Origin of the sequence: Nocardioides imazamoxiresistens (assembly GCF_032378595.1) — a bacterium.
GTDB classification, from domain to species: Bacteria; Actinomycetota; Actinomycetes; order Propionibacteriales; family Nocardioidaceae; genus Nocardioides; species Nocardioides imazamoxiresistens.
In genome coordinates, this window is record NZ_JAVYII010000005.1 from 89,081 (window position 1) to 202,994 (window position 113,914).

A 113,914-nucleotide genomic window follows, 5' to 3' on the forward strand; every position below is an offset into this window, starting at 1 on the left:
GGTGAAGAGCAGGACCCGTGGGTCAGGCAAGGGCCTCGACGCGCTTCTTCAACCCCTTGAGGGCCGTGTCGATGAGGATCTTCTCGCCCTTGCGCCGCAGCATCCCGATCAGCGGGATGGTGACCTCGAGCTGCAGGCGGTAGGTGACCTCGGTGCTGCCGCCGGGCAGCTCGGTGAGGGTGTACGCACCGTCGAGGGCGCGCAGGATGCCGCCCTTGACGAGGTTCCACGTCACCTCACGGTCGCCCGCCCACGTGTAGGCGAGCGTGTACTCGTCCTTGATGGGGGCGACGTCCAGGACGAACCGGACCTGCCGGGCGCGCTCGCCGGCGGCGCCGGGCTCGACGACCTCGACGTCCTTCATCCCGGTCGCCCACTCGGGGTAGGACTCGAAGTCCGCGATCACGGCCATGACCTGCGCCGCAGGGGCGTCGATCACGATCGTGGACGACGTCTGCTCTGCCACTGCGACCTCCCAGCCAGGGGGCGGGCGTGGCGCCCGCCCGACGCTCGGCGAGCGTACCGGACCCCTCGGCGGCACCGCCCGGCGGTAACGTTCCGTCGGCATGTCCGCCCTCCAGCAAGGAGACCATCGGTGCGCGAGTACTCCACCCCCCTCACGATCGACATCTCGACGACCGGCAACCTGACGGACGACATCGTCCGCAACGCGGCCGAGGCCCCGCAGGCCGTGTCGTTCAGCCGGCGCGACGCGAAGGGCGCCTGGACCGACGTGACGGCCGCGGAGTTCCTCGTCGAGGTCGACGGGGTGGCCAAGGGCCTCGTGGCGTCGGGCGTCCAGCCGGGCGACCGCGTGGCGCTGCTGTCGAAGACGCGCTACGAGTGGTCGCTGCTGGACTACGCCATCTGGTCGACCGGCGCGGTGACGGTGCCGATCTACGAGACCTCCTCGGCCGAGCAGATCGCCTGGATCCTCGCCGACTCCGGCGCCGTCGCCGTCGTCGCGGAGACCGCCGCGCACGTCGACCGGGTCTCCGACGCGCGCGGCGAGGCGGACACCGTGCGCAGCGTGTGGACCATCGACGAGGGCGCGGTCGACGCGCTGACCGCCCTGGGCAGCGACGTGCCCGACACCGAGATCACCGCGCGGCGGGCGGCCGTGACGCCCGAGAGCCTCGCGACGCTCATCTACACCTCCGGCACCACCGGCCGCCCGAAGGGCTGCCGCCTCACGCACGGCAACTTCATGTTCGAGCTGGGCGTCGCGGTCGACGAGCTGGACGAGCTGTTCGAGGAGGGCGCCTCGACGCTGCTGTTCCTCCCGCTGGCGCACATCTTCGCCCGGATCATCCAGATCGGCGCCGTGAAGGCCCGCGTGCGCCTCGGTCACTCCGCCGACATCAAGAAGCTCGTCGCGGACTTCGGCGCCTTCCACCCGACCTTCATCCTCGCGGTCCCGCGCGTGTTCGAGAAGGTCTACAACACCGCCTCGCAGAACGCGGCCGCCGACGGCAAGGGCAAGATCTTCGACCGCGCGGTCGACGTGGCCATCGCCTGGTCGCGCGGCCAGGACACGGGGCGCGCGCCGCTGACCGTGCGCCTGCAGCACGCCCTCTTCGACAAGCTCGTCTACGGCAAGCTGCGGGCCGCGCTCGGCGGCGAGTGCCGGTACGCCGTGTCCGGCGGCGCGCCGCTGGGCGAGCGGCTCGGCCACTTCTACCGCGGCATCGGCCTCGGCGTGCTGGAGGGCTACGGGCTGACCGAGACCACGGCCGCGCTGACGGTGAACCTGCCGGACGCGCAGAAGATCGGCACCGTCGGTCGCCCGCTGCCCGGCACCGCCGTGCGGGTCGCCGACGACGGCGAGCTGCACTTCCGCGGCGGACAGGTCTTCGCGGGCTACTGGGACAACGAGGAGGCGAGCGCCGAGGCGCTCGACGCCGACGGCTGGTTCCGCACCGGCGACGTCGGCGAGGTCGACGACGAGGGCTTCGTGCGGATCACCGGCCGCAAGAAGGAGATCATCGTGACGGCCGGCGGCAAGAACGTCGCGCCCGCCGTGCTCGAGGACCGCCTGCGCGCGCACCACCTCGTCTCGCAGTGCATGGTCGTCGGCGACGGCCAGCCCTTCATCGGCGCGCTCGTCACCATCGACCCGGAGTCGTTCCCGGCCTGGGCCGAGGCGAAGGGCAAGAAGGGCTCGATCGCCGACCTCGTCGACGACCCGGACCTGGTCGCCGAGGTCGAGTCCGCGGTGGAGGACGCCAACAAGGCGGTGTCCAAGGCGGAGTCGATCCGGAAGTTCTCGATCCTGCCGATCGACTGGACGGAGGAGGACGGTCAGCTGACGCCGAGCCTCAAGCTCAAGCGCAACGTCGTGATGCGCGAGTTCCGCGCCGAGGTCGAGGCGCTCTACTCCTGACCCGGCCAGTTCCTCAAGGTCCGCGCAAGCGAGACCGAACGCCCCCGCAAGGGGCCTGCAACGTCTCCCTGGTCTAGACCAGCGTGATCCAGTTCGTCCAAATCCATCGGAAATGGTCGGAACTGAACGATCGGTTCGGGCAAGGTGCTCGACGGGAGGGTGGAGCGCCGGGACGTCCGCGATGCGGTCGACCCCGGTGCGACGCGCGTCCCCGAAGCACGCCATGCCTGGAAGGGGACGCCGTTCTCATGGATCGACGCAGGATCCTGCTCATCGTCGCCGCGGTCGTCGCGGCCCTCGGGCTCGCCCTCGTCATCGCGTACGCGCGGGGGGCCGACGCCCGCGCGGACAGCCGCTACGACACCGTCGAGGTCTACCGGGCCGTGAAGCCCATCGGTCTCGGCGAGACGTTCGACGCCGCGCTGGCTGCCGGCAAGATCGAGCAGGACGAGGTGCCGCGGGGCCACCTGCTCGAGGGCTACGTCACCGAGGCGGACGCCGACGCCCTGGAGGGCCAGCTGGCCGCGATGGACATCGCGGTGGGCGAGCAGATCACGACGGCGAAGTTCGCCGACGAGGTGCGCACCGGCGTCGTGCTCCCCGTGCCCGAGGGCCGCGTCGCGCAGGCCGTGCAGCTCGACGACGCGGGCCGCGTCGCCGGCTTCGCCAGCCCCGGTGACTCCGTGGCGGTGCTCTCGGTCGCCAGCGGCGGCCAGTCGCTCGTGCTGATCCCGGAGACGTCGATCCTCGGCGTCGGCTCCTCCGCCCCCCTGTCGTCCGCCGAGACGGGCACCGAGGGCGAGGCCACCGGCGACGTCGTCGAGAACACGATCGTGACCCTGGGTCTCACGCCCGACGAGGCGCTCGACCTGACGACCGCGATCGGTCAGGGCGCGACCCTGACGCTCGTCCTGCGCGGCGACGGCGTCGCGCTCGAGCGGGGCCAGTCGGTCTCCGCCGGCGACCTGCCCTGATCCCCGCACCCACCCGCCCCACCAGCGAGGAGTCACCCACCCCATGCCCGTCGTCGTCGACCCGGACAGCGCCACGCTCAGCGAGCTGCTCACCGCCCTGCCCCCCGGGGGGCACGGCATGGACAGCACCGAGCGGCTCTCGTCGTGGCTGGACAACCGGCCGGACGAGTACGTCGCCGTGCTCGGCCCCGGTGTCGACTTCGCCATCGCGCTCGAGGTCTGCGAGACGCTGCGCTTCACCCGGCCGACCGTCAGCGTCGTGATCGTGCGGGACAAGGTCGACACCGACGTGCTGACCAAGGCGATGCACGCCGGCGTCCGCGACGTGGTGCCCACCGCGGACCTCGCGGCGGTCAGCGGCGCGGTGGAGCGGGCGTACCAGCTGTGGATCGCGCTGCGGGGCCCCGGCGGGGTGGCGCGGCAGGGCCGGATCGTCGCCTGCTTCTCGCCCAAGGGCGGGGTCGGCAAGACGACCGCGGCGGTCAACCTGGCGCTGGCCCTCGCCGACCGCGGGGCGCGGCAGGTGTGCCTGGTCGACCTCGACCTGGCGTTCGGCGACGTGGCCATCACCCTGCAGCTGTTCCCGTCGCACTCCATCGAGCACGCGGTCGGCTCGGAGGACTCGCTCGACTTCCACCTGCTCGAGCCGATCCTGACGCGCCACGAGGACTCGCTGATGGTGCTCGCCGCGCCCAGCACCCCCGACGCCCGCGACCGGATCTCGCCGACGCTGATCGCGCGCACCCTGCGCACGCTGGCGGAGAACTTCGACTTCGTCGTGGTCGACACCGCGCCCGCGTTCGACGAGCTGACGCTGACCGCTCTCGACGAGGTCGACGAGTGCGTGATGGTCGCGACCCTCGACGTGCCGACCCTCAAGAACGTCAAGGTCGCGCTCGAGACGATGGACGCCCTCGGCATCGCGCAGGGCCACCGCCACCTGCTGCTCAACCGCGCCGACGACGAGGTCGGCATCGGGGCGGAGAAGGTCGAGGCGATCCTCGGGCTGAAGATCGCGGCCCAGGTGGCCACCGCCGTCGAGATCGCCGCCGCCACCAACGCCGGGCGCCCGATCGTCGCCGCGCGGCCCGACCACGCGTCCAGCCTGCAGTTCCAGCACCTCGCCGCCCGACTCGCGGGCGTCGCCGTCTCCGGCGAGCGCCCCTCCCCTGCCCGCACGACCACCCCGGAGGAGTCCCGCGAGGAGCGCGGCGGCTTCTTCCGTCGCCGGAGGTGACCCCCCGATGAGCACGCTCGCCGAACGCCTCGCCGCCGCGGCCGCGCGCCGCCAGGCCGACTCGGACGCCCAGGCCGGTACGCCGCCGCGCACCCCCACCGCAGGGGACCTGCTGGACGCCGACCGCGACACGACCGAGGTCGTTGAGGCGCCGGTCCCCGGGCCCGCGCCGGCGCCCGCGCCCGCCGCCGAGCCCGCACCCGCCCCCGAGCCGGCCCCGGCGTCCCTCGTCGACGACACCATCTCCCGCGCGATCTCCTCGATCGGCGCCGTCGGCGAGGCCCCCACCCCGGCGCAGACGAAGCGGGTGCCGCAGGCCGGCCGCGCCGCCGAGGCACCCGGTCGCCACAAGCCGCTGCCCCCGAAGTCCGAGCTCGGCGGCACCACCTCGGGCTCGCGCACGCTGCTCGCGGCGCAGCAGAACGACCGGATCGAGGACGTGAAGTCGAGCGTGCACGGCCAGCTGCTCCAGCAGCTCGGCCCCCAGCTCTACGACGCGAAGATGAACCAGGACGAGCTGGCCGTGCGGGTCAAGGCCGTGCTGCAGGACGTGCTGGCCACCCAGGAGCGTCCGCTCAGCAACGCCGACCGGGCCCGCGTCACGCAGGAGATCAGCGACGAGATCCTGGGCTTCGGCCCGATCGAGGAGTTCCTGCGCGACCCCGCGGTCTCGGAGATCATGGTCAACGGCCCGCAGCAGGTGTGGGTGGAGCGCGACGGTCGGATCGTGGCGGTCGACACCACGTTCGTGGACGAGGCGCACCTGCGTCGCATCATCGACAAGATCGTGTCGCGGCTCGGGCGCCGCGTCGACGAGTCCAGCCCGATGGTCGACGCCCGCCTGCCCGACGGCAGCCGCGTCAACGCCGTCGTGCCGCCGCTGGCGATCGACGGCTCCGCGCTGACGATCCGCAAGTTCGCCGCCGACCCGCTGACGGTCGACGACCTGATCTCGTTCGGCTCCCTGACGCCGCGCACGGCCGACTTCCTCGAGGCCTGCGTGCGCGGTCGGCTCAACATCATCGTCTCGGGCTCGACCGGCGCCGGGAAGACCACGACGCTCAACGTCCTCTCGTCGTTCATCCCCTCCGACGAGCGGATCGTGACGATCGAGGACGCCGCCGAGCTGCAGCTCAAGCAGGACCACGTGGTGCGGCTGGAGTCGCGCCCGGCGAACATCGAGGGCAAGGGCGAGGTCAACATCCGCGACCTGGTGAAGAACAGCCTGCGCATGCGGCCCGACCGGATCATCGTCGGCGAGGTGCGCGACGCCTCCGCGCTCGACATGCTCCAGGCGATGAGCACCGGCCACGACGGCTCGATCGCGACGGCGCACTCGAACGGTCCGCGCGACACGCTGTCGCGCATCGAGACGATGGTGCTGATGGCGGGCATGGACCTGCCGATGCGCGCGATCCGCGAGCAGATGGCCTCCGCGATCGACCTGATCGTGCACCAGACCCGCTTCAAGGACGGCACGCGCCACATCACGCACATCACCGAGGTGGAGCGGATGGAGGGCGAGGTCGTCACGCTGCAGGACATCTTCGTCTACGACCACGGCGCCGGGTTCGACTCCACCGGGCGGTCGCTGGGACGGCTCAGGTCGACGGGTCTGCGGCCGAAGTTCCTCGACAAGATGGCGTACCACAACGTCACCGTCGACCCGATGCTCTTCGCCCTGGACAGGTCCTGATGATCCGCACCCCGTCGGTACGCCTGCCGGCCGCGCTCGCCGCGGCCGCGCTGCTGGGCGTACCCGTCGGTGCCGCCCACGCGCAGGAGCCGACGGACCCCGCCACGACGGTCTCGATCGACCTCATCGAGCCGGGCGAGGAGTTCCTCGACGTCCTCGTGACGCTGCCCGCGGGCACGCAGGTGGCCGACGACGGCGTGCAGGCGTTCCTCGACGACGAGCCCGCGACGGCGCAGGTCGACCAGGACGTCAGCGCGATCGCGCGCACGGCGGTCCTGACGATGGACACCTCCCTGTCGATGGAGGAGGACGACCGGCTCGAGGGAGCCGAGGAGGCCGCGCTGCGGTTCCTCGACACCGTGCCCGCGGACGTCTCCGTGGGGCTCGTGACGTTCGACGCCGAGCCCGTCACCGTGCTGGAGCCGACGCTCGACCACGACGCCGTGCGCGCCGCGGTGCAGGACCTCGAGACCGCGGAGGACACCGCGCTCTACGCCGCCGTGCAGGACGCGGTCGCCCTGCTGGGCGCCGAGGGGCAGCGGCAGGTGCTGCTCGTCTCGGACGGCGAGGACAGCGTCGGCGGGGACCTGCCGGCGACGGTCGCGCAGCTGGAGGAGACGGGCGTACGCCTCGACGCCGTGGCGCTCGACGACGACTCCGACCTGGCCTCCCTCACCACCCTGGCCGAGGCGTCGGGCGGCTCGGTGCTGCAGGCCGACGCGGAGAGCATCGCGGGCGTGCTGGAGGGCGAGGCGCAGACGCTGGCCAGCCAGGTCGCGCTGCAGGTCACCGTGCCCCCGGGCGTCGACGGCTCGACCGCGCAGCTGCGGGTCGAGGTCACCGACGCGGGCGGCGCCACGACGACCGCCTCCGCCGTCGCCCCGCTCGGCGACCTGGCGGTCGCGGCCGCCCCGGCGGGCGACGGCCCTCCACCGGCGCCGTCGTCGGCCGGCTTCGTGCTGCCCGCCTGGACGTTCTGGGCCGGCGTCGGCACCTTCGCCGTCGGGCTGCTGGCCGCCCTGGTGCTGGCCCTGGGCCGTCGCCGGCCGGAGCCCACCGCCGCCGACCGCGTGACCTCCTACACCGAGGCCGTCAGCGCGCAGAGCCTGCGCAAGGCGCCGGCCGACGAGGCCCGCCGCCGCGACCCCGACGTCGCCCTCGAGCAGGCCAAGGACGCCGCCCGACAGGTGCTGAGCCGCAACAAGGGCCTGGAGGCGAGGATCTCCGCGCGGCTCGAGGGAGCCGGCAGCGCGCTCAAGCCCGCCGAGTGGCTGCTCGCCCACGTCGGCATCTTCGTCGCGTTCGGCGTCGTCGGCGCCCTGGTCAGCGGCGGCAGCATCGTCGTGGGACTCATCTTCCTCGCCCTCGGCGCCGTGCTGCCGTGGGTGTGGCTCGGCGTGAAGCGCTCGCGCCGGCAGAAGGCGTTCAACTCGGCGCTGCCGGACACGCTGCAGCTCATGTCCAGCGCCCTGTCGGCGGGTCTGTCGTTGGCGCAGGCGTGCGACACCATCACGCGTGAGGGCCAGGAGCCGATCGCGTCGGAGTTCAAGCGGGTCCTCGTCGAGACGCGGCTCGGCGTGGGCCTGGAGGACGCGCTGTCCGATCTCGCCGAGCGGTACGACAGCAAGGACTTCCGCTGGGTGGTCATGGCCATCCGGATCCAGCGGGAGGTCGGTGGCAATCTCGGCGAGCTCCTCGACACCGTCGGATTCACCATGCGGGAGCGGGAGTACCTGCGCCGTCAGGTCGACACCCTCGCCGCCGAGGGCAAGCTCTCCGCCTACGTCATCGGTGGTCTGCCGCCCGCGTTCTTCCTGTACCTGCTGGTGGCCAACCCGACGTACGTCCGACCGCTCTACACGACGGTGCTCGGACTGCTGCTCCTGGTCGTCGGCCTCGTGGTGCTGAGCGGCGGAGCGTTCTGGATGAAGAAGATCGTGAGCGTGAAGGTGTGATGTCGCGATGGCCATGTTGATCGTCCTCGCCGTGGTGCTGCTCGGCGCCGCCTTCGCGGTGGCCTGGATCGCGACGCGACCGGTCGCCGACGACGCCACCGGCATCGGTCGCTCCCTGGCGTACCTGGAGGCGTTGAACTCCGCACCACAAGAACTGCGCGACGACGCCGAGAAGTCGTTCAACGAGCGGGTGCTCACCCCCCTGCTCGGTCGCTTCAACAACGCCGGACGCCGGCTGACGGGCGGCGAGGGCGCGCAAAAGATACAGCGCAAACTGGACCTGGCCGGCGGCCCGGCGGGGTGGACGGTCGAACGGGTGGCCTCCGCCAAGGTCGCCGGCGCGGTGGTCGGGTTCGTCGCTGCGGGTCTCTACGGGCTCATCCTCTCGGCGAACCTCCAGTGGCTGCTGATCGCCGTCGTCACCGGAGGTCTGCTCGGCTTCTTCGCGCCCAACCTCTGGCTGTACCAGAAGGCGTACAACCGTGCCGAACGAATCCAGAACGACCTGGCCGACGCCATCGACCTCCTCACCATCAGCGTCGAATCGGGACTGGGCTTCGATGCCGCGCTGCAACAGGTCGCCCGCAACACCGAGGGGCCGGTCGCCGAGGAGTTCGCCCGGGTGCTGCGGGAGATGCAACTGGGCGTCGGACGCGCGGAGGCCCTGCGCAAGATGGCGGACCGCACGACGGTCACCGACCTCCGGTCGTTCGTCGGCGCGCTGGCGCAGGCCGAGGTCTTCGGCGTCTCCGTCGGCCAGGTGCTGCGGACCCAGTCGAAGGAGATGCGCGTCCGGCGGCGCCAGCACGCCGAGAAGAAGGCACAGCAGGTGCCGGTGAAGATCACCGTTCCCCTCATCTTCTGCATCCTCCCGTCGCTGTTCATCGTGGTGATGGGCCCCGCCGTCATCACCATCGCGGGTTCGAACTTCGGTGGGGGCTGAGACCCGCAGGACTTCACCTAGCCCGTTGGCCGTGGAGTTCGCGGCGCGGGCTCTCGCCGTCGTGGCGACAACGGTGCCGCTCACCCTCGCCCACGACGGGCCGGCGATCGCCCTGGCACTCAGCCTGTCCTTCGTCATCCTGCTCGGCCTCGCGTTGTCCGTCCGCGTGGACTCGACGCCCGTCCTGCTGGCCGAGGCCGCCGCTCTCGCCATCCTGGGCGCCTACTCGGCCGTGTCTGTCGCGCAGCTGCCGCTCGCCGCCCTCGCGATCATCCCGTTCGTCGCCGGGTTGCGGCGCGGACTCGTCGGGCTCCTCGGCGTCGTGACGCTCCAGGTCGTGGTGGTGGCAACGTCCTTCGTGGCCGAGAACCGACGTGTGAGCGTAGAGCTCGCCAGCGACGCCGTCGTCGGCGTGCTGCTGGGAATCGGCCTCGGGCTCATCGCGCTCTTCGTGCGCTCCACGCTGCGTGCGCGCGACGCGCTGGCGCCCTACCACGAGGCTCGGCTTCTGCTCCAAGAGCTGCTGGGGCTGTCGGACACGCTCCAGGCCGGCCTCGACCCCCAGGCGATCGGAGCCAGGACACTAGCCGGCTTCCAGGACGTCGTGCCGAGCCTCGAGGTGTCCCTATGGGCTGGCGGGGGGCGTGACCTGGCACCGATCGTGACCGGATCCCTTCTCGAAGCGGTCGACCACGGCACGACAGGGGCCGTTGACGCACCCCCGCAGGTCGAGGCCGCTCTGCGCACCAGGTCGGTGGTGCTCGACGGTGACCGCTTTGCGGTCCCTCTCTCCACCATCGGCGAGCAGACGATCCTCGCTGCGGGCCACCTCTCGCCATCTCTCGCGCTCTCCCGACGCAGCCTGGCCCATCGCCTCCGTTCGGCTGCTCAGCACACACACACGCTCGCGGCGCAGCTCGACACTGCGCTCCTGTTCTCGGAGGTCAGCCATGCGGCGACGCGCAACGAGCGTCGCCGCCTCGCCCGCGAGATGCACGACGGCGTGGCACAGGACATCGCCTCCATGGGTTACCTGGTCGACGCGATCGTCGACGGGCCGCTACCCGACGACGTAAGACCGCAGATCGAGCTGCTGCGCGGCACGATCACGCGCGTCGTCGCCGAGGTGCGCACCTCCGTCACCGCGCTGAGGATGGACGCCGACGCGGCCCAGAGCCTCGGCGAGGCGGTCGCCGGCCTGGCGCGGCGACTCTCCGAGTCCTCCGGCATCTCCATCCGCTGCACGGTCGAGGAGCGGACCGTGCGGCTACGCCCGGAGGTCGAGGCGGAGCTCCTGCGGATCGCCCAGGAGGCCATGACCAATGCAGTCAAGCACGCGGGCGCCTCCGAGATCGACGTCGAGTGCCGCGTCGACGCCCCCCGGGCCCGACTGGTCGTGCGCGACAACGGCCGCGGTCTCGGCCCCGGGCGCGCCGACTCCCACGGCCTGACGATCATGCGCGAGCGCGCGCAACTCGTCGGCGCCCACCTCACCATCGACAGCACCGGTCTTGGCACCGTCATCCACGTCAACCTGGGCTCGCGTCGCAGCCCGGGGGCACCCGAACGCCCACCAGGAGCACGCCCATGAGCACGCCCGAGCAGCAGCCCGTCTCGGTCCTCCTCGTCGACGACCACGAGCTCATCCGGGGCGGTCTCGCCCTGGCGTTCGGACGCGACCCCACGCTGCGCGTCACCGGCCAAGCCGGTTCCGTGGCCGAGGCGTTGCGGGCAGCCGAGGACCTCGCGCCCGACGTCATCGTGACCGACCTGCAGCTGCCCGACGGCACCGGTCTCGACATCGTGCGGCGGGTGCGGGCCCGGTCGGCGGACACCGGCCTGGTCATCCTGACCATGCACTCCGGCGACGAGCAGATCTTCGCCGCCATGGAGGCCGGCGCATCGGGGTTCGTCGGGAAGGACGCTCCCGCCTCGGAGGTGCTGAAGACCGCCGCCCACGCCGCGCGGTCGCCGCGCACCTTCGTGTGCGCCGGCCTCGCCCAGGCCATGGTGCGCCGGATGTCCGGGGAGTCCACGCGGCTATCGGAACGGGAGCACGAGATCCTCCTGCTCCTCGCCGACGGGCTCGCCGCGCTCCAGGTCGCCCGACGGCTGCACATCAGCGAGTCGACCGCGAAGTCGCACATCGCCCGGATCTACCAGAAGCTTGGCGCCGCCAACCGCGCGCAGGCCGTGGTCACCGCCATGCGGATCGGCCTGCTCTCCAGCGTGAGCAGCCCCCGCCAGAGCTGACCCAGCAGCGATGCTCGAAGGCGCGTGGGCGGGACCTCCCGGCAGGTCCCACGCCCGTCCCTGGGACCTGCCGAACGGACGACGGACCCGGGACCTTTGGTCCTAGTCACAAGTCGCCAGCCGGCTCCGCCCGAACATCCGATACCGCCCGGAAGCGCCGGATCGCAGGATTGAGCCATCGCCGGGGACACCCGGTCGGACCCGAGCAGCACCTCCCGAAAGGCAGTCACCATGATCCAGTTCCTGAACCTCCTCCTCGGCGCGCAGAAGTCCAAGTCGGACCAGCGGGGCGCCTCGGCCGTCGAGTACGGCCTCCTGGTCGCCGGCATCGCTGCGCTCATCGTCGCGATCGTCTTCGTTCTCGGCGGACAGATCGACGCTGCCTTCGACACCATCAGCGGCGAGCTCGGTGGCGCGGGCGTCGACGGCGGCGAGTGACGTCCCACTGACACAGCGATAAGCCGGGCCCCCGAGGGAGGGGGCCCGGCTTCTCGCATTTCCACCGCCGGAACGCACCGCCGACCCCACCGCCGACCCACTGGTCCTACTCCCCCGCGCCGTACCTGATCCCGAGCGCCACGCGCTCCATCGTCGTCGGGTGGCTCCCGAACCAGAACTGCCCCCACGCGGACGGCGTCGGGTCGGACACCGACCGCACCGCCAGCTCGCGCTGCATCAGCACGAACGCGTCGGGGTCCTCGGTCGTCTCGAGCGCGACGACGTCCGCGCGCCGCTCGATCTGCCGGCTGATCCCGTTCTGCACCGGCGCGACGAGGAACGTCCCGACCGCCACGAGCGCCAGCACGAGCGGCACCGCCGCCGGGTCGGCCATCCCGGTCGCCCCGGAGCGGCGGCGCAGCAGGGGCGTACCGACGAGCAGCCCCAGCAGGCCCACCCCCGCGACGGCGCCCGCGGCGCCGAGGCCGGTCCCGACCAGCACGTCATGGTTCTTCGCGTGGCCGAGCTCGTGCGCGACGATCGAGAGCAGCTCGTCCTGCGGCAGACCGGCGACTGCGGTGTCGTAGAGCACGACGCGGTGGGTGCTGCCGAAGCCGGAGACGTACGCGTTGAGCGCGGTCGTGCGCCGCGACGCGTCGGCCACGAGCACCTCGTCGACACCGACGCCCTCCTCCTCGCCCAGGGCGAGCACCGCGGTGCGCAGCTCGCCGTCGGCCAGCGGCTCGAAGTCGTTGAAGAGCGGCTCGACGAGCAGCGGGTAGACGAACGAGCCGAGCACGACGAGCCCCGCCGCGATCCCGCCGGCGATAGCGGGCCACCAGCGTCGCCACCGGCGGGCGCAGCCGACGGCGACGAGCACCGCCAGCGAGACGGTCACCGCCGAGACGAGCACGTTGAGCCACAGGTCGGAGAACCAGGCGCCGGTGTCCTGCGTCGAGAGCCCCTCGGTCACGCGGCGGCGCCACAGCAGGTAGGAGAACGGCAGGGTGAAGAGCCGCCCGATGACGGTCACCGCCAGCACGCCGAGGACCGCCTGCACCCACCACGGCCCCGGCAGCCGCCGCACGAGGGCGGCGCCCGAGCGCCCCAGGCCCAGCCACAGCGCGACCAGGACCGAGACGGCCAGCGAGGTCCAGCTCAGCGCGCGGCCGTAGACGCCGTACGCGTCGCCGCGCGCGATCTCCGTCGGCGTCAGGATGGTCGAGGGGTCGGCCGGCTCGGGCACTCCGCCGGGCACCGGGTCCCACGGCACGAGCCAGGCCGCGAGGGCGACGAACAGCGCGGTGCCGACGAGCGCGGCCGCCAGCGCGACGACGGTGGGACCACGACGGGTGGCCGTCGGCTGCGGGGACTCGCTCACGTCGCGCAACGGTAGCCGCCACGACGCACGAGAGCCCCGGGACGGTGGTCCCGGGGCTCTCGGAGGGTGCGTGTGCGGCGGCTCAGCCGGGGCGGACGGCGCCGGAGTAGGGCATCGAGCCGACCGAGGTGACCTCCACGCCGGTGCGCGGGTTGGCCGCGTGCACGATCTGGCCGTCGCCGATGTAGATGCCGACGTGGCTGATCGGGCTGTAGTAGAAGACGAGGTCCCCGGGCTGCAGCTCGCTGCGCGAGACCTTGGTGCCGGCGCTGTACTGCGCCTTCGACGAGCGGGGCAGCGAGACGCCGGCCTGCGCCCACGCCATCGAGGTCAGGCCCGAGCAGTCGAACGAGTTGGGGCCGGACGCGCCGTAGACGTAGCTCTTGCCGACCTGCGCCAGGGCGTAGTCGAGCACCGCGCTGACGCTGCCGGACACGGCGGCGTTCGACGTCGCGGTCTCGGCGACCTCGGCGGCCTCGACCGGGTCGGACGTGCCCTCGCTGGCCAGGACCGTCGCGGCCTCCTCGGCCTCGAGGGTCGCCAGGAGCGCCTCGGCCTCGGCGACCTGCTCGTCGATCGCGTCGCTCTCGGCCTGCGCCTGGGCCTCGACCTCGGCGATCCGGTCGACGCGCTCCTGCGTGGCCTCGCGGCGGATCTGCAGGGAGGCGAGCTCGGTGGTGTAGGTCGAGACGATGCGGCCCTGGACGTCGTTGTACGTCGACAGGGTCGAGAGCTCGGAGAGGAAGTCCTGCGTGTTGCCGGAGAGGACGGCCTCGGTCACCGGGGCGACGGACGCACCCTGCGACTGGGAGACGACGGCGTCGGCGACCTGCCCGCGCACCGACTCGAAGCCCTCGCTCTGCGCGGCCTCGTCGGCCTGCAGCACCGAGAGCTCGCCCTCGAGGCGCTCCAGCTCGATGTGGGCGTCGTTGCGACGCTCGGAGGCCTGCTCGGCGGAGTGGTAGAGCTCCTCCACCTGCGTCCGCACGTCGTCGATGTCGGGCTCCGCCTGGGCCGAGCTGGGCACGAAGGCGATGCCGAGCACCGCCGCGGTGGCCAGACCGGCCGTGAACCGCTTGCGTCCGTTGCGCACGTGTGGGCGCTCTCCTTCTTCGCAGTCGTACGCCTACCAGGTGAGCTGACGGGTTAGGGCACGACCTGCCCCTCCTCCCCTCCACGCCCGGATGGGCGCCTCGGGAAGGACACACCCCAGAGGAATGGTTCCCCGGCTCCGGCTCCGTCCACTGCTGGACTCGGCCCGACTCGGCGCGGCTCCCGCGCGAACCTGTTGGTCCACTCCCACGGAAGCCTCGGCTGAGGGTAGTCGGCCCCTCGGGGCGCGGCAAACCGATCGCCCACATCCGTGCGACGTGTCGCGACCCGCTCCGGCGAGGGCCCAGGTCACCCCGGCCGAGCGTCAGGCGGACTCGATGTCCGGGCCGCGCTCGGCCTGGACGAGGCGGAGCGGGGGCACGAGTCCCCCGGCCGCGAGCACGTCGAGGGCGCGTTGCTCCTCGTCGCCGAACGCGAGCTCGGGCGGCGGGCCGAGCAGCGCGGTCACCACGCAGTCGTGGCAGTGCAGACCGCGGACCAGGCAGGTGTCACAGTCGATCGTCGTCATGTCCACGGACCGTGCCACCCGCCACCGACAGTTCGCTCCCGCGAGTCGCCCCGGCCCCGGTCCCGGACGCTCCGCCGGCCTCCGCCCCGGCCCCCACCCGCCGCGCGTCGGTCCAGGCCAGCGCCGCCATCGCCAGGTCCGCGGCCCCGTGCACGAGGCGGGCCAGCAGGGCGACGGCGGTCGCGACGGGCAGCCCGGTCACCGGCGACAGGACGAGCACGAACACCGTCTCGCGCGCGCCCAGGCCCGCGGGAGCGACGACCACCAGCACGCCGGCGACGTAGCCCGCGGCGAACGCCACCGCGACCGCGGCCCACAGCGTGGGCGACGGGTCGGGCACGAGCAGCAGCACGGCGCCGGCGTACAGCACCCACACCAGCGCCATCAGGGCGACCACGCCGAGCGCGTCACGCGCCCGGGCGCTCCACGGCGTCCCGGCCGCCCGCGCCACCAGCCGCGACAGCACCGCGGGCACGAGCCCGACCGCGCACCCGAGCGTCCCGAGCGCCCAGCCCCACCGGGGGCCGGGCACCTCGACGCCCGCGACGAGCACCACGACGCCGGCGAACAGGCCGGCGGTGAGCAGGTGGACGCCGGTGAACAGCAGCGCGACGGTGACGCTGACGCGCACGGGCACGGCGTACCGCATCGCCAACCGCGCCTGCACGCCGATCGCCCACACGGCGCCGGGGACGTACTTGCCCAGCTGGCTCACGAAGAAGACCGACCGGGCCGGTCGCCCCGGCACGTCGTGGCCGAACGAGACGAGCAGCCGGCGCCAGACCACCGCGGTCACGGCGAGGCCGGCGCAGGTCAGCAGGACGGCTGCCGCCAGCGAGAGCGGCGCGACGCCCCGCAGCGCGTCGCCGACCTCGTCCCACCGACCGTCGAGGCTCCAGACGGCGCAGCCGAGGACGACACCGAGGAAGACCGTGCGGACCACCAGGTCGCGCACGGGCCGACGACGACCGCGTCCGGTCGCCTCCTCGCCCGCCCCGCTCACCGGACCGCTCACCGCACCGCCCCCGTCACGCCGCGTGCACGACGGGCGCGCGCTCGAGCAGGGCGGTCGCGGTCGGGTAGGGCAGGGTCGGGGTACGCCCGCGGGTCCACGTCACCGTGACGTCGTGGCGACCGCACACCTCGTCGATCGCCGCGCGGTAGCGGGCGCGCTCGACGTTGTCGACCACCACCATCCCGCCGGGCCGCAGCCGCTCGACCGCCCGCCGCAGGCACGCCTCGCGGGCCCGCCCGTCGACCACGACGACGTCGAAGTCGCCGGGCACGTGGTCGACCTCGGCCACGTAGTCCGCGAAGTCGAGGCCCTCGAAGCCCCGCTTCGACGACGGCACGACGTCGCGGCTCAGCCGGGTGCGCAGGTCCACCGGCGGGACGACCCGCAGGCTCGCGTTGTCCGGCAGGACCCGCGCCATCGACGTGGCCCACGCCGCGTCGTGCTCGATCGAGACCACCTCGCCGCACCGCGCGGCGAGCCACACCGTGGAGGCCCCCGACCCCCACTCCAGCGCCCGCGCCCCCGGGCGCGCGGCGAGGAAGTCGGCGACCGCGTCGGCCGCGTCGAAGGTCCACCACGGGACGTCGTGCGCCACGAGCGCGTCGAGGTCGTAGACGGAGAACCACGAGCGCACCCACAGGCCGGTGCGCGAGCGCGCGGCCCACCGGTCGAGCAGGCCGATCACCCCGATCGCGCCGAGCACGGTGCGCACGGCGCGGGCCAGGACGACGTAGAGACGCTTGATCCGGATCATCGGTCCTCCTCGGACGGGTCGAGCTCCAGGCTGAGCAGGCGGGGACGGGCGGGGTCCGCGGTGCCGTCGGTGCCGTCGGTGCCGTCGGCCCGACTGACGGTGACGACGACGCGGTCGTCGCCGTAGGCCGCGAGCGCCGCGCCGGGCACCGTGGCGCTGCGCAGGCCGTCGGCGTCGGGGGCGCCGAGCGCGACCGCGACCCCGTTGACGGCGACGGCGACGTCGCCCGTGACGTCCAGGCGCAGCTCGGCCGACGGCGCGGCGGCGACGGGCGACACGAACCCGACCTGCGCCTGCGCGCCGTCGAGCCGGACCCCCTCCCGCGTCGTGTGCGCGCTCCAGCCGCCGAGCTCGTACGTCCCGGCGTCGCCGCCGTGCCCGAAGACCATGACGCCGCGGTCGTGGACGGGCAGGGCCAGGTCGCAGCGGGCGAGGCGCGCCATCACGTCGCGCTCCGGCATCCCGACGAGCGCCCCCAGGCCGAACGCGGCGCCCGGACGGCTCAGCACGGCGACCTGCTCGCAGTTGTTCCCGCGCGGGCGCGGGCCCGCGGTGATCGACCAGAACTCCGTCGCTCCGATGCCGACCTCGGTCCCGCGCTCGCCGGCGTACGCCGACAGCGGCCCGACGACGTACTCCGCGCAGTTCTCGTCGCCGTCGAGCGAGCGGCGCAGCGCCCGGCCCTGCTCGTCGACCGCCGGGGAGCAGGTCACCCAGCCGTCGGCCGGCACCTGCGGCGCGAGCTCGCGCACCGCCGTGCGCCAGTAGTCGGTGTCGGCGGCCTCGTCGACGGCGTACGACGGCCAGGTCGCGAAGGCGTACCCGTAGGGGAACAGGCGCAGCTGCGCCACCGTCGGCGCCACCACGGCGACCGTCACGGCCGCCAGCACCACGGTCGGCAGGACGCGGCTGCCGCCGCCGACGAACGCGCCGGTACGCGGTGCCCGCCGCGCCGCGGCCGCGACCAGCACCGCGATCCCCAGGGTGGCGAGCAGCGCCATGGCCGGCACCATGAACAGCAGCTGGCGCAGCCCGTTGTAGAGGTTGGACTCGCGGACCATCGCCAGCAGCGGCAGCGTGAACGCCTGCACGCCGACCAGCAGCCACCCGAGGTCCTCGGGGCGGCGCGCGAGCACGCGGCGCACCCCGACCACCGTCCCCAGCGCCACCAGCGCCAGGAGCAGCAGCGGCGTCTCCCCCACCAGCAGCGCGGGCACGTAGAACCACTCGCCGGAGCGGCCGTCGAAGCGCGACGAGGAGGTCGCCGACTCCCACAGGGTCGTCACCGGCGTGCTGAACACGGCCGGGTAGACGGCCAGCAGGACGCCCCAGGCCACGACGGGCGCGCCGACCAGCGCGGCCGCCGACGCCGGGCCGCTCGGGCGTACGCGCCGCAGCGCCAGCACCAGGACCGCCGCCCCGTGCGAGGCGACCAGGGCCGGCCAGATCCCGGGCCGCGTGCCCAGGGCGAGCACCCAGCCGGCGACGACGAGCAGCCCCGGTCCCGCGAGCGCCAGCATCCGGGCGGGCCCCCCGGCCCGGGCCGCCGCCGGTCCGGTGAGCAGCACGACGAGGCCCGCGGTCACCAGCGTGCAGCCCGTCGCGACGGGCACGTCCTTGACGTTGAACATGGTGTGCCCGGTCCACATGGGGATCGCGCCGAGCACCGCGGCCGCGACGAGGCCCCAGCCCCAGGAGCCGAGCAGGCGGCGGGCGGTCAGGGCGACCGCGGCCGAGCCGACGAGGCCGAGCGCGACGACGACGAGGTGGCGCACGGCGTACGCCTGCTCGGTCGCGACGACCTCGCCGGCCCCCTCGAGGCCCGCGAGCCGGGCGGCCAGGTGCATCAGCCACGCGGTCACGGGGCCGTAGACGTACGACTGGTCCTCCCACGCGCCGGGCCGGTCGCCGTCCATGTCGCCCTCGAGCAGGTACCACCCCGTCGCGAGGTAGGAGCGCATCCGCTCGACGTGGTACGCCTCGTCCCACGACATGCCGGTACGCCAGGCGCCCAGCACCGCGAGCACGCTCGTCGTCGCGGCGACCACGCCCGCGACGACCACGAGGACGCGCGGCGGCCCGGGGACACCGGACCCGTCGGCGTGGTCCCGGGCGCTCGCGGCGGGGGCGGCGGCCCCACCGCTGCGGGGGCGCTCGTCCAGCTGGGTCACGTGGTCCGTCCCGCACCGCCCGCGGGCCGCGGCGCGAGCTGGTCGTGGAGACCGAAGTCGGTCTCCCGGTGGGGCTCGGCCGCGCGCGGGCGCTCCGCGGGGGCGACGAGGCGCCGCGGGTCGTAGTGCGGCCGCGGCGCCGCGGCGGACTGGTTGCGGGCGTGCACGACGAGCTCGGCGAGCAGCCCGAACAGCAGCAGCTGCAGGCCGACCAGCACGAGCAGCACTCCGGCCAGCAGCAGCGGACGGTCGCCGATCACGGCGCCGGTGACCAGCTTGAGCCCGCTGAGGTACGCCAGCAGGAGCGTGCCGACGCTCAGGCAGGAGAACCCGATGCCGCCGAACAGGTGCGAGGGGCGGTTCTCGTAGGAGAGCAGGAACCGCACGGTGACGAGGTCGATGAAGCCGCGCCAGAAGCGGGCGAGGCCGTACTTGCTGGCGCCGTTCATCCGCGGGTGGTGCTCGACGGGCACCTCGGCGACGCGGTGGCCCATCTCGTGGGCGATCACGGTGAGGTAGCGGTGCATCTCGCCGTAGAGCATCGGCGCCACGTCGGCGGCGACCTCGGCCCGCATCATCTTGAAGCCGGAGTTGAAGTCCTTGCCGGGCGTGCCCGACAGCGCGGCGGTGGTGCGGTTGTAGAGCCGCGAGGTGGTGCGCTTGACGAAGCGGTCGCGGCGCGTGAGCCGCGCGCCGGTGACCAGGTCGGCCCCCCGCTCCAGCTCCGCGGCCAGCGCGACGAGCTCGGCCGGGTCGTCCTGGCCGTCGGCGTCCATCATCACGACGACGTCGGCGCCGCCCTCGAGCGCGCGGGCGAAGCCGCGGCGCAGGGACGCGGCCTTGCCGAGGTTGTGCCGGTTCGTCTCGATCTCCACGCAGCCGTGCGTCGCGGCGAGCTCGCGCAGCACCCGACCGGTGCCGTCGGTCGAGCCGTCGTCGACGACGAGGACGCGGGCCCCGGGGTGCAGCGCCTGCGCGTGGTGGACGACGTGCGGCACGAGGACCCGGAGGTTCTCCGCCTCGTCGAGAGCGGGGATGACGACCCACGGCAGCACAGCGAACCTCCTGGGGAGACGGACGACTCCCGAGGTTGTCGCGTGCGCAGGCGAACGTGAGCCGAACCCGACGCGACGCCCGCACGAAACGGCCGTGGCGGATCCGGCCTCAGCGCGTCAGCAGCCCCGCCAGGGCGACGCTGTCCATCACGGTCGCGCCGGCGCGACGCACGTCGCGGGCCAGCGCCTGGTCGCTCGTCACCACCACGACCATCCGCCCCTCGGGCTCGAGGGCGACGAGGTCGCGGATCACGTCGTCGGCGATGACGTGCTCGGGGCTGAACGCCACGCGCACGCCGCGCGGAGCGGCGACCACGGGACGGGTCGGCGACGAGGCGGCGTCGAAGACCACCGTGGTCTCGGCGCCCGACCGGGCGACGATGGGCGCGATGCCGTTGACCAGGCGCATCCGCTGCACCTCGAGCGAGGCGCTGCCCCACGTCTGCTTGGAGACGTTGTAGCCGTCGACCAGCAGCCGGGCCCGCGGCATCGCGAGCAGCTGCTCGAGCAGCGCCGGGCTGCCCGTCCCGAGCGCCCCGGAGGCCGAGGTGGTGCGGGCGCCCTCACCCGCCAGCGCCTGCTCGTACCTCGCGGCCGGGGACCCCTCGGCGGCCGGCAGGCCCAGCTCGCGGCGCAGGCCCTGGGCGGCGTCGACGACGGTGTCGAGGAGGAGCCGCGTGCGCAGCGTCGCGTCCTCGCGGTCCGCACGGTGCTCGGAGCGGTGCTGCGCGGCCTGGGCCTGCGCCTCGGCGAGCTGGCGCCGCAGACGCCGCGACTCGCTCTCGGCGGCCGCGACGGCCGCCGTGCTGCGCTGCTCCGCGGCCCGCGCCTGCTCGGTGGCCCGCTCGGCGTCGCCCTGCGCGCCGCGCAGCGCCGCCCGCGTCTCCCCCAGGCGCCGGCGCAGCAGCGTGTTCTCCGCCCGGGCCTCGTCGAGCTGCTCCTTGTGCTCGGCCCGCTGCGCGGCGAGCTCGTCGCCGAGCACCTCGACCCGGCGCTCGAGGCGGTCGCGGGTCTCCGCGTCGCCGGCGGCCTCGGCGGAGCGCACCGCCTCGTCGTGGCGGGCGAGCGCGGCGGCGTACGCCTGCTCCCAGCCCTCGGGTCGCTGCAGCCAGAGGAGGGCGGCGACGTCGAGCGGGTCGTGGGCGACGGGGTCCGTCGCCGGCTCACCCGCGTCGCGCAGCAGGTCGGCCGTCGAGCCGCGGGCCGCGGCCTGGGTCGCCACGCGCTCGCGCAGGTCGTCGTCGGCCAGGGCGGCGAGGATCTGCGCACCGCCGAGCCGCGCGCGCCGCTGGGGCGCGAACGCCGCGACCCGCCGCAGGGGCGCCGGCAGCACGCCGACCGCGGGCAGCAGCTGGGCCGCGACCTGCACGAGACGCGCCCGGACCGGCTCCGTCAGGCCGGGCGTCGCGGGCGTCCCGGGCGTCCCGGGCGCAGCGGTGGTGGGCTCGTCGGTCGTCACAGTGCCTCCAGCCTAGGACCTGCGGGGGCGCGCCGGACCCGAACTGTCGGTGGCCGCCCCTAGCGTCCGCGGACATGGACAGCAGCACCGTCGCGACGCCCTCCTCCCCCTCCCGCCCGCGCTCGCGGTGGGCCGAGCAGAGCGGCTTCGACGAGCTGGGGCGACCGCTGCGCGACGTCACGTTCTGCGTGGTCGACCTGGAGACGACGGGCGCCTCGGCGGCCCAGGGCTCGAAGATCACCGAGATCGGCGCCGTCAAGGTGCGCGGCGGCGAGGTGCTCGGCGAGTTCCAGACGCTGGTCAACCCCCACGAGGAGATCCCGGCCTTCATCACCGTGCTGACCGGCATCACGACCGCGATGGTCGCGCGGGCCCCGAGCATCGAGGAGGCCCTGCCGTCCTTCCTGGAGTTCGCGCAGGGCTGCGTGCTGGTCGCCCACAACGCACCGTTCGACGTCGGCTTCCTGCAGCACTTCGCCCGCGAGCAGGCGCGCCCGTGGCCGGCCTTCGAGGTCGTCGACACCGCGCGGCTGGCCCGCCGCGTGATCACCCGCGACGACGCCCCCAACTGCAAGCTGTCCTCGCTCGCCCGCGTCTTCGGCGCCACGACCACGCCCGACCACCGCGCGCTGCACGACGCCCGCGCGACCGTCGACGTGCTGCACGGCCTGTTCGGGCGGCTCGGCGGGCTCGGCGTGCAGACCCTCGAGGAGCTGCAGGAGTTCAGCTCCCGCGTGACGCCCGCCCAGCGGCGCAAGCGCCACCTCGCCGAGGGCCTGCCGCACGCGCCCGGGGTCTACCTGTTCGTCGACGACGCCGACCGGGTGCTGTACGTCGGGACGTCGCGCGACCTGCGCACCCGGGTGCGCTCCTACTTCACGTCGTCGGAGACGCGCTCGCGGATGGGCGAGATGATCGGCATCGCCGAGCGGGTGCGCGCGGTCGAGTGCGCCACCACCCTCGAGGCGCGGGTGCGCGAGTTGCGCCTGATCGCCGAGCACAAGCCGCGCTACAACCGGCGCTCGCGCTTCCCCGAGCGCACGCACTTCGTCAAGCTCACCCAGGAGCCGTGGCCGCGGCTCTCCCTGGTGACGAAGGTGCTCGACGACGACGCGGTCTACCTGGGTCCGTTCGGCTCCCGCAAGGCCGCCGAGCGCTGCGTCGAGGTGCTCCACGAGACGTTCCCCCTGCGCCAGTGCACGGGCCGCCTGCCGCGGTCGCCCTCGCGCTCCGCCTGCGTCCTGGCCGAGCTGGGCCGGTGCCTGGCGCCCTGCGACGGCTCGGCCAGCGAGCTGGAGTACGCGGCGGTGGTCGCCCGCGTCGAGCGGGCGCTCGTCGCCGACGCCGCAGCCGTGGTCGATCACGTCACGACCCGGATGGAGACGTACGCGGCGCAGGAGCGCTACGAGGAGGCCGGGGTGCACCGCGACCGGCTGGCGGCGTTCGTCCGCGGCGTCTCCCGCTCCCAGCGGCTGCGCTCGCTGACCGGGTGCACCGAGCTCGTCGCCGCGCTGCGCGAGCAGAGCGGGCGCTGGGCGGTGCACGTCGTGCGCCACGGCCGACTCGCGGCCGCCGGGGTGATCCCCGCCGGGCACGACGCCCACGCGTACGTGGCGAGCCTGCGCGCCGCGGCCGAGACGGTGCGTCCGGCCCCCGGGCCGGTGCCGGCCGCGAGCGCCGAGGAGTCCGAGGCCGTCCTGACGTGGTTGGAGCAGCCGGGGGTGCGTCTCGTCGACGTCGACGGCGAGTGGGCGCTCCCCGTCGCCGGGGCCGCGCGTCACCTCTGGCTGACCGACGTGGGCGCGCGGGCCCGCGAGGCCGCGTCCCCGTTCGCCGACCGGCGGGGTCTCGCGCCCGAGGCCCGGCCGGCCCGGTGATGCCCTAGGCTCGGTGACCGTGATCACCGCCATCGTGTTCGTCAACGCCGAGGTCGATCGCATCCCGGAGGTCGCCGAGGCCATCGCCGCCGTCGACGGGGTGAGCGAGGTCTACTCGGTGACCGGTCAGATCGACCTCATCGCGCTGATCCGCGTGCGCGAGCACGACGAGATCGCCGCCGTCGTCGCCGACCGGCTCAACAAGGTCGAGGGCGTCACCTCCACCGAGACGCACATCGCGTTCCGGGCGTACTCGCGCCACGACCTGGAGTCGGCCTTCTCCCTCGGTCTCGACTGAGGCGCAGCGGCCCGCGCGGACGGGTGACGGAGTTCACGGGCCGTAGCGCGAGAATCTGCTGGTCGCAGCGAAACATGTTTGTAACATCCAGGGAGTGACCTGGCTCCTCGACCACTGGCTGCCCCTGCTCGGGTGGACCGGTTCCGCGCTCCTCGTCGGATCGATCCTGCAGACGCGGGTGCTTCGGTTCCGGCTGCTCAACGCTGCCGCCACGGTCACGCTGGCCACCTTCAACCTGCTGATCCAGGTGTGGCCCATGGTCGCGATGAACGTCGTGCTGCTGACCATCAACCTGTGGTTCCTGGCGCGCATGCGGCGCCGGCCCCAGCAGGAGCAGGGCTTCACGGTCCTCGCGGTCGGCTCGGGCGACGCGTACCTCAACCACGTGCTGCGCACCCACGACGTCGACATCCACCGGCACCAGCCCGACTTCGTGTGGAACCCGGCGCGCAACGAGCTGCAGGCGTACCTCGTGCAGAAGGGTGACGAGACCGTCGGCGTGGTCGTGCTCCGCACGCGCGACGAGGTCGCCTACGTCGAGCTCGACTACGTGACGCCGGGCTTCCGCGACTGCGCCGCCGGCGAGCACGTGTGGCTGCGCAGCGACATCCTGCGCGGTCGCGGTGTCCGCCGCGTGCTGACGCCGCCCAACATGAAGGACCCCTACTACGCCCGGCTCGGCTTCCGTCGCGAGGGACGGTCCTACGTCCTCGACCTGAGCCCCGCCGAGGTCACGCGCCCGCAGCGGGTGCGCGCCGACGACCGCGAGCCCGTCGCGGCCTGAGCCGCCCGGCGGATCAGTCCGCCGAGGCCGCGACCCAGCGCTCCAGGGTCGCCGCGGCCGCCCCCGTGTCGATCGCCGCGGCCGCGCGCTCCATCCCCGCCACCAGCTGCGGCTCGAGGTCGACGGCCTCGCCGTCGCGGCGGGCGTGCACGGCCAGCGCGGCACCGGCGTTCAGCACCACGGCGTCGCGCACCGGGCCGGTCTCCCCCGCCAGCAGGCGGCGCACGACGTCGGCGTTGTGCGCGACGTCGCCGCCGCGCAGGTCCTCGGTCGTGGCCCGCGGCACCCCGAGCGCCGCCGGGTCGACGCTCGTCGTCGCGACCTCGCCGTCGGCCACCACCCACACCGACGACGTCGTCGTGGTGGTCAGCTCGTCGAGGCCGTCGTCGCCGCGGAACACCCACGCGTCCACGCCGCGACGGGCGTACACGCCCGCCATCACCGGCGCCATGGCCGGGTCGGCGCAGCCGATGGCCTGGGCCTGGGGGCGCGCCGGGTTCGTCAGCGGGCCGAGGAAGTTGAACGTGGTGCCAATGCCGAGCTCGCGCCGGGCCGCGGCGGCGTGACGCATCGCGGGGTGGAAGGCGGCGGCGAAGCAGAAGGTGATGCCGACCTCCTCCGCGAGCTCGGCGACGCGGGCGGCGGGCAGGTCGAGGCGTACGCCGAGGTGCTCGAGCACGTCGGCGCTGCCGGACTTGGAGGAGGCCGAACGGTTGCCGTGCTTGACCACGCGCGCCCCGGCGCCCGCGGCGACGATGGCCGACATGGACGAGATGTTGACCGACATCGACCGGTCCCCGCCCGTGCCCACGATGTCGAGCAGCCGCCCCGGCACCTCCAGCCGCGTGCCGGCCTCCGACATGGCGCTGGCCAGGCCGAGCACCTCGTCGATGCTCTCTCCCTTGGCGCGCAGCGCGACGGCGAAGCCGGCCACCTGGGCGCCGGTCGCCTGCCCGGCGAGCACCTCGGACATCGCCCACGAGGCCTGCGAGGGCGTGAGGTCACGGCCCGCGACCAGCGTCGCGAGCACCTCCGGCCAGGTCACCTGGCGGCCAGGGCGCGGCGCTCGCGCAGCAGACCGACGACGGTCTCGGCCAGCAGCACCGGGTCGATGGGGTGCGCGACGGCGGCCTCGGCGCGCGACCAGGTCGCGAGCCAGGCGTCCTGCGGCCGGCCGGTCAGCACCAGCACGGGCGGGCAGTCGTAGACCTCGTCCTTGAGCTGCTTGGCGATGCCCATGCCCCCGGCGGGGACGGCCTCGCCGTCGAGCACCACGAGGTCGACCGCGCCGCCGGAGACCTGCTCGCGCACCACCGGCTCGGTGGCCACCTCGACGTAGGTCACCTCCGGCAGGTCCGGGTGCGGCCGGCGGCCCAGCGCCAGGACCACCTGCTCCCGCGTGCGCACGTCGTCGCTGTAGACCAGCACCCTCAAGGGCACCGCGGGCGGCGTCGGGTCTGCGGCCGAAGCGGCCCCGGGAGCAGAAGTCGTCGCACTCACCCGCGCGATGCTACTCGCACCCGTCGGCGCGGTCGCGTCCGCGCGGATTTCCCGCGCCACTGAGCCGTCTACGACACGTCGTCGGACTTTGGGTGGGGGCGGAAGTCGCATCAGCGAACTCTCAGGACATAATGGCGCCCGTGGCGACAGCAGCAGCAGCGACGATCCCGGCCTCCCGCCTTCGGGGGCAGCACGGCCGTCCCGACATGGTCAGCGTGGGAACGATCATCTGGCTCTCCAGCGAGCTGATGTTCTTCGCGGCCTTGTTCGCGGCCTACTTCACGATCCGGGCCGCCGAGCCCGGCCTCTGGGCACAGGAGACATCGCACCTGAACGTGCCGTTCGCAGCCGCGAACACCACGATCCTGGTGCTGTCCTCCTTCACGTGCCAGATGGGCGTCTTCGCCGTGGAGCGGTCCGCGGCCAAGGGCGGCCCGCAGGTGAGCCGGAGCGGCAAGATCTACCAGTGGCGTTCCTGGGGCATGCGTGAGTGGTTCATCCTCACGTACGTCATGGGCTCGGTCTTCCTCGCCGGCCAGGCGCTGGAGTACGCGGAGCTGGTCCACGCCGGCCTGACGATGCAGAGCTCGGCCTACGGCTCGATGTTCTACCTGACGACCGGGTTCCACGGTCTCCACGTCGCCGGCGGTCTCATCGCCTTCCTCCTGGTGCTGGGTCGCACCTACATCGCGCGCCGCTTCACGCACGAGCAGGCGGTCTCGGCGATCGTGGTCTCGTACTACTGGCACTTCGTCGACGTCGTGTGGATCGGGCTCTTCGCCACGATCTACTGGATCATGTGACGGTCGGGTCCACTCCCCTCCGCCTCGCCCCCCGACCACCGCACGAACGATTCGTCCGGACCAGACAAGGGACATCACGTTGCGTTTCCTGAACCGATCCGCCGGCCGGCTCTCCCGCCACCGCCGAGGCCCTGTCGCGGGCCTCGCCGTGCTGCTGCTCGGCCTCGTCATGGCCGGGGCGGCCTACGCGGCCTTCGCGCCCGCCCAGGCCCAGCAGGAGAGCTCGATCGACAACGAGGCGCTGGTCGCCGAGGGTCGTGAGCTCTTCCTCGTCGGCTGCTCCACCTGCCACGGGCTCAACGGCCAGGGCCAGCTCGACGTCAACGGCAACCAGCTCGGCCCCTCGCTCCAGGGCGTCGGCGGCGCGGCCGTCGACTTCCAGGTGGGCACGGGCCGCATGCCGATGGTGCAGCCGGGCCAGCAGAACCCGCCGAAGAACGTCGCCTACGACGACGACGAGATCGCGGCCCTCGCCGCGTTCGTCCAGTCGCTCGGCCCCGGCCCGGACGTCCCCCGCGAGGAGGACTACTCGACGGACTACCTCGACGACCTCTCGGCCGACGAGCGCGACGCCGCGATCAACCGCGGCCAGCAGATCTTCCTCACGAACTGCACGGCCTGCCACAACTTCAACGCCCGTGGTGGCGCCATGCCCCGCGGCGGCTACGCGCCGACCATCCGCGGCGTGAGCAACAAGCACATCTACGAGGCGATGCTGACCGGCCCCGGCCAGATGGACGTCTTCTCCGACGGCAACATCCCGCCGGAGGGCAAGCGCGAGGTCCTCGCGTTCCTCGAGACGCTCCAGGAGCAGCCCCAGCAGGGCGGCTTCAGCCTCGGCGGTCTCGGCCCCGTGGGCGAGGGTCTCTACGTCTGGCTGATCGGCATCGGCGGCCTCGTCGGATTCTCCGTGTGGATCGCGGCGCACACCACGCGCAGCAAGAAGGGCAAGGCAGAGGCGTGAGCGAGAACGAGAACCTCCCCGCGCAGGACGGGCCGGACCACTCGCTGGTCCCCAGCCCGACCCAGTCGGACCAGGAGATCGCGCCGGGCCTGCCGGCGCACGTGTGGCGGCCGACGGACGTCGACCCCAAGGCCGAGAAGCGCGCGGAGCGTCAGGTCGCCGGCCTGTTCGTCTTCTCGATGATCTGCGCCGTGCTCTTCGTGGTCGTCTACTTCTCCTTCGAGATCGGTCGCGAGATCGACACGTTCCTGGGCTTCGGCGCCTCGAACCTGTTCCTCGGCCTGACCCTCGGCGGATCGCTGCTCGGCATCGGCGTCGGCATCATCCAGTGGGCGCGCAAGCTCATGACGGACGTCGAGATCGCCGAGCTGCGCCACCCGGCCGCCTCCTCGGAGGACGACCGGGCCACGACGCTCAAGGCGCTCTCGGACGGTCTCGAGGAGTCCGGCATCGGTCGCCGCCCGCTGATCCGCAACACCCTGCTGGGTGCGCTGGCGTTCTCCGGCATCCCGCTCATCGTGGCCCTGCGCGACCTCGGTCCGCGCAACATGAGCCACGAGCGGCTGGAGAGCACGTTCTGGATGTCGGGCATGTACGTCGTCCGCGACGTCCTCGGCACCCGGATCAACAAGGCCGACCTCCAGATCGGCGACCTCGTCAACGCGGAGCCCGAGGGCCTGGTGCCGAACAGCGAGGGCCACCTGCCCGCGCCGATCGGTCCCGACGGCCAGGAGCTGCGTCCGGCGCTCCCCCACGAGGAGCTGCTGATCCAGAAGACGAAGTCGGCGATCATCCTGCTGCGCATGTCCCCCAACGACATCGTCCGCAACCCGGATCGCGAGAACTGGGACGTCGACGGCATCGTCTGCTACTCCAAGATCTGCACGCACGTCGGTTGCCCCATCGCGCTGAACGAGCAGCAGACCCACCACCTCCTGTGCCCGTGCCACCAGTCGACCTTCGACCTCGCCGACTCCGGCAAGGTCATCTTCGGCCCGGCCGGTCACTCCCTTCCGCAGATGCACCTGGCGGAGGATGATGAGGGATTCCTGTACGCGATGAACGACTTCGACGAGCCCGTCGGTCCTAGCTACTGGGAGCGTGGCTGAGCATGAGCACGACATCCAAGGTGGCCTCCACCAACGGCACCTCGGCCGCGGGCGGCGCCAAGCCGTCCAAGGTCGGTGCCGGCGCCAACTGGGCGGACGAGCGCCTCGGCCTCGCCGCGCTCGGCAAGAAGAACCTGCGCAAGGTCTTCCCGGACCACTGGTCCTTCATGCTGGGCGAGATCGCCCTGTGGAGCTTCGTGGTCCTCCTTCTCACGGGTGTGTTCCTGACCTTCTGGTTCAACCCGAGCATGACGGAGATCGAGTACCAGGGCTCCTACGCACCACTGCGTGGCAGCTACATCTCCGAGGCGTTCAACTCCTCGCTGCACATCTCGTTCGACGTCCGTGGCGGCCTGCTGCTGCGCCAGATGCACCACTGGGCCGCGCACCTGTTCATCGGCGCGATGCTCATCCACATGATGCGCGTCTTCCTGACGGGCGCCTACCGCAAGCCCCGCGAGCTCAACTGGGTGATCGGCGTCCTGCTGCTCACGCTCGGCACGCTCGAGGGCTTCACCGGCTACTCGCTGCCCGACGACCTGCTCTCGGGCACGGGCGTCCGCGCCGCGGACGGCTTCGTCAAGTCGATCCCGGTGATCGGCACCTACGGCTCGTTCCTGCTCTTCGGCGACGAGTTCCCGGGCCACTCGATCATCCCGCGGCTCTACATCATCCACGTGCTGCTGATCCCGGCCCTGCTGCTCGGTCTGATCGCCGCGCACATGCTGCTGCTCGTCTACCACAAGCACACGCAGTGGCCTGGCCCCGGCCGCACCGAGAAGAACGTCGTCGGCTTCCCGATGCTCCCGGTGTACGCGGCGAAGGCCGGCGGGTTCTTCTTCATCGTCTTCGGCGTCACCGCCCTGATGGGCGGGGTGATGACGATCAACCCGATCTGGATGTACGGACCGTACGATCCGACGAAGGTGACAGCGGGCTCCCAGCCGGACTGGTACATGGGCTGGCCGGACGGCCTCCTGCGGATCATCCCGGGCTGGACGGAGCTCAGCTTCTGGGGCGTCACGTTCGCGCTGCCGGTGTTCCTCACCGTCATCATGGTGCCGACGCTGATCATCATCCTGCTGATCCTGCTCCCGTTCATCGAGAACTGGATCTCGGGCGACAAGCGGGAGCACCACCTCCTGCAGCGTCCGCGCGACACCCCCGCCCGCACCGGCGTCATGGCGGCCCTGGTCACGTTCTACGGCCTCGCCCTCATCGCCGGCGGAAACGACATCATCGCGATCAGGCTGGATCTCTCGATCAACCAGATCACGTACTTCCTGCGGGGAGCGATCTTCCTGGGGCCGATCCTGGCCTTCTGGATCGCGAAGCGCTGGTGCATCTCGCTGCAGCGGCACGCCCGCGAGCAGGCGCTGCACGGGTACGAGACCGGCATCATCGAGCGGTCGCCGGAGGGAGCGTTCTCCGAGCGTCACCTCCCGCTGCCCGCCGGCAAGCAGTACGTCATCACGCAGCGCGAGCCCGACTCGATGCCCGTCGTCGAGGCGCAGTACGACGAGAACGGTGTCCGCAAGCCGGGCGGTCGTCTCGACGGCCTGCGCGGTCGCCTGGCCAAGTGGTACTTCGCCGACAACGTCCAGCCGCCCACCGCGGCCGAGCTGGAGGAGGCGCACCACCACCACGGCGGTCACGACGACCACGCGATCGAGAGCAGCTCGCACGACGACGCCGCGATCAGCGGCAGCAGCAAGCACTGAGTCCGGACGTTCGCGTCACGTGACGACGTCGCCTCCACGGGGGCCCGGGTCCACCACGGACCCGGGCCCCCGTGGCGTTGCCGCCCTCCCCTGGTGGCTCCCGCCCCTGCTGGTCGTGCTCCTCACCCGAGCCGTCGACGTCGTGCTCCTCGTGGTGCTCGGGCGCGACCAGGTCGCCCTCGACGTCGGGCAGGGCTTCTACCTCGTCGAGCCGACGCCGGCCGACCCCGGCTACTTCTCCGTCGTCACGAACTGGGACGGGCAGTGGTACCGCACCATCGCCGAGGAGGGCTACCCCTCGGAGCTGCCGCTCTCCCCCACCACCGGCGAGGTCGCCCAGAACCCGTGGGCCTTCTACCCGGCCCTCCCCCTGCTGGCCCGGCTGGTGATGACCACCGGCGTGCCGTTCGGCGTGGCGGCGTCGACGATCAGTCTGCTCGCCTCCACGCTCGCGCTCGTGCTGCTCTACCGCCTCCTGGCCGCACGAGGGGGCCGCTACGTCGCGCTCCTGACCGTCGCGGCCCTCAGCGCCAGCCCGACCGCGGCGGTGCTGCAGACGGCGTACACGGAGGGCCTGAGCCTCCTCCTGGTCGTGCTGGCGCTCCAGGCGCTGGTCGCCCGCAGGTACGGGGCGCTCGCGGTGGTCGCGGTCGCGCTGGCGCTGACCCGCCCGGTGGTCCTGGCCCTCGTGCCCGTGATCCTGGTCCACGCGTACCTGCGCTGGCGGCGGGACCCGACGTTCGGGCGGCGCGACGCCGCCCGGATCGCCGGCACCGTCGCCGTCACCGGCCTCTCGTTCGGGATCTGGCCGCTCGTGGCCGCGCTGCGCACCGGGCGGGCGGACGCGTACCTGGCCACCCAGCAGGCCTGGATCCTCGACGACACGCCCTGGCAGACCTGGGGCGCGCAGCTGCTCGGCGCGTTCGGCGCGAACGCGGCCTCGGGCGTGGCGATGGTCGCGCTGCTCGTCGCGGCCATCGTGCTGCAGCCGGCGGCCCGGGTGTGGCCCACCGAGGTACGCGCCTGGGTGCTGGCCTACGGGGCGTACCTGCTCGTCACCACCCGTCCCACGCCGAGCATCGCGCGCTACTGCCTGCTGCTGCTCGTCGTCTGGTGGCCCTTCCCCACGCTCGGACGCACGTGGCACCGCGCCGCCCAGGCGGCGCTGCTGGGCGCCGTGCTGCTCGTGGGCGCGCTGGCGCAGTACGCCTGGCTGGAGGACTCGTTCCTGCTGACGCTGCGCCGCATCGCCTACCCCTGACGCGCCGTCGGGGACCTCAGACGGCCGCGCCCTCCGCGTACACCTCCGGGGTGGCGTTCCAGTCGCCCCACCCGTTCTCGAGCGTCATCTGCCGGTCCGTGCCGGTCACCTCGACGACGTCGCCGCGGATGCTGTTCTCGAAGACCCACTGGGCGTCCGCGGTGGCGAGCCCGACGCAGCCGTGGCTGACGTTCGCGACGCCCTGGGAGCCGGAGCTCCACGGAGCGGCGTGGATGAACTCGCCCGAGGTGGTGACGCGCAACGCGTACTCGACGTCCTCGATGTTGTAGTACTCCGGGTCGTCCGGGCTCACCCCGGTGGTCGCCGCGTCCATCGTCTTGGTGCGGAACTTCTCCATGATCACCTTGACCCCCGAGCGGGTCTCGTAGCCCGGCTTGCCGGCGCTGACGGGCATGGTGCGGGCCGTGCTCCCGTCGATCTCGGTCGTCATCTGGTGGGTCGCCGCGTCCACGCGGTGGATCACGGAGCGGCCGATCGTGAACGAGACCTGCCGGCTCTCCTGGCCGTAGATGCCGTCGCCGGCCGCCACGCCGTTGACCGCGACGTCGACCGTCACCCGCGTGCCCGGCTGCCAGTACGCGTCCGGGCGCCAGCGCACCTGGTGGTCGTCGTACCAGTGCCACGAGCCCTCCTGGGCCGGCTCGCTGGTGACGGTCATCCGCTGCTCGAACGCCGCCCGGTCGGCGACCGGCAGGTCGAAGCTGACGACCACCGGCATGCCGACGCCGACCTCCTCGTCGGCCAGCGGCGCGATCGAGGGGTACGTCTGATCGTCCAGCGACAGCGCCACCGTCGTGAACGCCACCTCGAGGGCGCCCTGGCCGCCGTCACCCGACGCGGACGCCGTCAGGACGTAGGACGTCCCCGGCTCCAGGAGGTCGGAGGCCGCCCAGGTGACCTGGCCCTCGAGGAACTCGCCGGGGACCTCGACGCCGTCCGTCGACGTCAGCGCCACGGCGTCCAGACGGCCGGCCTGCGCCTCGACCTGCACCCGGTGGTCGACGGCCACCTCGTCGCCGTCGGCGACGTTGCCGACGACCGTGACGCCCTCGCCGTCGGCCGGGCGACCGCCGTCGCCGCCCTGATCCGCCTCGTCGTCACCGCCGCCGGAGCAGGCGGCCAGCGCGCCGCCCAGGGCCGCCGCCACACCCGCGGCGCCGACGATCCGCACGAACGAGCGTCGCGAGACGACACCGCCGTCGCGACCAGCACCGGGAAGCCGCACCATCGGATACCCCCTCCGAGAGACGTGAAAGGCGCCCGTCGGACGAGCCGACGAGCGCCTTCCAGGGTAACGCGGTCCCGATCAGTGGGCGTGGACCCCGCGGTAGTACTCGAACACCCAGCCGGAGAGCGCGAGGATCCCCAGGCCGCAGCCGATCATGAACAGCCACCAGCCGAAGATGACGCCCATGACGCACACGCCGAACGTCAGCGCGGCCCACAGCGGCCACCACGAGTAGGGCGGGAAGAAGCCCTGCTCGCCGGCGCCGTCGGAGATCTCGGCGTCCTTGATGTCCTCGGGACGCTCGTCGAGCTTGCGCGCCTGGAACCACAGGTACCAGGTCACCATCGCCGCGAGCAGCGTGGTCATGACGAGCGCGGACGTGCCGGTCCACTCGCCACCGCCGCCCTCGCCGTCGCCCGCCGCAGCGGTGACGAACCAGTACGCCGGCGTGACCAGCACGAAGAAGATCGTGCAGATCAGGAAGATCCAGACCTCGGACCTCAGAGCCTTCACTTGTCGTCATCCTTCCGGGTCGCGTCCGTGTCGTCCGAGTCGTCGGGACGCGGCTTGTCGTGCACGCTCGCACCGTTCTCGTTGAGCCACTCCTCGCGGCCCTCGACGTCCGGCGCGTCGGCCATCCGGCCGTTGCGCTCCGCCTCGTTGTGGGCGAGCTCCAGCGCCGCGATCTCCGGGTGGTGCAGGTCGAACGCCGGCGACTCCGAACGGATCTTCGGGATGGAGGTGAAGTTGTGGCGCGGCGGCGGGCAGGACGTCGCCCACTCGAGCGAGCGGCCCCAGCCCCACGGGTCGTCGACCTCGACCTTCGGGCCCTTCGCCGAGACGTACACGTTGTAGAAGAACGGCAGCAGCGAGGCCGAGAGGATGAAGGCACCCACGGTCGAGATCTGGTTCAGCGTCGTGAACCCGTCCTCGGCGAGGTAGTCGGCGTAGCGACGCGGCATGCCCTCGACACCCAGCCAGTGCTGCACCAGGAACGTGGTGTGGAAGCCGACGAACAGCAGCCAGAAGTGCAGCTTGCCCAGCCGCTCGTCGAGCATCTTGCCGGTCATCTTCGGCCACCAGAAGTAGAACCCGGCGAACATCGCGAACACCACCGTCCCGAACACCACGTAGTGGAAGTGCGCCACCACGAAGTAGGAGTCCGACACGTGGAAGTCGAGCGGCGGGCTGGCGAGCAGCACGCCGGTGAGACCACCGAAGAGGAAGGTCGTGAGGAAGCCGATCGACCAGAGCATGGCGTTGTCGAACGACAACGACCCGCCCCACATCGTGCCGATCCAGTTGAAGAACTTCACTCCGGTCGGCACGGCGATCAGGAACGTCATGCCTGAGAAGAACGCGAGGTTGACCGCACCGGTGACGAACATGTGGTGCGCCCACACCGCCACCGAGAGGATCGCGATGCCGAGCGTCGCGCCGACGAGACCGATGTAGCCGAACAGCGGCTTGCGGCTGAAGACCGGCAGGATCTCGGAGACGATGCCGAAGAACGGCAGGGCGATGATGTAGACCTCGGGGTGCCCGAAGAACCAGAACAGGTGCTGCCACAGGATCGGGCCGCCGTGGGCGGCGTCGAAGACGTGCGTCCCGAGTGTTCGGTCGGACTCCAGCATCAGCAGCGCGCCGGCCAGGATCGGGAACGCGATGAGCACGAGCAGGCTCGTGATCAGCGTGTTCCACACGAAGATCGACATCCGGAACATGGTCATGCCGGGGGCACGCATGCAGATGATCGTGGTGATGAAGTTGACCGCACCGAGGATCGTGCCGAGGCCGGCCATGTAGAGGCCCATGATCCACATGTCGCCGCCGACGCCCGGGCTACGGACCTCGTTCGACAGCGGCGTGTAGGCGAACCATCCGAAGCTGGCGGCACCGCTGGGCGTGAAGAAGCCGCCGGCGGCAATCAGGCCGCCGAACAGGAAAAGCCAGTAGCTGAACATGTTCAGCCGTGGGAACGCCACGTCGGGCGCGCCGATCTGCAAGGGCATGATCACGTTCGAGAACCCGAAGAACAGCGGCGTCGCGAACAGCAGCAGCATGATCGTGCCGTGCATCGTGAACATCTGGTTGTAGATCTCGTCGTTCACGACCTGCTGGCCCGGGAAGGCGAGCTCGGAACGGATCACAAGCGCCATCACGCCGCCGATGCAGAACCAGGCGAACGACGTGGCCAGGTACATCTTGCCGATCAGCTTGTGATCGGTGGTGGTCAGCAGGCGGACGACCTGCTGGCCCAGCGGCTTGCGGCCGGGGACGAGGGTGTCGGTGGATCCCTCGGCCGACGCGGCGGGAAGGGTCGCGGTCACTCGTCGCCTCCGGAGTTCTCGTCGTGCTGGCCCTGCACGGTGCGGGCGTCGGAGCCGCCGAGCAGCGGACCCTGCTCGGAGACGTTGTCGGTGGTGGCGATCTCGGCGACGGTCGCGGCGTAGTCCTCCTGCGAGACGACCTCGACGTTGAACAGCATCCGCGAGTGGTACGTGCCGCACAGCTCGGTGCACTTGCCGCGGAACGTGCCGATCTCGGTCGGCGTCACCTGGAAGTGGTTCAGGCGACCCGGGACGACGTCCATCTTCATGAGGAAGCCGGGGATCCAGAAGCCGTGGATCACGTCGGGCGAGTGCAGGTTGAACCGCACGGTCGTGTCGACCGGGAGCACGAGCGTCGGGATCTGGCCCGCGGCGCCGACGGTGTACGCGTACTCCAGCTCGTCGCGCTCCTCCTCGTCCGTCGTGCCCGTGCCGTCGGTCGGGTAGTTGAACGTCCACGACCACTGCTGGCCGACGATCTCGAGCGTCAGGTCCGGCTCGGAGTCGTCGAGCACGGCGTTCTGCGCCTGCACGGTGTGGAAGAAGAAGACGATCACCATCATGACGGGGGCGATCGTGTAGAAGATCTCGAGCGGCAGGTTGTACCGCGTCTGCACGGGCACCTCGTCGGCGCTGCGGCGACGGAACTTCACGATGACCCAGAACATCAGGCCCCACACGATGACGCCCGTCGCCAGCGCGGCGACCCACGACCAGATCCAGAGGTCCGCGATGTGCGGCGCCTCCTGGGTGGCGATGCCGACGGTCTCGCCGTCGGCGTTCAGGCCCGACGGCAGACCCCAGTTGCGCAGCTGGTAGTCCGTCTCGGCGGAGCAGCCGCTGACCAGGAGGACAGCGGCGCCCATGAGCGCGACCAGCGCGGTGCGCCGGGGCTTGCCCGCGGCGGCACCGCGAGCCCTGCCGGCGGCGGACCGCCAGGGGAGTTGCAGACCCACGAACGAGCCTCACTTTCGAGACGATCAGACGACGCGGATGACTTTATCCGAATCCCGACCTCAGGGAGACCACAGGGTGCCCTCAGTCGCCTCCCACCCGCACCGCTACGGTGCCCCCGTGACTCCCGCGCCCCCGCCGTCCGCGGCGGAGCCCGCCTGGACCGATCTCGACAGCGCGTCGGGACGTCCGCTGCACCCGGCGGCGCGCGAGGCGATGCTGGCCGCCTACGACGCCGGCTACGCGGACGTGCGGCGGCTCCACCACGCCGGCCGACGCGCGCGTGCGGTCCTCGACAACGCCCGCGAGGTCGTCGCCGAGAGCCTGCAGGTGCGTCCCGACGAGGTCACGTTCACCGGGTCGGGCACCGAGGCGGTGCACCGCGGCCTCCTCGGCCTCGTGCGTGGACGTCGGCGCGAGGGCAGCGTCGTGGTGCGCTCGGCCGTCGAGCACTCCGCGGTCCTGCACGCGGCCGACTTCGCCGAGCGGGAGTCGGGCACCACCTCGGACGCCGTCGTCGTGGACCCCACGGGCCGGGTCGACCTGGACGCGCTCGCGGGCCGGCTCGCCGCGCACGCCGCCCCGGGCGGCCCCGGCACGGCCCTGGTCGCGCTGCAGAGCGCCAACCACGAGGTCGGCACCCGCCAGCCGGTCGAGCAGGCCGCCGCGATCGCCGCGGGGCACGGCGTACCGCTGCTGGTCGACGCCTGCGCCTCGGTCGGGTGGGAGCCGCTGCCGACGGGCTGGGCGGTCGCGACGGCCTCCGCGCACAAGTGGGGCGGGCCGTCGGGCGTGGGCGTGCTGCTCGTTCGCAAGCACGCGCGCTGGCGCGACCCCTCCCCCGCCGACGACCGTGGCGACCGCCGGGCCGTCGGCTTCGAGTCGGCGCCCGGCGCGCTCGCCGCCGCCGCCGCGCTGCAGGCCACGCTGGCCGAGTCGGATCGGACGGCTCGTCGCGTCGCGGCCCTCGTCGACCGCGTCCGGGGCGAGGTGGCCCGCACGGTGCCGGAGGTCGACGTCGTCGGGGACCCGACGGACCGGCTGCCGCACCTGCTGACGTTCTCGTGCCTCTACGTCGACGGCGAGGCGCTCGTGAGCGTCCTCGACCGCGAGGGCTTCGGCGTCGGCAGCGGCTCGGCGTGCACGGCGTCCACGCACGAGCCCTCCCACGTGCTGGCGGCCATGGGCGCGCTCACCCAGGGCAACGTGCGGATCTCGCTGCACCCGGGCACGACGGAGGCGGAGGTCGACCGCTTCCTCGCGGTCCTGCCGCGGGTCGTGCGGGACCTGCGGGCCGAGATCGGCGCCTGAGGCGCCGCCGTCCGTCAGTCGCGGACGATGGCGAGGTGCGGGGCGACGTCGGCCACGGCCTCCGGTCCGTACGCCGACTCCAGGCGCTCCAGGAACGCGGCGCGACCGAGCTCGTACTCCTGCGTGCCGACCCGCTCCACCACGTAGACGGCGAGCAGGCAACCGAGCTGCGCGGCACGCTCGTCGCCCAGGCCCCAGCTGAGCGCGGCCAGGTAGCCGGCGCGGAACGCGTCGCCCACGCCGGTCGGCTCGACCTTCGCGATCTCGGGGACGGCGGCGACGACCACCGGCTCGGCGCCCTTGCGCTCCAGGCGTACGCCCTCGGCACCCAGCGTGATCACCCAGGTGCCCACGCGGTCGAGGACCTCCTCGTGGCTCCAGCCGGTCTTCGACTCGATGAGCGCCGCCTCGTACTCGTTCGAGAAGAGGATCGCCGCGCCGTCGATCAGCGGGCGGATCAGGTCGCCGTCGCCGAAGGCGAGCTGCTGCGACGGGTCGGCGACGAACCGGTAGCCGCGCTGGCGGCACTCGTCGGTGTGGCGCAGCATCGCGGGCGGGTCGTTCGGGCCGACGAGCACGTAGTCGGGCTCGCCCACCCGCTCGACGATCGGCTGCAGCTCGATCTCGCGGGCCTCGCTCATCGCGCCGGCGTAGAAGGTGGCGAACTGCGCCATCGCGGCGTCGTTCGTGCACACGAACCGCGCCGTGTGCTTCGTCTCCGAGACGTGCACCGAGTCGCAGTCGACCTGGTGGCGCTCCAGCCACGAGCGGTAGTCCACGAAGTCCTCGCCGACCGCCCCGACCAGCACCGGGCGCAGCCCGAGGTTGCCGAGCCCGAAGGAGATGTTGGCGGCGCACCCGCCGCGGCGGACCTCGAGGTCCTCCACCAGGAAGGAGACCGACAGCTTGTCGAGCTGGTCGACCACGAGGGAGTCGGAGAACTTCCCCGAGAAGGTCATCAGGTGGTCGGTCGCGATGGATCCGGTGACGATGAGGGACACGTCGGACGACCCTACGCGAAGGGCCGGGAACACTACCAACGGGTACCGCTGGGCCTACCCGGTGGTAGGTCGTAGCGTCGCGAGCATGACCCGTTCACCGCAGACCCGCGCCGCGTACGCCGACCCCTCGGCCCCCGCCGACCTCGTCGAGGACTGCAGGATCGCCCGGGCCGCACTGCAGCCGGCTCCCTCGCTGGCCTACGCCGACCGCCCCCGCGAGACCCCCAAGCCGACCATCGACATCTCGGCGGCCGCGGCGCGCATCGCCCGCGCCGTCTACCAGGACTGAGCCGCGCGCCGGTCCCGCCCCAGGCTGCCGACCCGAGCGGCAGACGACGAAGGCCCCCGTCCACCAGGACGGGGGCCTTCGTGCTGCTCGGCAGGTGCCGGGCGGCTCAGTGGAACGAGTCGCCGCAGGCGCAGGAGCCGGTCGCGTTCGGGTTGTCGATCGTGAAGCCCTGCTTCTCGATCGTGTCCACGAAGTCGATCTCGGCGCCGTTGAGGTACGGCACGCTCATCCGGTCGACCACGACGGCGACGCCGTCGAAGTCCGTCACGACGTCCCCGTCGAGCGTGCGCTCGTCGAAGAACAGCTGGTAGCGGAGACCGGAGCAGCCGCCCGGCTGCACGGAGATCCGCAGCGCGAGGTCGTCACGACCCTCCTGCGCCAGGAGGCTCTTGATCTTGCTCGCTGCTACCGCGCTGAGGTTGATCTGGTCGGTGCGACGCTCGGTCGCGGTGGTCTCGACCTGCTCGGTCATCTGCGCTCTCCCCACGGGATCGACGGGTGTTCGGCGGAGGGACGGAACCCTCCGACCTCGTCAATGGTGACACACCGGCGCCGTATTCCCGAGCCCTGAGCACGAGATCCGGACCGGGGCCCGTTTCGCCTGCGTCAGCGCGCCCAGGTCCGCGCGACCCGGGCGGCCGTGACGACGAGCGCGTCGTACGCCCGGTCCAGGGCGCCGTGGGCGCCCACGTCGTCGACCACGGCGTACGCGGCCTCCACCCCGAGCGCGCGCATCTCGCGCGCACCGACGAGCACCTCCCCCGCGACCACCACGCAGGGCCGCAGGGCGGCCTCGGCCACCCGGGCCACGCCGTGCGGTGCCTTCCCCGTGCGGCTCGTGTGGTCGAAGCGCCCCTCGCCGGTCACCACGACGTCCGCGCGGCGCGCCCGCGCCGGCAGGTCGACGGCCTCGAGGACGAGGTCGACCCCGGAGGTGGTGCGCCCGCCGAGCAGTCCCAGCGCGTACCCGATCCCGCCCCCCGCGCCCGCGCCGGGCTCGAGCGCGGCGCGCCGACCGGCGACCCTCGCCCACGCCTCGAGCACCGCGTCGACGACCACGACGCGCTCCTCGGCGATCCCGCGCTCGACGCCGGAGGCCCGCACCGTGCCGAACAGGCCCGTGAGGGGTGCCGTCACGTCGGCGGCGACCACCAGCTCCACGTCGGCGGTGCGGGCCCGCGCGGCCGACAGGTCCACCGCGCCGAGACCCGCCAGGGCGGCGGGTCCCTGGTCGAGGGGCCGGTCCGCGTGGGCCCCCAGGGCGGCCAGCAGACCGGCGCCGCCGTCGGTCGTCGCCGTGCCGCCGACGCCGACCACGACGCGGCGCGCGCCCGCGGCGACCGCGGCGGCGACGAGCTCGCCGACACCCCGGCTGGACGCGTCCTCGGCCCGGCCGTCGCGGGCGAGCGCGAGACCGCAGGCCTCCGCCGACTCGACGTACGCCGTGTCGCCCGCCAGCAGCCAGGCCGCCGGGACCGGCTCGCCGAACGGGCCGTCCACGGTCGCCGCGACCAGCTCACCGCCCAGGGCTGCATGGAGGACGCCGACGAAGCCCGGGCCGCCGTCAGCCACGGGCGCGAGGTCGACCTCGGCGTCCGGCGCCTGGCGCCGCCACCCCTCCGCGATGGCGGCGGCGGCCTGCGGGGCGGTGAGGGTGCCGGCGAACTCGTCCGGCGCGACGAGGACGCGCATGCGCCCATCCTGGGGCCATCGGCGTCGCGGGGCGAGCGGGGCGCTCTACGATGGTGACCATGACCACTGTGGACCTCCCCCTGCTCCCGCTGGGTCGCGGCCGCGACCTGTCCTCGGAGGCGGGCGTGGACTGCCCCGGCGACCTGCCTGCCGCGTCCGACCCCGACCTGGTCGAGCGCGCCCGGGCCGCGAAGGAGGCGCTGGGCGACCGGGTGTTCGTGCTGGGCCACCACTACCAGCGCGACGAGGTCATCCAGTTCGCCGACGTCACCGGCGACTCCTTCAAGCTCGCCAAGGACGCGGCCGCGCGACCGGACGCGCCGTACATCGTGTTCTGCGGCGTCCACTTCATGGCCGAGTCCGCCGACATCCTCACCGGCGACGACCAGCAGGTCGTGCTGCCCGACCTCGCGGCCGGGTGCTCGATGGCGGACATGGCGGCGCTCGGGCAGGTGGAGGACGCGTGGGACGCCCTGGTCGACGCGGGCGTCGCGGACGACGTCGTGCCCGTGACCTACATGAACTCCTCGGCCGACATCAAGGCCTTCTGCGGCCGCAACGGCGGGGCGGTGTGCACCTCGTCGAACGCCGACGTCGCCCTCGAGTGGGCCTTCGACCAGCGGCCCGAGGGCCGCGCCAAGATCCTGTTCCTCCCCGACCAGCACCTCGGGCGCAACACCGCGGTGCTGAAGATGGGTCTCACGCTCGAGGACTGCGTGGTGTGGAACCCGCACCGTCCGAACGGCGGCCTCACGCCGCAGCAGCTGCGCGACGCCCGGATGATCCTGTGGAAGGGCCACTGCTCGGTGCACGGCCGCTTCTCGGCCGACACCGTCGACGCCCTGCGGGCCTCCATCCCTGGCGTCACCGTCCTGGTCCACCCCGAGTGCAACCACGACGTGGTCACCCGCGCCGACCTGGTGGGCTCCACCGAGTTCATCATCCGCACCATCGAGGCCGCCGAGCCCGGCACGTCGTGGGCGATCGGCACCGAGCTGAACCTCGTCAAGCGGCTGGCCGACGCGCACCCGGACAAGAACATCTCGTTCCTCGACCGCACGGTCTGCTACTGCTCGACCATGAACCGGATCGACCTGCCGCACCTGGTGTGGGCGCTCGAGTCGCTGGTCGCCGGCACCGTGCCGAACGTGATCTCGGTCGATGCCGAGACCGAGAAGTGGGCGAAGGTCGCGCTGCAGCGGATGCTGGACCTGCCCGCTCGCTGAGCCGCGCCTCAGGCGTCCGGCAACCAGACCCAGGCGGTCGTGCCGCCCCCCTCGCGGGGGTCGAGGCCGATCCGGCCGCCGTGGGCCTGCATGACGCGCCTGCAGGTCGCCAGCCCGATGCCCGAGCCGTCGGCCGCCTCGTCGAGGCGCACCAGGGGCTCGAAGACCCGCTCGACGTCCGCCTCGGCGATGCCGCGACCGCGGTCGGAGACCTCGACCCGCCACCCCTCGCCGTCGCGTCGCGCCGAGATCGTGATCTCGGCGGGCCGGCCGTCGAGACGGAACTTGGCGGCGTTCGCGACCAGGTTCTGCAGCACCGCCCGCAGCTGGGTGCGGTCCCCGCTCACCGTCGGGAGCTCCCCCACCTCCACGTGGGCGCCGGCCAGCACGCGGGCCAGGTCCGCGAGCATCGCGTCGACCTCCGCGCGGAGGTCGACCTGGGTGCGGCGCAGCGTCCCGCCCACCCGCGCGAACGCGAGCAGGTCCTCGATCAGCGCCTGCATCCGCTTGGTGCCCCGCAGGGCCCGCTCGACGGCCACGAGGTCGGCGGGCCGGTCCTCGTCGACGAACTCCTCCTGCAGGAGGTAGAGCGACATGGCGACGGTCGAGAGCGGGTTGCGCAGGTCGTGGCTGACCTGGCCCGCGAAGGCCGCGAGGTGCTCGTTGGAGCGCACGAGCTCGTCGCGCAGGTCCGCCATCCGGCGCAGCGAGTCGTCCAGCGCCCGCGTGCGGCGGGAGAGCTCGAGGATGTCGACGATGCGCCCGGCGAGCGCGCTCAGCGCCAGCTTCTGCGTCTCGTCGAGCTCACGGGGCTCCGTGTCGAAGACGCACAGGGTGCCGACCGCCACGTCGTCCGGCGAGATCAGCGGCTGCGCCGCGTAGAACCGGACCTCGCCGAGCCGCCCGTCGACGAACGGGTTGGCGCTGAACCTCGGGTCCGAGCTGGCGTCCGGCACGACGACCTGGCCGCCGAGGGTGAGGCTGAGCGCGCACATCGAGTCCTCGCGCCGGCAGATCGACGACGGGAACCCGATCGTCGCCACCTGGTGCTGCTCGGTGGAGGTGATGACGTTCACCGTCGCGAGCGGCACCCGGGCCACGAACGCGGCCATCTCCACGATGGCCTGCAGCTCCTTCGGCGGCTCGTCGATGACCTCGTACGCCTCGATCACGTCGTCGATGCGCTGCAGCATGTCCCCGGCCACCCGGCCGCCCCCTTCTGGCGGCCTCACGGCCGCGTCGTCCCGACACCGGTCACAGACCGGGCGCACCCCACAGTGCCAACCACCGCTGCAGGCTCTGCTCGACGGGGATCTCCCCTGCCAGCTGGTCCCGGACGGTGATCTCCAGAAGATTGTCACGCCGCTCGGGCCCGGTGGGCGCGAACGGGTAGAACGTGCCCTGCTTGTAGAGGTAGACGAGCCCGACGCTGCGGCCCTCACCGCTGCGGAAGCCCACCACCGAGCACAGCAGGGAGGGCGAGAAGCCCTGCTCCTCGAGCAGCACGTTGACCGCGTGCAGGTCGGTGCACAGTCCGGCCACGTCGTCCGGCTGACGCCGCACCACGAGCCACGTGAAGCCGAAGTCGTCCACCGAGCGCTCGACCGCGGGCGTGCGCGGGTCCGCCTCCAGCAGCGCGACGATGTCGGACTGGGCGGTGCGGAACGCGGCCCCCTCGGCGGCGCGGAAGCAGACCGAGCCAACGCCGGTGGGCTGCAGGTCGACGGCCGTCTGGAGCGTGACCGCGGCGCTCGGCACCGCGAACAGCGCGTCGAGGTTGGCCTGCCGCGGCGCACGACGACCCCGGATCGCGTCCCAGAGACCCACCTCAGGCCCCCTGGCGGCCGAGGTCGGCCTGGATCCGGGCGAGCTGCTCGAGCCGCTGCTCGAGCGAGGGGTGGGTCGCCGTGAGGGTGCTGAACGAGGCGCCGCTGATCGCCGGGGCGATGAAGAACGCGTTCATCGCACGCGTGGTGCGCAGGTCGCGCTGCGGGATGCTGGCCATCTCTCCGGTGATCTTCTGCAGCGCCGAGGCCAGCGCGGCGGGCTTGAGCGTCAGGTACGCCCCGGCGCGGTCGGCGCACAGCTCCCGGTAGCGCGAGAGCAGCCGCGTCAGGAAGAAGCTGATGGCGTACACCACCAGCGAGACCACGAGCGCGAGGAGCAGGCCGACCACGCGGGCGTTGCCCTCCTTGCCGCCGCGTCCGCCTCCGAACATCGCGCCGTACTGCGCACCCCGCGTCACCATGCCCGCGACGATGCCCGCCGACGACGCGATCGTCATCACCATCACGTCGCGGTGGGCCACGTGGGAGAGCTCGTGGGCCAGCACGCCCTCGAGCTCCTCCGCGTCGAGCCGGCGCAGGATGCCGGTCGTCACGCACACCACCGCCCGGTCCGGGGACCGGCCGGTCGCGAACGCGTTCGGGATGTCCATGTCCGACACGCCCACCCGCGGCTTCGGCATGTCGGCCATCGCGCAGAGCCGGTCGATCATGCCGTGCAGCTCGGGCGCCTCCTGGGGCGAGACCTCGCGGGCGCGCATCGCGCGCATCGCGAGGGTGTCCGAGGACCACCACTGGAAGAACGCGATGCCGAGGCCGACGAGGCCGACGACCATGGCGAGGGCGGCGCTCTGCACGGCGAACATGATCCCCACGACGAGCGTGACGAACAGGCCGCCGAGCAGGAACATCACGAGCGTCATGCGCGTCGTGAGCCCCCGGTCGGGGAGGAAGCGGGTCTGGGCCATGCGGTCAGGCGTGCCGTCAGCCGGGGATCAGGCCGTCGTCGCCCAGCATCGCGCGGACCTCGTCGATGGAGGCGTCCTCGGGCGGGAGGATCAGGTCCGACTCGTCGAGCGCGTCGGCGGCGTGCGGCACGCCCTCGGCGCGCACGCCGGCGAGGAGCGCGGCCAGGGCCGGGCGGAACGCCTCGACGTCCCCGGCCTCCACCGCCGCCTCGACGGCGTCGTCGAGGGAGTTGAGGGACTCGAAGCAGGCGTCGGTGATGTCGAACTGACCCTCGCCGAGGATGCGGACGATCATGCCTGGCCCCCCTCGGCCTGCTTGCGCTGCTCCGGCGTCAGGATGTCGGCGCCCGCGCCGCCCTCGATCGCCTGCGGGGCGTTCGACGGGGCGGAGAGGCCCTTCAGCGCGGCCAGCTCGGCCTCGACGTCGGCGCCCGAGCTGAGGGCGTCGAGCTCGCGGGCGATGTCGTCGCCACGGTTGAGCGAGGAGGCGTCGTCGAGCGCGCCCGACGCGAGCAGCTCGTCGATCGCGCCGGCACGGGCCTGCATCTGCGCCGTCTTGTCCTCGGCACGCTGGATGGCCATGCCGACGTCGCCCATCTCCTCGCCGATGCCGGACATCGCCTCGTTGATGCGGGTCTGCGCCTCCGCGGCCGTGTAGGTCGCCTTGATCGTCTCCTTGCGCGTGCGGAAGGACTCGACCTTCGCCTGCAGCCGCTGCTGCGCGAGGACGAGCTTCTCCTCCTCGCCCTGCAGCTGGGCGTGCTGCGTCTGGAGGTCCGCGATCTGCTGGCCCAGGCCCGACTTGCGGGTGAGCGCCTCGCGGGCGAGGTCCTCGCGACCGACCTGGATCGCCTTCTGCGCCTGGTCCTGCAGCTTGTCGGCCTGCTGCTGCAGCTGGTTGACCTGCAGCTCGACGCGCTTGCGCGACGTCGCGACGTCCGCGACCCCGCGGCGTACCTTGCTCAGCAGCTCGATCTGGCGCTGGTAGCTGTAGTCGAGCGTCTCGCGCGGGTCCTCCGCGCGGTCGATCGCCTTGTTCGCCTTGGCCCGGAAGATCAGGCTCATGCGCTTCATCAGACTCATCGGGGGCCTCTCCTCGGGGCGTTGGGCGGCACACGGGCCACGAGCCCGGCTTCCCGGACCACCCTAGGGCCAAACATCAAGGGGCGCGCGGGCGGTAGTCTGACCCCGGCGGGCCCGCGAGACCGGCGCCGCCGTCCGTTCGCCGCCCTTCCCGTCCTGTGAGGCCTCGCTTGTTCCGTCGCACGTCCCGCTCCCCCGAGTCCGCCGAGCCCGGCGACGCCGTCGAGGCCCCCGCGGCCGCCGACCCGCTCGCCCCCTCCCGGCCCGCGAGCAAGGGGCGTCCGACCCCCAGCCGCCGCGAGGCCGAGGCGGCCGCCCGCGCCCGGGCCAAGCCCGCCCGGACCCGCAAGGAGCTGGCGGCCCGCGACCGCGCCGCGCGCGCCGAGCGCCAGGCGAAGGTCCGCGAGGCGATGCGGACCGGCGACGACACCCACATGCCGCCGCGCGACAAGGGCCCGAAGAAGCGCCTGGTGCGCGACGTCGTCGACGCCCGCTTCGGCTTCACCGAGCTGATCCTGCCGCTGATGATCCTGTCGCTGGTGATGCAGTACTCGGGCAACGCCCAGCTGCAGAGCACCGGCGTCCTGGTCTTCCTGATGATGTTCATCCTCGTGGTTCTCGACGTCTTCTGGCTCCGCTTCCGACTGCGGCGCGAGGTGCGCAAGCGCTTCGGCGACGAGTCGCAGAAGGGCCTGATGTTCTACGCGGTCACCCGCTCCATGCAGGTCAAGCCGCTGCGGATGCCGAAGCCGCAGGTCAAGATCGGCGCGAAGCTGCCCGAGCGCTACTGACGACGCGGCGGCCCTGCCGCGCCCCGTTCCTCCCGCCAGCACCCGTCCGCACACCCGGGCGGGTGTTGTCGCGTCCGGCCCCGTGCGGCATTATGTGACCCCGGTCACTCGGACGAGATGGGGGTGGGACCGTGCTCGGACCGCTGCCGAGGCGCTACCGCTGGACGCTGGGCGCCGGTGTCCTCGCCGTGTTCGTGGTGCTGGGCCTCGTCGCGGGAGCGGCGAGCACCGTGCCGCTGCTCCTGCCCTCCGCGGTCACCCTCGCGGTCCCGCTCGGCCTCGGTGCGGCCTACCTGCTGCTCCACGACTTCTCCGCCCGCGCCCGCCTCTGAGGCGCCGGACCGTCCCTGCCCTCGACCCGGCGTGCGGCCGGACCCGCGGGCGGACGTACGCTCCGCGCGTGCCCGACCCGACCGTCTCCGAGGAACGCCGCGCCGTCACCCGCCAGGGTCTGGCGATCGGCGTCGCCACGGGGCTGTACGGCACGTCCTTCGGCGCCGTCGGGGTGGCATCCGGCCTGAGCGTCGCCCAGACCTGTGCGCTGTCGTTCCTCGTGTTCACGGGCGCCTCGCAGTTCGCCTTCGTCGGCGTGCTCGTCGCGGGCGGCTCGCCGTGGTCGGGGGCGGCGACAGGGCTCATGCTCGGTGCCCGCAACACCCTCTACGGCCTGGGCCTCGCACCGCGGTTGCAGTGGCGGGGATGGCGACGTGCCGGCGCGGCGCAGGTGGTCATCGACGAGTCCAGCGCGGTCGCGACCGCGACGAGCAGCACGTCGGCGGCCCGCGTCGGGTTCCTCGTCACCGGGATCTCGGTGTTCGTGCTGTGGAACGCGATGACGCTGGTCGGCGCCCTCCTGGGCACCGCCCTGGGCGACCCGCGGACGTACGGCCTCGACGCCGCCGTCGGCGCCGCCTTCCTGGCCCTGCTCTGGCCGCGCCTGACCGACCGGCGCACCGTGGCCGTCGCCGTGGCCGCAGCCCTGCTCGCGCTGGTCCTGGTCCCGCTGACACCGGCGGGGGTGCCGGTGCTCGCCGCGGCCTCCGTCGCCCTGGTCGCCGCGCTGCTGCCCGCGCCCTCCGGCGCCGCCGGCGCCGCCGGCACCGCGGAGGACGTCCGATGAGCGCGACCTGGGCCGCGATCCTCGTGCTGGCCGCGGGGAGCTACGCCCTCAAGCTGGCAGGGCTCTCGCTCCCGGCGGGGGTGCTGGAGCGCCCGCTGGTACGCCGCGTGGCCCTGGCCCTGCCCGTGGCCCTGCTCGCCGCGCTCGTGGCCGTGCAGGTCGCCGCCGACGGCGCCCGCGTCACCGTCGACGCCCGGGCCGCCGGGCTCGGCGTCGCGGTGCTCCTGCTGCTCGCCCGGGCCAACTTCCTCGTCGTGGTCGTCGGCGGCGCCGTCACCGCCGCGCTGCTGCGCTGGTGGGTCGGCTGACCCAGGGCGGCTCAGTCGAGGTCGAGCAGGTGCTCCAGGCCGATCGTGAGGCCCGGGCGCGCCGCGATGCCGCGCACGCCGACCAGGACGCCGGGCGCGAACGAGGCCCGGTCCATCGAGTCGTGCCGGATGGTCAGCGTCTCCCCCGGGCCGCCGAGCACGACCTCCTGGTGCGCGACCATGCCGCGGATCCGCAGCGCGTGCACGGGCACGCCCTCGACGCTCGCCCCCCGCGCGCCGTCGAGCGCCGTCGAGGTGGCGTCGGGCATGGGCTCGCAGCCGGCGTCGCGACGGGCCGCCGCGACCAGCTCGGCGGTGCGCCGGGCCGTGCCGGAGGGCGCGTCCGCCTTGGTGGGGTGGTGCAGCTCGACGATCTCGACGGAGTCGTAGAAGCGAGCGGCCTCGGCCGCGAAGCGCATCATCAGCACGGCCCCGATCGAGAAGTTGGGAGCGATGAGGACCCCGGTCGCGGGCGAGTCCGCCAGCCAGGTGCGCAGCCGCTCGAGCCGCTCGTCGTCGAAGCCCGTGGTGCCGACCACCGCGTGGATGCCGTGCTCGACGCAGTGGCGCAGGTTGTCCATCACGACGTCCGGGTGGGTGAAGTCCACGACCACCTGCGCGCCGGAGCGCTCCAGGGTGCGGACGTCGTCGCCCGCGTCGAGGGCGGCGACCAGCTCGAGCCCGTCCGCGGCCTCCACGGCCGCGCAGATCTCGCGTCCCACCTTGCCGCGGGCACCGAGCACCCCGACCCTGGTCGCGCCCGCCGTGCCCGTCGTCTCGTCGCTCACGGAGCACCAACCTACCGTGCCCGGGAGCGCGTGCCGGAGCCGATCGGGGTGCCCGCACCGTGTGGCGGTCGCTGCGTCGCGCGCACGGTGATGGCAGTCTGTACCGCATGAGACGGCAGCCCATCCCCGCGCGGATCCGGTGGGGCGTCGACGTCATGGACGTCCAGCCCGGTGACCAGCTGCTCGAGGTGGGGTGCGGCCCTGGCGCCGCGGCCGAGCTGGTGTGCTCGCGCCTCGAGACCGGCAAGCTCTTCGCGATCGACCGCTCCGAGTCCGGCGTCGACCGCACGAAGCGCCGCTGCGCGAGCTACGTCGAGGCCGGCCGGCTGACCGTGCGGCAGATCGACCTGGCCACGCTGCGCGTGCCCGTGAAGCGGCTGCACAAGGCGTTCGCGTTCAACGTCAACCTGTTCTGGGTGCGCGGCGCCGGCGACGAGGTCGCCCTCCTGCACGAGAAGCTCCTGCCCGGCGGGCGCCTGTTCCTCTTCTACGAAGCCACGCGCCCCGAGGGCACGCGCCAGATCATCGACGGGGCCACCGAGGCCCTGACGGCCGGCGGCTTCCGCGTCTCCGTCGTGCAGAGCGCCCAGCCGGCCGTCGTCGCCGTCGTCGGGCAGCGGGTCACCGCGCAGGTCTGAGACCCCGAGAGCCCGGAGGCCTCCGGGGGCCCTCAGGCCGGTCCGACCACCGCGAGCACCTCGGGTCCGGCGAGCACCTCGCGGGCCAGCTCGGCGACCTCCTCGGGCGTGACGGCCGCGATCCGGCGCAGGACCTCGTCGACCTCGACGTGCGGGTCGCCGAGCAGCTCCGCCTTGCCGAGCCGGTGCATCCGCGAGGCCGTGTCCTCCATGCCGAGGACCAGGCCGGCGCGCAGCTGGCCCGCGGACCGGCGTACCTCGTCGGGGTCGAGGCCCCCGCGCGCGACCGCGGCGAGCTCCGCGCGCACCACCTCGAGCGTCGCGTCGAGCTTGGCCGGCAGGACGCCGACACCGACGCCCACCAGACCGGCACCGACGTGCTGGCTGGTGAACGCGTAGACCGAGTACGCCAGCCCCCGGCGCTCGCGGACCTCCTGGAAGAGCCGCGAGGAGGTGCCGCCGCCCAGGCCGGTCGACAGGATGCCCATCGCGAAGCGGCGCTCGTCGCCGCGGGCGAGGCCGCGTCCGCCGAGCACGACGTTGACCTGCTCGAAGGCCCGGTCCAGCCGCGAGGCGCCGGCGGCGACCGCGAGCGCCTCGGGGCGGGCGGGGGCGTCGGCCAGCGGGGCGGCCACCGGCTCCGCCTCGCCGTCGAGGAAGCCGTCGCGACCGAACGAGCCGGCGACCAGCGCCACGACCTCGTCGTGGTCGACGTTGCCGGCCGCCGAGACGACCAGGGTCGAGGCGCGGTAGTGCTCGCGCCAGAAGGCACGGACCTGGTCGGGCGTGATGGCCCCGATCGACTCCTCGGTGCCGGCGATCGGGCGCCCGTAGGGCCCGTCGCCCCAGGCCTGCGCGGCGAAGAGGTTGTGGACCATGTCGTCGGGGTCGTCGTCGTGCATGGCGATCTCGTCGAGGATCACCTCGCGCTCCGCCTCGACGTCGTCGTCGGCGACCGTGGACGAGGTCAGCATGTCGCCGAGCACGTCGATCGCCAGCGGCAGGTCGGCGTCGAGGACACGGGCGTGGAAGCAGGTGTACTCCTTCGCCGTGAACGCGTTGACCTCCGCGCCGACCTCGTCGAGCTCGATCGAGATGTCGAGCGCCGAGCGGGTCGTCGTGCCCTTGAAGAGCACGTGCTCGAGGAAGTGGGAGGCCCCGTGGACGCTCGGGTCCTCGTGGGCGGACCCCACGGGCACCCAGACGCCCAGGGCCGCGGAGCGTACGCCCGGCACGTGCTCCGTCACGACCCGCAGGCCGCTCGGCAGCACCGTGCGGCGCACGCCGGCGGGGAGGTCGAGCGGGGTGGCGGAGGCGGAGAACGGGGCCGGCCGGCCAGCAGAGGTCTGCTGGCCGGCCGGTCCGGTCGTGGAGGACGAGGTCACTCGGCGGAGTCACCCTCGGCCGGCGCCTCGGCGGCGGCCTCGCCGGCCGCCTCCTCGATCACGGGGACGAGCGACAGCTTGCCGCGGTCGTCGATCTCGCCGATCTCGACCTGGATCTTCTGGCCGACCGAGACGACGTCCTCGACCGACTCGACGCGCTTGCCGTCGTTGAGGGCCCGCAGCTTGGTGATGTGCAGCAGACCGTCCTTGCCCGGCATCAGCGAGACGAACGCACCGAAGTTCGTCGTCTTCACGACGGTGCCGAGGTAGCGCTCGCCGACCTCGGGCATCGTCGGGTTGGCGATCGCGTTGATCGCGGAACGGGCGGCCTCGGCGGCCGAGCCCTCCTCGGCGCCGATGTAGATCGTGCCGTCGTCCTCGATCGAGATCTGGGCGCCCGTGTCGTCCTGGATCTGGTTGATCACCTTGCCCTTGGGGCCGATGACCTCGCCGATCTTGTCGACGGGGATCTTCACGGTGATGATCCGCGGGGCGGTGGAGGACATCTCGGCCGGGGCCGCGATCGCCTCGTTCATGACCTCGAGGATCGCCAGGCGCGCGTCGCGGGCCTGGGTCAGCGCACCGGCGAGGACCTGGGCCGGGATGCCGTCGAGCTTGGTGTCGAGCTGGAGCGCGGTGACGAACTCCGGCGTGCCGGCGACCTTGAAGTCCATGTCGCCGAACGCGTCCTCGGCGCCGAGGATGTCGGTCAGCGCGACGTACTGCGTCTGACCGTCGACCTCGCCCGAGATGAGGCCCATCGCGATGCCCGCGACCGGCGCCTTCAGCGGCACGCCGGCGTGGAGCAGGCCGAGGGTCGAGGCGCAGACGGAGCCCATCGAGGTGGAGCCGTTGGAGCCCATGGCCTCGGAGAGCTGGCGGATCGCGTAAGGGAACTCCTCGCGCGTGGGGAGCACGGGCAGGAGGGCGCGGCGCGCGAGCGCACCGTGGCCGACCTCGCGGCGCTTGGGCGAGCCCACGCGACCCGTCTCGCCGGTGGAGAACGGCGGGAAGACGTACTTGTGCATGTAGCGGCGGTGCTTCTCCGGCGACAGCGTGTCGAGCTGCTGCTCCATCTTGAGCATGCCCAGCGTGGTGACACCCATGATCTGGGTCTCGCCGCGCTCGAAGAGGGACGAGCCGTGCACGCGGGGCAGGATGCCGACCTCGGCGTGCAGCGGGCGGATGTCCGCCAGGCCGCGGCCGTCGATGCGGACCTTGTCGCGCAGGACGCGCTCGCGCACGAGCTGCTTGGTCAGCGAGCGGAACGCGGCGCCGACCTCCTTCTCGCGACCCTCGAAGTCGCCGCCGACCTTCTCGAGCAGCGCGGCCTTGACCTCGTCGAGCTTGTCCTCGCGCTCCTGCTTGCCCGCGATGGTCAGCGCGGCGGCGGTGTCGGCCGAGACGGCGGCCTCGACCGCGGCGAACACGTCGTCCTCGTAGTCGAGGAAGATCGGGAACTCGACGACCGGCTTGGCGGCGGCCTTGGCGAGCTCCGCCTGGGCCTCGACGAGCTGCTTGATGAACGGCTTGGCGGCGTCGAGACCGCCGGCCACGACCTCCTCGGTCGGCGCCTGGACGCCGCCCTGGACGAGCGTCCACGCGCTCTCGGTGGCCTCGGCCTCGACCATCATGATCGCGACGTCGCCGGTGTCGGTCACGCGGCCCGCGACGACCATGTCGAAGACGGCGTCCTCGAGCTGGCTGTGCGTCGGGAACGCGACCCACTGGCCCTCGATGAGGGCGACGCGGACGCCACCGATCGGGCCGGAGAACGGCAGGCCCGAGAGCTGGGTCGACATCGACGCGGCGTTGATGGCCAGGACGTCGTAGGGGGCGTCCGGGTTGAGCGCCAGCACGGTGATGACGACCTGGACCTCGTTGCGCAGGCCCTTCTTGAAGGTCGGGCGCAGCGGGCGGTCGATCAGGCGGCAGGCGAGGATCGCGTCCTCGCCCGGGCGACCCTCGGAGCGGAAGAAGGAGCCGGGGATCTGGCCCGCGGCGTACATCCGCTCCTCGACGTCGATCGTCAGGGGGAAGAAGTCGAAGTGGTCCTTGGGGTGCTTCCCGGCCGTGGTGGCGGAGAGCAGCATGGTGTCGTCGTCGAGGTACGCCGTGACGGAGCCGGCGGCCTGGCGGGCGAGGAGCCCGGTCTCGAACTTGACGGTGCGGGTGCCGAACCTGCCGTTGTCGAGAACGGTCTCGACGGCGGAGATGACGGGCCCGGTGGGCTGGTTGGCCTCGGTCAAGGAGGATGCCTGTTCTGTGATGCGGAGCGAACCGCGCATCAGGTCCCACGGCGTTGCGTGCCGGTCTTCGATCGAGGCCCGCGGGGCGCCCACGGCGTCGTGCCGTGCGCCCCGAAGGCCACTACCGAGGACCGGGCCGGACGGTGCGGGTCGCTCCTGGTGGATGGTTCCGGATTCAGTTGTCGCGCCCGCGCCCACGAGGGCCCGTGCGCTGCGTCCGACGATAGCCGCTCCCCGCGCGGGAGTGCGGCAGCCTGACGCGACAGGAGCGGCCGCCCGGCGGGGCGACCGCTCCTGGCGGTGTCAACGGCGCAGACCGAGGCGCTCGATGATCGAGCGGTAACGGTTGATGTCCGTCTTGTTCAGGTAGTTGAGCAGCCGGCGACGCTGGCCGACGAGCAGCAGCAGGCCACGACGGCTGTGGTGGTCGTGCTTGTGCTGCTTGAGGTGCTCGGTCAGGTGGCTGATCCGGTGGCTCAGCAGCGCGACCTGCACCTCGGGCGAGCCGGTGTCGCCCTCGGTCGTGGCGTACTCGGCGATGATCTTCTTCTTGGTCTCCGCGTCGGTTCCGATCGACATGCGGGGCTCCTCTCGACTCGTTGCGCGGCGCGCCGGGGCCTGTTCACCCGGGCACTTCGGTTCCGCGGCCGTCCTGACGGCAACCGGGGAAAGGTAGCAGCGCGCGGCGCCGCGGCCCAAACCCTCGACCGGCCCGGCTCAGCCCGCCGGCTCCAGCACCGCCCGGGCCGCGACCCGCGCCGCGGCGGGGTCGTCGGCGGCGAGCACGGCCTCGGCCGCCTCCTCGCACTGCGCCAGGGTGACGCGGGCGAGCTGCGCGCCCACCGCGCGTACGGCGCCCGCGGCCATCGACAGCGACGTCACCCCCATGCCGACCAGCGCGCAGGCCAGCAGCGGGTCGGCGGCGGCCTCACCGCAGACGCCCACCGGCTTGCCGGCCTCCTGGCCCGCGGCCGCGGTGATCGCGACCAGGTGCAGCACGGCCGGCTGCCACGGGTCGGTGAGGTGCGCGAGGTCGGAGGCGAGGCGGTCCGCGGCCATCGTGTACTGCGTGAGGTCGTTCGTGCCGATCGACAGGAAGTCGACGACCTCGAGCACCCGGTGGGCCAGCACGGCGACCGCCGGGACTTCGACCATCGCGCCGGCCTTGAGGCCGCGCTGGTGGACCTGGGCCGCGAAGGCGGCGGCCTCCTCGCGGGTGGCCACCATGGGCGCCATCACCCAGGCGTCGACGCCGGTACGCCCCGCGGCCTCGGCCACCGCGTCGAGCTGGTGGGCCAGCAGCGCGGGGTTGTCCGCCGCCAGGCGCAGGCCCCGCACGCCGAGCGCGGGGTTCTCCTCGCCCTCGTGGGTCGCGAACGCGATCGGCTTGTCCGACCCGGCGTCGAGGGTGCGCACCACGACGTGACGACCGCTCGCGGCGTAGGGCTCGAACACCGCCGCGTACAGCTCCGCCTGCTCCTCGACGCTGGGCTCCGTGGGCCGGTCGAGGAAGGACAGCTCCGTGCGGAAGAGTCCGACGCCCTCGACGGGTTCCTCGGTGGCGGCACGGGCCGAGGCGGGGTCGGCGACGTTGGCGAGCAGCTTGACGGCCACGCCGTCCCGGGTCGCGGCGGGACCGCTCCACGCCGCCACCGCCGCCCGGCGCTCGCCGTCGGCCCGCACGAGCTCCGTGGCCTCCGCGGCGTCGGGCGCGACCGCGACGGTGCCGGCCGCGCCGTCGAGGAGCAGCGGCTCACCGCCCGGGAGCTCGAGCGCGCCGGCGACGCCGACCACGCAGGGGATGCCGAGCTGGCGGGCGATGATGGCGGTGTGGCTGGTCGCGCCGCCGTGGCGGGTGACGAGCCCGACGACCACCGCGGGGTCGAGGCCGGCCGTGTCGGAGGGCGCCAGGTCGGCCGCGACGAGCACGACCGGGGTGGCGGGCAGGACGACGCCGGGCTCGGCGACCCCGGCGAGCCGAGCGAGGATGCGCCGCTCGATGTCGCGCAGGTCCGTGACCCGCTCGGCCATCAGTCCGCCCTGCTGCTCGAAGAGCGCGACGAAGGTGTCGACGGCGGCCTCGACCGCCCCGACCAGGCCGGCGCCGGCGCGCAGCTGCTTGCGCACGCCCGAGCGCAGTCCGCGGTCGCGGGCCAGCCCGGCGCTCGCGGTGAGCACCTGGGCCGCCGCGCCCTCCACGCGCGCGGCGCGCTCGACGAAGCCGTCGGCCACCCCGGCGGCGGCCGACTCGAACGCCGCGAGCGCGGCGTCCGCGTCCTCGGTCGGTCGGGCCCGCAGGCGCTCGAGCGCGTCGGGGTCGACCTCCGTGGCGACACGGAGCGCGGGGGCGTACGCGACGCCGGGCACCACGGGCGTACCCCGCAGCAGAGCGGCCGCAGGGCCGGTTCCATCGGTGAGCATGCTCACAAGTTACCCCCTCGCACCCCTTGACAGTCAACACATTCGGGCATAGAACAACACGAACACAGGTTGGATCCACGAGAACGAAGACCAGCGGGAGACCACATGTACGCCGAGGAACGTCGCTCCGCGATGGCCCAGCGCATCAGCGCCCAGGGGCGCATCTCGGTCGCCGCGCTCGCGACGGACTTCGACGTCACGACGGAGACGGTGCGCCGCGACCTGAGCACCCTCGAGCGCCAGGGCGTGGTGCGCCGCGTCCACGGCGGGGCCGTCCCGGCCGCCACGCTGCGCGTCATCGAGTCGGGCGTGGCCGACCGCAGCCGGACCCGCACGGACGACAAGGACGCGATCGCCCGCCACGCCCTGCGCCACCTCCCCCAACCCGGCAGCACGGTCCTGCTCGACGCCGGCACCACCACCGCGGCGCTCGCCTCGGCCCTGCCCGCGCAGCACCCGCTGACCGTGATCACCCACTCCGTGCCGATCGCCGCCCGCCTGGCGGGGCTGGCGCAGGTCGAGCTGCACCTGCTGCCCGGCCGCGTGCGCCCCACCACGCTGGCGGCCGTCGGTCCCGACGCCGTCGCCGCCCTGGCCTCGCTGCGCGTCGACGTCGCGTTCGTCGGCACCAACGGCGTCAGCGCCGACCACGGCCTGTCCACCCCCGACTCCGAGGAGGCCAGCGTGAAGCGCGCGATCATCGCCGCCGCCCGCTCCGTCGTCGTGCTCGCCGACGCCAGCAAGATCGGCGAGGAGCACACCCGCAGCTTCGGACGCGCCGAGGACGTCGACGTGCTCGTCACCTCCCCCGGCGCGGACGACGACGCGCTGGCCGCGCTCACGGCGGCCGGCTGGGAGGTGGAGGTCGCGTGATCCTCACCCTCACCCCCAACCCGAGCGTCGACGAGACCGTCACCCTGGGTGGCCCGCTGGAGCGCGGCGCCGTGCAGCGGGTCGTCTCGAGCACCCGCCAGGCCGGTGGAAAGGGCGTCAACATCTCGCGCGCCTGCGTCGCGGCCGGTGAGCCGTCCGTCGCGGTGCTCCCCGCCCGTCCCGACGATCCGTTCGTCCTCGAGCTGCTCGGCGTCGGCGTCGACTGCCGGCCGGTGCGCACCGACGCCTCGGTCCGCGTCAACATCGCGGTCACCGAGCCCGACGGCACCACGACGAAGCTCAACAGCGCCGGCGCGACCGTGTCCCCCGACGTGCTCGACGAGCTCGCCGCTGCCCTGCGGCGCTACGCCCGCGACGCGGCGTGGACGGTCCTGGCCGGCAGCCTGCCGCCGGGGGCCCCGACCGACTGGTACGCCACGCTCACCGCCGGCCTCGCCGGCACCGGCACGCGGGTCGCCGTCGACACCAGCGACGCCCCGCTCCAGGCGCTCGTCGCCGCGCTGCCCGGCGCGGCGCCCACCCTGATGAAGCCGAACGCCGAGGAGCTGGCCTCCTTCGCCGGCGGCGACGCCGACGAGCTCGAGGCGGACCCGCACGCCGCGGCCCGCGCCGCCGTCCACCTGCTCGACCGCGGCGTGCGGACGGTGCTCGCCACCCTCGGCGGCAACGGCGCCGTCCTGCTCGAGCAGGCCGCCGACGGCTCCGTCGAGGCCTGGCACGCCTCGCCGCCGCCCACCACCGTCGTCAGCACCGTCGGCGCGGGCGACTCCAGCCTGTTCGGCTACCTGCTCGGCGACCTGCGCGGCCTGCCCGCGCCCGAGCGGCTCGCCCTCGGCGTCGCGTACGGCTCCGCCGCCGCCGGCCTGCCCGGCACCACGATCCCCCTGCCCGACCAGGTCCACCCGGACCTGGTCGCCATCCGCACCATCTCGCTCAACCGGAGTGACGCATGACCAACGAAGCAAGCCCCGCGCTGATCACCCCCGACCTCGTGCGGCTCGACGTCGCGCTGGGTGCCGACAAGGACGCGACGATCGACGGCCTCGTGGCCGTGCTCGACGCCGCGGGCCGTGCCCTCGACGCGGACGCGGTGCGTGCCGACGTCCTGGCCCGCGAGGCGAAGTCCTCCACCGGGCTGCCCGGAGGCATCGCCATCCCCCACTGCCGCACCGCCGGCGTCGCCCACCCGACGCTGACGTTCGCGCGCCTCGCTCCGCCGGTCGACTTCGGCGCCAAGGACGGGGCGGCCGACCTGGCCTTCCTCATCACGGCCCCCGACGGCGGCGGCAGCCTGCACATGAAGATCCTGCAGCAGCTCGCCCGCGCGCTCGCCAAGCCGGACTTCACCGCAGCGCTGCGCGCCGCCACGACGCCCGAGGAGGTCGTGGCCGCCGTCGAGTCCGCGGTGACCCTGCCGGCCGCCGAGCCCGCTCCGGCGACCGCTCCCACCGCCTCCGAGCCCGCCGCCCCCGCCGCGGCCGCCACGACCGGCCAGAACCCGCCGCGGCTCGTCGCGGTGACCGCGTGCCCGACCGGCATCGCGCACACCTACATGGCCGCCGAGGCCCTCGAGGCCGCCGCAGCCCGGGCGGGCGTGGACCTGCAGGTCGAGACCCAGGGCTCCGCCGGGTCGACCCCGCTGTCCCCGCAGGTCATCGCCGCCGCCGACGCGGTCGTGTTCGCCGTCGACGTCGGGGTGCGCGACCAGTCCCGCTTCGCCGGCAAGCCCGTGGTGCGCTCCGGCGTGAAGCGGCCCATCGACGACGCCGACGCGATGATCGCCGAGGCGCTGCGCGCCGCCGCCGACCCCTCCGCCCGTCGGGTCGAGGGCAGCGCCACCGAGGCCGGCGAGAGCGAGGGCGACGCCGAGTCCTGGGGCGCCCGCACGCGCCGCGTGCTGATGACCGGCGTCTCCTACATGATCCCGTTCACCGCCGCCGGCGGTCTGCTCATCGCGCTCGGCTTCCTCTTCGGCGGCTACACGATCACCGGCCCGGCCGGCGACATCGTGGCCACGAACTCGATCACGAACCTCCCGGACCTCCAGGCCGCCGGCCTCGAGAACGTGCTGTTCGACAGCCCGCTGCTGGCCTACCTCGGTGCGCTGCTGTTCACGCTCGGCGGCGCGGCGTTCGGCTTCCTGGTGCCCGCGCTGGCCGGCTACATCGCGTACGCCATCGCGGACCGGCCCGGCATCGCCCCCGGCTTCGTGATGGGTGCGATCGCCGGCACGATCAACTCCGGCTTCCTCGGCGGCATCATCGGCGGCGTCCTCGCCGGTGTCGTGGCGCTGTGGATCGGTCGGATCAAGGTGCCGACGTGGGCCCGCGGCCTCATGCCGGTCCTCGTCATCCCGCTCGGCGCGACCCTCGTGGCCGGCCTGCTGATGCTCGTCGTGCTCGCCCGCCCGCTGTCGTGGCTGATGGACTCCCTGACCGACGGCCTCAACAGCCTCGACGGTGGCTCCGCCGTGCTGCTCGGCGCCATCCTCGGCCTGATGATGGCGTTCGACATGGGCGGCCCGCTGAACAAGGTCGCCTACGGCTTCGCCACCGCGGGCCTCGCGAACGCGGCCGCGACCAGCGACGCCCCCGAGCTCAAGGTGATGGCGGCCGTCATGCTCGCCGGCATGGTGCCCCCGCTGGCCCTCGCCCTCGCCACCTTCGTCCGCCCGCGCCTGTTCAGCCCGGTCGAGCGCGAGAACGGCAAGGCCGCCGGCTTCCTCGGCATCTCGTTCATCACCGAGGGCGCAATCCCGTTCGCCGCGGCCGACCCGCTGCGCGTGATCCCCTCGATCATGCTCGGCTCGGCGGTCACCGGTGGCCTCTCCCAGCTGTTCGACGTCGGCCTGCGGGCCCCGCACGGCGGCGTGTTCGTGATCTTCGCGGTCGTCAACGTCGCCGGGTTCTTCATCGCGCTGGTCGCCGGGACGATCGTCGCGACGGCCGCGGTCCTGGCGGCCAAGACGTTCTTCCCGGTCGCCTCCTCGGGCTCCGCCGGTACCGTCGCCACCGGCTCGACCGGTTCCTCCGCGACCGCCCCCGCCGGGGTCGTGGCGGCCCGGACCACCGCCTGACCCGCAGCGCCCGACACCCGCCCCACCCGGAAGGAGCACCATGCCCACCGTCACCGTCGTCGTCGGCTCCGCCGACGGACTGCACGCCCGCCCCGCGGGGATCATCGCCGAGGCCGCCGAGGAGCTCGACGCGGACGTCGAGATCGGCCTCCCGGGCGACGAGCCCGTCGACGCCGCCTCCGCCCTGCTGATCATGACGCTCGGCGCCGGCAAGGGCGCGAGCGTCGAGGTCTCTGGCGACGACGAGGCCGCGGTCGCCGCGATCGCCGCGCTCGTCGAGAAGGACCTCGACGCCTGACGGACCCCTCCCGCACGACGACGGCCCGCTCCCCTCGGGGAGCGGGCCGTCCGTGCTCGGTGGGGGCGCGGGTGGGGCTGGGTCAGCCCACGATCTCGCGGGTGCGGCGCACGTCGTCCGCCATCTGCGCCAGCAGGGCGTCGACGCCGTCGAAGCGCACCATCCCCCGCAGGTGTGCGACGAAGGAGACCTCCACCTCGACCCCGTAGAGGTCGAGGTCGTCCCGGTCGAGGACGTACGACTCGACCCGCCGCTCCCGCTCGCCGGCGAAGGTGGGGTTGGTGCCCACCGAGATCGCGGCGGGCAGCTCCTCGTCGGTGTCGAGGCGGCGCAGGCGGCCCGCGTACACCCCGTCGGCCGGCGCGGCGGCCAGGCCCACGGTCGGGACGTTCGCGGTCGGGTAGCCGAGCTCGCGGCCCCGCTGGTCGCCCCGCACCACCGTGCCGCGCACCGTGAACGGACGACCCAGCGCTTCGGCGGCACCGTCGACGTCGCCGGCGGCGAGGCAGTTGCGGACGTAGGTCGAGGACCACACCTGCGGGCCGCCGTCGAGCGCGATGCCCTCGGCGACGAAGTCGCGCGTCGCACCCAGCTCGCGCAGCGTCGCGACGTCGCCGGCCGCACGGTTGCCGAAGCGGAAGTTCGCTCCCACCACGACCCCCCGCACGTGCAGCGCCTCCACGAGGATGCGGTCGACGAACTCGGCCGGCGACCAGCCGGCGACGTCGCGGTCGAACGGGACCACCAGCGCCGAGTCGACCCCGATGCCGCGGAGCAGCCGCAGCCGCTCGTCGACGGTCGTCAGCGTCGGGGGCGCGTGGTCGGGACGCAGCACCGCGATCGGGTGCGGATCGAAGGTGACCACGACGACCTGGTCCACGCCGAGCTCGTCCGCGACCTCGCGCGCGCGGCGCACCACGTGCTGGTGGCCGAGGTGGACACCGTCGAAGTTGCCGATCACGGCGACGGTGCGGCCGAGGTCGTCAGGGACGTCGGTCCATGAGCGCCAGGTGGTCACCCGAGCGATAGTAGCCACGGGTCAGCAGAACACCGCGACCGCCCGGGCGCGGTCGTCCCGGGGCTCGTAGAGCGCCAAGAAGGCGCCCGTGGGATCGAAGAGGGCGGTGAGGCCCGTGAGCTCGGCGTCGATGGCCCGCCCGAACCGCACGTCACCCGCCTGCGTCTCGTCGAGGTCGAGCGAGGTGAACGCGCGCCGGGCCGCGTCGGCCAGCGGCAGCACGGCGTACCCGTCCTCCAGCTCCTCGAGGGTGCGGGCGACCGTCAGGTCGTAGGGGCCGACCGCCGTGCGCCGCAGCGCGGTCAGGTGGCCGCCCGTGCCGAGCGCCGCCCCGAGGTCGCGCGCCACGGCGCGCACGTAGGTGCCGCTCGAGCAGCGCATCACGACGTCGACGTCGAGCACGTCCGCGCCGTCGACGCCCGCCCGGACGTCCTCGACGCGCAGCTCGTGGACCGTGACGCGGCGTGCGGCGAGCGCGACGTCCTCGCCGTCGCGGACCCGCTGGTACGCCCGCTTCCCGTCGACCTTGATCGCCGACACCGCCGTGGGCACCTGGTCGATCTCCCCCACGAACGCCGTCAGCGCCTCGCGCACGGCCTCGGGGTCGAGGTGGGCGGCCGGCGCGGTCGAGGTGACCTCGCCCTCGGCGTCGTCGGTCGTCGTGGCGACCCCGAGCCGGATGGTCGCGGCGTACGCCTTCTCCGTCAGCATCAGGTGACCCAGGAGCCGCGTGGCGCGGCCGACGCCGAGCACGAGCACCCCTGTCGCCATGGGGTCCAGCGTGCCGGCGTGCCCGACCTTGCGGGTGCCCGCCAGGCGGCGCACCCGGGCGACCACGCCGTGCGACGTGATGCCGCCGGGCTTGTCGACGACGACCAGCCCGGGGACCGGCTCGCTCACGCGCGCTCGTCGTCCTCGGTCTCGTCGTCCTCGGTCTCGTCGGTCTCGTCCTCGAGGTCGTCCTCGTCGCGCGGCTTGCGGTACGGGTCGGCCTCGCCGGCGTACGTCGCGCCGCGGGCCGCCGCGACGGCCTCGTCCTGGGCGCGGGCCCGGGCGAGCACCTCGTCGAGCGCGCGGGCCGACTCCGGCAGCGCGTCCGGCACGAACTCGATCGAGGGCACGTGCCGCATGCCGAGCTGCTTGCCGAGCTCCGAGCGGATCATGCCCTTGGCCGACTCCAGCGCCGCGGCCGTGCCCGCCAGGTCGTCGGACTCGCCGAGGACGGTGTAGAAGATGGTCGCCTGCTGGGTGTCGCCCGAGACGCGGACGTCGGTGATGGTCACGAACCCGAGACGCGGGTCCTTGAGGCGGCGCTCGAGCAGCTGCGCCACGATCACCTGGATGCGGTCGGCGATGCGCCGTACGCGGGGGTTGCTCATCGAATCTCTCCTGTGTCCTGCCACCGAGCGACCGCGACGGGCCGGAGCTCGAGGCTCCGGCCCGTCGTCGGTCGCACTGGGTCGTTCAGCGGTCGATCAGCAGCTGACCAGCGGCTGGTCAGCCACGCGGGATCTCGCGGAGCTCGAACGCCTCGACGACGTCGCCCTCCTTGATGTCCTGGAAGTTCCGGAGCACGAGACCGCACTCGAAGCCCTCCCGCACCTCGGACGCGTCGTCCTTCTCCCGCTTGAGCGAGGCGAGGTCGAGGTTGTCCGCCACGACCTTGCTGTCGCGCAGCACGCGCACCTTGGCGTTGCGGCGGATGCTCCCGCTGGTGACCATGCAGCCGGCGATGTTGCCGATCTTCGAGCTGCGGAAGATCGCGCGGATCTCCGCCTGCCCGAGGACCTGCTCCTCGTACTCCGGCTTGAGCATGCCCTTGAGCGCGGCCTCGATCTCGTCGATCGCCTGGTAGATCACCGTGTAGTAGCGGATCTCCACGCCGGCCTTGTCGGCCATCTCGGTCGCCTTGCCCTGCGGGCGGACGTTGAAGCCGATGATGATCGCGTCGGACGCGGCCGCCAGGTCGACGTTGGTCTCGGTGATCGCACCGACACCGCGGTCGATGACCCGCAGGCTCACGTCGTCGCCGACGTCGATCTTCGACAGCGCGTCCTCGAGCGCCTCGACCGAACCGGACACGTCGCCCTTGAGGATGAGGTTGAGCTCCTGGTCGGCGCCCTTCTCCATGGAGGCCATGAAGTCCTCGAGGGTGCGACGCACGCGACGCTTCGCCTGCATGGCGGCCCGCTCGCGGGCCTCCCGCTTCTCGGCGATCTGGCGCGCCATCCGGTCGTCCTCGACCACGATGAAGTTCTGACCCGCTCCCGGCACCGCCGAGAGACCCAGCACCATCGCCGGACGCGACGGGTCGGCCTCGGTGACCTCGTTGCCGTGCTCGTCGAGCATGGCGCGCACGCGGCCGTACGCCGGGCCGGCGACGATCGAGTCGCCCACCCGCAGCGTTCCGCGCTGCACGAGGATCGTCGCGACCGGACCGCGACCGCGGTCCAGGTGCGCCTCGACGACCAGGCCCTGGGCGTCCTGCTCCGGGTTGGCCCGGAGGTCCAGCGACGCGTCGGCCGTGAGGACCACGGCCTCCAGCAGGTTGTCGAGGTTGAGGCCGGCCTTCGCCGAGACGTCGACGAACATCGAGTCGCCGCCGTACTCCTCGGGCACCAGGCCGTACTCCGTCAGCTGGCCCCGGACCTTCGTCGGGTCCGCCTCCGGCTTGTCGACCTTGTTCACCGCGACCACGATCGGCACACCGGCGGCCTTGGCGTGGTTGAGCGCCTCGACCGTCTGCGGCATCACGCCGTCGTCGGCCGCGACCACGAGGATCGCGATGTCGGTGGCCTGCGCACCACGGGCACGCATGGCGGTGAACGCCTCGTGACCCGGGGTGTCGATGAAGGTGATCCGGCGGTCGACGCCGTCGACCTCCGTGTGCACCTGGTAGGCACCGATGTGCTGCGTGATGCCACCGGCCTCCTTGTCGACGACGTTGGCGTTGCGCAGCGCGTCGAGGAGCTTCGTCTTTCCGTGGTCGACGTGACCCATGACGGTGACGACCGGCGGACGGACCGCGAGGTCGTCCTCGTCGCCCTCGTCGGCGCCGAACTCGAGGTCGAACGACTCGAGCAGCTCGCGGTCCTCGTCCTCCGGGGACACGACCTGCACGACGTAGTTCAACTCGTCGCCCAGCAGCTGCAGGACGTCGTCGTTCACCGACTCGGTGGCCGTGACCATCTCGCCGAGGTGGAACAGCATCTGCACCAGCTGGGCCGCGTCGACGCCGATCTTGTCGGCGAAGTCGGTCAGCGAGGCACCGCGGGCGAGCCGGATGGTCTCGCCGCCGCCCTTACGCACGCCCTTGACGCCCAGCGTCGGGGCCTGCATGGCCTCGAACTCCTGACGACGAGCGCGCTTGCTCTTGCGACCACGACGCGACGGGCCGCCGGGGCGACCGAACGCACCCTGCGTGCCTCCGCGCTGACCGGGACGACCGCCACCGGGACGACCGGCACCCGGACCGCCGCCGAAGCCACCGGGACCACGTCCCGGAGCACCGCCGCCACCGGGCCGACCGGCGCCACCGCGACCGGGCGCACCGGGACGACCGGCGCCGGGTCCACCGCGACCGGGGCCCGGACGAGCGCCGCCGGGGCCCGAGCCGAACGCGGCCGGGGACTTCGGCATCATCGCCGGGTTGGGGCGCGGCATGCCCGGACGACCGCCCTGGGCGCCACCCTCACGGGCGGCCGGGGGACGCGGCGGGCGCTGCTGGTCGCCGGCACCCGCGGCCGGGGCGTTGCCGCCCTGCGCGGGCCGACGGCCCATGCCCTGGTTGGACGCGAACGGGTTGTTGCCGGGACGCGGCGAGCCGGGACGACCCACCGGGCGCGGGCCCGGGGCCTTCGGACCCGGACGGGCACCGCCGGACTGGGCACCGCCGGAGCCGCCGGGGGCACCGCCGGAGGGACCCGGACGGGCACCACCGGACGGGCCGGGACGACCGGCGGGACGCTCGGGACGCTCCGCACGCGCGGCGGGGGCCGCGGGGCGGGCGGGACCGGGCTGGCCGGGGGCCGGCGCGGGCTTGGCGGGGGCCGGCGTCGCCGGCGCGGCCGGAGCCGGAGCCTGCGGGGTCGCCGGCGCGGCGGGCTGGGCGGCGGGAGCGGCCGGAGCCGCGGGCGCCTTCGGGCCGGGACGCGGACCGGGCGCCGCCGGACGCGGGCCCGGGGCAGCATTGCCGCCGGGACGCGGCGTGGCGGGACGCGGGGCGTCACCGGACGGGGCACCACCGGTGCCGCCGGCAGCCTTCAGGTCCGCGCCGAACTGCTTCTTGAACCGCATCTCCACGGGCGGCTCGATCGTCGAGGAGGCCGACTTGACGAACTCCCCCATCTCCTTGAGCTTGTCGAGGACGAACTTGCTCTCGACGCCGTACTGCTTGGCGAGCTCGTGAACTCGGGTCTTGGCCACGTTTCTCCTTCTGGCCTGGACCCGGTTCAGGTTGGGGGTCTCAGACCGTTGGTGGGTGTTGCAAACTCATCGCGAGTTACTCATCGAGTGCTCATGAGCTGCGTGCTCCAGCTTCTGGTCGCGGTCGCCCGGGATGGACGACCTCGTCGGTCGGTCAGGTCGTGCTGAGCGAGTCCAGGTACTCCCCCACGGCATCGGCAGGCAGCGCTCCCCCGCGCCGCAGGGCACGGTTGAAGGCCTTCCGCCGGACCGCGAGGTCGTAGCACGCGCGGTCGGGGTGCACGTGGGCGCCCCGCCCGGGTGCGGTGGCCGAGGGGTCCGGCGCCACGGTCGGACGACCGTCGGCGTCGAGCCGCACGGTCACCCGCAACAACTCGCTCTTCGTGGCCCGACGACGACACCCGACGCACGTGCGTACCGGTCGCCCTCGAGCCACTCGCCCCACTCTACTCCTGTGTCGGGGCTCCCGCCGAACCGGAGTCGCCCGGGTCGACGGGCTCGACGACGGGCTCGGTGGGCTCCTCGTCGGAGCGGATGTCGATGCGCCACCCCGTGAGCCGGGCGGCGAGGCGGGCGTTCTGCCCCTCCTTGCCGATGGCGAGGGACAGCTGGAAGTCCGGCACCACGACGCGGGCGGCCTTGGCCGTGGCGTCGACGACGGTCACGCTGGTGACCTGCGCCGGGGACAGCGCCTGGGCCACGAAGCTCGCGGGGTCGTCGCGCCAGTCGACGATGTCGATCTTCTCGCCGCCGAGCTCGGCCATCACGTTGCGCACCCGCTGCCCCATGGGCCCGATGCAGGCGCCCTTCGGGTTGACGCCCGAGACGGTGCTGCGCACGGCGATCTTCGAGCGGTGGCCGGCCTCGCGGGCGATGGCGGCGATCTCGACGGTGCCGTCGGCGATCTCGGGGACCTCGAGCGCGAACAGCCGCGTCACGAGGTGCGGGTGCGTGCGCGACAGGGTGATCTGCGGGCCGCGCAGCCCGCGGCGCACCGAGACCACCACGCACTTGATCCGCTGGCCGTGCACGTAGCGCTCGCCCGGCACGCGCTCGCCGGCCGGCAGCAGCGCCTCGAGGCGACCGAGGTCGACCATCACGTCGTCGGGGTTGCGGCCCTGCTGGATGACGCCCGAGACGATGTCGCCCTCCTTGCCGGAGAACTCGCCGAACTTCACCTCGTCCTCGGCGTCGCGCAGGCGCTGCAGCATGATCTGCTTCGCCGTCGTGGCGGCGATGCGTCCGAAGCCGGCGGGGGTGTCGTCGTACTCCCCCACCTCGGTGCCGTCCTCGGCGAGCTCGGTGGCCAGCACGCGGGCGCGGCCGGTCTTGCGGTCGAGGTCGACGCGCGCCTTCTCCTGCGCGCCCGGCGACTTCTGGTAGGCGGTGAGCAGCGCCTGCTCGATCGCCTCCACGAGCACGTCGAGCGGGATCTCCTTCTCCCGCTCGAGCATGCGCAGGATGCTCATGTCGATGTCCATCAGGCGTCCTCCTCCCCGGCGGAGCGCCGGTTGAACTCGATCTGCACCACGGCCTTGGCGACGTCCGCGTAGAGCACGCGCGTCGCCTCCTCGCCCTTCTTCTCCGGGTCGAGGAGCACGCCCTCGTCGTCGCTCGCACCGACCCGGCCCACGACCTCGCCGCCCTCGACGAGGGTGACCTTCACCAGCCGGTCGGCGTTGCGGCGCCAGTGGCGCGGCGCCGTCAGCGGCCGGTCGACGCCCCGCGAGGTGACCTCCAGCGTGTACGCCTGCTCCCCCAGCAGCGCGTCCCCCGGGGGCTCGTCCAGGACCACGGAGATGGCCTTGGTCGCCGCGGCGACCGTGTCGAGGTCGACGCCACCGTCGGTGTCGACGGCGACGCGGAGGACGCGACGGCGCCCGGCCGGCGTCAGCTCGACCGCCTCGACGTCCAGGCCCAGGTCCTCGAGCGGGCCGGTGATCGCCTCCTCCACGGCTGCGACGACGGCGTCCTGCTTGCTGACCACGCCTGCTCTCCTCCTGTGCTGTTGTCGTCCGGCCCCCGTTCGCGCGGGCCGTTCGGGCGCCTCTCGGCGCTCGTCCACCTTACCGCCGCACCGGTCCCCGGCCGAACGCGCGCACAGCGCCTCGAGGCACTAGCCTTGCCGATCGTGCCGACCCGCAGGACCGCGCTGACCGCGCCGCTCGCCGTGCTCGGCGTCGTCGGTCTCGCCGGTCTGGCCGGCTGCCGGGACGGGGCGGGCGGGAACGGGACGGACGCCCCGGCCGACGCCGTCGACGCGGACTCCGCGGTCGTGGACGAGGCCGTCCGCGCGCTCGCCACGGCGCGCGTCGCCGTGAGCACCGCCGCGGCGCCCTACCCCGAGGTGACCGCGACCGTGGGCCCGCTCCTGGCCCTGCACGACGCGCAGCTCATGATCCTCGACGCCGACGACGCCGGTATCGCGACGCCCTCCTCGCCCACGTCAGCGCCCACCTCCTCGCCGGCGACGCCCGCGGCCTCGCCCGACGAGGCGCTGGCGGCGGTCCGGGAGGTCGAGACCGACCTGACCGCGGACCTGGTGGTGCTCGCGGTCACCGCGGGCAGCGGCGCTCTCGCCCGCACGCTGGCGACGATGGCCGCCGCCGTCGACCAGCACCTGCTCGGACTGGTGGTGGCCCCGTGAGCGAGCCCCTCCAGAGCACCCTGGCCGCCGAGCACGCGGCGGTGTGGCTGTACGCGTTGCTGGGCGCGCGCACCTCGGCCTCCACGCAGCCGACGCTGCACGACACGCTGAGCGCGGCGTACGTGGCCCACCGCGGGCGCCGCGACGTCCTGGTCGGGCTGCTGCGCGACGACGGCGAGGAGCCGGTGGCGGCGGAGCCGTCCTACGTGGCGCCCGGCCCCCTCGAGGACGGCGACCAGGTGCGGGCCGCGGCGCAGGAGGCGGAGACCGCGACGGCCGCGGCGTGGGCGTACCTCGTCGCGCACACGACCGGCGAGCGCCGTCGCACCGCGATCGCCGCGCTGCGCGACGCGGCCGTGCGGCACGTGGGCTTCGGCGGCGCGCCGAGCGTCGACCCCGCCGACCCCGCCGACCCCGCTGACCCCGCTGACCCCGCCACGACCGGCTGAGCGCCGCACCCGGCCCCGGACGCGCCACGGGCCCCGACCCTGGAGGGTCGGGGCCCGTGGCGACTCGCGGCCCGATCCGCGAGATTTCCCGAGAAGCTGCGGCGTCGGACTCGGCTCCTCCGGGGAAGTCCCGAGATCTCCCCCGAGGGAGCCGAGTCCGACACCACTGTCGAAACGCTGTCAGTTCGTTCCGTCTGCAGGAGTCTGTAACCCGGGCCCCGATCTCGTAAACCGTGCGCCGGTTGCAAGTTTGTGCATTGCGAGAAGTTGAGGGCAGGCCCCTCATTCGGTGTAGGAGCACCCCGTCGATCCGGACTACATGTGGCCCTCGTCGAGGAAGCGTCGGTGCCACGACAGCGCCTCGTCGAGCAGGTGCGGCGTGTGGCGGGCGGTGGGCCGGGCGGCCTTCGCCCGGTCGACGTAGTCGCGCAGCCGGTCGCGGTAGTCGGGGTGCGCGCAGTGCGCGATCACCCGGTCGGCCCGGTCGGTCGGGGAGAGTCCACGCAGGTCGGCGAGCCCCTGCTCCGTGACGAGGACGTGCACGTCGTGCTCGGTGTGGTCGACGTGGCTCACCATGGGCACCACCGACGAGATCGCGCCCCCCTTGGCCAGCGAGGGCGAGACGAAGAAGTTGAGGTACGCGTTGCGGGCGAAGTCGCCGCTGCCCCCGATGCCGTTCATGATCGACGAGCCCATCACGTGCGTGGAGTTCACGTTGCCGTAGACGTCGGCCTCGATCATGCCGTTGATCGCGATCACGCCGAGCCGCCGCACCAGCTCGGGGTGGTTGGAGATCTCCTGGCTGCGCAGCAGGATCCTCCCCTTGTACGCACCCGGGTTGGCGAGGAAGCGCTGCACCCCGTCCGGCGAGAGCCCGAACGACGTCGCCGAGACGGCCGTCAGCTTCCCGGAGTCGAGCAGGTCGAGCAGCCCGTCCTGGATCACCTCGGTGAAGGCCGTGAGTCCCTCGAACTCGGCGTCGAGGAGCCCCTCCATCACGGCGTTCGCGACGTTGCCGACCCCGGACTGCAGGGGCAGCAGGCTCGGCGGGATCCGGCCCGCGCGCACCTCGTGGCGCAGGAAGTCGACCAGGTAGTCGGCCATCCGGCGGCTCGCGTCGTCGGGCGCCGTCAGCGGCGTGTTGCGGTCCGGGGCGTCGGTCTCGACCACCGCGACCACCTTGGCCGGGTCGACCCGCAGGTACGGGTCGCCGATGCGCTGCATCGGGTGCGTCAGCTGGATGGGGATCCGGTGCGGCGGCAGCGCGGTGCCGTAGTAGACGTCGTGGAAGCCCTCGAGGTCCCGCGGCTGCCACCGGTTCACCTCGAGGACGACCTTCTCCGCCCGCTCGAGCCACGCCTTGTTGTTCCCGACCGAGCTGCCCGGCACGAGCAGGCCGTTGGGCAGCACGGCGGCGACCTCGACGACCGCGACGTCGAGCGGCCCGAAGAAGCCGAACCAGGCCTGCTGCGCGGTGTGGGACAGGTGGGCGTCGACGTAGTCGACCTCGCCGGCGTTGATCAGCCGCCGCAGCGTCGGGTCGCCGTTGTAGGGCAGGCGCTTGTCGAGGCCGTCGACCTCCGCGAGCCGACCGTCGACCTCGGGCGCGGTGGAGGCGCCCGACCACAGGCCGATGCGGAACTCCTCGCCGCGCGAGTGCGCGAGCGCGATCCGCTCGGCCAGCGCCCCGGGCACCGCCTTGGGGTGTCCGGCCCCGGTGAAGCCGCTGATCCCGACCGACATGCCGTGCTCGACGTGCTTCGCGGCCTCGGCCGCGCTCGTCACGCGGCCGGACAGGACGGGGCAGGTGATGCGGTCCGAGTGCGTCATCGCCCGGGCCCGCCTCAGCCGCGCACGGCCGCGACGGTGCGCTCGACCACCGCGTCGACGGCGACCTCCTCGCGATCGCCGCTGCGTCGGTCCTTGATCTCGACGACCCCGTCGGCCAGGCCCTTGCCGACCACGACGATCGTCGGGACGCCGATCAGCTCGGCGTCCTTGAACTTCACCCCGGGGCTGACCTTGCCGGCCCGGTCGTCGTAGATCACGTCGAGCCCGGCCGCCGAGAGCTCCGCGCTGATCCGCTCGGCGGCCGCGAAGAGCTCCTCGCCCTTGCCCGCGGCCACGACGTGGACGTCCGCCGGAGCGACCTCCCGGGGCCAGACCAGACCGGCGTCGTCGTGGTTGTACTCCGCGATCACCGGGACGGCGCGCGAGACGCCGATGCCGTAGGAGCCCATCGTGACCGTCACGAGCTTGCCGTTCTCGTCGAGCACCTGCAGGCCCAGCGCCTCGGCGTACTTGCGGCCCAGCTGGAAGACGTGGCCCATCTCGATGCCGCGCGCGAGCTCCAGCGGCCCGGAGCCGTCGGGCGCGGGGTCGCCGGCCTTGACCTCGGCGGCCTCGATCGTCCCGTCGGGCGTGAAGTCGCGCCCGGCGACGAGGTCGATGACGTGCTGGCCGTCGACGTTCGCACCGGTCACCCAGCGGGTGCCGGTCACGACGCGGGGGTCGACGAGGTAGCGGATGCCGGTCTCGGACTCCTCCCCCAGCACGGTGCGCCCGCCGTGGGCCGGGCCGATGTAGCCCTTGACCAGCGCCGGGAACTCCTTCATCTCCTCGTCGGTCATCGGCGCCACCCCGATGGGCTCGAGCTGGCCCTCCAGGCGCTTCTGGTCGACCTCGCGGTCGCCGGGCACGCCGATGGCCAGCGGCTCGCGGGTGCCGTCCGGGTGGGTCAGCGTGACGAGGACGTTCTTCAGGGTGTCGCCCGCGGACCAGGGGCGGTCGTCGCGCGGGAACGCGGCGTTGAGGTGGTCCACGAGCGTCGCGATGGTCGGCGTCGCCGGGGTGTCCTCGGCATGGGCGGCGGGCACGTCGTCGTACGCGACCGGCTCGGGCGCCAGGGTGGTCACGGCCTCGACGTTGGCTGCGTACCCGCCGGGGCTGCGGACGTAGGTGTCCTCGCCGACGTCGAGACGCGCGAGGAACTCCTCGCTGCGCGAGCCGCCCATCGCGCCGGAGGTCGCCCGCACGATCGCGTAGTCGAACCCGAAGCGGTCGAAGATCCGGACGTACGCCGCGCGGTGGGCCTCGTAGGAGCGCTCGAGGCCCGCGTCGTCGACGTCGAAGGAGTAGGAGTCCTTCATGACGAACTCGCGGCCCCGCATGAGGCCGGCCCGCGGACGCGCCTCGTCGCGATACTTCGTCTGGATCTGGTAGAGCCAGACCGGCAGGTCCTTGTAGGAGGAGTAGAGGTCCTTCACCGTGAGGGTGAACATCTCCTCGTGCGTGGGCCCGAGCAGGTAGTCGGCGCCCTTGCGGTCCTGGACGCGGAAGATCCCGTCGCCGTACTCCGTCCACCGGTTGGTCGCCTCGTAGGGCTCCTTGGGCAGCAGCGCGGGGAACTGCAGCTCCTGCGCCCCGATCGCGTCCATCTCGTCGCGCACGATCTGCTCGACCTTGCGGTAGACCCGCAGACCCAGCGGCAGCCAGGTGTAGATGCCCGGCGCGGCGCGACGGATGTAGCCGGCCCGCACGAGGAGCCGGTGGCTCGGCACCTCGGCGTCGGCAGGGTCGTCGCGGAGGGTGCGGACGAACAGCTGGGACAGGCGCAGGATCATGCCCCGAAGGCTACTGGCGACCCCGCCCGCGCCTCGACCCGGATTCGTCGCGGGCGGCCCGCAGCGCGACGCGCACCAGCGGGACCTGCAGCGGCAGCCGGGCGACGGTGCCCCAGCGGTAGGCGGCGTTGCGGCTGCGCCGCGCCCGCCACGCCATCGTGACGTTGCCGGGGAAGACGCCGACCAGCAGCGCGGCGCTCGCGAGCCCCGCGGCGCGGCGGGTACGCGGGTGCAGCAGACCCGCCGCACAGACCAGCTCGGCGACCCCCGAACCCTTGATCAGCGCCGTGTGCGCCGGCAGCCGCGCCGGCATCAGCGGCTCGAAGGTGCGCGGACGCACGAGGTGCACGACGCCGGAGACGGCGAAGGCAGCGGCGAGGCCCTGGGTGCTGGGCGCGGGACGGGGTGCGGGGCGCGTCATGGGCCGAGCCTAGGGCCGAGGGCCAGGAGGCTCGGGCCTCCAGGGGACGTGCGTCAGAGCATCACGGTCGTGAAGCGGGCGGTCTCGACGAAGCCCACGCGCTCGTAGGCGGCGCGGGCCGAGGCGTTCCACTCGTTGACGTAGAGGGAGACCACCGGGGCGACGTCGCGCCGCACCTGCTCGACGACGGCGGCCATCCCGGCGGTGGCCAGGCCCTGGCCGCGACGGTCGGGGGCCACCCACACGCCCTGGACCTGCGCGGCGTACGGCGAGGCGCAGGCGACCTCGGCCTTGAACACGACGCGGCCCGTCTCGTCGAACCGGGCGAAGGACCAGCCCCGGGAGATCAGCTGCGTCACGCGGGCCCGGTAGAGGTCCGCTCCCCCGCCACGCTCGGGCGAGACGCCGACCTCCTCGGTGTACATCGCCACGCAGGCCGGGTAGACGGCGTCGAGGTCGGAGGGCACCGTGCGACGCACCAGCGGGTCGGGGGCGACCAGCGGGTCCGTACGGATCTCCAGGTGCGGCTGCCCGAAGCGCACCTCGCGCGGGCTGCCCCAGCGCGCGGCGACGTTCGACCAGAACGTGTCCACGGGCACCTGCGGCCCCACGATGGTGGAGACCGAGCGCACCCGGCTGGGGGCGTACGCGGCGAACGCGCGGGCCGCGGGCGCGTCGGCGCCGACGGGGACGAGGTTGGCCGCCACGTGGCAGGCCGCGGACAGCTCACCGTCGGCGTACAGGCCCCACATCTCCCCGCCCAGCCACCGCGGCTGCAGGCGGGTGGTGCGGGCGCGGTGGTCCACGAACACGTTGACCACCGGGTCCCGCGCGACCAGGGCGAGGAACTCGTCGAGGTCGGCAGGCCCGAGCACGCGGACGCCCTGCCGTGTCGTGATCACGTCGGCGAGCCTAGACCCCCGCCCGGCACGCTCAGGAGACGCTGACCTCGGCACCCGCCCCGTCGACGGGCTCCATGCCCTCGGCGATGCGCATGGCCTCCTCGATGAGGGTCTCCACGATCTGGCTCTCGGGCACCGTCTTGATGACCTCGCCCTTGACGAAGATCTGGCCCTTGCCGTTGCCGGAGGCCACCCCGAGGTCGGCCTCGCGGGCCTCGCCCGGGCCGTTGACGACGCAGCCCATCACGGCCACGCGCAGCGGCACCTCGAGGCCGTCGAGGCCCGCGGTGACCTGCTCGGCGAGGGTGTAGACGTCGACCTGCGCGCGACCGCAGCTGGGGCACGAGACGATCTCGAGGCGGCGGGGACGCAGGTTGAGCGACTCCAGGATCTGCAGGCCGACCTTGACCTCCTCGACCGGCGGGGCCGAGAGCGAGACCCGGATGGTGTCGCCGATGCCCTGGCTGAGCAGCGCGCCGAACGCGGTGGCCGACTTGATGGTGCCCTGGAACGCGGGGCCGGCCTCGGTGACGCCGAGGTGCAGCGGCCAGTCGCCCTCGGCGGCCAGCTGCTCGTAGGCCCGCACCATGACCACCGGGTCGTTGTGCTTGACCGAGATCTTGAAGTCGCGGAAGCCGTGCTCCTCGAACAGCGAGGCCTCCCACTTGGCCGACTCGACGAGCGCCTCGGGCGTGGCCTTGCCGTACTTGTCCATGATCCGCTTGTCGAGCGAGCCGGCGTTGACGCCGATCCGGATCGACGTGCCGTGGTCGGCGGCCGCCTTCGCGATCTCCTTGACCTGGTCGTCGAACTTGCGGATGTTGCCCGGGTTGACGCGCACCGCGGCGCAGCCGGCCTCGATCGCGGCGTAGACGTACTTCGGCTGGAAGTGGATGTCGGCGATCACCGGGATCTGCGACTTGCGCGCGATCGCGGGCAGCGCGTCCGCGTCGTCCTGGCTCGGGCAGGCGACCCGCACGATGTCGCAGCCCGAGGCGGTCAGCTCGGCGATCTGCTGCAGCGTCGCGTTGATGTCGGAGGTGAGCGTCGTGGTCATCGACTGCACCGAGATGGGGTGGTCGCTGCCCACCCCCACGGTGCCGACCTGGATCTGGCGGGTCTGGCGGCGCGGGGCGAGCACGGGGGGCGGTGCTGCGGGCATGCCGAGGGACACGGTGCTCATGGGGTCGATGCTACGGGCTCGGGTCGCACGCTCACGAGTACGGGCTGAGGGGCACGACGATGTCGCCGACGATCAGCACGACGCCCATCACGAGGATCGCCGAGCCCACCACGTAGGCGATCGGGAGGAGCTTGGCGACGTCCACGTACCCCGGGTCGGGTCGCCGGCGCAGCCGGGCCAGGGCGCGCCGGGCGCCCTCGTACAGCGCCCCCGCGATGTGGCCGCCGTCGAGGGGCAGCAACGGGATCAGGTTGAACATGCCGATGAAGAAGTTGAACCCGGCGATCAGCAGGAGCAGGAAGACGACCTTCTCCGTGACCGGGAAGTCCTCCAGGGCGGTGGTCTCGCCGGCGATGCGGCCGCCGCCCACGATCGAGACGGGGCTCTCCGGGTCGCGCTCCTGCAGCCCGACGATCGCCTGGGCCACGCCCCAGACCTTGACCGGCAGCTGGCCCAGTGCCTCGACGGTGCGCACCGTCATGTGGCCCATCTCGCCGAGCGTGTAGATCGGCCCGCCGGTGGCGAGGCTGGTCTCCGGGGTCACGCCGAGGAAGCCGACCTCCTCGGTCACGGCCGGGTCGGCGTCGTCGCCGGTCGCGGGCCGGGCGGTGACGAGCGTGTTCGTCGTCAGCGTCACCTCGGCGCCGTCGCGCAGCACCGTCAGCGTCGCCTCGCCGTCGGCGTTGCCGCGGATCATCCGCTGCAGCTCGCGCCAGTCCGTGATCTCCGCGCCGTTGAAGCCGACGATCTCGTCGCCCGGCTGCAGGCCGGCCGCGGCGGCCGGGGTGACCGGGTCCGCGTCGGTGCAGGCGCGCCCGCTCTCGTCGTAGGGCACCACGCACGGCGAGACGGCCGCCACGGTGGGCGACGTGCGTACGTCGTTGGGGTTGCCGTAGGTCGCGAACACCCCGGCGAAGATGAAGAACGCGATGGCCACGTTGACCATCGGCCCCCCGGCCATCACCACGACCTTCTTCCACCAGGGCAGCCGGTAGAACAGGCGGGGCGCGTCCTCGGGGCTGATCGTCTCCCACTCGGCGGCCCGGGCGTCCGAGACGAGCTGGGTGAACATGCCGGTGTTGGACTTGCGCACCCGGTGCACCGGCGTGCCGTCGGGGGCCACGCCGACCTGGTCGGCGTACTCCTCCGCGCCCGGCGGGAGCATCCCGACGATCTTGACGTACCCGCCGAGCGGGATCGCCTTGACGCCGTACTCCGTCTCGCCGACCTGCTTGCTCCACACGGTCGGACCGAAGCCGATGAAGTACTGCGTCACCTTCGCGCCGAACGCCTTCGCCGGGATCATGTGCCCGAGCTCGTGCAGCCCGATCGAGACGAGGATGGCGACGACGAAGACGACGACGCCGAGCGTGTAGAGCAGAACGGTCATGGTGCGGGGTGACGTCCTTCGTTCCCGGGCGCCACGAGGTGGGCGCTGGCCAGCGTCCGCGCCTGGGTGTCGGCGGCCAGGACGTCGTCGACGGTGAGCGGACCCTCCGAGAGTACGTCGTGCTGCGCGAGGACGGCGGCCACCGTGGGCACGATCTCGACGAACGGCAGGCGGCCGGCGAGGAACGCGTCGACGCACACCTCGTTCGCGGCGTTGTAGACCGCCGGCGCCGTGCCGCCGCGCGTGGCCGCCTCGCGGGCCAGGGCGACCGCCGGGAAGGCCTCGTCGTCCAGCGGGTGGAACTCCCAGGTCTCCGGTCGCGTCCAGTCCACGGCGGGCGCCGCGTCGGGCACCCGGTGCGGCCAGCTCAGGCCCAGCGCGATCGGGATCGTCATGGTCGGCGGGCTCGCCTGCACCAGCGTGGAGCCGTCCACGAACTCGACCATCGAGTGCACGACGCTCGTCGGGTGCACGACCACCTCGATCCGGTCGAGCCCGAGCCCGAACAGCAGGTGCGCCTCGATCACCTCGAGGCCCTTGTTGACCAGGGTGGCCGAGTTGACCGTGATGACGGGGCCCATCGACCAGGTCGGGTGGTGCAGGGCCTGCTCGGGGGTGACGTCGGCGAGCTCGGCGCGCGTACGCCCCCGGAAGGGGCCGCCGGAGGCCGTCAGGACGAGCTTGCGGACCTCCTCGGGGGTGCCGCCGCGCAGGCACTGCGCGATCGCGGAGTGCTCGGAGTCGACCGGCACGATCTGGCCGGGCGCGGCCTGCTGCGTGACCAGCGGGCCGCCGATGATGAGCGACTCCTTGTTGGCCAGCGCCAGCGTGCTGCCGCTCGCGAGGGCCGCCAGCGTGGGCCGCAGGCCGACGGCGCCCGTGATGCCGTTGAGCACGACGTCGGCGCCGAGACCGGCGGCCTCGACCGAGGCCTCCTCCCCCAGCCCCGAGTACGCGGGCGCGAGCTCGGCGACCTGGGCCTCGAACAGCTCGGGGTTCGACCCGCCCGCGGTCAGCCCGACCACGCGGTAGCGGTCGGGGTTCCGGCGCACCAGGTCGATGGCCTGGGTGCCGATCGAGCCGGTGGAGCCGAGGATGACGACGTCGCGACGAGGATGGACCACGGGCGCGATCCTCCCAGACGGGTCGCGGTGGGCGGGGTTCGGCAGACTGGACGGCGGCCCCGGGCTCCGCCTCGCGACCGGCCCGGGCCACACACCGACCCGCGAAGGAGAGACCCATGATCTTCATCACCGCCGTGTTCCCCGTGAAGCCCGAGCACGCCGACGACTGGCCCGAGATCTCGCGCGAGTTCACCGAGGCCTGCAACGCGGAGCCGGGCTGCAAGTGGTTCTTCTGGTCCCGCTCGGTGAACGACCCGAACGAGTACGTGCTGGTCGAGGCGTTCGCCGACGGGGACGCGGGGGCCGCCCACGTCGGCTCGGCGCACTTCAAGAAGGCGCAGGAGACGCTGCCGGCGTACCTGTCCGCCACGCCCCGCATCGTCAGCCAGGACGTCGACGCCGACGACTGGTCCGAGCTGGGCGAGATGCGCGTCGGGAGCTGAGCCCGGCCGAGCCCGGCGCCGGCCCGCGGGTCTCAGCCGCGCAGCGTGACGGTGCGACCGCCGATCAGCGCGCCGAGGCGGCGACCGATCTGCGTGCCCGCCTCGGGGACCTCGCCGACGAGCACGGCGCGGTCCCCGACCACGTACGCCGTGGCGGCGACCGCCGCGGCGTGGGCGTCGGCGGCCGGCACCTCGGGGTCGGGCTCGGGACGGCTCGCGGGCGCCGGGTCGGTCCGGCCCGCCCGCAGGGCCACGTCCCAGGCGACCTCGACCGTGGGGTCGGTGGGCTCGGGCCCCCGGTAGACCACCGCGGCGGGCGCGTGCACGTGACCGGGCCAGGTCGTGGCGGTCACGACCGCGTGCGGACGGTGCCGCACCGCGAGCGTCGCGGCCGACGGGTGGTGACCGCCCTCGGTGCCCTGGACCGCTGCGTGCACGCGCTCGACGAGGACCGGGACGGCCCGCAGGCGCAGGGTGGCCAGGAACGCGACCAGCTCGTCGTACTCGTCCGGCAGCGCGACCAGCACGGCGGCGCCGGGGGTGACGCCGACGGCCCGGAAGGCGCCCGCCAGGGCGGCGACCTCCTCGGTGAGCGAGGCGACGTCGACCGGAGCGCCGTCGCGCTCCACGGCCGCCTCCTCCGCCCGGCCCCGGATGACGTGCAGGTCCAGCGCGTCGTACGTCAGGTTCACCACCCGGCGCAGCGTACCGGTCCGCTGCGGCCCGGGCGGCCCAGGCGGCTCAGGCGGCGCGCGAGCCCGCGCGGACCGTGCGCTCGGCCACGACCTCGCGGTAGTGGCGTACCAGCAGCTCGTTGACCGCCTGCCACGAACGGCCGGCGACGCTGCGACGGGCGGCCAGGGCGACCCGGCGGCGCAGCGGCGCGTTCTCCTGCAGCATCCTGACGTAGGTCGCCATGGCGGCGCCGTCACCGGGCTCGTAGAGGAAGCCCGCGAGACCGTCCTCCACCACGTCGACGGGTCCGCCGGCCCGCGGCGCCACCACCGGCACTCCGGAGGCCAGGGCCTCCTGCGCCGCCTGGCAGTACGTCTCGTGGCGGCCGGTGTGCACGAAGACGTCGAGGCTGGCGTACGCCGCGGCGAGCTCCTCGCCGTGCAGGACGCCGAGGAACGCGGCGTCGGGCAGCAGCCCGCGCAGGCGCTCCTCCTCGGGACCGCCGCCGACCACCACGACGCGCACGCCGGGGAGACGGTCGACGTGGGCGAGGAGCTCGAGCTCCTTCTCGGGCGCGAGCCGGCCGACGTAGCCGACCAGCAGCTCGCCGGCGGGAGCGAGCCGTCGGCGCAGCTCCTCGTCGCGGCACGCGGGGTCGAACTGCGTGAGGTCGACCCCGCGTGGCCAGTGGCCCAGACCGGGCACCTGCATCTGCTCGAGCTGGCGCAGGCTGGCGGTCGAGGGGGCGAGCGTGCGGTCCACGCTCGTGTGGATGCGGCGCGTCAGGTACGACATCGCCCGGGTGCCGCCGGCGATGCCGTAGCGGTCGGCGAAGCCGACGAGGTCCGTCTGGTAGATCGCCACCGACGGGATGCCCAGGTCCTCGGCGGCCTGCGCGGCCTGGTAGCCCAGGGTCGCGGGCGAGGCGATGTGCACGACGTCGGGGCGGAAGCGCTGCATCACGGCCCGCAGCCGGCGCTGGGTCTCCAGGCCGATCCGGAAGTCCTTATAGAACGGCAGGTGGGCACCACGGCAGACGGTGACGGGGAACCCGGCGTAGGTCGCCGGACCCGTCGGGGCGACGAGCTCCGCCTCGTGGCCCTGCGCCGCCAGGTGCTCGAGGACCCGGCGCACGGAGTTCGTGACCCCGTTGACCTGCGGCAGGAACGACTCGCTCACGACGAGGACGCGGAGCCGCCCGTCGGTGCGGCGCGGGAGGTGGGTGACGGTGGCGGTCGGGCGGGTGGGGCGGGAGCGGTGCAGCCGCATGCGGCGGTCCCTTCGCGTCGGCGCACAGTCGTCGTCGCTGTGCCGGTCACTGACGCGTCGGACGCTAGGGAGCCGCCCGAACCACCGGGGGCTCGGTCGGTGGACGTCAGTTGAACCGGCCGGGAACCTCAGCGCGGCGAGGGCGTACGCCCGTCACGCCGCGTTCACCCGCCGTCCCTCACTCCGCTGCCGCGAGCTGACCGCAGGCGCCGTCGATCTCGCGCCCACGGGTGTCGCGCACCGTGGTGGGGATGCCCTTGGCCTCGAGCCGACGCACGAACTCGCGCTCGTCCGCCGGGTCCGACGCCGTCCACTTCGACCCCGGCGTGGGGTTGAGCGGGATGAGGTTGACGTGCACCCAGCCCCAGTCGCCGTGCGCGCGCAGGACGTCCGCGAGGAGGTCGGCGCGCCAGGCCTGGTCGTTGATGCCGCGCATCATCGCGTACTCGATCGAGACGCGGCGCTTCGTCGTCGCCGCGTACTGCCACGCCGCCTCGACGGTCTCGTCGACCGACGACCGCGTGTTGATCGGCACGAGCTCGTTGCGCAGCTCGTCGTCGGGGGCGTGCAGGCTCAGCGCCAGCGTGACCGGGATGCCCTCCTCGGTCAGCTGACGGATCCGCGGCACCAGACCGACGGTCGAGACCGTCACTCCACGCGCGGACAGGCCCAGGCCCGCGGGGCTCGGGTCGGTCAGCCGGCGCACGGCGCCGATGACGGCCTTGTAGTTGGCCAGCGGCTCGCCCATGCCCATGAACACGACGTTCGAGAGCCGACCCGGCCCGCCCGGGACCTCGCCCGACGCCATCGCCCGCGCGCCGTCGACGACCTGGTCGACGATCTCGGCGGTGCTCATGTTGCGCTGCAGGCCGTTCTGGCCGGTGGCGCAGAACGGGCACGCCATGCCGCAGCCCGCCTGGCTGGAGACGCAGATGGTCGCGCGGTCGGGGTAGCGCATCAGCACCGACTCGACGAGCGAGCCGTCGAAGAGCCGCCAGAGCGTCTTGCGCGTCGTGCCGCGGTCGGCCTCGAGCGTGCGCACCGGCGTCAGCAGCGTCGGGAGCAGCGTGGCGACCAGCTCGTCGCGCTGACCGGCCGGCAGGTCGGTCATCGACTCGGCGTCGCGCACGAGCCGGCCGAAGTAGTGGTGCGAGAGCTGCTTGGCCCGGAAGCCGGGCAGGCCCGAGTCCTCCAGCAGCTTCTTGCGGCCCGCCTCGTCGAGGTCGGCGAGGTGCGCCGGCGGCTTCGCGCGTCCGCGCGGCGGGGTCATCACCAGCGGCAGCGAGCGGGTGCCCTCGGGCGCGCTCACCGGCGCCTCGGCGGGCCGCTGCTCGGCGGCGGGCTGGTCGGCGGGCTGCTCAGCGGCAGGGGTCGGGGAGCTCTGGGCGTCGGACATAGCCCGACGATCATCGCACCGAACCGGTCAGGCGCCCGACTCGAGGAGGAACCAGAGCACCGCGACGGCCGTCACGGAGACCACCACGCCGGTCAGGGCGAGGCCGAGCAGCATGTACGCCCCGAAGCGCCGGGTCCGCGGCAGCGCCACGAGCACGGCCGGCACGGCGAGCAGCACGAGGACGAACGGAGCGAGCTGCGAGACCTGGTCCTCGGCCAGCCAGCGGGCGGCCGCGAAGTAGAGGACCGGGGCGAACAGCATGCAGACGAGGCCGAAGTAGAAGCCCGCCAGCGCCTCGCGCGTGGACGGCTCGGACGGGAGGTCCCGGTCGTCGGGCTCGAGGTCCCGGTCGTCGGGCTCGGGCTCGGCGCGGTCGACGACCGGGGGCTCGGGCTGCGGAGCGGGCTCCGGCTCGGGGGCCGGGTCCGGATCCGTGCGCTCGACCGGCTGCACCGGCTCGGGCTGCACCGGCTCGGGCTGCACCGGCTCGGGCCGCACCGGCTCGGGCTGCGGGGAGGAGGGCTGCCGCGGCTCCCTCACGTCGGTGGCGACGACGGCCGAGGCGACCCCGACCGCGACCCCCACCGAGGCCGGGCGTCCGCGGCGGGCGCGCGTCGCGGCGTACGCCGTCACCGCCCCTGCGGTCGCCACCGCGACCCATCGTGCTCGCATGGGCTCAGAACACCAGATAGTGGAGCAGGAGCCAGGTAGGCGCGACGGTGGCGAGCAGCGAGTCGAGCCGGTCGAGCAGACCGCCGTGGCCGGGGATGACCTGGCTCATGTCCTTGACGCCGAGGTCGCGCTTGATCACCGACTCGACCAGGTCGCCGAGGGTCGCCATGACGACCGCGATGAGACCGAGGATCACGCCGACCCACCAGTCGCCGTCGAGGAGGTAGATGACGAGGAGCGACCCGGCCACGACGCAGGACACCGCGGAGCCCGCGAAGCCCTCCCACGACTTCTTCGGCGAGATCACCGGCGCCATGGGGTGCCGGCCGAAGAGGACGCCCGCGGCGTAGCCCCCGATGTCCGAGGCGATCGTGACCAGCACGAAGACGAGGACCGCGCGTACGCCGTCGTCGAACGCCTCGAAGTCCGTCGACCCGCCCTCGGCGAGCAGCAGGCCGACGAACGAGCCGAGGAACGGCAGGTAGATCAGCACGAACACGGCCGCCGTGGCGTTGCGCACGTAGCCCTCGACACCGCGGTGCAACAGCCACAGCATCAGCGCCAGCGCCGTGACGGCGGTGGCGGTGATCAGCGCGGGCGCACCGAAGAAGTACGCCACGACCACCATGACGATGCCGCCCAGCATGAGCGGCTGCTCGGGCAGGTCGATGTCCTTGGCGAGGAACCCCTGGCGGAGCTCCCAGACCGCGACGACGATCGCGATCGCCACGATGAGCAGGAAGGCGGTCTTGTAGAACGCCAACGAGGCCGCGACGGCGCCCAGCAGCACGACCGCGGAGGCGACGGCAGCAGGCAGGTTGCGGCCGGCGCGCCCGTGGTCCTTGGCCGGAGGCGGGGCGGGAGGGGTGGAGCTGGTCACGAGGTCCTCGCCGCTCAGACCTCGAGCAGCTCGGACTCCTTCGACTTGAGCAGGTCGTCGATGGCGTCCACGTGCTTCTTGGTCAGGCCGTCGAGACGCTTCTCGGCGCCGGTGACGTCGTCCTGGCCGACCTCGCCGTCCTTCTCGAGCTTCTCGAGGTTCTGCTTGGCCGAGCGACGCAGGTTGCGCACGGCGACGCGGCCCTCCTCGGCCTTCGTGCGGGCGACCTTGATGAACTCCTTGCGGCGCTCCTCGGTCAGCTCCGGGAAGACGCAGCGCAGCACCTTGCCGTCGTTCGACGGGTTGACGCCCAGGTCGGAGTCGCGGATCGCCTTCTCGATGGCGTTCATCGCGCCGACGTCGTAGGGCGAGATGAGGATGATGCGGGCCTCGGGGGCGGTGAACGACGCCAGCTGCTGCAGCGGCGTCGGCGAGCCGTAGTAGTCCACGAGGATCTTGTTGAACATGCTCGGGTGCGCACGACCGGCTCGGATCGCGGCGAACTCCTCGCGGGTCGCCTCGACCGACTTGTCCATCTTGCCGTCGGCCTCGTTGAGGACGTCGTTGATCACTGCTGGCTCCTGTCGGATTCTGTTAGTCGGCGGCGCTGACGAGCGTCCCGATCCTCTCACCCTGCACGACCCGCAGGATGTTGCCCTCCGGCTGCATGCCGAACACCACCATCGGCAGGCGGTTCTCGCCGCACAGCGCGAAGGCGGTCTGGTCCATGATCCGCAGACCGCGGCTGATCGCCTCGTCGTAGGTGACGGAGTCGAGCTTGACCGCGTCGGGGTCGATGCGCGGGTCGGCGCTGTAGACGCCGTCCACGCCGTTCTTGGCGACGAGGACCACGTCGCAGCGGTTCTCCAGGGCGCGCTGGACGGCGACGGTGTCGGTGGAGAAGAACGGCATGCCCATGCCGGCACCGAAGATGACGACGCGACCCTTCTCCATGTGTCGGATGGCGCGGCGCGGGATGTACGGCTCCGCGACCTGGCCCATCGTGATGGCCGTCTGCACCCGCGTGTCGACGCCGAGCTTCTCCAGGAAGTCCTGGAGCGCCAGGCAGTTCATCACGATGCCGAGCATGCCCATGTAGTCGGCGCGCGAGCGGTCCATGCCGCGCTGCTGCAGCTCGGCGCCCCGGAAGAAGTTGCCGCCACCGGTCACCACGGCGACCTGGACGCCGGCGTCCACGACCGCGGCGATCTCGCCGGCGATCTTCTGCACGACGTCGGGGTCGACGCCGACACTGCCTCCGCCGAAGACCTCGCCGGAGAGCTTGAGCAGGACGCGACGGTAGCCGGTCACGGAGTTCCTTTCGTACGGCGAGCGCGGGGCGGGTGCTGCGGGTGCTGCGGGTGCTGGTCCTGCGGGGCCTCCGGCACGGCGAAGGCCGGCCCGACCTTCCGACGTGGAGCGGATCCACGCCGGGGACGGACCGGCCTCACCCTAGCGGCAGTGCGAGGTGCGCTCAGGCGCCGACCTCGAAGCGCGCGAAGCGCTTCACGGTCGTGCTGGACGCCTCGAGGACCTGCTTGACCGACTTCTTGTTCTCGGTCACGGAGGGCTGCTCGAGCAGCGCGACGTCCTTGAAGAACGAGTTGAGGCGACCCTCGGCGATCTTCGCGGCGACCTGGTCGGGCTTGCCCTCCTCCTTGGCCTGCGCCTCGGCGATCTCGCGCTCCTTGGCGACGACGTCGGCCGGCACCTCGTCACGCGTGAGGTACTGCGGGCGCATGGCGGCGGCCTGCATGGCGGCGCCGCGCGCGGCCTCGGCGTCACCGTCGTACTCCACCAGCACGCCGACGGCGGGCGGGAGGTCGGCGGAGCGGCGGTGCAGGTAGACGACGACGGGGCCGTCGAACACGGCGACCTGGCCGAGCTCGATCTTCTCGCCGATCTTGACGGCGAGGCCCTCGACGAGCTCACCGACGGTCTGCTCGCCGAGCGAGACGGCCTTGAGCGCCTCGGCGTCGGCGGGCTTGGCGTTGTCGGCGGCCTCCGCGATCTTCTGCGCGGCGGCGACGAACTCGTCGCTCTTCGCCACGAAGTCGGTCTCGCTCTTCAGCTCGACGATGGCGGTGCCGGCGCTGGCGACGACGCCCGCGGCGGTCTCGCGCTCGGCGCCACGGGCGGCCGCCTTCGCGGCGCCCTTCACGCGGAGGAGCTCGACGGCGGCGTCGAAGTCGCCGTCGGTCTCGGTCAGTGCCTTCTTGCAGTCCATCATGCCCGCGGCGGTGGTCTCGCGGAGCTTCTTGACGTCAGCGGCAGAGAAGCTGGCCATGGTGTCTTCTTCCTCTGGCTTCGTGGGGTGAACAGGAGGTGCGCCGGGTCCGGACGGGGTCACCGTCCGGACCCGGCGCATCGAGCGTGAAGCGGGTCAGGCCTTGGCGTCGGCGGCCGCGTCGGCCGTCTCGGCCGACTCGGTGGTCTCGGCCGACTCGGTGGTCTCCTCGACGGCCTCGGCGGCGGCGTCCGCCTCCGCAGCCTCGGAGGAGGCGCCGGTGGCCTCGGCGGCCGGGGTGTCGCCCGCCTCGCCACCCGTGGCGGCGACGGCGGCCTGCTCGGCCTCACCGGTGAGGAGCTCGCGCTCCCACTCGGCCAGCGGCTCCGCGGCGGTCTCGCCGGACTTGCCGCCCGAGCGCTCGATGAGGCCCTCGGCCACGGCGTCGGCGACGACCCGCGTCAGCAGGCCGACGGCGCGGATCGCGTCGTCGTTGCCCGGGATCGGGAAGTCGACCTCGTCGGGGTCGCAGTTCGAGTCGAGGATGCCGATGATCGGGATGCGCAGCTTGCGCGCCTCCTCGACCGCCAGGTGCTCCTTGTTCGTGTCGACGATCCAGACCGCGGAGGGGGTCCGGCTCATCTCGCGGATGCCGCCCAGCGTCTTCTCGAGCTTGTCGCGCTCGCGCTTGAGCTGCAGGAGCTCCTTCTTGGTGCGACCCGAGCCGGCGACGTTGTCGAAGTCGAGCTCGTCGAGCTCCTTGAGGCGGTTGATCCGCTGGTGCACCGTCTGGAAGTTGGTGAGCATGCCGCCGAGCCAACGCTGGTTGACGTAGGGCTGGCCGACGCGCGTGGCCTGCTCGGCGATGGCCTCCTGGGCCTGCTTCTTCGTGCCGACGAAGAGAATGGTGCCGCCCTTGGCGACGGTCTCCTTGACGAAGGCGAAGGAGCGGTCGATGTAGGCCAGCGACTGCTGCAGGTCGATGATGTAGATGCCGTTGCGGTCCGTGAGGATGAACCGCTTCATCTTCGGGTTCCAGCGACGGGTCTGGTGTCCGAAGTGGACGCCGCTCTCGAGGAGCTGGCGCATGGTCACGACTGCCATGGTTCTTCTCTTCTCCCGGAGGCGCACCCGTTGCGTCCACCCTTGGCACGGCACAGCCGTGAGGTGCGGACCGGGAGCGGAGCTCCTGTTCGGTTCTCGGTTGTCGCGCCCGGCGGGTGCCGGTCGCCCTGACGCCCGCGTGCGGCCCGACCCCGTCGTCGACGGGGACCGAGGACCGCACCCGACCGGGGCCGGTGTGCGAGCGTGCGAAGTCAGCCCGGGTGGGCTGCAAGATCGCAGCCTAGACCTGGCGCGGCGCAGGGCGCCAATCAGCGCGACGGCCCGGATCACGTCCCCAGCCCGGGCCTGGGACGCCGTCGTCCCCCGTCCCCTCCACCGGCCTCCCGGCCGCGCCTCCGCGTCGGCAGCCTCCACGCATGCACCGACACCCGTCCCTGCTCCTGCTGGCGCCCGCGCTGGCCGTCCTCCTGGTCGCCCTCGCGACCCTCGTGGCGCCGCCGGCGGGCGCCGCGCCGCCCGGGCGCACCGACCCTGTGGGGGTGTGGCCCCTCGACCCCCGTCCAGCGGTCGTGGAGCGCTTCGACCCGCCGGCGGACCCGTACGGCCCCGGCCACCGCGGGGTCGACCTCGCCGGCTCGGTGGGGCAGACGGTGCGCGCCGCGCTCGGCGGCCGGGTGACGTACGCCGGTCGGCTCGCCGGCAAGGGCGTCGTGGTCGTCGCCCACGGAGCGACGCGCACGACCTACGAGCCCGTCACCGCGGCCGTCGCCGTGGGCGACGAGGTCGCGGCGGGCGCGGCCCTGGGGGTCCTCGAGCTCGCCGGGTCGCACTGCCGACCGGCCGTGTGCCTGCACTGGGGCTGGATCGAGGGCGAGACCTACCTCGACCCGTTGCGCCTCGTCGGCGCAGGACCCGTCCGCCTCGTTCCCCTGGGCGGGCTGGGCGCCGGCTCGGGCGCGACCAGCTCCGCGGGGGCGGCCCGCCCGTACGCCGGATGGTCGCCGCTCGCGGAGCGGCTGCCACGACCGGGCCGGCCCGTCGCGCGCTGACCGTCGTGCGCACCGGGACGCCGGTCTCAGGCCCGCGGGTGCGCCTGCCGGTAGGCCGAGCGGAGCCGCTCCGTGCTGACGTGGGTGTAGACCTGCGTCGTGGCCAACGAGGCGTGACCGAGGAGCTCCTGGACCGTGCGCAGGTCCGCGCCGCCCTCGAGCAGGTGGGTGGCCGCCGTGTGCCGCAGGCCGTGGGGAGCCAGGTCCGGCGCGTCCGGGACGTCGGCGATCCGACGGTGGACGGTCGTGCGGACCGTCCGGGGGTCGATGCGCCCGCCGCGGACGCCGAGGAAGAGCGCCGGGCCGGAGGACGAGGTCGCGAGCACGCCACGCCCCTCCCCCAGCCATCGGTCGACGGCACGGGCGGCGGGGCGGCCGTAGGGCACCGTGCGCTCCTTGCGCCCCTTGCCGAGCACCCGCACGACGCTGCGGCCGTGGTCGAGGTCGTCGACGTCGAGCGACACGAGCTCGCCGACGCGGATGCCGCTGGCGTACAGCAGCTCCAGGACGGCCACGTCGCGCAGCGCCGCCGCGCGGGCCGTCGCCGCGGCCTCCTCGGTGCCGTCGGTGCCGTCGGCGCCGTCGGCGCCGGCCACGGCGAGCGCGTGCTCGGCCGCGGCGTCGAGGAGGGAGCGGGCCTCGTCCCGGGTGAGCACGGCCGGCAGCGTCCGGTGCGCCCGCGGGGAGGCCAGGGGGGCCCCGACGTCGGCCGGCGCGCGGCCCGTCGACTCGAGCCACGCGGTGAAGACCCGGGCCGCGGTCGCGCGGCGCGCGATCGTGCGCCGCGAGCGTCCGGAGGTCTGCTGCAGCGCGAGCCAGCTGCGCAGCATCCGCAGGTCGAGGTCCCCCGGGGCCGTCGCTCCCATCCGCGCCACGTGGCGCAGCAGGGAGGTCAGGTCGCCGACGTACGCACGGAGCGTGTGCTCGCTGACGTCGCGCGCGTGGCGCAGGTGGGTGGCGTACTCGTCCAGCGCCTGCGCCAGGCCCGCGGGCAGCTCCTCCCCCTGCGCCGTCATGGCGCCAGCCTAGGCGCGCTCCTCGGCACGATCGGCCCGCCACGCGGCGTCGCTGAGCCGCCAGCCGGCGCCGCTCTGCTCGATGAGCCCGGCCCGGGCGAGGGCGCCGAGCGCCGTGCCCGCCTCCTTCGTGCCGATCCCCGCGCCGCGCGAGATGGTCTCGACGGTGGCGCCCCGTGAGACGGGCACCGCGTCGAGCACCTGCTGGTGGCGGATCGGGAGGTGGTCGCGCGGACCCAGCGGGGCGCGCGGCACCGCGAGCAGGTGCTCCCCCGACTCCCCGACCGCCTCGCGCACCTCGGCGCCGCTCGTGACGAGCAGACCCGCCCGGGTGCGGATCAGCTCGTGCACGCCCTGCGAGAGTGCGCTCGTGACCGGCCCGGGGACGCCCATCACGACCCGGCTGAGACGTTCGGCCCACCCGGCGGTGTTGAGGGAGCCGCTGCGCACCGCCGCCTCGACGACGACCGTGCCGCGCGCGAGACCCGCGATGAGCCGGTTGCGGCCCAGGAACCGGACCCGGGTCGGTGTCGCACCCGGGGGCGCCTCCGAGACCACCGCACCCTGGTCGCCGATCTGGTCGAGGAGCTCGCTGTGGCGCACCGGGTAGGCGCGGTCCACACCGCACGCCAGGACGGCGACCGTCGGACCGCCCGCGGCCAGCGCGCCCCGGTGGGCGGCCTGGTCGATGCCGAAGGCGGCACCCGAGACGACCGTCCAGCCCTCGCTCCCGAGGTCCTGGCCCAGGTCGCCCGCCACCGAGCCTCCGTAGGTCGTCGCCCGACGCGCTCCGACGACCGCGACCGCGGTGCGTACCTCGTCCAGGCGCAGCGGACCGCGGACCCACAGCCCGACCGGCACCTCGCCGCGCTGGTGCAGGGCCGGCTGGTCGGCGAGGTCGTCCAGGCCGGTCGGCCACTCGGCGTCGCCGGGCACGACGAAGCGGATGCCGGCGCGGCGAGCCTGCTCGAGACGTTGCTCCGGTCGGACCGCGCCGAGTCGCACCGCGAGGTCGACGCCCGCTCCGCCGGCGCCGTCGGACACCCCGTCCGGCATGCCGTCCAGCACCGCGTCGAGCCCTCCGTGGGCGCACAGGCCCTCGTACACCGTCGTCGCGCCCAGCTGACGCACCAGCCGCAGCACCCGCACGTCGCCCGGCTCTGCGAGGTGGCTCAGAGCAACCCGCGCCAGCCGGTCGGCGTCGCTCACCGCGCGACCTCCGCGGTCGTCGCCGGCCCGTCCAGCAGGAGGCGCTCGACCGGCAGCAGCGCCAGCGGGTCGCCGCGTCGCAGCCGCAGGGCCGTGTCGACGTCGTCGACGGTCGGTCCGCTCCGAGCCTCGAGGTCCGCCAGGGTCCAGGCCATCCGGTGCACGCGGGTGGCGCCACGACGCGTGAGGCGACCGGCGGCCACCGCCTCCTCCACGGTGCGCCGGGAGGTCTCGTCGAGCGGCCACCGGTCGCGCAGGACGGAGGTCGGCACGTGGGCGTTCAGACGCCAGCCGGTGCCGGCGTACCGCTCCTGCTGGCGGGCCCTCGCGGCCGTGACGAGCGAGCGCAGGTGCGCGGACGTGACCACCGAGCCCGCCAGCCCGACGGTGGGCGGCTGCATCTCCCGCACGATGTCGACGCGGTCGGCGAGCGGTCCCTTGAGCTTCGCGTCGTACGCCCGCACCTTGACCGCGTCGCACGAGCAGCGGGCGGCGCCGAGCCCGGTCGACGGTGCGCCGCACGGGCACGGGTTGGCGGCGAGCACCACGATGCCCCGCGCCGGGAAGGTCGCGGACTCCTCGCCGCGGGCGATGGTCACGTCACCGCTCTCGAGCGGCTGGCGCAGCGCCTCGACGACGTCGGAGGCGAAGAGGGGGAACTCGTCGAGGAACAGGACGCCGTGGTGGGCGCGGCTGAGCTCGCCGGGACGCACCCGGCCGGAGCCGCCGCCCAGGATGCTCGTGGCGCTCGCGTTGTGGTGCGGCGCGGCGTAGGGCGGGCGCCGCACGAGTCGCCCGCCCGGCGGCAGGGCGCCCGACAGCGACAGGACCGCGGTGAGCTCGAGCGCCTCGTCGGGGGCCAGGTCGGGCAGGATCCCGGGGATCCGCTCGGCGAGGGTCGTCTTGCCGGCCCCCTTGGCCCCGGTCAGCAGCAGGTGGTGGCCGCCCGCGGCGGCCACCGTGGCCGCGTACAGCGCGTCCGGTGCTCCGACGAGATCGGCCATGTCGACCTCGTCCAGCCGGTCCTGGCCCCGCCAGCTCAGCAGCGTGCTGGCGGAGTCCGCCGGCACGGGCGGTGCGTCTGGCACGGGCTCACCCCGCAGCTCCGCGACGACCTGGGCTAGCGACCTCATCCCGAAGACCGCCATGCCCGGCACGAGCGCCGCCTCGGCCGCCTGCGGCTCAGGGACGAACACCCGGCGCACGCCTCGCTGCGCCGCCGCCATCGTCATCGGCAGCACCCCCGCGGTGGGACGCAGGCCGCCGTCGAGACTGAGCTCGCCGATGAAGACCGTGTCGTCGGTGGGGATCGGCGCCTCCTCCGACGGGTCCACGGATGCCGCGAGCACGGCCACGGCGACCGCGAGGTCGAAGTGCGTGCCGCGCTTCGGCAGGTCGGCGGGCGAGAGGAGGATCGTCGTGCGTCGCGTGGTCGGCCAGCGGAAGCCCGAGTTGGCGATCGCCATCCGGCAGCGGTCGCGTGCCTCGCTGAGCGCTGCGTCGGGTCGTCCCACGATGATCGTCGTGACCATGCCGGGCGAGACGTCGACCTGGACGTCGATGAGGTGGCCGACCGCGCCGTGGAGCGCGATGGCCCGGGTGGTCGCGACCGCCATCAGAGGGGCCTCGGGAGTGCTGTCATGCGGCCCACCCTGGGTCGTGGCCAGGGCACGCATGCCGGGTGTGGAGAGGGTCGGGGAGCACCCCGTCGCCGACAGCATCTGTGGACAGCAAGTGGGCCGCCCGCACCCCCTCTGAACTGGGAAAATAGTCTTGTGATCGCACATCTGTTCGCATAGGATCAGTCCATGTCCGCGCCCGTCGCACCACCTCGCACGCCGGCCGACGTACTCGACGTCGCCCGGGCTGCGCGGGCCGCCGCGGATGCGGCCGAGGTGCGGATCCTCGAGTGCGCGTTGGAATGGGCGTACGCGCACCCGGCGCCCCCGGACCCGGCGTCGAAGCAGACGGTCGTGGGGCCGACCGCGTACGCGGAACCGCACGTCGACCCCCGACTCAGCCCCGAGGAGGCTGATGAGGCGACCGGTTGGCACGGGATCCCGGCGGTGCGCTGGGACGCGCCGGCAGCCTTCGCCGCGGCCTGCCGTCTCACCACCCGCGCTGGCGGTCTACTGCTGCGCGACGCGCTGCTGCTGGCGCACCGGTTGCCGCTGACCTGGGCCCGCGTGCGTACGGGTGACGTGCCGGCCTGGCGCGCCCGCCGGGTGGCTGGGTGCGTCGCGGGCCAGCCCGACGACGTGGCCGCGTACCTCGACGAGCACGTCCACGCGGTCGCCCACCAGGTGGGCCTGCGGACGCTCGATCGGCTGCTGGACGAGGCGCTGCTCCGGCTGCACGCGGAGGACCGCGAGCTCGAGCAGCTGGCTGCGCTCGACGCGCAGCACGTCACGCTGCACAGCGAGACGCTCAACCACACCGGCATCGCGGAGATGACAGTCCGCGGCCAGTGGACCGATCTTGCGGCGTTCGACGCCGCGGTCCAGCAGGTGGCGCAGCGCCTGGCCGATCCCGAGGTCGCCGCTCTGGTCGGTCTCGAGGCGGAGGCTCGCGGCGCGTCGCTCCAGGTGCGGCGCGCACTCGCGGTCGGCGTGCTGGCCGATCCGGAGGCCGCCCGGTCGGTGCTGTCTCCCACCGAAGCCACCGCGCGGGCCGCCGCCGGTCCGCGCAAGCGGATCGTGCTGCACCTGCACCTGACGGACCTCGCCGTGATGGGTCTCGATCCCGTCGGTCGCATGGCGGCCGGGGGAGGCAGCGGTCAGCCTGCGCTCGCCGAGCAGATGCGGGCGTGGTGCGCCCGCACCGACGCCCACGTGACGGTACGCCCCGTGCTGGACGTGCGGGAGCGGCTGACCACCGATCAGTACGAGGTGCCCGACCGGCTGCACCGCCACCTCCTGGCCACCCACACCGTGTGCGCCTTCCCCTGGTGCGAGCGACCAGCAGAGGGCTGCGATGCGGACCACATCGTTGCGTGGCAGGAGCCTCCACCGAACGGCCCGCCGGATCGCCACGGCGGCACCTCCACCGAGAACCTGGCGCCGTTGTGCCGCCACCACCACCGGCTCAAGACGCACACGGCGTGGCGTTACCTGCGCGTCGAGACCGGGACGTACCTGTGGACGGACCCGCACGGGCTGCGCTACATCGTCACGCCACGGGGCACGTGCGTCGTCGACCGCTCCCCCGGCTCACCCGATCCCGGCGACGTGCTCGAGCGTGGACGGCCCCTTCCGGGGCCGGATGACGCCGACCATGTCGATGCGCACGTGCCGCGCGTGCACGCCGTGGGCGCGCATCCAGCGTGACGCCAGGCGCCGCAGCCGCTGCAGCTTGAGAGCGTCGACGGCCTCGAACGGCGTGCCGTACGCCTCCGAGCTGCGGGTCTTCACCTCGCACACGACCAGCGTCGCGCCGTCGCGCAGCACCAGGTCGATCTCGCCCAGCTCGCAGCGCCAGTTGCGGTCCAGCAGCGTCATCCCCTCCGCGACGAGGTGGCGCTCGGCGAGCTGCTCACCGTAGGCGCCCATGGCGGCTCGTTCGTAGGTCACGTCGCGACGATGACGCCGTGGCTCCCACGGTCGTGCGGGCTGGGACGGATCTGGGGACGGAAGCGTCGGGCCCCGGTGCCGGGGACGGGAAGCGGGCCCTAACCGACCAGGTTCGGCACGCTGCAGCCGGGCGTGCGCACGGCGTACACGTCCGCCCCGCCCAGCTGGAGCCCGAGCAGCTCGGCCAACGGGCCGATGACCTGGGTCTGGAGCCCCTGGACGACGGGGTTGAGGACGTTGGCCGTCAGCCGCGACAGGATCGGGTTCACCACGGCGCCGAACAACGGGGCCGTGTCGAGCACGGTCCGCTCCCGCCACGAGCCACCGATCCCCAGCGGTCCCGGCTGGAAGTAGTGGCTGACCAGGCTCACGTCCGCCGTCGTGCTGACCGACAGCGGTCCGAGGACCGGCGCGGTCCCCCTCGCTCCCGCGGGGGCGACCTCGTAGCTGCCGGGCAGCGGGAGCGTCACCTCGCGGCGCCATCCCTCGGCTGCGCCGGCGCCGGCGTGGATCTCGACACCCGCGTCGAGGACGAGGTACGGCGCCCGGTTCGTGCCGAGGAGGTCGCCGAGGATGTTCCCGAGCCCGAGGAGATTCTGCAGCAGGTTGACGACGCTCGAGACGGGGTTGTTGACCCGCAGACCGAGCCCTGTCGTCGCCGAGACGCTGATCCCCCCGACGACGGAGGACTGCAGGTCCAGCGTCATGCTCGACGGGCCGTCGTCGTCGCACTCCACCTTGCCGAGGCGCGCGATCGCCTGGCCGAGGTCGACACTGAGCTCCAGCGTCGTCGGCTCGACCTCGACCTGCGCCAGGTTGCCGACCGTGCTGAGCAGGCCGTTGACGCCGGCGATGGCCGCCGAGGGGTTGATCGTCGCCGTGAGGTCGAGCCGCACCTGCGAGGTCTCCACCTCGCCACCGGTCCTGCGGCACGCCGTCTTCATCGGCTCGACCACGGTCAGCGAGCTCGTGATCGAGGCGACCCCCGGCAGCGTGATCCCCAGGTTCGGGACGGCCACCGTCCGCCCGTCCTGGATGAGGAAGGCCGACGAGGTGACGAGGTCGAGGACGTTGAGGCCGGCCTCGAGTGCCGCGTTCGCGCCGGGTGCCGCGGAGACCAGGTTGCCGACCGCGACGGTCGGGGTCCCGACGTCGGCCGCGATCGTCCGCAGCACGTCGGCCTGCACGGCGTTGCCCTGACGGTCGAGGACGGTCGCCGACGCGAGGAACAGGTCGGCCACCCGCAGCGCCGGCAGCTCGAGCAGCTCGTCGACCGTCCCGACGCCGAGCGCGCCGGTCTCGACGAGCGACAGCAGCGAGACGTTCGCCCCGGCCAACCCCTGGTAGGACACGGCGTCCAGCTGCACGCTGCTGCCCAGCAGGGCGTTGAGGATCGGTCCGAGCAGCGCGCTCTCGGCGGTGTCCAGCCCGGCGATGAAGGAGCCGACCCGGAAGCAGGCGGAGTTGTCCGAGGTCGCGACCGCGCGGCGCACCACTCCCCCGGTGCCGCTGGTGAAGAGCCGGTCGACGCTGCCGACGGCACGGACCCGGACCGCGTCAGGGTGCTCGTCCGCGCCCGCGACCGCCCAGCCGCCCGCGCCCTGCGCGACCACGAGGTCGTAGGTGAAGTCGTCCACGTCGGCGCCGAAGCCCTCGGCGTTGCGCGCGACGCTCGCCTCGAACGCCGTGCGCAGCGCACCGTCGTCGTAGTCGCTGCGCTTGCTGCCGTCGAGCTCTCGCGCCATGTCCAGCGCGATCAGGTCCGCGGCCGCCTGGGCGTCGCGGGCGGCGACGCGCTGCATGTTGAGGTCGACGGCGAACGCGGCGGCGATCAGCAGCAGCGACAGCATGACCGCCACGACGACGGCGACGGCACCGCGCTGGTCGGGGCGGCGGCTCCCCCGCAGCAGCCCCACGTCAGCTCACCCGGGCGGAGGCCGTGTACCCGATCGACTCAGGCATGAAGGCGTCGACGATGGGCAGCGGGATGAGCTCGTTGTCGGCGTAGTCGTACTCGAGGTCGACCCGCACGCACTGCGGCGGCGTCGTGGCCCCACCCGGGTTCGCACAGGGGACCACCTCGATGGTGCAGGAACCCACCCGGTTGCCGTTGCGGGTCAGGTTCGCCCCCGCGCAGGTCACGCCGTAGGAGTTGATGGCGTCGTTGACCGCGCCGCGCGCCGCGGCCTCGCGCCCCGAGGCGTTGACGCTGACCGCCGCTGCCCGCGCCCCCTCGGCGGCCGCCTGGCTCAGGCTGCCGCGGAAGCTGAGCATGAAGCCGTAGGAGATGATCCCGAAGACCAGGAGCAGCAGCAGCGGCAGGACCAGCGCGAACTCGACCGCCGCCGCTCCCTCCTGTTCGCGTCGGGTCCCCCTGCGCACGTGGTGGCGCGACTGCTTCCGCATGATCTGGCTCCGGCTCCCTGGGAAGGACGACGTCTTCCCCTCCCTGATCGGTCAGGCTAGGGCGGAGTGAAGGGGTTGTCCCCGGAACGACCGGTCAACCTCTAGAAATGCGCAAGATTTTGCCGATCACGGCTTGGGGGGCTCGAAGTCGCTGCCCGCGAGCTCCTCGACGTTGACGTCCTTGAACGTCAGGACCTTCACGTTCTTCGCGAACCGGGCGGGGCGGTAGGAGTCCCACACCCAGGCGTCGCTCATCGTGACGTCGAAGAAGACCTCGCCCTTCTCGCTCTTCGCGCGGACGTCGACGGTGTTGCACAGGTAGAACCGGCGGTCGGTCTCGACGACGTACTTGAAGATCTTCACGACGTCGCGGTACTCGCGATAGAGGTTGAGCTCCATCTCGGCCTCGTACTTCTCGAGGTCCTCGGTGCTCATGCGAGCCTCCTACGTCGTCGCGTCCACGGGTCGCGCCGAGGATAGCGGCGGCTCCGAGCCCGCCGCGCGACGGACGTTCACGAAGCGCGTCCGGTGCACCGGGGAGGGACCGTGGGCCGTCAGCAGCTCCTCGTGCAGCGGGGTGATGTAGCCCTTGTGCACGTCGAAGCGGTACGCCGGGTGCTCGAGGTGCAGCCCCGCCATCAGGCGGTCGCGGGTCACCTTGGCGAGCACGGACGCCGCGGCGACGCAGCCGGCGACCCGGTCGCCCTTCCACACCGCGAGGCCCGGTGTGCCCGTGCCGTCGACGGGGAACCCGTCGCTGAGCACGTAGGAGGGGCGCACCGCCAGCCGCGCCACCGCGCGCCGCAGGGCCTGCACGTTCGCGACGTGCATGCCGAGCCGGTCGCACTCGTCGGCGTCGACGACGACGACCGCCCAGGCCACGGCCCGGCGCACGACCTGGTCGTACGCCCGCTCGCGCGCCCGCGCGGTCAGCAGCTTGGAGTCGGCCAGCCCCGGCACGATGCCGGCCCGGCCCGCGGGCAGGATCGCGGCGCCCGCGACCAGGGGTCCGGCGCACGCGCCGCGGCCGGCCTCGTCCACGCCGGCGACGTGCTCGAGGCCCGCGCGGCGCAGCGCCCGCTCGTACCCGTAGAGGCCGGCGTCACGGCGTACCGTCGTGCCGGCGACCAGCCGCGTCACGGGGCCGGCAGGTCCTCGAACGTCGCGGGTCGGCTCACCCAGCGCCAGTGGTCGCGCGGCCAGGCCACGGAGAAGACACGGCCGACGACGAGGTCCTCGTCGACGAACTCGGGCCCCGGCGTGCACAGGGTGGTGTTGTTCGGGTCGTCGCGGCACATCCGGGCCGCGGAGTCCTCGGAGTTGCCGCGGTTGTCGCCCAGCAGGAACAGGTGGCCCTCGGGGACCTCGACGGTCTCCCAGACCAGCTCGTCCCCCTCGGCCGGCGTGCACGTGCCCTGCTCGGGGCCGTTGCACTCGAGGCCCTCCTCGAGGTAGGGCTCGTCGAGCGGCTCCCCGTTGACGAGGATGCGGCCCTGGTCGTCGCAGCACGCGACCACGTCGCCGCCCACGCCGATCACGCGCTTCACGAGGTGGCCGCCGGTCGGGTAGAGCCCGATCTTCGACAGCGCCTGCGACAGCACGTTCTCCGGTCCGGTGTCGGCGGAGTCGCTCAGCCAGCCGCCCGGGTCCTCGAAGACCACGACGTCGCCCCGCTCGGGCCCGTCGAACCAGTAGGACGGCTTCTCCACCAGGATCCGGTCGTCGACCTGGAGCCCCGGGGTCATGGACACCGACGGGATGTAGAACGCCTGCAGGAAGAACGACTTGATGACGATCGCGAGCACGACCGCGATCCCCAGCAGCAGGATCGTCTCCTGCCACAGCGGCAGCTGCTTGCGCCGCCGCCTGGCCGGAGACGACGACGACCGCGAGTCCACGTCCTCGTCGGAGGAGGTGGGGGACTCGCGGTCGTCGGTCGTCACAGCAAGAGACTAGCCACCCGAGGGGTGGCCGGCCGCTCAGGCCTCGCGGCGCTCCTTGATCTTCGCGGCCTTGCCGCGGAGGTTGCGCAGGTAGTACAGCTTCGCGCGGCGGACGTCACCACGGGTGACGACCTCGATCTGCTCGAAGATGGGCGAGTGGAGCGGGAAGGTCCGCTCGACACCCACGCCGAAGGACACCTTGCGGACCGTGAAGGTCCGGCCGATGCCGGAGCCCTGGACCCGGATGACGACGCCCTGGAAGATCTGGACGCGCGAGCGGCTGCCCTCGACGACCTTCACGTGCACCTTGACGGTGTCACCGGCGCGGAATTCGGGGAGGTCGGAGCGCTTGACGCCCGCCTCGAGCTCGTTGATGACGTTGCTCATGTCTGCTCCTCACGAGTGCCACAGGTCAGCCGCGGATAGTGGTCCGGATCGGGTCGCACCCCGCGGTCGACGATTCCCCTGTGGCAGAAGCGTCCGCGGAGCGACAGGCGATCCTGACACACCGGCCCCGCCCCGAGCGAATCGGGACGGGGCCGGCCGTCAGGTCACCCGCGCAGGTCAGCGGGGGTGCGGTGGTGCTCAGTCGAAGGCGTACGCCGCGCCGTGCTGGGTGTCGATGCCGGCGAGCTCGTCCTCCTCCTTGGCCCGGAAGCCGATCGTCTTCTCGATCGCCAGGCCGACCAGGTAGGCGACGACGAAGGCGTAGCCGATCATGAAGACCGACGAGGAGAACTGCGCCCACAGCTGGGCGAAGCCGCCGCCGAAGACGAGACCGGTGCCGTCGAACTCGGCGAAGAAGCCGAGGTAGATGCAGCCGATGAAGCCACCGACCAGGTGGATGCCCACCACGTCGAGCGCGTCGTCGTAGCCGAACTTGTACTTGAGGTCGATCGCGACGGAGCACACGGCGCCGGCGATCACGCCGAGCAGGAGCGCCCAGACCGGCGAGATGTGCGCGCAGGCCGGGGTGATGGCGACGAGGCCCGCGACGATGCCGGAGGCGGCACCGGCCGCCGTGGCCTTGCCCTCGCGGAAGTGCTCCACCACGAGCCAGCCGAACATGGCCGCGGCCGGGGTGATCAGCGTGTTGAGGAAGATCAGGCTCGTCTGGCCCTCGTCCGCGCCGTAGACACCGGTGTTGAAGCCGAACCAGCCGAACCACAGGATCGCGGCACCCAGCAGGACGAACGGCACGTTGTGCGGGACCGCCTCCTCCTTGGTGAAGCCGGTCTTGCGCTTGCCGAGCACCAGGGCGAGGGCGAGGGCCGCCGCACCGGAGGCCTGGTGGACGATCGTGCCACCGGCCCAGTCGAGCGCGCCGGTGCCGTTGAGGAAGAAGTCACCGTTGAGGATCCAGCCGGCCCAGACCCAGGCCTGGCCCGGGAAGTAGACCAGCGTGGCCCAGATGCCCGCGAAGAGGATCCAGGGGAAGAAGCGCGCGCGGTCCGCGATCGCGCCGGAGATCAGGGCGACCGTGATGATCGCGAACGACGCGCCGAACGCGATCGTGCCCAGCGTGCTGTCCTCGGCCTTGACGGCCTCGGTGAGCCCGAAGTCCTGGAACGGGTTGCCGAAGAACTGGCTGATCCCGCTGTCACCGATCGCGCCGATGCCGGTGGCGCCGTAGAGCACCCACAGGATCGTCACGATCATCATCGAGCCGAAGCTCAGCATCATCATCGACACGACGGACTTGGACTTCACCAGGCCGCCGTAGAAGAAAGCAAGGCCCGGCGTCATGAAGATGACGAGCGCCGCGCACAGCAGGAGCCATGCCAGATCGAGAGTCATACCAACCTCTTTGCTTGTCTCGGAGCGAGCGGCGACCCGTGCCTCGTTGCTGGCCGCGCTTCGTCCGGAATCGTGGCGACGCCGTGTTGCGCCCCGAGGGCCCTCCTGTTTCGAGCACGTAACGGAGTTCCCGGATTTGTGTCGGGCGGCGTCACACGGCCGTCGCCGGCCCCTCAGGAGATCCTCAGACGGCGCTCAGCGGACCGGCTTCTCCAGCCGCAGCGCACCGGGCTCGGCCGGGCCGACGACCCGGTAGCCGGCCTTGCGGTACATCCGCAGGTTGCCCTCGCTGCCCGCGCCCGTGACGAGCCGGTACGCCCGCACCTCACCGCTCGCGACGTGCGGGGCCGCGAGCTCCTCCCCCAGCCCGAGCAGCCGTCGCCCGATCCCCCGGCCCTGCAGGTCCGGCGCCACCATCAGGCGCCCGACGTCCCAGGCGCCGTCGTCGAGGCGCCCGCGCACGGACGCCACGAGGCGCCCGCCGGAGCGCGCGACCAGGGTCGTCCACGCCCCGAGGCCGGCGAGCACGTCGTCCAGGTCCTCGTGGAGGGCCGGGATCTCGACGCCGGGGTTGGCCTGGGCCTCCGCCACCCAGCACGCACGGCTCAGGGTCCACAGCTCACCCGCGTCGCCCGCGGTGGCCGTGGCGACGTCGTACTCCCCCAGCGCCGCGAGCTGCGAGACCGGCAGCAGGTCGGGCCGACGCCGCGCGGTGCGCTCGAGCGCGCGCTCGCGGCGCCACCTCTCGATCGCGCCGTGGTCGCCGCCCCGCAGCACGTCGGGAACGTCCAACCCGCGCCACGTCGGCGGCTTGGTGTAGACGGGGTACTCCAGCAGGCCGTCCTCGTGCGACTCCTCCACCAGCGACGACGGGTTGCCCATGAAGCCGGGCAGCAGGCGTACGACCGCCTCCACGACGGCCAGCGCGGCGACCTCGCCCCCGTTGAGGACGTAGTCGCCGATCGAGACCTCCCGCACCCGTGCGCCACCCGCCGCCGCGTGCTCCACGACGCGCGCGTCGATGCCCTCGTAGCGCCCGCAGGCGATCACGAGCCGCTCCTCGCCGGCGAGCTCCCGCGCCGTGGACTGGCGGAAGACCTCGCCCGACGGCGTCGGCACGAGCAGCACCGCGCCCTCCAGCCCGATCTCGTCGAACGCCTCGCCCCACGGCTCCGGCTTCATCACCATGCCGGCCCCGCCGCCGTAGGGCGTGTCGTCGACGGTGCGGTGCCGGTCGTGGGTCCAGGTGCGCAGGTCGTGCACCCGCAGGTCGAGCAGCCCGCTGCGCTGGGCCCGGCCGGGCAGGGACAGGTCGAGCGCGCGCAGGTAGTCGGGGAAGATCGAGAGGACGTCGATGCGCAAGGCTCAGGCCTCGCCCGGGGCCTGCTCGTCGGCGGCCTGCTCGGCCTGCTCGTCGGCGAACGGAGCGACCAGGCCCGGTCGGTCGGCGACCACGACGTGCCCGGCGTCGAGGTCGACCTCCGGCACGAGCGCGGCCACGAACGGCACGAGCGCGTCGCGCCCGTCCGGCGTCCGCACGCCCAGCAGGTCCTGCGCCGCGCCGTGCAGCACCTGACGGACCTCACCGATCCTGGTCCCCTCGAGGTCGAGGACCGCGAGGCCGACGAGCTGGTGGTCGTAGTACTCGTCCGCGTCGGCCGGGGTGGCGTCGGACGGCAGCGTGACCCGCAGCAGGGTGTCGCGCAGCGCCTCCGCGCCGTCGCGGTCGCCGACGCCCTCGAAGGTCACGAGCAGCACGCCCTGGTGCCAGCGGCTGCTGGCGACCTCGAGCTCGTCGCGTACGCCCCTGCTGCCGCGCGGCGCCTCCGTGCGCAGGCGGGACCCGGGCGCGAAGCGCAGCTCGGGCTCGTCGGTGCGGACGTCGATGGTGACGTCGCCGCGCAGTCCGTGGGGCTTGCCGATGCGTCCGACGAGGACTTCCGTGCTGGTGCTCACGGCCGCGAAGCCTACCGCCGCGCCGGCCCCAGGAACGCCGACGGGCACCGCCCCCGGTGGGGAGCGGTGCCCGTCGTGCGTCGCCGGACGGCGACCGGGGCCTCAGCGGCGCCGGTCGACGTCCACGAAGTCGATCCGCGCGCCGTCGCGACCGGCGAGAGCGCCGATCACCGTGCGGAACGCGGTCGCAGTGCGGCCGTTGCGACCGATCACCTTGCCGAGGTCGTCCGGGTGCACGCGCACCTCGAGGACGGAGCCACGACGCAGGTCGCGGTCACGGACCACGACGTCGTCCGGGTGGGCCACGACCCCCCGGACCAGGTGCTCGAGCGCATCGGCCAGCATCGCGCTCACGCCTCGTCGGACCCGGCGGTCTCGGCCTCGGCCGGAGCCTCGGTCTTCTCGGCGGGGGCCTCGGCGGGCGCCTCGGCGTCGGCAGCCGGAGCAGCCTCGGCCTTCTTGGACTTCTTCGTCACGGCCTCACCCTTGGGCTCGCTCTGAGCCTCCTTGAGCGCGGCGTTGAAGATCTCGAGCTTGTCGGCCTTGGGCGCGGCGACCTTCAGCGTGCCCTCGGTGCCCGGCAGGCCCTTGAACTTCTGCCAGTCGCCGGTGACCTTGAGGATCGCCTCGACGGCGTCCGACGGCTGCGCGCCGACGCCGAGCCAGTACTGCGCACGGTCGGAGGTGACCTCGATGTACGAGGGCTCCTCCTTCGGGCGGTACAGGCCGATCTCCTCGATGACCTGGCCGTCGCGCTTCTTGCGGGAGTCGACGACGACGATGCGGTACTGCGGCACCCGGATCTTGCCCAGGCGCTTCAAACGGATCTTGACGGCCACGGTGGGTGGTGTCTCCTCGAAGTATTGCGGGTGGTCGAGGTGCGGACGCCGGAGTGGGGCACCGGGCACGACCTCGGATGGGCGGGCGACGACCGGATGAGAGGGTCCGCTCGTCGTACGACTCGACCGGCCATTGTGCCAGAGCACTCACGGCCGGAGGAAATCCGTCAGACCTCCTCCGAGGTCTCGGCCAGGATGCGCAGCCGCAGCTCGCGCCGCTCGCGCTGCACGTCGGGGTCGGGGAAGGGGATCGCGGCCAGCAGACGCTGGGTGTACGCCTCCTTCGGCGCCCGCAGCACCTCCTCGCGCGGGCCCTGCTCCACGATCCGTCCGTGGTGCATCACGGCGATCCGGTCGCACATCAGGTCGACGACGCCGAGGTCGTGGCTGATGAACAGGCAGGCGAAGCCGAACTCCGACTGCAGGTTCTTCAGCAGCGCCAGGACCTTGCTCTGCACCGACACGTCCAGGGCCGAGGTCGGCTCGTCGGCGACCAGGAGCTCCGGTCGCAGCGCCAGCGCGCGGGCGATGCCGACGCGCTGCTTCTGACCGCCGGAGAGCTCGTGGGGGTAGCGGTTCGCGTACTCCCGCGGCAGCTCGACCGAGTCCAGCAGCGCCTGCACCCGGTGCTGCAGCTCCTTGCCGCGCGCCTCGCCGGCCAGCAGCAGCGGCTCGCCGATGCTCTCGCCGATCGGCAGCCGCGGGTTCAGCGACGACGCCGGGTCCTGGAAGACGATCCCGACGCGGCGGTAGACCTGGCGCCGCTCCGCCCGCGACAGCTGCAGGAGGTCGGTGCCGACCACGCTGAGGCGCCCCGAGTGCACGGGCAGCAGCCCGATCGCGGCCCGTCCGATGGTCGACTTGCCCGACCCGGACTCGCCCACGAGGCCGAGCACCTCGCCGCTGCGGATCACCAGATTGGCGTCCTCGACCGCCCGGAACGCCGGCACCCGGCCGCGCTTGGGGTACTCGATGACGACGTCGGACAGCTCCAGGACGACCTCGCGCTGCTCGGCCTCCCGCTCCGCCCGCTCGTGGGCGAGCTTCGCGAGACGCTCCGCCTCGGCCGCCTGCGCCGCGAGCTCGGGGTCGAGGTCGGTCTGCGCCGAGGCCGCCAGCGACGCGGTCAGGTCGATCGTCTCGTCGCTCGCGCCGCCCGTGCCCAGCTTCGGCACGGCCTCCAGCAGCTCGCGGGTGTAGGGGTGGCGCGGCGAGGCGAACACGTCGTGCGTCGTGCCGCGCTCGACGATCTCGCCCTTGCGCATCACGATCATGTTGTCGGCCAGGTCGGCCACCACGCCCATGTCGTGGGTGATCAGCAGCGTCGCCGTGCCCAGCCGGCTCTGCAGCGAGCGCAGCAGCTCCAGCACCTCGGCCTGGACCGTCACGTCGAGCGCCGTCGTCGGCTCGTCGGCGATCAGGAGCTCGGGGTCGCACGAGATGGACTGGGCGATCATGCAGCGCTGCCGCTGGCCGCCCGAGAGCTGGTGCGGGAACGAGCGGTACGCCTTCAGCGGGTCCGGCATCTCCACCAGGTCGAGCAGCTCCAGCGAGCGGGCCTCGGCCTCCTTCGGGGACATGCCGAAGTGCAGCCGCAGGGTCTCGACCAGCTGGAACCCGATCGTGTACACGGGGTTCAGCGCCGTCATCGGCTCCTGGAAGATCGCCGCGATCCGCTTGCCGCGGACCTTGCGCAGCGACTCGGTCGAGCGGCCGACGAGCTCCTCGCCGCTGAGGCGGGCGCTGCCGCGGGTGCGGGAGTTGCGGGGCAGCAGCCCGAGCAGCGCCATCGAGCTCGCGCTCTTGCCGGAGCCGGACTCGCCGACGATGCCGAGCACCTCGCCCTTGTGGACCGTGTAGTCCAGCTTCTTCGCCGCCGGCACCCAGAAGCCGTCGACGGCGAAGTCGACGCTGAGGCCCGACACCTCGAGCACGGGCGTGCGGTCCGCGAGGGCCGCGCCCTGCTTGCCGAGGTCGACCGACTTGTCGTCCGTGGTCACATCTCCACCTTTCCGCTCGTGGAGGCAGCGGAGGTCCGTCCGCGTCGCCCTGCCACGATGGCCTCATGAGCTCGGAGGTCTACACGTCGCGGTTCAACCGACGCACCGCCGTCGCGCTGTGGGTGGTCGAGGCGCTCCTCGCGCTCGACCTGGCACGCACGGGCGACCTGCTGCCCGCGCTGCCGGGTTTCGTCCTGGCCGCCTACCTGCTGTGGCTGGTGCTGTGGCGCCCGCACGTCGTCGTGGACGCCGAGGGCACGCAGCTGCACAACGTCCTGCGCACCGTCGTGGTGCCGTGGGAGGCGCTCATCCACGTGGAGACGAAGTACGCCCTCACGCTGCGCACCGCGCGCGCCGCCCACTCCGCGTGGGCCGCACCCGCCCCGGCCCGGCCCTCGTCCGTGCGCCGGCAGCGCGAGGTGCGCAAGCCGCGTCCCGGCGAGGCGGGCGTGCGACCCGGCGACCTGCGCGGCACGAGCTCGGGCGACGCCGCCCACCTCGTGCGCGAGCGCTGGGAGCACCTGCTGGCCACGGGCGGCATCGAGGCCGGACGGGCCGAGGAGGTCCACGAGCAGGTCCGCTGGCACGTCCCGGAGCTCGCCGTCGCCGGTGTGCTCCTGGCCGCGACCGTGGTCCTGCCCGGGCTCCTCTGACCTCACGACCGGCCCTCCCCCGGGCCGCCGGTGCCACGGCCGTCCGCAGCACCCGAGGCGTCCGTCGACTTCGTGTCGAGGTCGACGGCCGCGACCGGCGCGTCGCGGTCGACCGTCTTGCGGGCGTTGAACCGCGTCTGGCGCGGGTCGAACGCGTCGCGCAGGCCGTCGCCGATGAAGTTGATCGACAGCGCGATGAGGATGATGAACAGGCCTGGCCACCAGAACAGGTAGGGCCGGTTCTTGAACGCCGCCGAGTTCTCGCTGATGAGGTAGCCGAGCGAGACGTCCGGCGGCTTCACGCCCAGGTTCAGGAACGAGAGCGCCGCCTCGAGCAGGATCGCCGACGCCATCACGAGCGTCGAGGTCACGATGACCACGCCGATCGCGTTCGGAAAGATGTGCTTGAAGATGATCCGTGCGTCGCTCGCCCCGGCGACCCGGGCCGCGTCGACGAACTCCCGCTCGCGCAGGCTGAGGAACTCGGCGCGCACGAGGCGGGCCAGACCGGTCCACAGGACCAGGCCGAGGAAGATCGACAGGATCACCACGCCGTTCGCGCCGAAGCCGCGACCGATGACCGCGCCGAGCACGAGGACGGGCACGACGATGACGAGGTCCGTCATGCGCATCAGGATCGCGTCGACCCAGCCGCGGTAGTAGCCGGCGAGGGCGCCGACGACGCTGCCGAGGACGGTGGCGATGGCGCCCATGATGAACACCGCGAGGAACGAGTTCTGGATCCCTCGCATCACCATCGCGAAGTAGTCCTTGCCCGTGCGGTGCTGACCGAACGGGTGGTCGCCCAGCGAGAAGGGCCAGAGCTCGAGGGTGGGCCGTCCGCCGCCGTTCTGCAGCGGCGGCGCCTCGGCGTACCCCCACTTCCACCAGCCCGGGATCGGGCCGACGCCGAGCGACGTGATGCCGAGCAGAGCCACGAGACCCAGCACGACGATCGAGACGAGCGCGAGCTTGTTCGCCATGAACCGCCGACGGATCAGCTGGCCCTGGCTCTTGCCCTGCTCCTGCTTGGTCTCCGGCACGTCGTGGCCGCCCTCGGGCGGCGGCGTGACCGTGACGTCGGGGTTCATGCTCAATGCGATCGCACCCTCGGGTCGAGAACGGCGTAGGACATGTCGGCGATGAAGTTGAACAGGATCGCGAAGGCCGCGACCACCAGGAAGAACGCCATCACCGGGTTGGGGTCGTCACGCAGCAGGGAGTCGGTGAACAGCGCACCCATGCCGGGGATGCTGAAGACCTTCTCCGTGATCACCGCGCCGCCCAGCAGCGCGCCGATGTCGGTGGCGACGATCGTCGCCAGCGGGATCAGCGAGTTGCGGAACGCGTGGCGCACCACGACGACCCGCTCGGGCAGGCCCTTGGCCCGTGCCGTGCGGATGTAGTCCTGGCCGAGGACGTCGATCATCCCGGCCCGGGTGTAGCGGCTGTAGGTCGCGATCGAGACCAGCACGAGCGCGAAGGTCGGCAGCAGGAGCGAGACGCCCAGGTCGAGACCCTCGACCCAGAAGCTGCCGTCGAGCAGCGGCGTGGAGGAACCGACGGTCGGCACCGGGCCGGAGCGCGCCTGCACGGGCGTGTAGTTGAGGTACGGCGCCCAGGCCTGCATGAACCGGTCGAGCAGGATCACCGCGCCGATGAGGAAGGCGATGATCGCACCGAGACGCATCTGCATGCCGCGGTCGTAGCCGCCGGCCAGCCAGCCGACCGCCATGCCGACCGCGATCGCCGCCACGGCCAGACCCAGGATCAGACCGATCGACGGCGCGTTGTTGAACGGGATCTGGACCAGGGGGTAGCTGACGACACCCAGGACGGCGGTGACGCCCGCGGTGATCTGCGCGCCGCGGTGCTTCGTGCCGGCGAGGACGACCATCGTCAGGCCGCCGATGACGGCCGCCATCAGGACGACGCCGACGTAGCCGAAGCCCGGGTCGAGGAACCACTGGGTCGTGACCAGCAGGGCGAGCAGCCCGGTCGCGACGGCGCCGGCGCCGGCGAACACGATCAGCCGTCGTCGCCGGTCCCCGGCGAGAGCGCTCTGCATGATCGTGCCGAAGACGACGAAGACGAGGACGTAGGCCCACCAGGGCAGGGACGGATCCTCGAAGAAGGCGTTGACGGGCAGGGCGACGAACTCCTTCATCAGCACCGCGACCCAGAAGGACGGGAGCGAGAAGAAGAGGAAGGCGGTGAAGGTCACGCCGTAGTCGAAGCCCGAGTTCTGGCGCAGCGCCGAGACGATGCCGACGGTGATGCCGACGACCCAGGCGGCGACGGTGGAGACGGTCACCAGGCGCAGGGTCGAGCCGAGCGCGCCGGCCAGCAGGCTGTTCACCGACTGGCCCGAGCGGTTGAGGCCGAGGTCGCACTCGAGGGGGCCGATCGGGGCCACGCAGCTCGCGGCGCCCCGCAGCCAGTCGAAGTAGCGCACGATCCAGGGCGAGTTGAGGTCGAGCCGCGCGATGCGGTCGGCCATCTGGATGTCGCGCGTGGCCGACCGGCTCTCGCGCAGGTCGCGCAGGGGGTCGAGCGTGAACGCCATCATCATGTAGACGAGGAACGAGGCGCCCAACAGGATGAGCACCGAGGCGAGAAGTCGCCTGAAAACGAATGCAGCCACGCTGCGGTCCTTCCTTGGCGGGCCCGGTCCGGGATCCTCCGGACCTGCGGGCGGATTTCGGGGGGCGCCGGAACTGCTGCTCCGACGCCCCCCGATCACGCTGTGTCGCCGACCGGCGTCAGCCGGTCACGACGTGGCGTGGGATCAGCTGAGCTCCCACTCCCAGAAGTTCCACACCGCACCGGTCTGGCCCGGGTAGTACGCCGGACCGGTGACGCGCTCGCCGTAGGCCAGCACGCCCGGGCTGGCGAAGAGCGGCAGGCCGTAGAAGTCGGCCCACAGGGTCGAGTCGATCTCGGTCTGCAGCGCGATCTGCTCGTCACGGTCGAGCGTCACGATGAGCTCGTCCATGAGCGCGTCGGCCTCGGGGTTCGAGTACCCGTTGTAGTTGCCGCCGCCGCCGGTGCCGAAGATCTGCGGCACGCCGGCCACGCCGACGCCCGAGGAGATCCAGCCGAAGATCGACGCGTCGTAGTCGCCGCCCGGCAGGAGCGAGCTCCAGTCCGGCGAGCCCAGGTCCTCGATCACGAAGCCGGCCTCGGCCGCGTTCTGCTGCAGCAGCGTGAACGCGTCCACGCGGTTCGGGTTCTCCGTGTTGTAGAGGACCCGCACGGTCGGGGTGCGACCGGCGAGGAGCTCCTGCGCGCCCGCGATGTCGGGCTCGGCGTACGCGTCGGAGCCGTTGGAGCCGGCGGCCTCGTCGTAGCCCTCCTGGCCCGGGAAGAAGATCTGCGAGTCCAGGATCGCCGCCTCGGGGTTGAGGGGGGTGACGATCGAGTCGAGGATCTGCTGGCGCGGGACGATCTTCATGAACGCCTCACGCACGGTCGGGTCCGCGAAGACCTCGGAGCCGAAGTTGAGGTCGAGGTGGTCGTACGAGAACTGGTCGCCCTGCTCGACGGTCGCGGTCTCGATCGACTCGAGGGTGTCGAGCGTGTCGGCCGACGGCTGCGGCGAGATGATGTCGACCTCGCCGTTGCGCAGCGCGGTGACCTGGGCGTTCGCGTCGCCGATGAAGCGGACCACGACGGAGTCGTAGGAGACCTCGCGGTCGCCGCCGTAGTTCTCGTTCTTGACCAGCGTCATCGACTCGCCGGCGTCCCAGCTGTCCACGATGAAGGGGCCCGAGGACAGGAAGAGGCTCTCGTCGTCCGGCAGGCTCGTCACGTCGAAGCCGGTGTTCCAGAAGTCGGCGACGGCCTTGATGGTCGGGTTCGCCTCGGCCGGGGCGTCGGCGTTGCCGCGCGGGGTGCTCTGGAAGGCCTCCAGCATCTCCTCGCTGGTCGTGCCCGCGCCCTCCGCGACGACGTGCGCCGGCAGGTCGATGCCCAGGTCGACGAGCTCGTAGTCCGCGTACGGCTCGGTGTAGGTCAGGGTGACGGACCGGCCGTCCTCGCCGACCTCGGGGAGCTCGGTGAGGCCCAGGCCGGCGGTGTCGCCCGCGTAGGTGAAGTACGACGTGCCGCCGGAGACCTCGCCCGTGGCCGGGTCGATGGTGGCGTCGTCGTAGTAGCCGGACTGCACGGCCCAGGCCAGCATGAGGTCGTCGGCGTCGACGGGCTCGCCGTCGGACCACTCGATGCCCTCGTTGACCGTGTAGGTGACCGTCAGCGGGTCCTCGGACTCGACCTCGACCGTGCCGAACCCCTCGTCCGGGACGATGTTCAGCTCGTCGTCGACGTAGATGAAGCTGCTGCGCGTCAGGTACGCGATCTTGCTGTTGGTGTCGAGGTTGCCCGCCGCCGAGTTGTTGTTGAACGAGGTGAACTCGTTCACCTCCGCGATGCGGACGGCGCCGCCGCCGCCGCCCTGCTCCTCGTCGCCGCTGCCACCGTCGCTGGAGCACGCGGTCAGTGCCGTCGCGCCCAGGCCGACCGCTGCTGCGGCCACGCCCCACTTCTTGACTCCCACGGGTCCTCCACTCTCTCCGTCACTGGCGCCGTCCCCACACACCTCGGGTGGGACCGAGCGGCACCGCGCGGCAAGTTATCCGCAAGGCGAGCGCCACGGACAGACCCGGAGCGCGACTAGACCAGCATCGTTACGCAAGCGAGACTTCTGCCCGAGCGCGAGGTGGACGGAAGGGTCACGCGCGTCACGGTCCGGCGCCGGAACATCTTCAGCCGTTGCGCGCAGAGCCGGAACCAGCGACGATGCGCCCCCGCAGCACGACGGCCAGGGGTCGCATCAGCGTCGACAGGTCGACGAGCGGGTCGCTCTCGGTGACCAGGAAGTCGGCGGTCGTGCCCTCGGCCAGCGAGCCTTCCCAGCCGAGCCACTCCCGGGCCCTCCAGGACGCCGCGCCGAGGGCGTCGGCGACCGGCAGGCCCAGGGCGGCCAACGCGACGACCTCGCCGACGAGGTTGCCGTGGCGCGACATCCCCCCGCCGTCCGAGCCCGCGTACATCGGCACCCCGGCCTCGAACGCACCCATCAGGGTGTCGCGGCGGCGCACGTGCAGGTCGGTCATGGTGGCCGCGTACGCCGGGAAGCGCGCCGCGCCGGCGCTCGCGTGCTCGGGGAACTTGTCGAGCTGCATCACGGTCGGGACCAGCGAGGTGCCGGCGGCCGCCATCTGCTCGACGAGGTCCGGCGTCAGGCCCGTCCCGTGCTCGATGCAGTCGATCCCCGCGTCCAGCAGCCCCGCGAGGACGTCGTGGCCGAAGCAGTGCGCCGTCACCCGAGCGCCCTCCTCGTGCGCCGCGGCGATCGCGGCGGCGAAGGCCTCGGGCGGGAAGGACGGCGTCAGGTCGCCGGAGGCGCGGTCGATCCAGTCGCCGACCAGCTTGACCCAGCCGTCACCGCGCCGCGCCTCCGTGCGTACCTGCTCGACGAGGCCCTCGGGCTCGACCTCGTGGGCGTACCCGCGGATGTAGCGGCGCGTGCGCGCCACGTGCCGGCCGGCGCGGACGAGGCGCGGCAGGTCCTCGCGCTCGTGCATCCACGAGGTGTCCAGCGCGGAGCCGCAGTCGCGGATCAGCAGGGCCCCGCCGTCGCGGTCGGCGAGTGCCTGGGCCTCGGCCTCGGCGTCCGTCGTGGCCCCGTGGTCGTCCAGGCCGAGGTGGCAGTGGGCGTCGACGAGGCCCGGGACGATCCAGCCGTCCACGGCGCCGTCCGCGCCCGCCTGGCGCTCGTAGGTGACGTGGCCGTCGACGACGTACACCTCCCGCGGCTCTCCGTCGGGCAGGACCGGACCCCGGAAGCGCAGCGCCGTCATGCGCCTCAACCTAGCCGGTCGAGGAGCCAGCTCGGCCCCACGGCCAGTGCCCCGACCCCGGCCGCACGTGCCTGCAGGGCGCGGTCCGCGCTCACCACCGTCGTGCGGGCGCCGGCCGCCACGGCCTCGCGCGCCTGGTCGACGATGGTGCGGTCGCCGTCGCGGGGCGCGTGCACGGTGCGGACGTGGACGTCGCGGCCGGCGCGTACGCCCGCCTTCGCCCCGCCCTCCAGGACCAGCACGACGACCTCGGCGTCGAGGTCGGCGACCAGCAGCTCCTCGTGCAGCCGACGCGCGGCGCCCGCGCGGTCGCGCCACCAGCCGTCGGCCCGGGCGCCGACGACGTTCGCGCCGTCGACGACGAGCACCGACGCGGGCGCGCGAGCCACCGGGCGCGGCCTACTTGAGGAACTTGGAGAAGTCCGACGGCAGGTCGAGCGCCGCGGCGGCCTTCTCGTAGTCCATGCCCTCGTCGCCCGCCGGGGCGCCGAACGGGTTGCCGGTGTCGGCCTTCTCCTTCGCCGCCTGGCGCTGCTGCGCCGCCTTGGCGGGGTTGCCGGAGACGCGCTTGCCCTTCGCCTTCTTGGGCTGCGGCTTGGCCTTGCCCCGCTTGCCGCCGCCGAGGCCGGGCATCCCGGGCATCCCCGGCATGCCGGGCATGCCGCCGCCCTTGGCCATCTGCTGCATCATCTTGCGGGCCTCGAAGAAGCGGTCCACCAGCGTGTTGACGTCGGAGACCTGGCGGCCCGAGCCCTTGGCGATGCGGGCGCGGCGCGAGCCGTCGATGAGCTTCGGGTTCGCCCGCTCGGCCGGCGTCATCGACTGGATGATGGCCTGGATCCGGTCGATCTCGCGCTCGTCGAAGTTGTCGAGCTGGTCGCGGAACTGCGCCATGCCCGGCAGCATCCCCATGATCTTGGAGAGCGAGCCGAGCTTGCGGACCTGCTGCATCTGCTCGAGGAAGTCGTCGAGCGTGAAGTCGCCGCCCTGGCCCTGCAGCTTCTGCGCCGCCTTCATCGCCTGCTCGGCGTCGAAGGTGCGCTCGGCCTGCTCGATCAGGGTGAGCACGTCGCCCATGTCGAGGATGCGCGAGGCCATCCGGTCGGGGTGGAACAGGTCGAAGTCGGTCAGCTTCTCGCCGTTGGAGGCGAACATGACCGGCTTGCCCGTGATGGAGGCGATCGAGAGGGCTGCACCACCGCGGGCGTCACCGTCGAGCTTGGTGAGGACCACCCCGTCGTAGCCGACGCCGTCGAGGAACGCCTGCGCCGTGGTGACCGCGTCCTGACCGATCATCGCGTCGACGACGAAGAGGACCTCGTCGGGGCGCACGGCGTCGCGGATGTCGGCGGCCTGCTGCATCAGCTCGGCGTCGACGCCCAGGCGACCCGCGGTGTCGACGATGACGACGTCGTGCAGGCGCCGCTTCGCCTCCTCGATCGAGGCCTGCGCCACGGCCACCGGGTTGCCGACCCCGTTGCCGGGCTCCGGGGCGTACACCGGCACACCGACGCGCTCGCCGTTGACCTGGAGCTGGTTGACGGCGTTCGGACGCTGCAGGTCGCACGCGACGAGCAGGGGCGTCTTGCCCTGGTCCTTGAGCCACAGCGCGAGCTTGGCGGCCAGCGTCGTCTTGCCGGCGCCCTGGAGGCCCGCGAGCATGATGACGGTCGGGCCGTTCTTCGCGTAGCGCAGCCGGCGCGTCTCGCCGCCGAGGATCGTGACGAGCTCCTCGTTGACGATCTTGACGATCTGCTGCGCCGGGTTCAGCGCGCCGGAGACCTCCTCGCCGCGCGCGCGCTCCTTGACCGCACCGACGAACTGCTTGACGACGGGCAGGGCGACGTCGGCCTCGAGCAGCGCGATGCGGATCTCGCGGGCGGTGGCGTCGATGTCGGCCTCGGAGAGCCTGCCCTTGCCGCGCAGGTTCTTGAAGGTGGCCGAGAGCCGGTCGGAGAGAGTGGCGAACAACGGATGTGGTCCTCGCGGTCGTGATTCGGGCGTCGGTCCAGCCTAGCCCGCCCCGCGCGGAACTCAGGTCTCGACGGTCCCGGCCAGCACCTCGCGGACGTGGTGGGCCGCCTGCGCCGCCCTCGCCTCCGAGAGCGCACCGGCCGACTCCTCCTGCACGTAGAACACGTCGACGGCCTGCGGCCCGAGCGTCGAGATGTGGGCCGAGCGCACCGACACGTCGAGCTCCGCCAGGGTGCGGCAGACCATGGCCACCACCCCGGGCCGGTCGTCCGTGCGCACCTCGAGCACGGTCGCGGTGGTCGAGGCCTCGGGTCGCACGACCACCGACGGGGCCCGGCGCGAGCGCACCTGGCGCGCGATCCGCTCCCGCGGGTCGAGGCGGCCCTCGACGATCGCGGCGACCTGCTGGCGCAGCACGGCGGCGTCGATCCCGCTCGCCGCGGTCTCCCACACCGACACGGCGTAGGAGTCCTGCAACCAGGCCCGTGCTCCGCGCACCGCGACCTTCTGCACCGCCAGGGCCGCCGCCACGTCGGCGAGCACGCCCTTGCGGTCGAGGGCGACCGCGGTGACGCGCGAGCCGTCGGCCACCTCGCTGACCTCGATCTCCACGACGCCCTCGCGCACGTCGGCGGGGAGGGGCACCTCGCTGTCGGGTACGCGCGGGGCGCTGGCTCCGCTCGCCCGGGCCAGGAGGGTCGCCAGCGTGCGTCGGGCCAGGTGGCGCACGAGGCCGGCCCGCCACGTCGACCACGCCTTCGCCGACGCGGCCCGGGCGTCCGCCTCGGTCAGGGCGACCAGCAGCGAGAGGGTCTCCGGGCTCGTGATCCGCTCGGCCACCGCCTCGACGGTGGCGGGGTCGTCGGGGTCCCGCGTCGTCGCGGTCTCCGAGAGCAGCAGGTGCCAGCGCACGAGGTCGCCCACCAGGTCGACCTCGTCGGGGGCGAACCCGATCCGGGTCGCGACCTCGCGGGCGATCGGCTCCCCCGCGACGCTGTGCTCGGTCAGCCCGCCCTTGCCGATGTCGTGCAGCAGCGCCGCGACCATCAGCACGTCCGGGCGGGCGACGTTGCGGATCAGGGCTCCGGCCTCGATGCACGTCTCCACGACGTGGCGGTCGACCGTGAACCGGTGGATGGCCGAGGCGTGCGGCAGGTTGCGGATCCGGGCCCACTCCGGCAGGAGACGCGCGACGACGCCCGTCTCCTCCAACGTGCTCCACACGTCGAGCAGGCCGCGGCCGGAGGCCAGCAGGCGTACCAGCGCCTGGCGCGCCTCCTCGGGCCACGGGACGGGCAGGTCCGCCGACTCCCTCGCCAGGCGCGCCGCCGTCGCGGGCGCGAGCAGCACGTCGCGCTCGGCGGCCTCGGCCGCGGCGCGCAGGACCAGCACCGGGTCGTGGGCCGGCCGCGCGGACGCCTCGAGGACGATCTCGCCGGCGGCGAGCGCGACCCCGGGCGCCACCCTCTCCAGCGCCGGGCGTCGGGGACGGGTGGGCACGCGCTCCTGGGCCAGCACCGCGTCCACCCGGCGCCACGTCGTGCGGGAGATGTGGTCGATGCGCCGTCCCAGGTCGCGCACGTGCACCTGGGCGGCCACCGCGTCGGCCGCGCCGGTGCGCTGCGCGAGACCGTCCCAGGCCTCGGGGGCGACGCGGTCCGTGGCCCGGCCCGCGAGGTCGTGCACGTGGTCGCGGACGTCGAGCAGTGCCCGACGCGCCAGGTCGAGGTCGGTGTGCGCGACGTCGACCAGCCACGTCGCGACGAGCGCCTTCAGCACGACGGCGTCGCGCAGCCCTCCCTCGGACTCCTTCAGGTCGGGCACCGAGAGGTGGGCCAGCTCGCCGACGAGCTCGTGGCGGGCGCGGGTGAGGCGCCGCAGCTCGGGCAGCCGCTCCCGCGCCGTGCGCCGCCACTCCGCGAACACCCACGTGCGCAGGCGCAGCGTCAGGTTCGAATCACCCGCGAGGTGCCGCAGGTCGAGGAGACCGAGCGCCACCTTGAGGTCGCCGCCGGCCGCGGCCATGGTCTCCTCGGTCGAGCGGACCGCGTGGTCCAGCTTGGCCCCGGAGTCCCACAGCGGGTACCAGAGCAGCTCCGCGACCGCGGCCGGGTCCACGTCCGGGTCGTGGACCAGCAGCACGTCGAGGTCGGAGTACGGCGCGAGCTCCCGACGCCCGTAGCCCCCCACCGCGACGAGCGCGGTGCCGACGTCCGGCCCGCCGGCGTCCGCGTACGCCCGTGCGCACAGCGCGTCCGCCCGGTCGGTGCGGGCGGCGCGCTCCGCCGCGCTCAGATCGCCGAGGAGTCGCGGTCGCCGGTGCGCA

General features: G+C 73.1%; 110 protein-coding genes and 1 riboswitch (2 of these 111 cut by a window edge). Of the genes, 35 read left to right on the forward strand and 75 right to left on the reverse strand.

All coding sequences use genetic code 11. From position 1 onward, the window contains the following. Positions 1-22 precede the first annotated feature (22 nt). Positions 23-466, reverse strand: a complete 444-nt coding sequence (locus tag RDV89_RS11945) for an SRPBCC family protein (protein ID WP_315733278.1) — start codon at positions 464-466, stop codon at positions 23-25. Between the two features lie 129 nt (positions 467-595). On the opposite strand from RDV89_RS11945, the gene RDV89_RS11950 reads away from it, so the two are divergent. The 9 genes from RDV89_RS11950 (at position 596) to RDV89_RS11990 (ending at position 11,879) form a co-directional block, all read left to right on the forward strand. Then, the gene (locus RDV89_RS11950; RefSeq protein WP_315733279.1) at positions 596-2,383 is read left to right on the forward strand and encodes an AMP-dependent synthetase/ligase; all 1,788 of its coding nucleotides are present in this window, start codon (positions 596-598) and stop codon (positions 2,381-2,383) included. Between the two features lie 248 nt (positions 2,384-2,631). Continuing rightward, a complete protein-coding gene (locus RDV89_RS11955) occupies positions 2,632-3,357 on the forward strand; it encodes an RcpC/CpaB family pilus assembly protein (RefSeq protein WP_315733280.1) in 726 nt (241 codons plus the stop codon). A gap of 43 nt (positions 3,358-3,400) precedes the next feature. After that, positions 3,401-4,594 (forward strand): CpaE/TadZ family protein, encoded by a 1,194-nt coding sequence (locus RDV89_RS11960; RefSeq protein WP_315733281.1) that lies wholly within the window; start codon positions 3,401-3,403, stop codon positions 4,592-4,594. 7 nt (positions 4,595-4,601) lie between these two features. Continuing rightward, positions 4,602-6,290, forward strand: coding sequence for a TadA family conjugal transfer-associated ATPase (locus RDV89_RS11965; protein ID WP_315733282.1), 1,689 nt, complete (start codon positions 4,602-4,604; stop codon positions 6,288-6,290). Beyond that, positions 6,290-8,245, forward strand: coding sequence for a type II secretion system F family protein (locus RDV89_RS11970; RefSeq protein WP_315733283.1), 1,956 nt, complete (start codon positions 6,290-6,292; stop codon positions 8,243-8,245). The genes RDV89_RS11965 and RDV89_RS11970 overlap by 1 nt, the downstream gene beginning before the upstream one ends. 7 nt (positions 8,246-8,252) lie before the next feature. Continuing rightward, a complete protein-coding gene (locus tag RDV89_RS11975; RefSeq protein ID WP_315733284.1) occupies positions 8,253-9,188 on the forward strand; it encodes a type II secretion system F family protein in 936 nt (311 codons plus the stop codon). A 31-nt stretch (positions 9,189-9,219) separates the two neighbouring features. Further along, positions 9,220-10,779: a sensor histidine kinase gene (locus RDV89_RS11980; protein WP_315733285.1), complete on the forward strand. Its 1,560-nt coding sequence runs from the start codon at positions 9,220-9,222 to the stop codon at positions 10,777-10,779. Beyond that, positions 10,776-11,441 (forward strand): response regulator, encoded by a 666-nt coding sequence (locus RDV89_RS11985; protein WP_315733286.1) that lies wholly within the window; start codon positions 10,776-10,778, stop codon positions 11,439-11,441. Before RDV89_RS11980 ends, RDV89_RS11985 begins: the two co-directional genes overlap by 4 nt. 231 nt (positions 11,442-11,672) lie before the next feature. Further along, positions 11,673-11,879 (forward strand): Flp family type IVb pilin, encoded by a 207-nt coding sequence (locus RDV89_RS11990; RefSeq protein WP_315733287.1) that lies wholly within the window; start codon positions 11,673-11,675, stop codon positions 11,877-11,879. Between the two features lie 106 nt (positions 11,880-11,985). Here the strand turns inward: RDV89_RS11990 and RDV89_RS11995 are convergent, their stop codons facing one another. The 8 genes from RDV89_RS11995 to RDV89_RS12030 all read right to left on the reverse strand — a co-directional run bounded on the left by RDV89_RS11995 (position 11,986) and on the right by RDV89_RS12030 (position 21,335). Beyond that, on the reverse strand, positions 11,986-13,260 hold the full coding sequence (locus RDV89_RS11995) for a M48 family metallopeptidase (protein WP_315733288.1): 1,275 nt from the start codon (positions 13,258-13,260) through the stop codon (positions 11,986-11,988). Positions 13,261-13,342: 82 nt separating this feature from the next. Continuing rightward, on the reverse strand, positions 13,343-14,353 hold the full coding sequence (locus RDV89_RS12000) for a C40 family peptidase (protein WP_315733289.1): 1,011 nt from the start codon (positions 14,351-14,353) through the stop codon (positions 13,343-13,345). A gap of 15 nt (positions 14,354-14,368) precedes the next feature. Then, a riboswitch (cyclic di-AMP (ydaO/yuaA leader) is annotated at positions 14,369-14,529 on the reverse strand. A 148-nt stretch (positions 14,530-14,677) separates the two neighbouring features. Further along, positions 14,678-14,881 (reverse strand): hypothetical protein, encoded by a 204-nt coding sequence (locus RDV89_RS12005; RefSeq protein WP_315733290.1) that lies wholly within the window; start codon positions 14,879-14,881, stop codon positions 14,678-14,680. Next, complete coding sequence (locus tag RDV89_RS12010) at positions 14,862-15,896, reverse strand: lysylphosphatidylglycerol synthase domain-containing protein (RefSeq protein WP_315733291.1); 1,035 nt, start codon at positions 15,894-15,896, stop codon at positions 14,862-14,864. Before RDV89_RS12010 ends, RDV89_RS12005 begins: the two co-directional genes overlap by 20 nt. A 13-nt stretch (positions 15,897-15,909) precedes the next feature. Beyond that, the gene (locus RDV89_RS12015; RefSeq protein WP_315733292.1) at positions 15,910-16,650 is read right to left on the reverse strand and encodes an O-methyltransferase; all 741 of its coding nucleotides are present in this window, start codon (positions 16,648-16,650) and stop codon (positions 15,910-15,912) included. After that, positions 16,647-18,821: an ArnT family glycosyltransferase gene (locus RDV89_RS12020; RefSeq protein ID WP_315733293.1), complete on the reverse strand. Its 2,175-nt coding sequence runs from the start codon at positions 18,819-18,821 to the stop codon at positions 16,647-16,649. The genes RDV89_RS12015 and RDV89_RS12020 overlap by 4 nt, the downstream gene beginning before the upstream one ends. Beyond that, positions 18,818-19,876, reverse strand: coding sequence for a glycosyltransferase family 2 protein (locus RDV89_RS12025; protein ID WP_315733294.1), 1,059 nt, complete (start codon positions 19,874-19,876; stop codon positions 18,818-18,820). Before RDV89_RS12025 ends, RDV89_RS12020 begins: the two co-directional genes overlap by 4 nt. A gap of 109 nt (positions 19,877-19,985) precedes the next feature. Then, positions 19,986-21,335, reverse strand: a complete 1,350-nt coding sequence (locus RDV89_RS12030) for an NYN domain-containing protein (protein WP_315733295.1) — start codon at positions 21,333-21,335, stop codon at positions 19,986-19,988. A gap of 74 nt (positions 21,336-21,409) precedes the next feature. Here RDV89_RS12030 and RDV89_RS12035 point away from each other — a divergent pair, with 74 nt between their 5' ends. From RDV89_RS12035 to RDV89_RS12045, 3 genes are all read left to right on the forward strand, one after another. Further along, entirely contained in the window at positions 21,410-23,212 is a 1,803-nt protein-coding gene (locus tag RDV89_RS12035; protein WP_315733296.1) for a DEDD exonuclease domain-containing protein, read from the forward strand. A 19-nt stretch (positions 23,213-23,231) separates the two neighbouring features. Beyond that, the gene (locus RDV89_RS12040) at positions 23,232-23,510 is read left to right on the forward strand and encodes an Lrp/AsnC family transcriptional regulator (RefSeq protein WP_315733297.1); all 279 of its coding nucleotides are present in this window, start codon (positions 23,232-23,234) and stop codon (positions 23,508-23,510) included. A 94-nt stretch (positions 23,511-23,604) separates the two neighbouring features. Continuing rightward, a complete protein-coding gene (locus RDV89_RS12045; protein WP_315733298.1) occupies positions 23,605-24,294 on the forward strand; it encodes a hypothetical protein in 690 nt (229 codons plus the stop codon). Between the two features lie 13 nt (positions 24,295-24,307). Here the strand turns inward: RDV89_RS12045 and trpD are convergent, their stop codons facing one another. Beyond that, positions 24,308-25,339 (reverse strand): anthranilate phosphoribosyltransferase, encoded by a 1,032-nt coding sequence (gene trpD / locus RDV89_RS12050; RefSeq protein WP_315733299.1) that lies wholly within the window; start codon positions 25,337-25,339, stop codon positions 24,308-24,310. Further along, positions 25,336-25,734 carry an Rv3143 family two-component system response regulator gene (locus tag RDV89_RS12055; RefSeq protein ID WP_315733300.1) on the reverse strand — a complete coding sequence of 133 codons (399 nt, stop codon included), beginning with the start codon at positions 25,732-25,734 and terminating at the stop codon, positions 25,336-25,338. Before RDV89_RS12055 ends, trpD begins: the two co-directional genes overlap by 4 nt. Positions 25,735-25,925: 191 nt before the next feature. On the opposite strand from RDV89_RS12055, the gene ctaE reads away from it, so the two are divergent. The 5 genes from ctaE (at position 25,926) to RDV89_RS12080 (ending at position 31,652) form a co-directional block, all read left to right on the forward strand. Beyond that, positions 25,926-26,597, forward strand: coding sequence for an aa3-type cytochrome oxidase subunit III (ctaE, locus tag RDV89_RS12060; RefSeq protein WP_438823275.1), 672 nt, complete (start codon positions 25,926-25,928; stop codon positions 26,595-26,597). Positions 26,598-26,676: 79 nt separating this feature from the next. Further along, complete coding sequence (qcrC, locus tag RDV89_RS12065) at positions 26,677-27,561, forward strand: cytochrome bc1 complex diheme cytochrome c subunit (RefSeq protein WP_438823276.1); 885 nt, start codon at positions 26,677-26,679, stop codon at positions 27,559-27,561. Beyond that, entirely contained in the window at positions 27,558-28,670 is a 1,113-nt protein-coding gene (qcrA, locus tag RDV89_RS12070; RefSeq protein ID WP_315733301.1) for a cytochrome bc1 complex Rieske iron-sulfur subunit, read from the forward strand. Before qcrC ends, qcrA begins: the two co-directional genes overlap by 4 nt. Positions 28,671-28,672: 2 nt before the next feature. Beyond that, entirely contained in the window at positions 28,673-30,391 is a 1,719-nt protein-coding gene (gene qcrB / locus RDV89_RS12075; protein ID WP_315733302.1) for a cytochrome bc1 complex cytochrome b subunit, read from the forward strand. A gap of 115 nt (positions 30,392-30,506) precedes the next feature. After that, positions 30,507-31,652 (forward strand): hypothetical protein, encoded by a 1,146-nt coding sequence (locus RDV89_RS12080; RefSeq protein WP_315733303.1) that lies wholly within the window; start codon positions 30,507-30,509, stop codon positions 31,650-31,652. A gap of 16 nt (positions 31,653-31,668) precedes the next feature. Here the strand turns inward: RDV89_RS12080 and RDV89_RS12085 are convergent, their stop codons facing one another. From RDV89_RS12085 to ctaC, 4 genes are all read right to left on the reverse strand, one after another. Continuing rightward, positions 31,669-32,901: a L,D-transpeptidase gene (locus RDV89_RS12085; RefSeq protein ID WP_315733304.1), complete on the reverse strand. Its 1,233-nt coding sequence runs from the start codon at positions 32,899-32,901 to the stop codon at positions 31,669-31,671. Positions 32,902-32,979: 78 nt separating this feature from the next. Continuing rightward, positions 32,980-33,414, reverse strand: a complete 435-nt coding sequence (locus RDV89_RS12090) for a cytochrome c oxidase subunit 4 (protein ID WP_315733305.1) — start codon at positions 33,412-33,414, stop codon at positions 32,980-32,982. Then, positions 33,411-35,231, reverse strand: a complete 1,821-nt coding sequence (gene ctaD / locus RDV89_RS12095; protein WP_438823277.1) for an aa3-type cytochrome oxidase subunit I — start codon at positions 35,229-35,231, stop codon at positions 33,411-33,413. The genes RDV89_RS12090 and ctaD overlap by 4 nt, the downstream gene beginning before the upstream one ends. Beyond that, positions 35,228-36,187, reverse strand: coding sequence for an aa3-type cytochrome oxidase subunit II (ctaC, locus tag RDV89_RS12100; protein WP_315733306.1), 960 nt, complete (start codon positions 36,185-36,187; stop codon positions 35,228-35,230). Before ctaC ends, ctaD begins: the two co-directional genes overlap by 4 nt. 118 nt (positions 36,188-36,305) lie before the next feature. Between ctaC and RDV89_RS12105 the strand changes: the two genes are divergently transcribed. Continuing rightward, positions 36,306-37,496, forward strand: a complete 1,191-nt coding sequence (locus RDV89_RS12105) for a cysteine desulfurase family protein (protein WP_315733307.1) — start codon at positions 36,306-36,308, stop codon at positions 37,494-37,496. 14 nt (positions 37,497-37,510) lie between these two features. Here the strand turns inward: RDV89_RS12105 and RDV89_RS12110 are convergent, their stop codons facing one another. Then, on the reverse strand, positions 37,511-38,497 hold the full coding sequence (locus RDV89_RS12110) for a carbohydrate kinase family protein (protein WP_315733308.1): 987 nt from the start codon (positions 38,495-38,497) through the stop codon (positions 37,511-37,513). Between the two features lie 85 nt (positions 38,498-38,582). Between RDV89_RS12110 and RDV89_RS12115 the strand changes: the two genes are divergently transcribed. Further along, on the forward strand, positions 38,583-38,786 hold the full coding sequence (locus RDV89_RS12115; protein WP_315733309.1) for a hypothetical protein: 204 nt from the start codon (positions 38,583-38,585) through the stop codon (positions 38,784-38,786). A 106-nt stretch (positions 38,787-38,892) separates the two neighbouring features. Here the strand turns inward: RDV89_RS12115 and erpA are convergent, their stop codons facing one another. Both erpA and RDV89_RS12125 read right to left on the reverse strand, forming a co-directional pair. Beyond that, positions 38,893-39,258: an iron-sulfur cluster insertion protein ErpA gene (erpA, locus tag RDV89_RS12120; protein ID WP_315733310.1), complete on the reverse strand. Its 366-nt coding sequence runs from the start codon at positions 39,256-39,258 to the stop codon at positions 38,893-38,895. Between the two features lie 134 nt (positions 39,259-39,392). Further along, entirely contained in the window at positions 39,393-40,478 is a 1,086-nt protein-coding gene (locus tag RDV89_RS12125) for a glycerate kinase (RefSeq protein WP_315733311.1), read from the reverse strand. 59 nt (positions 40,479-40,537) lie between these two features. Between RDV89_RS12125 and nadA the strand changes: the two genes are divergently transcribed. Next, on the forward strand, positions 40,538-41,704 hold the full coding sequence (gene nadA, locus RDV89_RS12130) for a quinolinate synthase NadA (RefSeq protein ID WP_315733312.1): 1,167 nt from the start codon (positions 40,538-40,540) through the stop codon (positions 41,702-41,704). 8 nt (positions 41,705-41,712) lie between these two features. Here the strand turns inward: nadA and RDV89_RS12135 are convergent, their stop codons facing one another. The 5 genes from RDV89_RS12135 to RDV89_RS12155 are packed head-to-tail and all read right to left on the reverse strand — an operon-like array spanning position 41,713 to position 45,539. Beyond that, positions 41,713-42,909: a sensor histidine kinase gene (locus tag RDV89_RS12135; RefSeq protein WP_315733313.1), complete on the reverse strand. Its 1,197-nt coding sequence runs from the start codon at positions 42,907-42,909 to the stop codon at positions 41,713-41,715. A 49-nt stretch (positions 42,910-42,958) separates the two neighbouring features. After that, positions 42,959-43,531 (reverse strand): PspA-associated protein PspAB, encoded by a 573-nt coding sequence (pspAB, locus tag RDV89_RS12140; RefSeq protein ID WP_315733314.1) that lies wholly within the window; start codon positions 43,529-43,531, stop codon positions 42,959-42,961. Between the two features lies 1 nt (position 43,532). Then, positions 43,533-44,456 (reverse strand): zinc metalloprotease HtpX, encoded by a 924-nt coding sequence (gene htpX, locus RDV89_RS12145; RefSeq protein WP_315733315.1) that lies wholly within the window; start codon positions 44,454-44,456, stop codon positions 43,533-43,535. Positions 44,457-44,472: 16 nt separating this feature from the next. Further along, positions 44,473-44,751, reverse strand: coding sequence for a PspA-associated protein PspAA (gene pspAA, locus RDV89_RS12150; protein ID WP_315733316.1), 279 nt, complete (start codon positions 44,749-44,751; stop codon positions 44,473-44,475). Beyond that, positions 44,748-45,539, reverse strand: a complete 792-nt coding sequence (locus RDV89_RS12155; protein WP_315733317.1) for a PspA/IM30 family protein — start codon at positions 45,537-45,539, stop codon at positions 44,748-44,750. The genes pspAA and RDV89_RS12155 overlap by 4 nt, the downstream gene beginning before the upstream one ends. A 170-nt stretch (positions 45,540-45,709) precedes the next feature. On the opposite strand from RDV89_RS12155, the gene RDV89_RS12160 reads away from it, so the two are divergent. From RDV89_RS12160 to RDV89_RS12175, 4 genes are all read left to right on the forward strand, one after another. Continuing rightward, positions 45,710-46,330, forward strand: coding sequence for a DUF3043 domain-containing protein (locus RDV89_RS12160; RefSeq protein ID WP_315733318.1), 621 nt, complete (start codon positions 45,710-45,712; stop codon positions 46,328-46,330). 131 nt (positions 46,331-46,461) lie between these two features. After that, entirely contained in the window at positions 46,462-46,662 is a 201-nt protein-coding gene (locus RDV89_RS12165; protein ID WP_315733319.1) for an OapA N-terminal domain-containing protein, read from the forward strand. A gap of 68 nt (positions 46,663-46,730) precedes the next feature. Next, positions 46,731-47,450, forward strand: coding sequence for an AzlC family ABC transporter permease (locus RDV89_RS12170; RefSeq protein WP_315733320.1), 720 nt, complete (start codon positions 46,731-46,733; stop codon positions 47,448-47,450). Continuing rightward, positions 47,447-47,758, forward strand: a complete 312-nt coding sequence (locus RDV89_RS12175; RefSeq protein WP_315733321.1) for an AzlD domain-containing protein — start codon at positions 47,447-47,449, stop codon at positions 47,756-47,758. Before RDV89_RS12170 ends, RDV89_RS12175 begins: the two co-directional genes overlap by 4 nt. 11 nt (positions 47,759-47,769) lie before the next feature. Here RDV89_RS12175 and dapB read toward each other — a convergent pair whose 3' ends face one another. Further along, complete coding sequence (gene dapB, locus RDV89_RS12180) at positions 47,770-48,546, reverse strand: 4-hydroxy-tetrahydrodipicolinate reductase (RefSeq protein ID WP_315733322.1); 777 nt, start codon at positions 48,544-48,546, stop codon at positions 47,770-47,772. Between the two features lie 107 nt (positions 48,547-48,653). Here dapB and RDV89_RS12185 point away from each other — a divergent pair, with 107 nt between their 5' ends. Further along, positions 48,654-49,184, forward strand: coding sequence for a class I SAM-dependent methyltransferase (locus RDV89_RS12185; protein ID WP_315733323.1), 531 nt, complete (start codon positions 48,654-48,656; stop codon positions 49,182-49,184). 32 nt (positions 49,185-49,216) lie between these two features. On the opposite strand, the gene RDV89_RS12190 is transcribed toward RDV89_RS12185, so the two are convergent. The 4 genes from RDV89_RS12190 to ptsP form a co-directional block, all read right to left on the reverse strand. After that, positions 49,217-50,569, reverse strand: a complete 1,353-nt coding sequence (locus RDV89_RS12190; RefSeq protein WP_315733324.1) for a M16 family metallopeptidase — start codon at positions 50,567-50,569, stop codon at positions 49,217-49,219. Next, positions 50,566-52,818 (reverse strand): polyribonucleotide nucleotidyltransferase, encoded by a 2,253-nt coding sequence (locus RDV89_RS12195; RefSeq protein ID WP_315733325.1) that lies wholly within the window; start codon positions 52,816-52,818, stop codon positions 50,566-50,568. The genes RDV89_RS12190 and RDV89_RS12195 overlap by 4 nt, the downstream gene beginning before the upstream one ends. A gap of 303 nt (positions 52,819-53,121) precedes the next feature. Further along, positions 53,122-53,397: a 30S ribosomal protein S15 gene (rpsO, locus tag RDV89_RS12200; protein WP_369012409.1), complete on the reverse strand. Its 276-nt coding sequence runs from the start codon at positions 53,395-53,397 to the stop codon at positions 53,122-53,124. A gap of 138 nt (positions 53,398-53,535) precedes the next feature. Next, positions 53,536-55,239, reverse strand: coding sequence for a phosphoenolpyruvate--protein phosphotransferase (gene ptsP / locus RDV89_RS12205; protein WP_315733326.1), 1,704 nt, complete (start codon positions 55,237-55,239; stop codon positions 53,536-53,538). 105 nt (positions 55,240-55,344) lie between these two features. On the opposite strand from ptsP, the gene RDV89_RS12210 reads away from it, so the two are divergent. Genes RDV89_RS12210 through RDV89_RS12225 form a run of 4 tightly spaced genes read left to right on the forward strand, consistent with a single transcriptional unit; the run spans position 55,345 to position 59,507 of the window. Further along, positions 55,345-56,112 carry a DeoR/GlpR family DNA-binding transcription regulator gene (locus RDV89_RS12210; RefSeq protein ID WP_315733327.1) on the forward strand — a complete coding sequence of 256 codons (768 nt, stop codon included), beginning with the start codon at positions 55,345-55,347 and terminating at the stop codon, positions 56,110-56,112. Next, positions 56,109-57,086 (forward strand): 1-phosphofructokinase family hexose kinase, encoded by a 978-nt coding sequence (locus RDV89_RS12215; RefSeq protein ID WP_315733328.1) that lies wholly within the window; start codon positions 56,109-56,111, stop codon positions 57,084-57,086. The genes RDV89_RS12210 and RDV89_RS12215 overlap by 4 nt, the downstream gene beginning before the upstream one ends. Next, the gene (locus RDV89_RS12220) at positions 57,083-59,209 is read left to right on the forward strand and encodes a PTS fructose transporter subunit IIABC (protein ID WP_315733329.1); all 2,127 of its coding nucleotides are present in this window, start codon (positions 57,083-57,085) and stop codon (positions 59,207-59,209) included. Before RDV89_RS12215 ends, RDV89_RS12220 begins: the two co-directional genes overlap by 4 nt. A 40-nt stretch (positions 59,210-59,249) precedes the next feature. Further along, positions 59,250-59,507 (forward strand): HPr family phosphocarrier protein, encoded by a 258-nt coding sequence (locus tag RDV89_RS12225; protein ID WP_315733330.1) that lies wholly within the window; start codon positions 59,250-59,252, stop codon positions 59,505-59,507. 82 nt (positions 59,508-59,589) lie between these two features. Here RDV89_RS12225 and RDV89_RS12230 read toward each other — a convergent pair whose 3' ends face one another. The 7 genes from RDV89_RS12230 to rimP all read right to left on the reverse strand — a co-directional run bounded on the left by RDV89_RS12230 (position 59,590) and on the right by rimP (position 66,937). Then, entirely contained in the window at positions 59,590-60,525 is a 936-nt protein-coding gene (locus RDV89_RS12230) for a bifunctional riboflavin kinase/FAD synthetase (RefSeq protein WP_315733331.1), read from the reverse strand. Between the two features lie 21 nt (positions 60,526-60,546). Beyond that, positions 60,547-61,425: a tRNA pseudouridine(55) synthase TruB gene (gene truB, locus RDV89_RS12235; RefSeq protein WP_315733332.1), complete on the reverse strand. Its 879-nt coding sequence runs from the start codon at positions 61,423-61,425 to the stop codon at positions 60,547-60,549. Then, positions 61,422-61,904 carry a 30S ribosome-binding factor RbfA gene (gene rbfA / locus RDV89_RS12240; protein WP_315733333.1) on the reverse strand — a complete coding sequence of 161 codons (483 nt, stop codon included), beginning with the start codon at positions 61,902-61,904 and terminating at the stop codon, positions 61,422-61,424. Before rbfA ends, truB begins: the two co-directional genes overlap by 4 nt. Before the next feature lie 118 nt (positions 61,905-62,022). Then, the gene (infB, locus tag RDV89_RS12245; RefSeq protein ID WP_315733334.1) at positions 62,023-64,950 is read right to left on the reverse strand and encodes a translation initiation factor IF-2; all 2,928 of its coding nucleotides are present in this window, start codon (positions 64,948-64,950) and stop codon (positions 62,023-62,025) included. Between the two features lie 154 nt (positions 64,951-65,104). Next, complete coding sequence (locus RDV89_RS12250) at positions 65,105-65,395, reverse strand: YlxR family protein (RefSeq protein ID WP_315733335.1); 291 nt, start codon at positions 65,393-65,395, stop codon at positions 65,105-65,107. A 1-nt stretch (position 65,396) separates the two neighbouring features. Further along, positions 65,397-66,431 carry a transcription termination factor NusA gene (nusA, locus tag RDV89_RS12255; RefSeq protein WP_315733336.1) on the reverse strand — a complete coding sequence of 345 codons (1,035 nt, stop codon included), beginning with the start codon at positions 66,429-66,431 and terminating at the stop codon, positions 65,397-65,399. Then, positions 66,431-66,937, reverse strand: a complete 507-nt coding sequence (rimP, locus tag RDV89_RS12260) for a ribosome maturation factor RimP (protein WP_315733337.1) — start codon at positions 66,935-66,937, stop codon at positions 66,431-66,433. The genes nusA and rimP overlap by 1 nt, the downstream gene beginning before the upstream one ends. Before the next feature lie 144 nt (positions 66,938-67,081). Between rimP and RDV89_RS12265 the strand changes: the two genes are divergently transcribed. Both RDV89_RS12265 and RDV89_RS12270 read left to right on the forward strand, forming a co-directional pair. After that, positions 67,082-67,597 (forward strand): hypothetical protein, encoded by a 516-nt coding sequence (locus tag RDV89_RS12265; protein WP_315733338.1) that lies wholly within the window; start codon positions 67,082-67,084, stop codon positions 67,595-67,597. Continuing rightward, positions 67,594-68,046, forward strand: coding sequence for a DUF4439 domain-containing protein (locus RDV89_RS12270; protein WP_315733339.1), 453 nt, complete (start codon positions 67,594-67,596; stop codon positions 68,044-68,046). Before RDV89_RS12265 ends, RDV89_RS12270 begins: the two co-directional genes overlap by 4 nt. 315 nt (positions 68,047-68,361) lie before the next feature. Here the strand turns inward: RDV89_RS12270 and scpC are convergent, their stop codons facing one another. The 7 genes from scpC to RDV89_RS12305 are packed head-to-tail and all read right to left on the reverse strand — an operon-like array spanning position 68,362 to position 76,689. After that, entirely contained in the window at positions 68,362-69,876 is a 1,515-nt protein-coding gene (gene scpC / locus RDV89_RS12275; protein ID WP_315733340.1) for a succinyl-CoA:acetate CoA-transferase ScpC, read from the reverse strand. A 14-nt stretch (positions 69,877-69,890) separates the two neighbouring features. Then, positions 69,891-71,669, reverse strand: a complete 1,779-nt coding sequence (locus tag RDV89_RS12280; RefSeq protein ID WP_315733341.1) for a proline--tRNA ligase — start codon at positions 71,667-71,669, stop codon at positions 69,891-69,893. A gap of 10 nt (positions 71,670-71,679) precedes the next feature. Continuing rightward, complete coding sequence (locus tag RDV89_RS12285; RefSeq protein ID WP_315733342.1) at positions 71,680-72,090, reverse strand: DoxX family protein; 411 nt, start codon at positions 72,088-72,090, stop codon at positions 71,680-71,682. Positions 72,091-72,143: 53 nt separating this feature from the next. Further along, positions 72,144-72,992 (reverse strand): GNAT family N-acetyltransferase, encoded by an 849-nt coding sequence (locus RDV89_RS12290; protein WP_315733343.1) that lies wholly within the window; start codon positions 72,990-72,992, stop codon positions 72,144-72,146. Positions 72,993-73,023: 31 nt separating this feature from the next. Next, on the reverse strand, positions 73,024-74,175 hold the full coding sequence (gene ispG, locus RDV89_RS12295; RefSeq protein ID WP_315733344.1) for a flavodoxin-dependent (E)-4-hydroxy-3-methylbut-2-enyl-diphosphate synthase: 1,152 nt from the start codon (positions 74,173-74,175) through the stop codon (positions 73,024-73,026). Positions 74,176-74,206: 31 nt separating this feature from the next. After that, positions 74,207-75,565, reverse strand: coding sequence for a M50 family metallopeptidase (locus tag RDV89_RS12300; RefSeq protein WP_315733345.1), 1,359 nt, complete (start codon positions 75,563-75,565; stop codon positions 74,207-74,209). Beyond that, positions 75,562-76,689 (reverse strand): 1-deoxy-D-xylulose-5-phosphate reductoisomerase, encoded by a 1,128-nt coding sequence (locus tag RDV89_RS12305; protein ID WP_315733346.1) that lies wholly within the window; start codon positions 76,687-76,689, stop codon positions 75,562-75,564. Before RDV89_RS12305 ends, RDV89_RS12300 begins: the two co-directional genes overlap by 4 nt. A gap of 116 nt (positions 76,690-76,805) precedes the next feature. Between RDV89_RS12305 and RDV89_RS12310 the strand changes: the two genes are divergently transcribed. Next, on the forward strand, positions 76,806-77,132 hold the full coding sequence (locus RDV89_RS12310) for a putative quinol monooxygenase (protein WP_315733347.1): 327 nt from the start codon (positions 76,806-76,808) through the stop codon (positions 77,130-77,132). 32 nt (positions 77,133-77,164) lie between these two features. Here the strand turns inward: RDV89_RS12310 and RDV89_RS12315 are convergent, their stop codons facing one another. From RDV89_RS12315 to rpsB, 9 genes are all read right to left on the reverse strand, one after another. Further along, positions 77,165-77,827, reverse strand: a complete 663-nt coding sequence (locus RDV89_RS12315) for an acyl-CoA synthetase family protein (RefSeq protein WP_315733348.1) — start codon at positions 77,825-77,827, stop codon at positions 77,165-77,167. Between the two features lie 46 nt (positions 77,828-77,873). Beyond that, positions 77,874-79,076 carry a glycosyltransferase family 4 protein gene (locus RDV89_RS12320; RefSeq protein ID WP_315733349.1) on the reverse strand — a complete coding sequence of 401 codons (1,203 nt, stop codon included), beginning with the start codon at positions 79,074-79,076 and terminating at the stop codon, positions 77,874-77,876. Between the two features lie 178 nt (positions 79,077-79,254). Further along, positions 79,255-80,346 carry a dual-specificity RNA methyltransferase RlmN gene (gene rlmN / locus RDV89_RS12325; protein ID WP_315733631.1) on the reverse strand — a complete coding sequence of 364 codons (1,092 nt, stop codon included), beginning with the start codon at positions 80,344-80,346 and terminating at the stop codon, positions 79,255-79,257. Between the two features lie 153 nt (positions 80,347-80,499). Next, on the reverse strand, positions 80,500-81,123 hold the full coding sequence (locus tag RDV89_RS12330; protein WP_315733350.1) for a hypothetical protein: 624 nt from the start codon (positions 81,121-81,123) through the stop codon (positions 80,500-80,502). Between the two features lie 25 nt (positions 81,124-81,148). After that, a complete protein-coding gene (locus RDV89_RS12335; RefSeq protein ID WP_315733351.1) occupies positions 81,149-82,024 on the reverse strand; it encodes a phosphatidate cytidylyltransferase in 876 nt (291 codons plus the stop codon). 14 nt (positions 82,025-82,038) lie between these two features. Next, the gene (gene frr / locus RDV89_RS12340; RefSeq protein ID WP_315733632.1) at positions 82,039-82,593 is read right to left on the reverse strand and encodes a ribosome recycling factor; all 555 of its coding nucleotides are present in this window, start codon (positions 82,591-82,593) and stop codon (positions 82,039-82,041) included. Positions 82,594-82,618: 25 nt separating this feature from the next. Further along, positions 82,619-83,335: a UMP kinase gene (pyrH, locus tag RDV89_RS12345; RefSeq protein WP_315733352.1), complete on the reverse strand. Its 717-nt coding sequence runs from the start codon at positions 83,333-83,335 to the stop codon at positions 82,619-82,621. Between the two features lie 163 nt (positions 83,336-83,498). Next, the gene (tsf, locus tag RDV89_RS12350; protein ID WP_315733353.1) at positions 83,499-84,311 is read right to left on the reverse strand and encodes a translation elongation factor Ts; all 813 of its coding nucleotides are present in this window, start codon (positions 84,309-84,311) and stop codon (positions 83,499-83,501) included. Positions 84,312-84,407: 96 nt separating this feature from the next. Next, on the reverse strand, positions 84,408-85,355 hold the full coding sequence (gene rpsB / locus RDV89_RS12355) for a 30S ribosomal protein S2 (RefSeq protein ID WP_315733354.1): 948 nt from the start codon (positions 85,353-85,355) through the stop codon (positions 84,408-84,410). A 377-nt stretch (positions 85,356-85,732) separates the two neighbouring features. Between rpsB and RDV89_RS12360 the strand changes: the two genes are divergently transcribed. Continuing rightward, positions 85,733-86,365 carry a peptidoglycan DD-metalloendopeptidase family protein gene (locus tag RDV89_RS12360; protein WP_315733355.1) on the forward strand — a complete coding sequence of 211 codons (633 nt, stop codon included), beginning with the start codon at positions 85,733-85,735 and terminating at the stop codon, positions 86,363-86,365. A gap of 26 nt (positions 86,366-86,391) precedes the next feature. On the opposite strand, the gene RDV89_RS12365 is transcribed toward RDV89_RS12360, so the two are convergent. Genes RDV89_RS12365 through RDV89_RS12375 form a run of 3 tightly spaced genes read right to left on the reverse strand, consistent with a single transcriptional unit; the run spans position 86,392 to position 90,206 of the window. Continuing rightward, positions 86,392-87,381 carry a tyrosine recombinase XerC gene (locus RDV89_RS12365; protein WP_315733356.1) on the reverse strand — a complete coding sequence of 330 codons (990 nt, stop codon included), beginning with the start codon at positions 87,379-87,381 and terminating at the stop codon, positions 86,392-86,394. A gap of 9 nt (positions 87,382-87,390) precedes the next feature. After that, positions 87,391-88,590 carry a DNA-processing protein DprA gene (gene dprA / locus RDV89_RS12370; RefSeq protein ID WP_315733357.1) on the reverse strand — a complete coding sequence of 400 codons (1,200 nt, stop codon included), beginning with the start codon at positions 88,588-88,590 and terminating at the stop codon, positions 87,391-87,393. Beyond that, the gene (locus RDV89_RS12375; RefSeq protein ID WP_315733358.1) at positions 88,587-90,206 is read right to left on the reverse strand and encodes a YifB family Mg chelatase-like AAA ATPase; all 1,620 of its coding nucleotides are present in this window, start codon (positions 90,204-90,206) and stop codon (positions 88,587-88,589) included. The genes dprA and RDV89_RS12375 overlap by 4 nt, the downstream gene beginning before the upstream one ends. A 192-nt stretch (positions 90,207-90,398) precedes the next feature. Between RDV89_RS12375 and RDV89_RS12380 the strand changes: the two genes are divergently transcribed. Beyond that, complete coding sequence (locus tag RDV89_RS12380) at positions 90,399-91,916, forward strand: HNH endonuclease signature motif containing protein (protein ID WP_315733359.1); 1,518 nt, start codon at positions 90,399-90,401, stop codon at positions 91,914-91,916. On the opposite strand, the gene RDV89_RS12385 is transcribed toward RDV89_RS12380, so the two are convergent. The 13 genes from RDV89_RS12385 to RDV89_RS12445 form a co-directional block, all read right to left on the reverse strand. Further along, positions 91,800-92,159: a YraN family protein gene (locus RDV89_RS12385; protein ID WP_315733360.1), complete on the reverse strand. Its 360-nt coding sequence runs from the start codon at positions 92,157-92,159 to the stop codon at positions 91,800-91,802. The two genes, RDV89_RS12380 and RDV89_RS12385, sit on opposite strands and share 117 nt — an antisense overlap. A 98-nt stretch (positions 92,160-92,257) precedes the next feature. Next, the gene (locus RDV89_RS12390; protein WP_315733361.1) at positions 92,258-94,075 is read right to left on the reverse strand and encodes a Tad domain-containing protein; all 1,818 of its coding nucleotides are present in this window, start codon (positions 94,073-94,075) and stop codon (positions 92,258-92,260) included. A 1-nt stretch (position 94,076) separates the two neighbouring features. Beyond that, positions 94,077-94,565, reverse strand: coding sequence for a TadE/TadG family type IV pilus assembly protein (locus tag RDV89_RS12395; RefSeq protein ID WP_315733362.1), 489 nt, complete (start codon positions 94,563-94,565; stop codon positions 94,077-94,079). A 126-nt stretch (positions 94,566-94,691) separates the two neighbouring features. After that, positions 94,692-95,000: a DUF2469 domain-containing protein gene (locus RDV89_RS12400; RefSeq protein WP_315733363.1), complete on the reverse strand. Its 309-nt coding sequence runs from the start codon at positions 94,998-95,000 to the stop codon at positions 94,692-94,694. Positions 95,001-95,009: 9 nt separating this feature from the next. Continuing rightward, positions 95,010-95,705, reverse strand: coding sequence for a ribonuclease HII (locus tag RDV89_RS12405; protein WP_315733364.1), 696 nt, complete (start codon positions 95,703-95,705; stop codon positions 95,010-95,012). Beyond that, positions 95,702-96,508, reverse strand: coding sequence for a signal peptidase I (lepB, locus tag RDV89_RS12410; protein ID WP_315733365.1), 807 nt, complete (start codon positions 96,506-96,508; stop codon positions 95,702-95,704). The genes RDV89_RS12405 and lepB overlap by 4 nt, the downstream gene beginning before the upstream one ends. 36 nt (positions 96,509-96,544) lie before the next feature. Beyond that, positions 96,545-96,895, reverse strand: coding sequence for a 50S ribosomal protein L19 (gene rplS, locus RDV89_RS12415; protein ID WP_315733366.1), 351 nt, complete (start codon positions 96,893-96,895; stop codon positions 96,545-96,547). A 198-nt stretch (positions 96,896-97,093) separates the two neighbouring features. Then, positions 97,094-98,305: an ammonium transporter gene (locus tag RDV89_RS12420; RefSeq protein ID WP_315733367.1), complete on the reverse strand. Its 1,212-nt coding sequence runs from the start codon at positions 98,303-98,305 to the stop codon at positions 97,094-97,096. A gap of 195 nt (positions 98,306-98,500) precedes the next feature. Next, positions 98,501-99,667, reverse strand: coding sequence for a tRNA (guanosine(37)-N1)-methyltransferase TrmD (trmD, locus tag RDV89_RS12425; protein ID WP_315733368.1), 1,167 nt, complete (start codon positions 99,665-99,667; stop codon positions 98,501-98,503). Positions 99,668-99,670: 3 nt separating this feature from the next. After that, complete coding sequence (rimM, locus tag RDV89_RS12430) at positions 99,671-100,261, reverse strand: ribosome maturation factor RimM (protein ID WP_315733369.1); 591 nt, start codon at positions 100,259-100,261, stop codon at positions 99,671-99,673. Between the two features lie 102 nt (positions 100,262-100,363). Beyond that, the gene (locus tag RDV89_RS12435) at positions 100,364-100,606 is read right to left on the reverse strand and encodes an RNA-binding protein (protein ID WP_315733633.1); all 243 of its coding nucleotides are present in this window, start codon (positions 100,604-100,606) and stop codon (positions 100,364-100,366) included. A gap of 5 nt (positions 100,607-100,611) precedes the next feature. Continuing rightward, positions 100,612-101,100, reverse strand: a complete 489-nt coding sequence (gene rpsP / locus RDV89_RS12440; protein WP_315733370.1) for a 30S ribosomal protein S16 — start codon at positions 101,098-101,100, stop codon at positions 100,612-100,614. 167 nt (positions 101,101-101,267) lie between these two features. Then, positions 101,268-103,100 carry an ABC transporter ATP-binding protein gene (locus RDV89_RS12445; RefSeq protein ID WP_315733371.1) on the reverse strand — a complete coding sequence of 611 codons (1,833 nt, stop codon included), beginning with the start codon at positions 103,098-103,100 and terminating at the stop codon, positions 101,268-101,270. Positions 103,101-103,165: 65 nt separating this feature from the next. Here RDV89_RS12445 and RDV89_RS12450 point away from each other — a divergent pair, with 65 nt between their 5' ends. Then, entirely contained in the window at positions 103,166-103,753 is a 588-nt protein-coding gene (locus tag RDV89_RS12450; RefSeq protein WP_315733372.1) for a PH domain-containing protein, read from the forward strand. A 2-nt stretch (positions 103,754-103,755) separates the two neighbouring features. Here the strand turns inward: RDV89_RS12450 and RDV89_RS12455 are convergent, their stop codons facing one another. Further along, positions 103,756-104,844 carry an ABC transporter permease gene (locus RDV89_RS12455; protein ID WP_315733373.1) on the reverse strand — a complete coding sequence of 363 codons (1,089 nt, stop codon included), beginning with the start codon at positions 104,842-104,844 and terminating at the stop codon, positions 103,756-103,758. Positions 104,845-104,846: 2 nt separating this feature from the next. Then, complete coding sequence (locus RDV89_RS12460; RefSeq protein WP_315733374.1) at positions 104,847-106,397, reverse strand: ABC transporter permease; 1,551 nt, start codon at positions 106,395-106,397, stop codon at positions 104,847-104,849. A 144-nt stretch (positions 106,398-106,541) separates the two neighbouring features. Beyond that, entirely contained in the window at positions 106,542-108,308 is a 1,767-nt protein-coding gene (locus tag RDV89_RS12465; RefSeq protein ID WP_315733375.1) for an ABC transporter family substrate-binding protein, read from the reverse strand. A gap of 208 nt (positions 108,309-108,516) precedes the next feature. Then, the gene (locus tag RDV89_RS12470; protein ID WP_315733376.1) at positions 108,517-109,614 is read right to left on the reverse strand and encodes an amidohydrolase family protein; all 1,098 of its coding nucleotides are present in this window, start codon (positions 109,612-109,614) and stop codon (positions 108,517-108,519) included. A gap of 5 nt (positions 109,615-109,619) precedes the next feature. Then, the gene (locus RDV89_RS12475) at positions 109,620-110,003 is read right to left on the reverse strand and encodes a hypothetical protein (RefSeq protein WP_315733377.1); all 384 of its coding nucleotides are present in this window, start codon (positions 110,001-110,003) and stop codon (positions 109,620-109,622) included. A 10-nt stretch (positions 110,004-110,013) separates the two neighbouring features. Further along, complete coding sequence (ffh, locus tag RDV89_RS12480; protein ID WP_315733378.1) at positions 110,014-111,585, reverse strand: signal recognition particle protein; 1,572 nt, start codon at positions 111,583-111,585, stop codon at positions 110,014-110,016. Between the two features lie 63 nt (positions 111,586-111,648). Beyond that, positions 111,649-113,914, reverse strand: the 3' portion of a protein-coding gene (locus RDV89_RS12485) for a [protein-PII] uridylyltransferase (RefSeq protein ID WP_315733379.1). It continues 32 nt past the right edge of the window; only the last 2,266 of its 2,298 coding nucleotides appear in the window; the start codon falls outside the window, past its right edge — the gene reads right to left on this strand; it ends in the stop codon at positions 111,649-111,651. Next, positions 113,880-113,914, reverse strand: partial view of a P-II family nitrogen regulator gene (locus RDV89_RS12490; protein ID WP_315733380.1) — the final stretch only. 304 nt of this gene lie beyond the right edge of the window; only the last 35 of its 339 coding nucleotides appear in the window; its start codon lies off the right edge, out of view; it ends in the stop codon at positions 113,880-113,882. The genes RDV89_RS12485 and RDV89_RS12490 overlap by 67 nt, the downstream gene beginning before the upstream one ends.

Excerpts from the sequence above, each read along its gene's own strand:
- RDV89_RS11955 (WP_315733280.1), top strand. The coding sequence starts at position 2,632 with ATGGATCGACGCAGGATCCTGCTCATCGTCGCCGCGGTCGTCGCGGCC.
- RDV89_RS11960 (WP_315733281.1), top strand. The coding sequence starts at position 3,401 with ATGCCCGTCGTCGTCGACCCGGACAGCGCCACGCTCAGCGAGCTGCTC.
- RDV89_RS11965 (WP_315733282.1), top strand. The coding sequence starts at position 4,602 with ATGAGCACGCTCGCCGAACGCCTCGCCGCCGCGGCCGCGCGCCGCCAG.
- RDV89_RS11970 (WP_315733283.1), top strand. The coding sequence starts at position 6,290 with ATGATCCGCACCCCGTCGGTACGCCTGCCGGCCGCGCTCGCCGCGGCC.
- RDV89_RS11975 (WP_315733284.1), top strand. The coding sequence starts at position 8,253 with ATGGCCATGTTGATCGTCCTCGCCGTGGTGCTGCTCGGCGCCGCCTTC.
- RDV89_RS11985 (WP_315733286.1), top strand. The coding sequence starts at position 10,776 with ATGAGCACGCCCGAGCAGCAGCCCGTCTCGGTCCTCCTCGTCGACGAC.
- RDV89_RS11990 (WP_315733287.1), top strand. The coding sequence starts at position 11,673 with ATGATCCAGTTCCTGAACCTCCTCCTCGGCGCGCAGAAGTCCAAGTCG.
- RDV89_RS12005 (WP_315733290.1), bottom strand. The coding sequence starts at position 14,881 with ATGACGACGATCGACTGTGACACCTGCCTGGTCCGCGGTCTGCACTGC.
- RDV89_RS12015 (WP_315733292.1), bottom strand. The coding sequence starts at position 16,650 with ATGATCCGGATCAAGCGTCTCTACGTCGTCCTGGCCCGCGCCGTGCGC.
- RDV89_RS12035 (WP_315733296.1), top strand. The coding sequence starts at position 21,410 with ATGGACAGCAGCACCGTCGCGACGCCCTCCTCCCCCTCCCGCCCGCGC.
- ctaE (WP_438823275.1), top strand. The coding sequence starts at position 25,926 with ATGGCGCCCGTGGCGACAGCAGCAGCAGCGACGATCCCGGCCTCCCGC.
- qcrB (WP_315733302.1), top strand. The coding sequence starts at position 28,673 with ATGAGCACGACATCCAAGGTGGCCTCCACCAACGGCACCTCGGCCGCG.
- RDV89_RS12085 (WP_315733304.1), bottom strand. The coding sequence starts at position 32,901 with ATGGTGCGGCTTCCCGGTGCTGGTCGCGACGGCGGTGTCGTCTCGCGA.
- RDV89_RS12115 (WP_315733309.1), top strand. The coding sequence starts at position 38,583 with ATGACCCGTTCACCGCAGACCCGCGCCGCGTACGCCGACCCCTCGGCC.
- erpA (WP_315733310.1), bottom strand. The coding sequence starts at position 39,258 with ATGACCGAGCAGGTCGAGACCACCGCGACCGAGCGTCGCACCGACCAG.
- RDV89_RS12125 (WP_315733311.1), bottom strand. The coding sequence starts at position 40,478 with ATGCGCGTCCTCGTCGCGCCGGACGAGTTCGCCGGCACCCTCACCGCC.
- nadA (WP_315733312.1), top strand. The coding sequence starts at position 40,538 with ATGACCACTGTGGACCTCCCCCTGCTCCCGCTGGGTCGCGGCCGCGAC.
- htpX (WP_315733315.1), bottom strand. The coding sequence starts at position 44,456 with ATGGCCCAGACCCGCTTCCTCCCCGACCGGGGGCTCACGACGCGCATG.
- pspAA (WP_315733316.1), bottom strand. The coding sequence starts at position 44,751 with ATGATCGTCCGCATCCTCGGCGAGGGTCAGTTCGACATCACCGACGCC.
- RDV89_RS12155 (WP_315733317.1), bottom strand. The coding sequence starts at position 45,539 with ATGAGTCTGATGAAGCGCATGAGCCTGATCTTCCGGGCCAAGGCGAAC.
- RDV89_RS12175 (WP_315733321.1), top strand. The coding sequence starts at position 47,447 with ATGAGCGCGACCTGGGCCGCGATCCTCGTGCTGGCCGCGGGGAGCTAC.
- RDV89_RS12185 (WP_315733323.1), top strand. The coding sequence starts at position 48,654 with ATGAGACGGCAGCCCATCCCCGCGCGGATCCGGTGGGGCGTCGACGTC.
- rpsO (WP_369012409.1), bottom strand. The coding sequence starts at position 53,397 with ATGTCGATCGGAACCGACGCGGAGACCAAGAAGAAGATCATCGCCGAG.
- ptsP (WP_315733326.1), bottom strand. The coding sequence starts at position 55,239 with ATGCTCACCGATGGAACCGGCCCTGCGGCCGCTCTGCTGCGGGGTACG.
- RDV89_RS12210 (WP_315733327.1), top strand. The coding sequence starts at position 55,345 with ATGTACGCCGAGGAACGTCGCTCCGCGATGGCCCAGCGCATCAGCGCC.
- RDV89_RS12220 (WP_315733329.1), top strand. The coding sequence starts at position 57,083 with ATGACCAACGAAGCAAGCCCCGCGCTGATCACCCCCGACCTCGTGCGG.
- RDV89_RS12225 (WP_315733330.1), top strand. The coding sequence starts at position 59,250 with ATGCCCACCGTCACCGTCGTCGTCGGCTCCGCCGACGGACTGCACGCC.
- rbfA (WP_315733333.1), bottom strand. The coding sequence starts at position 61,904 with ATGAGCAACCCCCGCGTACGGCGCATCGCCGACCGCATCCAGGTGATC.
- nusA (WP_315733336.1), bottom strand. The coding sequence starts at position 66,431 with ATGGACATCGACATGAGCATCCTGCGCATGCTCGAGCGGGAGAAGGAG.
- scpC (WP_315733340.1), bottom strand. The coding sequence starts at position 69,876 with ATGACGCACTCGGACCGCATCACCTGCCCCGTCCTGTCCGGCCGCGTG.
- RDV89_RS12280 (WP_315733341.1), bottom strand. The coding sequence starts at position 71,669 with ATGATCCTGCGCCTGTCCCAGCTGTTCGTCCGCACCCTCCGCGACGAC.
- RDV89_RS12285 (WP_315733342.1), bottom strand. The coding sequence starts at position 72,090 with ATGACGCGCCCCGCACCCCGTCCCGCGCCCAGCACCCAGGGCCTCGCC.
- ispG (WP_315733344.1), bottom strand. The coding sequence starts at position 74,175 with ATGAGCACCGTGTCCCTCGGCATGCCCGCAGCACCGCCCCCCGTGCTC.
- RDV89_RS12300 (WP_315733345.1), bottom strand. The coding sequence starts at position 75,565 with ATGACCGTTCTGCTCTACACGCTCGGCGTCGTCGTCTTCGTCGTCGCC.
- RDV89_RS12310 (WP_315733347.1), top strand. The coding sequence starts at position 76,806 with ATGATCTTCATCACCGCCGTGTTCCCCGTGAAGCCCGAGCACGCCGAC.
- RDV89_RS12320 (WP_315733349.1), bottom strand. The coding sequence starts at position 79,076 with ATGCGGCTGCACCGCTCCCGCCCCACCCGCCCGACCGCCACCGTCACC.
- rlmN (WP_315733631.1), bottom strand. The coding sequence starts at position 80,346 with ATGACCCCGCCGCGCGGACGCGCGAAGCCGCCGGCGCACCTCGCCGAC.
- tsf (WP_315733353.1), bottom strand. The coding sequence starts at position 84,311 with ATGGCCAGCTTCTCTGCCGCTGACGTCAAGAAGCTCCGCGAGACCACC.
- rpsB (WP_315733354.1), bottom strand. The coding sequence starts at position 85,355 with ATGGCAGTCGTGACCATGCGCCAGCTCCTCGAGAGCGGCGTCCACTTC.
- RDV89_RS12360 (WP_315733355.1), top strand. The coding sequence starts at position 85,733 with ATGCACCGACACCCGTCCCTGCTCCTGCTGGCGCCCGCGCTGGCCGTC.
- RDV89_RS12365 (WP_315733356.1), bottom strand. The coding sequence starts at position 87,381 with ATGACGGCGCAGGGGGAGGAGCTGCCCGCGGGCCTGGCGCAGGCGCTG.
- RDV89_RS12375 (WP_315733358.1), bottom strand. The coding sequence starts at position 90,206 with ATGGCGGTCGCGACCACCCGGGCCATCGCGCTCCACGGCGCGGTCGGC.
- RDV89_RS12380 (WP_315733359.1), top strand. The coding sequence starts at position 90,399 with ATGTCCGCGCCCGTCGCACCACCTCGCACGCCGGCCGACGTACTCGAC.
- RDV89_RS12395 (WP_315733362.1), bottom strand. The coding sequence starts at position 94,565 with ATGCGGAAGCAGTCGCGCCACCACGTGCGCAGGGGGACCCGACGCGAA.
- RDV89_RS12400 (WP_315733363.1), bottom strand. The coding sequence starts at position 95,000 with ATGAGCACCGAGGACCTCGAGAAGTACGAGGCCGAGATGGAGCTCAAC.
- rplS (WP_315733366.1), bottom strand. The coding sequence starts at position 96,895 with ATGAGCAACGTCATCAACGAGCTCGAGGCGGGCGTCAAGCGCTCCGAC.
- RDV89_RS12420 (WP_315733367.1), bottom strand. The coding sequence starts at position 98,305 with ATGACTCTCGATCTGGCATGGCTCCTGCTGTGCGCGGCGCTCGTCATC.
- RDV89_RS12435 (WP_315733633.1), bottom strand. The coding sequence starts at position 100,606 with ATGCTGGCCGATGCGCTCGAGCACCTGGTCCGGGGGGTCGTGGCCCAC.
- RDV89_RS12450 (WP_315733372.1), top strand. The coding sequence starts at position 103,166 with ATGAGCTCGGAGGTCTACACGTCGCGGTTCAACCGACGCACCGCCGTC.
- RDV89_RS12455 (WP_315733373.1), bottom strand. The coding sequence starts at position 104,844 with ATGAACCCCGACGTCACGGTCACGCCGCCGCCCGAGGGCGGCCACGAC.
- RDV89_RS12470 (WP_315733376.1), bottom strand. The coding sequence starts at position 109,614 with ATGACGGCGCTGCGCTTCCGGGGTCCGGTCCTGCCCGACGGAGAGCCG.